Below are 111,621 nucleotides of genomic sequence, written 5' to 3' on the forward strand. Positions count from 1 at the left end.
TACGGTCTCGTCGGCGGCGCACTGCTGGTCCTCGCGGTGATCTTTCCGCCCCCGTACACCGTCGCGCTGGGGCACGTGCTTCTCGTTGCACTCGATCCGAATGGGCTTTCCCCGGCCGCACTGGTCGCCGTCGAGGCCGGACTGCTCGCGTCGCTCGTCGACGCGAGCGCGTCCACTGCGCGCGGTCGCGATGCGGTCGCGGTGCTGACTGCTGTCGGCCTTGTCGTCGGTGTCGTCTGGGGGAGTCTCCGCTTGGGGGCGACACACTGGACAAGCGTCGGCTTGCTGGCACTCGTTGTCGCACTCGGGAGTTACGGGCTGCACCGCTACGAACTGGTTCGGTTCGACCTCGTGGGGACAGATAGATGAGCGGGAACGAACAGCTATCGACGACCCAGGAGAAAGAGGAACCGACCGCTGGCGACGACGAACGGTCGACCGGCGACGGAGACGACGAACTCCAATTACAGGTCGAACTGCTCCGCGAGGAGAACGAACGTCTGCGACGCTCGTACGCGCTGGCGAGGCGGAGTAGCTACCGGCGGAGCGCTCTCGGACTCGCCGCGGTCGGCGTGCTCGCGACGGTCGGTGCCGTACTCTTTCCCACCTCGCGGGACGTGTTACTGGCTCTGGGCGGGACGGGGCTGTTCGGTGCCGTCCTGACGTACTACCTCACGCCGGAGCGGTTCGTCGCCGCCGACGTCGGCACCGCAGTGTACGGCGCGATGGCGGACACGGAGGGCGCTATCGTCGACGATCTCGGCCTCACCGACCGGACGGTGTACGTTCCAACCGGTGCGTCGAACCCGGAGGCGTGGCTGTTCGTCCCGCAGCACGCCGAGTACGAGATCCCCGACGGTGACGCGCTCGCCGCCCCGTTCGTCGTCGGCGACGAGCCGAGCGAGCGCGGCGTCTCGATACGGCCGACCGGGAGCCCGCTCGTCCGTGAGTTCGACGCTGTCCGGACAGGCGACCCCGGCGACGACCCGGCTGCCGTCGTCGACCAGTTCGCCGACGCCGTCACCGAGCAGTTCGAACTCGCGGAGAGCCTGAACGCCGATGTCTCACCCGACGAGCGGCGTGCGACGGTCGGCGTGACCGACAGCGCGTTCGGCGGCGTCGACCGGTTCGACCATCCGATCCCGTCCGTTCTCGCTGTGGGATTGGCTGGGGCACTGGACGCGCCAGTCGTTGCCGAGACGACGAGCGGGGACGCTGAGCGCGCGGACTATCTGGTGACGCTCCGCTGGCCCGAGACCGCGACGGCGTGACGGTTCAGCCGTCAGTCATCCGGCCGCCGTCCGCCGTCACTGAATCCGAGCCGGAGTCTGCCGATGTCGACTCGCCGCTCGGCGATTCGACTCCGGCGACTATCTCGTCGACGATCGCCGACGGCGAGACGTCTCCGAGTTCCGCGTCGGCGTTGAGAACGAGGCGGTGTGCGAGGATCGGTTCCGCGAGCGCCTTCACGTCGTCCGGGATGACGTACCCTCGGCCGTGGATCGCCGCACGCGCTTTCGTCGCGTCGAGGAAGGCGAGCGACGCTCGCGGCGACCCGCCGTGTTCGACGTCCGGGTGCGAACGCGACTCGGCGACGATGTCGATGATGTACTCCCGGACCCGTTCGTCGATGTAGACGTCTGCGACGGTGTCGCGGGCGTCCACGATGTCGTCCCTGTCGACGACCTGCTCGACGCTCGAGGCGTCGAGCGTGGGGTCCTCGTCGAACCGCGAGAGCAGCCGCGATTCCTCCTCGCGGTCCGGGATACCGACGGTGAGTTTGAACTGGAAGCGGTCGCGCTGTGCCTCGGGCAGTTCGAAGGTCCCTTCCATCTCGATGGGGTTTTGCGTCGCGATTACCATGAACGGGATCGGCAGTCCGAGCGTCGTCCCCTCGATCGTGACGTGGTCTTCCTGCATCGCTTCGAGCAGTGCGCTCTGAGTCTTCGGCGTCGCGCGGTTGATCTCGTCGGCGACGACGACGTTCGCGAAGACGGGGCCGCGCTGAAGTTCGAACTCTCCGGTGTTCTCTCGATACACCTGCGTCCCGGTGATGTCCGCGGGGAGGATGTCCGGCGTCATCTGGATCCGCGAGTACTCCAGGCCGGAGACCTCGGCGAAGAGGTTCGCCATCGTCGTCTTGGCGGTCCCCGGAACGCCTTCCAGCAGGACGTGGCCGCGCGTCAGCAACGCGATCGTGATACGCTCGATGAGGTCGTCGTTGCCGATAAGCACCGATGACATCTCGTCCCTAGCCTTCTCGTACAACGTCGCCGGATTAGCCATTGTTTTCACGTTCGATGCGGCGCTCCATAATGGCTTGTGTCACCCGTCGGACGCGCTCGTCGTTCCAGTCGGGATGCCGGTCGCGGACGGCGGTCGCCACGTCGTCGGCCGAGAGTTCCGGAGGCTCTGACTGCGACTCGCCGGAACTGACGGACGGAACCCGCCTCCCGGCGGTCGGCCACTGCGCCCAGGCGGCGATGGCGATAACGCCGGTCGTCCCGAGCAGTATCTGGAGGACAGACGACCGCTGGACGCTGATGAGGGCGGCCATGAGCGGCGGCACGTGCTCGGAGTGCGAGTAATCGAGCAGGACCCGGTCCGCGGACCCGAACAGTCCCCTGACGAACGCGCGGTTTCCCGGCCGGTCCAGCATGGCGTTGATGAACAGGCTCGGGTCGCCGACGACGACGACTCGTCCGTCGCCGACGGACTCCGCCGTCGCGACCGGATACTCGGACAGTGTTTCGGAATCGTCGAGTTCGTCGTTACGGTTCCCGTCGAAATACGCGTAGGCGGAGGTCGTCGCGAGGACGGTAGTGCCGTTCGGTCGGACGGCAGTTCCGTGGTTCAACGTCAGGCGTTGGACGTCAGTCGGGAGCGAGCGGTTCGAGACGTTGGTCGCGAGCGGGAGCGCCGGCGAGCGGTAGTGTCGGCGTTCGTCGCGCAGCGGCCGCCCGTCGACGCGAGCCCTTGCACCGAGGTCGGCCAGCAGCGCGTTGCCGCTGTCGCCGAAGTCGTCCGCGACGACGAGCGTCCCGCCGTTTTCCACGTACTCGCGGAGACGCGCGGCGTCGCGGTCGTCGTACCGCTCGTCCGGAGAGAGGACGAGCGCGATGGAGTCGTTCGTCGCGACGGAGTCGTACTCGTCGACATCGCGGACGACGAACGGTTCCGCCCCGTCCGCCTCCGCGGCGCTCCGCAGGTCTGATGCGCCGTCCCAGCCCGGGTTGAACGCGCCGAACCCGGCCGCCGACGTACTCGCCGCGACGCCGACGGCGAGGACGGTGCCGAGCGCAATCGCCGCGAGAAGCAGTTGTGGGTACCCGAGGTCGAACGGGGAGCGCATCAGCCGAACACCCCCGGCGGCAGGATTTCGAGGAGTCGCCTGACGACGATAGACGCGAATACTGCGAGTCCGAGCAGGATGATCCATTTCAACCGCGCCCGCCACCGCGGCGTGACGCCAAGCGACCCGGTGAGTTCGACCACGACGAGAAAGCCGATGAGCGAAACGACGAAAAACAGCTCAAGCGAAAACGCCCCCAACAGCGAGAGAGAGAGGATCGTCGCGAGCAGCCAGGCTACCTGCGCGTGGATGAACCGCCAGCGTCGACGCGTGGCCATTATTTGTGAGTGATCTCGTCGAGATACAAAGTAGTGATCCATCCCGCTGTCGAAGTCGGTTTACGGCCGCCCGGTGAACGTGCGGATAGAATGTGGCCCTGGGGACATCTCGCGGTCGGGTATCTGCTTTACTCGGCGTACGTGCGTCGATACGACGGCCGACCGCCGGGCGGTATCGCGGCGTTGGCGCTCGCGTTCGGGACGCAGTTTCCGGACCTGATCGACAAACCGCTCGCCTGGAGCGTCAGCGTCCTGCCGAACGGCCGGTCGCTCACACATTCGGTACTCATCGCCGCGGCGGTCGTCTGTCTCGTCGGTCTGGTCTGTCGACGCCTCCGCAACGGGCCTGTCGCCGTCGCATTCGGTCTCGGATACCTCAGCCATCTCGCCGGCGACGCCCTCCCGGTCGTCCCCGGCGGAACGGCGGACGAACTCGCATTCCTCCTCTGGCCGCTCCTGCCGCCCGTGGAGTACGACACCCAGCAGGACTTCGCCGCGCACTTTCTGGGGATCGAACCGACGCCGTTTTTTATCTTCCAGATCGCCCTCTTCGCGGCGGCGCTCGTCGTCTGGATGCGGGACGGCAAGCCCGGAGCGACCGAACTGAGAGGCCTGCTCGGGAGACGGGAAGAGAGCCCACGAACCCGGTGATCGGTCGTCTTACCGGTCCGCGCCGGCGACCGGGTCGTGCCGGGAAACGAGGACGGCGACCAGAAACCCGCTGACGAGACTGACGGCGATTCCGAGCCCCGCGCCGCCGACGAGTATCCGCGGCGAGAGACGGACAACGCCGTCGAAGCCGACGATAGAGCCGACGAGGCGGTTCATCCCGAACGCGACGGGAAACGTCGCGAGAACGCCCAGCACGCTTCCCAGTAGTCCCAGAAACAGCGCCCACAGCGTCGTCGTCCCGACGGTCGTCCACCGTGACCATCCAAGCGCACGGAGAACGCTCAGTTCCCGGCGTCGCTGGTAGATCACCGACGACAGGACGTTGGCGGTCAGCGCCAGTCCGCCCGCGACGGCCAACGTAACCAGACTCGCCGCGGCCGCGAGAACGACGGCCTGTTCCCCGAGTATCGCCCGTATCTGCTCCTCGTTCGTTCGGACCTCGTAGTCGGGGTGGGCCCGTTCTATCTCCGCTTTCACCGCGGCCGTCTCCGCGCCGTCACGCACGTCCACGGTGATGAACGTCGCCCGGTCCGAGGCGGTCGTCCCTGTGACCTCCTGGAGTTCGCTCAGATGCATCGTCACGGTGGGCGTCCCCAGAAACCGCGAGTACGTCGGCGAGATGCCGACCACCGTGAACTCGTGGTTCCGCGCGGTTTCGATCGTTCCGCCGACGTGGAGGGTATCGCCGACGGTGACGTCGAAGCGGTTCGCCGTCTGGCGGTCGATCACCAGTTCGTGCGTCATCGGCCCGTCGTAGCTGCCGTTCGCGTAGTGGACATCGTCGTTTCGGAAGGGGTTACCCTCCGCGATAGAGACGGACGGTCCCCGCGCCGGCGCACCCGCCCCGACGTGGGTCTGGAAATCCGACCCGTTCGGGCTGACGTAGACGGACTGGAACGCCATCGGCACTGCCGTCTCGACACCGTCGCGCGACTCGATACCGTCCGCGACCTCGTGTGCGTCGACCACGGTGTTCTCGATACCGCCGACAGTTCCCGGGTCGAACCTGACTGGGCCGCCGGTCACCCAGAGGTCGCGGTCCGCGGCGTCGAACTTCGTCTCAGCCGTCGCGAGGACGCCGACGCCGACTCCGGCGAGCACCGTCGCCGCGAGGACCGCCAGTGCGATGCCGACGACGGCGAGCGTGGTCCGGGCCGGGTCGTGACGGATCCACGCCCCGGCGACGCCGGCCATCGCGCGGAGCCGCTGGACGGCTCGTAACGGTCGGATCACCGCGTTATCACCTCCATTGGCCGGGTGCGATAGCTCAGGTAGACCGGGTACAGCGAGGCGACGACACCGATCACGACGGCCAGACCGATGCCGTAGGGAACCAACACGGGAGAGAAACGGGCGGGCGGGGCGTCACCGACGACCGACGCCGCGATCCGGTTCGTCCCCTCGACACCGGCGGCTCCGAGGCAGACGCCGAGAAGGCCGCCCAGGAGAGCGACCGTGAGTACTTCGACGAGAACGACCAGCGCTCGCGACCGCCGCGTGTAGCCTACCGCCGCCAGCAGTGCGAGCCGTCGGCGGTCGTTCGTGACCTCGAGTCCCATCATCGTCGCGACCGTCAGCGCGCCGACGCCGACGGCCGTGACGAACGCGGCGACGACGACGGCGAGCGGGAGTTCGTCCCCCCCGCTGCGGTCGAGCCCGACGCCGTCCCGCGCGATCACGTTCGTTTCCGGATAGACGCCCTCCAGGTCGCCGCGGACGCTCGGGTCGTTCGTGATGACAAGTATCTGATTCGCGTGGTCGCCCTCGGTCGTCCCCGTGACCGACTGGAGTTCCGCGAGGTGAACGACCGCTATCGGGACCGAGCCGACGCCCGCGGAACTCGCACCGTCGACATCCTCGACAGCCACGCGCTGCGTTCGGACGTCTCGCGTTCGAAGCCGAAGGTCTGTGCCTTCGGAAGCGTTCAGCAGGCCGGCCGCGCTCTCGCTCAGGACGACCTCGTTCATCGGGTCGCCGCCGTAGCTCCCGTTCGCGTACCGGGGGTCGCCCGCGGTCAGTTCGCCGGTCGAGACGCCGGCCACTTCGAAGGGCTCGTCCGACGGCACGACGCCGACGACGAGGACGTACTCCCCGACCCCCGCGGAGGGGTTTTCGAGTCCGACGAACTCCAGCAACACGGGCGAGGCGTGGTCGACCCGGGAGTCGTCGGCGATGGACAGAGCCGTCGCGTGTGAATCCCCCAGTCGGAGGCCGTCCGACGCTACCGTCATCGTCGAGGAGCCGTCGTCCGGAACGATCCAGTAATCCACGTCCTCGCCGCCGACGGTCGCGCCGCTCGCGAGACCGAGCGCCACGCCGGTGACTGCGAGGGTGAATCCGACGGCGACGGCGACGCCGACGACGGTGACGAGCACCCGTCGAGAGCGCCCGCCGACCAGTCTGGCGACGGCGCTCCGGGCACCGACCCCGACCAGTCCGACGAACCGTCTCAGCCTCGATCCCTCAGCCATCGTCGACGATCTGTCCGTCCCGTAGGTGGAGAACCCGGTCGGCGCGACGCAGCGCTTGGTCGTCGTGTGACGCGAGCACCACCGCTCTGTCGTCCGCGACCTCGGTCAACAGTTCGAGAACGCGCTCGCCGGTCGCGGAGTCGAGTTCGCCGGTCGGTTCGTCGGCGAGCACGACATCGGGGTCCGTCACGAGCGCGCGGGCGATGGCGACGCGTTGCTGTTCGCCGCCGCTCAGTTCGTCCGGACTGTGTGCGGCCCGGTCACCCAGTCCCACGGTTTCGAGGAGCGATTCGGCGCGGTCGCGCCGGGCGCGCTTCGAACGGCCACGCTGGATCAGCGGGACCGCGACGTTCCCTCGGGCGGAGAGCGAGGGAAGCAGGTAAAAGCGCTGGAAGACGACCCCGACGTGGTCCAACCGGAGTCGGGTTCGGCCGCGGCCCGAAAGCGCCGTTACGTCCGTCCCGGCGAGTTCGATCGTTCCGTCGGACGGTTCGTCGAGGCCGGCGAGGAGATGGAGCAGCGTGGACTTGCCGCTCCCGCTCGGTCCCGCGATTCCGACGACCTCGCCGCGGTCGACGGCCAGCGAGACGCCATCGAGCGCGGTCACGCTCGGACGGTCCGTCGACCGAACTCGCGAGAGCCACCCGTCCGCCCCGCGGGTGTACTCCCGAGTGAGCGACCGGCACGAGAGGAGCGTCTCGTCGTTCGAGCGCGTCTCCGTCTCCATGATCGTCCCATCTCCTCCAGTATTACTGTCCGAGTTCAGCCGGGTCACTCCGGGTCCTCGTCGACGATGTCCGTCGGATCCAGTTCGTCTTGCGCGCCGTCGGCACCGTCGTCAGTAGCCACACCGCCGCTGTCCGCCGCAGCGCTCGTCTCGCCCGGCGACCCGGCCGACCCGACCCCGCCGCGGTCACCGAGGGCGGCCGACGCGTCGGAATCGTCAGCGTCGGATCCGTCCCCGCCGGGTCCGCCAGACAGGAAGTGGCGGCCGCCGTTTCGCAGTGTGTAGTAGAGGATGCCGGCGACGACGAGCGACGCGAGCAAGAGCGGGAGGAGTACCCCGCCGGTGCTCTCGTCTTCGTCGCCGGTCCCCGAACCGGTCGTCGCCGTCGTCGTCCGCGGCGGTTCGTAGACCGCGAGTTCGCCTGCGTCGACGCCGGCGATGCCGATCTGATACCGGCCGTTCTCGTCGAACTGTCGCGTGTACGTCACCGTCTCCGAGTCGCCGGGGCCGAGGGTGACCGACTGTCGGTCGACGACCGTCCCGTCGACGGTCAGGTTCACCGTGAACGTCCCCGCAACGTCGGCCGTGTTGTGGACCGTGGCGCTCGCAGTCGTGGCGTTACCTGCCGCGATCCTGTCCGGGTCGAGCGTCACGTCGGAGGTCCGGAGCGCGGACCGGGGCGCGGCCTGCGGTTCCGCGGTCGAGACGGAGAACACCGAGAGCCCGGGCGACGTAGCGGTGTAGCGGTAGCCCGCGTCCGTCGACCCGCGTACCGCGGTGTCGAGTTGCTCCCACTCGTTCCCTGTGTATCGATACAGTGTGACGTCGCCGGGATCGAGTCCGCGCGTTTCGAGAACTGTATCGTCGACAGTGAACGTAAGGGAGACGTCGTCAGTCGGCGGGTCCTCGTCGTGAGAGACGTTGATGTACCCGATGTCCGAGTCCGTCCCGTGGACTGAGGGGACAGGCTCGGGCCCCTGCGTCACGGTCATGTCGAAGTCCGTGTCCCGTGTGAACTCGACAGCTACCCGTTCCAGTCTGACGCCCTCGCGGTCGGCGAGCACTGACGACAGGTCGAGGTCGACGGGGTCGTACGCGGTGGCATCGCGGATCTCGACGGCGGCCCCTTCGCCAGCGTCCGTGACAGCAACGTCCGTCTCCGGAGTCGGGTCGCGGCCGTTCGACGGCGGTGCGCCGCCGCCCGGCACGGTTCCGCCACCGTCGTCGGGAGCAGTTCCGTGGCCGCCGCCGGACGACAGGCGGAACGTGTCCGTCTCGGTGTACATCGCGCCGTCGGCGTCGACGGCCACGTGAACCCACCGGTAGCGCGTATCCGTCGTCCAGTTGTCGAGCGTCTCGACCGTGAGCGACTCGCTCGCCGAACCGTTGACCGCAGTCATCGAAGCGTCGAGACGTTCGCCGCCCTCCGCGGGGACGTACTCCGTGTCCGGGTTCAACTGGGCCGGCGCGACGCTATCGACGAACGTCGGGAGGGAGACCGACCCGACCCGCCGGGCGTCTGTCACCGTCGTCCCGTCGACCGTGACCGTGCCCTCGAAGCGTGCGACGCCGTTCGTCTCGGCGACCGAGTGTTCCACGACGACGTCCTCGGATGCGTTGAAACCTTCCGAGAGGTCCTCTCGGACGTCGACGACGAAGCTCTGGTTCACGTATCCCGTCGTCTCGTCGTAGACGACGACCGTGTGGCCGACGGGACCGTCCGCGTTTTCGACTGACGCGTCGAACGTGAGATTCGTCCCCGGCGTTACCGTCGACTGCCCGTCGATAGTCGTCGGCGCGACCGACGACGCCCCCGTCCGAACGGCCGCCTGATCGACGCCGAGCAGCGTCGCATCCCCGTCGACAGAGAGGTTCCCGTCCGCGACGACGAGTCCGTCACCGTCCGAGGCGTTCGCCAGCAGTAACACGTACTGTCCGGACTCGGGTGGGTCGAACTGGACGGTCGCCCGGCCGTCAGCGTCGAGTTCTGTATCGCCGACGTGCGTGAACGTCAGGTCCTCGTTGATCTCCCCGAGGTTCATGTCCAGCAACGAGAGCGAGCCGACCTCGGTCCCCAGAATCGTACTCCCGTCACCGGACGGTTCGAGACGCCCGGCGACGAGACGCACGTCCGTCCCGCCGAACTCCGCGGAGCTGCCGCCGGCCCGGACCGCGTCGAACTCGACGGAGACAGTGTCGCCCTCCTCGAACACAGCTATCGGATCCGCGTTCAGGCTCGCCTCGCCGGCGTCCGGGCTCCGGACCCGCCAGTCCGCGTTCGGTACCTGCATGGCCGCGTCGGACTCGTCCGCGCGTAGTGGGAAGATCGCGCGCTCCCAGATATCGACCTCGTCCCGGAGGCGGTCGCCGGCGGCGGTTCCGTGCGTCTCCTCGCCCGACGAGTTGTCCGTTCCCGGTACGACAGCCGCTGACGGTCCGTCGGACGGCATCTCTGATGCGGACGGAACTGCCACCGCGGATCCGGTCGCCGATGCGGTTGACGGTGCAGTGGTGACCGCGACTGCGACGCCGCTCATCACCGAAAGCGGCAGGGCGAGTGCAACGGCAACGACCGTCACTCCCCGTGTGCTCGCCATCGGTTTACACCTCCGTGACGGACTCGGCCGAGACCGCCCTCTCACGAAGGCGTCGCGCTTGATACCGCGATAGTCCCCCAGACCTCCGCGAGTTTTTATTATCTCTTATTTTAGTCGAATCATTTACCATATCAGATGAATCAATACACTATCTCATAATATTTTTTCACGATATCTAATATGTAATGTCCCGCACCGGCCAAAGTTCCGTGCCCGAGAAACCGTCGCACCCCCTTTTTATCCACAAATGTTATTACTGAAATTGAATATCCATATAGTGTGAATAGAACTGTCCCGGTGGCTATCGTACTTATCGCCGCCACGATACTCGCGGTTCCCGCCCACACGACAGCAGACACCGGACCGTCCGACCACGAACTGGCCCCTGACAGGTACGAGATGACGGTCTCGGACGCCATTGAAACGCCCGTGCGAACGGTCACGTTACAGGAGACAGACCACGAGATATCGAGTCTCACCGTCGTGGATCCCGGTGAGTCGGTCTCGGTCAGCGTCAGCGGTCCGAACGAAACGTACCGCGTTTATCTCTACAACGGGGACGAGCAGATCGTTTCGGAGAGACGTGGCGACGGAGACGGGTCGTTCACGTTCGATCTCTCGGGGAATGACCCGGGTTCGTACATGCTGGCAGTGCAGCAGGACGGCTATTACCGGACGGTTCATCCGGTCGTAGTTCGCGGCTACGAGGTGACCGTCGACGCCGCGGAGGTGGTGACTGTCGGCGACGACCTGACCGTCACCGCGAACGTGTCGCGGATCGCGGACGCGCCATCGCCTGACAGTGTCGAGGTGACAGTGGTGGACGACGAGACCACCGTCAGAGCGACCGCGACGCAGACATCGGAGAGAACGTACACCGCATCGGTGTCGACGGGGGACATCGGAACGGGCGAGTATTCGCTCTACGCGGGCGTGCGCTCCGACGATCCGGCGTTCGGCGAACGAGCGGTCGTCGGTATCAGCCGTTCGGTAGATCTGTCGGTCGAGCAGGACCGAACAACCACCGAAAGCGGCCCGTCGAACGGCGGACCGTCGGGAGGCGAGAGTCCGGCGACGACCCCAGCATCAGAGACGACGCCGGAAACAGTGACGCAGACGACACAGCCCTCGGCGACTGTCACGACGACGGCGACGGGTGAGAGGACCCCGACGAGAACCGAAGGAACGACTGAGTCGACGTCGACCGCCACCGGAGACGCTTCGGTTCTGACGCCTGACTCGTCGACGACAGCGCCTGATAGCGACGACGGCGGTAGCGATAGTTCGGGACAGTCAGGACTGGGGATCCTCGGCGCGATCTCCGCGATGGTGTCGATGAGTCTCCTCGCTATCAGGCGGTCTCGTTCACGGTGAGACCCCGACATTTTTTGCGGTTTCCAGTGTGGGAATAATGTATGTCCACAGAGACGGACTGGAGTCACCTGTTCCCCGCGCCAGTCCGTTCGCTCCCGGCCGATCTCGTCGCCATCATTGCCGTCGTTAGCCTCACGAACCTGGCAGTGCTCGCTCCAGTTCTCCGGGACACGCCAGTCCGAGTCGCGCTCGGCCTCCCGTTCGTCCTCTTCGTACCGGGATACGCGTTCATCGCGGCACTGTTTCCGGAGGGCGGGACCCCGCCGTCCGAGGTGGAACGAGACGGTCGCTTGACGACCGCGCTCCACCGCGACCGCGGCATCGACGGCATCGAGCGCGTCACGCTCTCGTTCGGGCTGAGCATCGCCATCGTTCCCCTGCTCGGATTGGCGCTGAACTTCACGCCGCTGGGCGTCCGCCTCGTCCCCGTACTGGGAAGCGTCAGCGCCTTTACGCTCCTTGCGACCGTCGTGGCCGCGCATCGCCGGCGGGACCTCCCCGAGGACGAGCGGTTTCGGGTCCCCTACCGCGCCTGGATCGCAACCGGACGGTCGGAACTGTTCGAACCAGATACCCGTGGAGACGCCGTGTTGAACGTGGTTCTCGTCCTCAGTGTCCTGCTCGCCGTCGGGAGCGTGGGGTACGCCGTCGCCGCCCCGAACGAGGGTGAATCGTTCACCGAATTCTACCTCGTTACCGAGAACGAAACCGGCGACCTCGTCGCCGAGGAGCATCCGACGGAGTTCACGCGGGGCGAGAGCGAAGAGATCGTCGCGGGCGTAGTCAATCGGGAACACGAACCCGAGGAGTATCAGGTCGCGGTCGAACTTCACCGAGTCGAACTGGCGAACAACTCGACGCGAATACTGGAACGAGAAGCAGTGTCACAGCACGCGACAGGGCAACTCGGACACAACGAGACGTGGCTCCGAACGACCAACGTCTCGCCGACGATGACCGGTGAACGTCTCCGGCTAACGTACATGCTGTACCGTGACGGCGTCCCTGACCGGCCGACCCCCGAAAACGCATACCGGGAGTTGCATCTGTGGGTGAACGTGACGGAGTCGGAGAACGAAACGACAGCGAACAGCGACGACGCAGTTCGGGAACCCGGTCGTTCGACGGTACGGGGTGGTTCGGCCGGCCAGGACGCGACACAGAGTCGTCTCCCTCGAGTACGAGTCCAGGTCGCCCGCGTCGGACGGGGGACCGCGACTCGGCCGCTCTGACTTCACTCTATTTCGGCTTCCACAACGGGGTCCGCCTGCTGGCGGTGCGATTCAAAAAGCTTCGACGCCCAGGTGACCGCCGCTCGCGTGTCGTTAACCATGAGACCAGCGATACTGCTCTGGTCGGTGTAGACGACCACACAACAGTACGTCGTCTCGTCGTGGTCGGCGATCATGAGACCGAAGGGGAGATCGCCGGTCACGTACGGCTGATAGTCGCCGGCCGCGATCCGGTCCGCTATCCAGTCGTACGTCGCCTGAACGTGTTCGTACACCGCTTTGCAGAACACGATTTCGGCGGTTGCACCCCCGTCGATCGCCATCCGGAGCGCGTCTTCGGCCTTCGGCGCAGCGTGGGCCTGCGAGAGCCCGCGGATCCGGTCGGCATCGCGAATGATCTCGGTCAGGACGGAGACCGGAACGGCGGGAGCAGGCTCTTCGGCGACGAAGACCTCAGCGTCCCAAATGAAGTCCAGACTGATCGGTGTCTCTTTCGGGAGGTGTTGGAGCAGTTCGTCTGCAGCGACGATGGCTTCGGCGCTCTCTTCGTACCGTGAGTACTGTTCGTAAAGGAGTCGTCCACAGACCGTCAGTTCGTAGGCACTGTTTTCGTACGCGACGAGTCCGAACTGTTCGAGGTCCTGTACACCTCGGTTTACAGTCGAGCGTGAGACATCGAGTTGGCTGACCAGTTCCCGTTTCTCCGACGGGTTCTCGGCGAGCACGTCGAGAAACTCTATCCGCTTAAACACCGTCTCCATCATCTCGCGCAGGCCTTCGTTCATTCGTTTCGCTCTGTGCTATAATTACAGGCAGAGGATTTTTATATCTATTTCGTAGGTTGATTGAAATTTCAGTAGGTGAATTTACTAAATCCTCCATTGTAGCTGAAAATCATCGATGGAGGTAATCGCATCGTCACGGTCACGTACAGTAATTACCTTGAATAAAATTAGATAAATAAACTATATTTATAGAAGAATGAAATCAAGAACACAGAGGTGGGTGTCCCGAGGAGGGGTCCATCGCGTTAGGGAACGTAGCCGACGCACTCTACCGGCCGCAGTTATCCGTGAGGGCTGGTCCAAGTGTGCCGAGTACGACGAGTGGAAAGTGGAGCCAAATGAGGGGTACACTGCAGGAAATTCCGCGTCATGATGCAAGTACCGATCATTACCCTCGATTCGATCCTGTTACTACTTGCAATAGGCGTCCTCCTTTGGGGGTTCGAACGATATCGGTCACGGTTCGTCAAAAGCGATCTTTTCGCCGCAGTGATCTTCGCCGGTGGACTGTTGGCCATGGCCTTCGCTCCGGGGCTTTTCGGAATACTCGGTGGGGCCCTCGATATACAACAGCGACCACTCGTGATGTCGATGGCGGCCAACCTCGGCCTGCTCACGTTCCTACTGTACGTGTCGAGCGTCGTCCAGAACGTTCGTGGCGACCTCTCGGAACTAACGCGCAATCTCGTAGTCGACGACGCGCCGATGACAGACGGCGGCCGAGAGAGCATCTACGTAGTCATTCCGGCGTACAACGAGGCAGAGACTATCAAGTCGGTGGTTCAGTCACTCCCGGACCGAGTTCGAGGACACTACGTTCAACCCGTGGTCGTTTCGGACGGGTCCGCTGACAACACCGCAGAACGGGCGCGGTACAACGGTACCATCGTCGTCGAACACCCGCTCAACCAGGGCCAGGGCGGCGCGCTGAAGACCGGGTTCGAAATCGCGCAACGCGACGGGGCGGCGGTCGTCGTGACGATGGACGGTGACGGACAACACCCGGTCGAGGAACTCGACAGACTCGTATCGCCGATCGTCGACGGAGAAGCGGACTACGTGATGGGATCGAGACATATCGGCCAGGACGAATCCGGGAACAGTATCGTGAGACAGAGTGGAATTCGGTTCTTCACGGTGCTGATAAACGTGCTGACGAAGGCGGACATCACCGATTGTACGAACGGTTATCGGGCGATTCGGGGGTCCGAACTGGATGAGTTAACGCTGACTGAAGAGCGGTTCAGCGCACCGGAACTGATCATCGAAGCTCGGAAGAACGGGCTGCGTATCAAAGAACTCCCGATCATGATCAAAGAGAGACAGGCCGGCGAGACAAAGAAACCACAGATCGGCTACGCGGTCGGACTAACTCGGGCGATCCTCATCAGTTGGCTACGATAATGACCGATCCGTCTCCCCGTTCTGGAACGAGACCCATTCGGACGGTACTCTCCCGTGTGTAGCAGTGTGAATGTCGCAGTGAGTTCAATACAGCAATGACAGATCAGTGTGAGGCCGAGAATCTGAAGATACTACGTGTAGCTCAACAAGTGTATCCGAAAGCCCTCGGTGGCGGCGCGTATCACGTTCACGCATTAAGCAGAGACCAGGGCTTGAGAGGTCACAACGTAGAGGTAGTAACCGTGTCCGACGACAGCCGTGGATACAGAGACGACCACTACGACGTGACCGCATATCCCTGTACTGTGGAACTGTTTAAAAACCAGTTTTCCGCAGACGTTCTCAAGTCGCTGATCGACCTGGGCAAATACGACGTAGTGCATGCACATTCTCATCTGAGAGCAACGACGAATTTCTGTGCTCTGTCCAGGTGTATCAACGACACACCGTTACTCATCACGAATCACGGCAGTCACTCTCAAAGCGTCCCGTACTGGTTCTCTGAGGTGTACAACCGCACCGTTGGACGGTTCACGATGAATCGTTCGGACGTCGTTTTTTGCTACACAGCCGAAGAAAAGCGGCAGCTCCGTGAGTTCGGGATCAGTACGGACATTGAAATCGTCCACAACGGCATCGACCACGAGATGTTCCGACCGCAGACCGACTCCGACCCTCGAATAGAGTCGTCCGGTCCAGCGATCCTGTTTGTCGGAAGACTTTGTGAGGGGAAACGACCGCAGGACGCTCTGATCGCGTTCGAAACGGTCAAACGGACGTATCCTGACGCGGAGTTGTTCCTGTGCGGGGACGGCCCGTTGCGGACTGATCTCACTGACTTGGCCGAAAGGCTTGGGTGCAGGAAATCAGTGCATTTTCTCGGCCACATCGAGTACAACGCGATGCCGTCGATCTATTCGGCCGCCGACGTTCTGGTCCTTCCGAGTCGGACGGAGGGATTTCCACGGGTCGTTTTGGAGGCGCTCTCGGCTGAAACGCCAGTCGTAGTTTCCCATCTCGAACAGATCGCCTCGCTCGTACAACAGGTCGGCAAAACAGCACCGGTCGGGGACGCGGAGGCCTTCGCCACGAGGGTTCTCTCGTTACTTCGTGACCAAGAGGAACTAAAACGATTGGGGGAGAGTGGCAGGGAAATCGTCAAAGAGCGGTTTTCATGGTCGGAAACAGTCGAGGACGTAACTACGGCAACTCGAAAGAAGGTCCGCAACAAGCGTGAGAATGATGCGGTATAGTCGGAGTGGCGTCTGAAAGTAGCCATTATTCTGCTGTCATTCGTGCTGATCAATTCTTCTATCTCGTAGAGCATGTGTGACCGTTCCACTGGCTCCGTTTTACGTTATATCCTTCTCCGAGATCACCGGATCGAGAGTTCTACGATCCCTGTCTATTCCGGTCGTCCCAGTGCTGTCTTTTTCATCTACGTCTGTAACGTTCTGTTCAACGATTCTGTAAGATCGACTCGACGGAGCTGAGGATCTGCTCGCCGGTTACTCCGTTGCTGTGGTTCTCTTTGACGTACTTTCGGCCTTTTCGACCGATATCACGCCGTCGAGTCGGCGAAGAGAGCAGTGAGCTCATCGTTCGCCGAAATTCGGCCGTATCTGAGTACGTTACAAGTCCGGTCGGACCGTCCGTATAATCGTCAATACCGAACGCACTGTTGGTGAGGACGGGAAGCTCCCATGCTTGAGCTTCGAGGAAGACATTCGGCATCCCGTCCGTATAGCTCTTATATATTAGTATATCAGACATACGATACAGTTCGGAGATGGTATCAACGTGTCCAACAGCGTTGATCCGACAGCGCACATCGGGAGACGGATAGATGCGGTTTATATCTTCGAGTAACTCCGAGTAATAGGAGCCGTTACCGGCGATAACGAACCGTACCGACCGGTTCTCGGATAGGATCGGCTTCAGCGCCTTCAGCATTTCTCGCGTCCCTACGTATTTTCCCTTGAACCGTAAGTTCGTGACAGTCAGAACAGTAAAAGGGCCCTCCTCTTGCAGATCAGACGCGGTATCACGACTATCGCTGACCTCCTTCGGTACGGGCGCGAGTTCTATCCGCTCCGGAGGACAACCCGTGTACTGTTCGACGCTACGCTGGATCTCGTTGGAAACGACTAGGAATCCGTGGGTGAAACGGAACGTAAACCGACGAAGCAGACTCCGAGCCTTGTATATTGAATATTTTTTATAGTTGCGCTGCTGGATATGTTCTTTCCTCTTTGCTCGGTTGACTCGCCACGCATCGCCACCCAGTCGGACGATCAACGTAGTTCGAGTCAGTATCGAGACTATCGTCGCAACGAAACTAGCGAACCCGTCTCCTTTCGCGAGGATAACATCCGGCCGCTTAACTACCGCGTGATACAGTGCCGAGAGCAACAACAAAGGGTATCTCCAGACGGGACTGCTATCCGGGTTCGTCGTCAGGATGGACGCTGAGACGTCAGTCGTCGAAAGCGGCTTTGCAAGTTCTTCTGTTCTGGTTTCAGAGACGACTACGATTTCAGTCAGAGTCATCGATTACCTCCTCAACTGTGTTCACCAGCTTTTTTCGAACGTTTTTCCGGTAGAACCGTTCCGGGCTTTCGACAGGTAAGCGCTCCCAATTCGTCAGTTTTGACACGAATTCGCTCTTCGAACTGAACAGATTAGACGTTGCCTCCGCGACGTCACCGACGTTGCGAGCCAGGACCGGAGTGCCCGTAGACAGCGCTTCTAAGATCACTCGTGGAACGCCCTCAGTCAAGGACGGATGAATAAGGAGGTCAGCGGCGTGTAGATACTCCGGTATTCGGCCCGGATCGACCGGGCCAACGAAATCGACGTGATCCCGTATCACCGAGAGTTCAGGTTCCGTTCCGTCTCTCTGTCCGACGAATACAAAATGCAGATCTTCCCGTCGTTCGACTACCCGTGGAAGCGTTTGTCTCAGTAAACGCGACCCCTTCTGCGGAGTGAACCGCCCAATGAACAGAATTACGTCCCTGTCCGTGCCGAAGTCGATTTCGCCCAGATCGTTTCGTTGAAACCGTTTAGAGTTAATCGACGGGGGGATCTTGACGATTCTTTCTCCCGGGACGTTCCGTCGGACGAGCCGTTTCCGACCGGTTTCTCCCAGAACGATGGAACGATCCGCAAGTACCGGGGGAACACGACCAAAGACGTTGTTGACAAGATACGACACGGGTTTCTTGTACCCGTCCTGATACCGGTACGAGCGAAACCGGTCACCGCTGTATCTATAGAGAAACGGAATATCGTGAACCTCAGAGACTATGCCCACCACTAACCCGTGTGTCGGCGGGCGAGTGATCTGCAGTATGAGGTCAGGATCATTGTGTGCGGCGTACTGCCAAGCGAGAGCCGCCTCGGCTCTCCGTCCGGACGAGAAATTCCCTCGATACACGGTATCGTAATACTCGTCTATACGAGTGCGATAGCTCGGTTCAGTAGTCGTAACCAGATCGAGAGAATACCGCTCAAGCATCCACCCGATGTTCGTCACGGTGTTTTTTATGTTGAATTTGTTCGTGAAACAGCCCGTGAATATCGCTATTTTTGGTTCCATCTATGCAGTGTACCCGAGATCTCGGAGTCTCTCCTCGACTGAGCCTACGTCTTCGAGCTGATATCTCTCCTTTCTCGAGCCTTTTTCGATGGAACGTCTGTTCTCGAATGGACACTCGAACCATGGGATTTTCACTAACTCATCGACGTAGATCCCCAAGGGATGGCCCCACCCGCGTACGGGTATCGGCGACATAGACTCGTTGAACAGGTTCCCGTGATCCGAGGTGACAACCGTTTTCCCATCTAACTCATCGATGATCTCCTCTACGTGTGGAATACACCTCTTCAGATTCGATTCGTAATGCGCGTAGAGTTCGTTTCTCGGCACACTCAGTTCGTTTTTCATCAATTTGGTCCACAGGTTCACCTCGTCTGTTCGTTTTCCCGATAGGTGCCCTTTATCGAAGTCGGTGTTCGAGTCGATGAATGGGTAGTGTGGCTGAATGTAATGTATGACGTATCTCTTGTTCGGATACTGAGCCTGTAGTTCATCGACGCGCCCGTTCATGGTTTCCGGGAGAACTGTGCCGGTTTCGGAGTCCCAACCGTCCTCCCTCCACACGTTAACGATATCAAACAGTTCCGGCGACAGGGAGTTGAAATTGTGATATAGCTGGGGGTTTGCAGTGATATACACCGTATCGAGGAGTGACCGGCCCGCAAAGTTCCCACGGAGGAATTCGATCGTACTCGATCCACGAGATGTTTTCCGGGATAAATCGCCAGTCAGCGACCAGTTCTCGGAAAACGTATCGTATCTGCAAGCGTCGAGAACGATCAGATTATCCCAGTCCTGTTCAAATACGTCGACACCGTTTTCGTTATACCGCCTCCTGTTCAGCCGCCGATGGTATAAGTTATTTAACTTTTGTACTGCCAGTCGAGGGTGTTGAACTGCAGAGACCAGAGTTGAACCCATCAGAAGGTAGTATTCTCTTAGAGAGTAATTAAACTAATTCTCACTAATAGAAAATATAATACATTTTACTTTAATACAGACGTATTTCTAATTGAATGTCGTTTCAATAGTCTTAAGATAAATTGATATGTAGAGGTATAATACCTACCCAGCGGAGAACAACCGTTGATGCCTGGCCCTTATGAGTCTGTTTAGCCACTACGAGAGGTGTCGTGAGTAATGGGGGAGGGTTCTTCGTCGAAATTGATCGTCTCGTCCCTCGATTCAGTCGTTAAAGGGTCGTACTGGTATTTCCTCGGGATAGTGGCGAGTAACGTATTACTGGTTGTATTTAACCTACTACTCACGCGATCACTGGGGGCGGACCTGTACGGGATTTTCGCGTTTGCGAACTCACTCGTCATGTCACTGCTTCTCGTCTCCAGTTTCGGTGCGAACAAGTCCGTTTTGAAGTTCATACCGGAGTACGAGGACGACAAGTCCACTCAAAACGACATATTCGGTCTAACAGTTATCAGTTCGCTATTGGGGTGTAGTTTGATCGGTGGGACGCTCTACCTGTTTTCCGGGGTAATAACGTCTCTCACATTAGAAGATCCGCTACTAGTTCCCGCGCTTGAGATATTTTCACTTATTCTGATAGTTCTCACCTTCGTCGAAGTCATTAAAAGTTCCTTTCGCGCCATGGAGATAGCATCGTATCCGATACTGATCGACAAAATCCTACGGCCGACGGTATACACGTTCGCTGCAGCGGCAACATACGTACTGAGTCTGTCGCTGTATGGGTTTTTGCTTTCGTTTCTGTTCTCCGTGGTTCTTTTATTCGCAGTTTCACTGCTGTTTTTCATACGGAAGTCCCGAATTCGTCCGACGTTTTCGTACTCACCGAGCAGGATCTATGAGTATTACAATTATTCCCTTCCAGTCAGCCTGAAAGACGCGGCATCGATCCTGTATACTAGAGTTGACGTTCTAATGGTCGGGGTCCTGCTCAGTTCCAGTTCAGTCGGAGTATACAACGTCGTCGTACTCGTATCGAGCATTATCGCGTTTCCGTTATCAGCGATAAACCAACTGTTTCCACCGATCGCGTCGAAGCTCTACTCGTCAGATCAGAAGCCAACGCTGAACGCCGTATATAAAATAGTGACACGATGGTCGTTCACAGCGTCGTTGTTTCTGGCGGCTTACCTGATAACGTTCCGAGATAGTGTGTTACAACTTTTCGGTAGCAACTTCACGACCGGAGCTACTATTCTGATACTGTTAGCGATAGCAAAGCTGATTAGTGGTTTAGTCGGTCCCAGTGGGTACGTTCTCATGATGTCTAACCATCAGTATCTGGTTCTTTGCAATCAGGTTACGGTCGGCGTATTGAACACTATACTCAACTACGTACTGATAGTAAAGTACGGTATCGTCGGCGCTGCGATAGCAACAGCACTCTCGCTCAGCGTGATTAACCTCATTCGGATCGCCGAGGTGTATCATATGGAGGGGTTGTTCCCGTATTCAAAGGCGATGCTGAAACCCGCTGTAAGCGGGGTCTTCGGACTGGTAGCGATGTACGGTGTGAAGACACTGATGGGGAATACGCTCTCATTGCTTTTCGGCGGTGTGTTTGGGTTCGGTGTCTACTTAGCGGGCCTTGTCGTTTTAGGCTTAGAAGACGCCGAAGTGAGGATATTAGATAATGTTCTCCCGGAGAAAGGAACGAACGCGTTACTCGGGTATCTGGAATAGATCGATCACACCCCACCGACTGAGATGTGGTAATCTAAAGGTATCCCAGTTCCTCCAGTATCTCTTCAGTTTGGCGGTCAACGTCGGCGTTTTGGTCCCGAACCTCCGGTGCCATGGCTCTGGACCGTTCCCACTGATTTAGCTCTCGGTTGAGTTCGATTACGGTTTCCCGGTCTTTCGCGAAACGGTTCTCTGATTCCCAGGGGTCGTTACGGATGTCGTAAAACTCGTTGTTCGAATCAGAGGCCCGAATGAGTTTGTGTGTCTTCGTACGTATCGCCCGTAAACTTCGGTCGAACGTCCGCATACGATCATTTACCTCGGAGAGCCGTTCCGTTAGGGCTTCCATCGAAGGCTGTGGAGCCATGTATTCAGAGACCACGAAGTCGTGTCCGCTCTCTTCAGCATTCGGATGGAAAGAGTTCCCGCGGAGGTTCTCTTTCACGGACGCGTCCTCTTCGCCGATCAGGTCGAGTATCGTGGGAAAGATATCCGTATGCTGAACCAGTTCGTCCGGGTTCGTCCCGGTCGAAAACCCACCTCCCTCGACTATCAACGGAGTGTGTACCAGCGTATCGTACAAGCAGTACTGATGGTCCATCAGTCCGTGGTCGCCGATATTCTCCCCGTGGTCCGAGGTGATGATGAAGATGGTGTCTCTCTCGGTGAGGGTTTCGGTGATTGTCCTTCGCAACTCGCCGATCCTGTGATCGAGGTATCGTATCTCGCCGGCGTAGAGCGCCTTCAGGCAGTCCAGTTCGTCTTCCGAAAGGGAGAGCGACCCGTTGATGTACTCCCAGGGGTTCTGCGGAACGTTCACCGCTTTCTCGTAGCTTACACCGCTTGGGAGAAACTCCGTTACAAATCGCTCGGGCGGGTCGTACTCCAGATGCGGTTCGAGGTAGTTCACGAAGAGAAACACCGGATCGTCCCGGGAATACGACTGTAACTGCTTACGGATCCATTTGTTCGCCCTCGCCGCTCCGTTATCGGAGCGAAATCGGGACCGGTTTTGATGGTACAGTCCGTTGAGAAAATTGATAACAGGGTTGCCCGACAGCGTCGTTTTCACTGCTTTCCGTAATCTGTCACGGCCTTCGTTTGTCAGACCGGCTTTTCCGAAATCTTCCCCCCTTTGAATCAGCTTCCACCCTTTGAAGAACTTATCAAACTCCCTAATAATTCCGAACTGATCGTTGATCCAGGCGTTGTTAGAGGCCCCCATCGTCGTATACCCGCACTGATGTAAAATCGCCGGGAAAGTCGGAACTGACGGATCTAAATACTTATTGCCGGCGTGGGCACCGTGTTCGGACGGATGAACACCCGTGAATATCGACGCGTGAGATGGTAAGGTCCACGGTGCTGCTGCAAACGCGTTCTGAAAGGACGTTCCCCGAGAGGCGATATCGGCGAGGTTCGGAGTGACATTCCGTTCGGTTTTCCCGACAAAATCGTATCTAGCGGTGTCCATAACGATCAGTACAATATTCGGATCCGGCTCATTTTCACCCATAACTACAGTTGTGTGAATTACTACTCACGAGTTAATCAAACTATTCCTTCCGAGGAATATAATTTGAGCTAGCGGGTCCGCTTCGTGGCCTTCAGTATTTCGTCTGTCAGTTCCACGATATCGAATCCGTATTCCGCCAGCAGGGTTCGGACTTCGTCTTCGCTGCTGCCCTTTCGGTTCAGGGCAGCGGGATGAACTTCAATATATGCGAGTCGGCACTCGTCCGAAGACAGCACTTTCGGAGCCCCACGGACCAAGTTGCCCTCTTCACCGAGAATGTCGGATTTAACGATAGTTGGCGGGGTTACGTTTTCGTCTTCCACGACGGCATCGAGCGTCTTGACTGGAACTGTCGGGCCTGATCCGGATTGCCGAACGGCACCCATTCCCCCCGCCGTGTCTCGGCGAATATCGAATCGTATCTCCCCATCTTCGTTTGAAACTGCGTAGTTTTTCGCGTTCGCATCTACGTCATTTAATTCTAAATTCCGAACGAGGCTATCGAAGGTTTTCGGATGGGGTTCGAAACAGACGATATCCACGTCCGTCTCCTGGAGGCCGACGATACAGCTGATGAGGCCGATATGAGCACCGATATCGTAGAAGACGTCCCCGTCAGTTAGCTCGTGAAGTAGATCGTCGAACAGCTGGTTCTCGTAGCTTGATGTAACGTCGGGGAGAAAGTTGTGTTCTCGTGCGGACTGTTTCCGAAAGGTCGCCTCCGTCCCGTCAATGGTTATCGTTTGTGTCGTCTCATCGAGGTTTCGTTCCTCTAACCGGTCCATGTAATTGAACAGTTGATAGTACGTCCTGTCGAGAGCGACATCAATTCCTGTTCGCTGCATGACGTTTTTTACCGGTCCGCGGTATCCGTACTGGAGGAACTTTGACCGGAAGGTGTGTAGGAACCGTTGAACGGATCTCATAGTACAACACGATGTTGTTTTCTGTATTAAATACAATGTACTAATACTATTGTAATTAAGTCAATGAATACGCGATACCTGTGAGGGACGGCGCTAATGTTTCCTAGGTCAGGTCCCCTGTTTCAGCGGTGTCACAGGAACGCCCCATGTGTAGTAGCCGCTGACAGTGATTGTACATCTGATCGCAGGACAGCGATGCGATCAGCGTGTCAACCGCTTCAGTGACTACAGTAGTTCGTCACCGGCGTCCGTCAGTATCCACAACAATATTCACCGGAGACGCGGATATCCCTATATGGTGAAGTCAGTGCCGGTGACTCGATGGGGATAGCGAGTCGATTGGAGATCGATCCGCAGGTGTTGACCCTCGCGCTCGCCCGCATGACCGAGTCGGTCGGAAACTCCTTTCTCATCGTGGTGCTCCCGCTTTTCATCGGGAGTGGAGTGATCCAGGGGAACACGTACGGCCTGACAGAGGTCGCAGTAACGGGCATCGTCCTCTCCCTGTTCGGGTTCGTCAACAGTCCGTTGCAACCGGTTACTGGTCGACTGTCCGACCGAACCGGCCGTCGAAAGGTGTTCGTTCTGATAGGCCTGGTACTCATCGGTGTGGCCAGTTTCTCGTACTCGCTTGCGTCGGCGTACTGGCATCTCGTCGGGTTGCGCGTACTGCAGGGCATCGCTGGCGCGCTGATCATCCCGACGACCGTGGCCCTGGTAAACGACCTGGCGACGGCGACGAACCGGGGCGGAAACATGGGCACCTACAACACCTTCAGGCTTGTCGGCTTCGGGGTCGGTCCCATCGCCGCCGGTGCCGTGGTGTCGGCCGGTCCGTACGCACTGGAGTTGAGTACCGTGCAAGTCGAGTTTAACGGGTTCGACGCCGCGTTCTACTTCGCGACGCTGACGGCTACCCTCAGTTTCGTTCTGGTGGCGTTCCTGATCCGCGATCCCGACATGGAATCGGCCGAGGCGGGCGATTCGATGGCCGGAATCACCATGATCGACCGCACTGGCCAAGGGGTACTCGACCCCGTCTTCACTCTCGGCGTGGTTTCGTTTTTCATGGCCGTCGGGATCGCGATGTTCGCCACGCTCGGTGATATCATCAACGCGCGACTGAACCAGGGGCCGACGTTGTTCGGACTCCAGTTCGCGGCGTTCGTCCTGGCGCAGATCCTGCTCCAGATGCCGATCGGACGGGCGACCGACTTCTACGGTCGAAAGGGGTTCATCGTACTCGGCATGGTTCTTCTCGTACCGACGACGTTCGTACAGGGGGTCCTGTACGACCCGTGGCTCATGTTCGCCGCCAGATTCGCTCAGGGCGTCGCCGGGGCGATGGTGTTCGCCCCCGCGCTCGCGCTCGCTGGTGACATCGCCCCGGACGGGCAGTCCGGATCGACGCTGTCCGTGTTGACGATGGCGTTCGGATTCGGCGTCGCTTTCGGGCCGCTAGTGTCGGGGTTTCTCGTCGAGTTCGGGTTCGTGGTCCCCTTCGCGTTCGGCGCGTTCCTCGCCGCTATCGGGGTGGTACTGGTCTGGTCGCAGGTCGAAGAAACGGTGACGTCGAAGAAGTCGGTCTTCCCGACCGACTGACTCGCGGAACCGGTTTCGGAGTCGGGAACGCGAGAGGCTCGTCCGACGCATTCGGAAAACCTTCGGCCGACGCATCCGGATACGAGCGGCCGGCGCGGGACGACGGGGAGAAACGCAGACTACTACAGTCTCAGAGAACTGCTGTCGCTCAGCCCGACAGCGTCTCCTTTTCGTCGCGGATCCGCCGCTGCATCTCCTCGTTTCCGTCGACCTGCGCGAGCTGTTCGGCCGCTTCGAGCGTCCGGACGCCGTTGTCGAGAAACGACAGAACGTCGCCCTCGTAGGCGTACAGCATGTAGTCGTCGCCCATCACGTCGACGATAGCCGCGGGACCGAGACCCTGCGCGCGCAGTTCCAGCAGGTAGCGAACGAACTTCTCCTCGGGATGTCCGCAGTACGGGTTGTTGTTACAGCCGCAGTCCAGAAAGTCCTCCGCGAAGTCGAGTACCTTGTCCCGCGTCGCCTCGTTCAGTTTCTCCAGACCGTCGCCCTGAAAGAGCACGTCTAGCGTCGCCCCCTTGAACGCCCCCTTCGGGATGTTCGTCTCCAGCTGGGAGGCGAGCTGGCGGTGGTTCTTGACGTATATCTTGTCCGTGATGGCCACTGTTGACCGTTCGTAAGGGCGGCGTGAGCAAAAGCGTCCCGGATTCTATACTGTCGGACGTAACTGGTTCAGATATTTCGCGGGAACGTCCCCGCGAAATTCTTCACTGACTTCCGTCCGTCAGTATACAGTCCGCCGCAGGTCAGGCCGCGCCGAACAGGAACATGAAAACGGCCACCGCGCCGGCCACGATCGATGCCCCAGTACCCGAGAGGTTTCGACCGTCTTCGAGACCGAACCGCCAGATGACCGCGCCCCAGAGCGTCCCCAGCAGTCCGAACACTGCTCCGACCGTATGGAGTACGCCCAACTCGCCGATCACGTCGTCGCGAAACACCGTCGGGTCAGTTCCGGCAGTGACCGTCACCGGATCGAACGTGAGAGACAGGACGACGAGGACGGCGGCGAAGCTCACGACGCTCGGGACCAGCCCCCAGGCCGCGACGACCCAGGCGTTCGATCTCGGCCCGTCGCCATCGAACAGCCACGACCCGGCGTACAACAGCAGGCCGACGAACAACCAGAGGACCGGGACCCCGACGATCATCTGCCCCGCGACGCTGCCGACGGCCTTCCAGAGGAAGACGTCGATGTCCTTGTCGACCGTCGCCGGTTCATCGCAGTCAGCGTTGCCGTTCGCACTTTCGAACGTGCCGTCGCAGAAGCTCTCCGGGGGGCGGTCGGGGTTGTCGACCGTGACAGTGCCGTCGATGTTTTCGGTCAGGATAAACCCGAGAGAGTACACCCCGGCCGTCAGCCCAACGGTAACGAGAAGTACGACCGCGATGCCGCGAGCGAGGCTGATCTGGCGTCCGTCGAAATACCTGTCAGGTCTGAGGAGGGGTGTGCGAGGGGACACAGTTCTGGTATTTAATTTCGCGTGTAAATCTCTTTTGAACCATCGTACCGATAGCCACCCACAGAAGCGACGGACACGCAAGTACTCGGGTATAAAACCGCATCTAAACGCACGATACCGTCGTCAATCCGTCGAAAAACCGTTTTTACGCTGCCTGTGTGTTGTCTGGTACCATGCCAGATCGCCATCTCTCCCGTCGGTCAGTACTGCGGACCACGTCCGGCGCGTTCGGTGTCGCGCCCGTCGGCGTTCGCCACGCCAGCGGAGAGGCTATCGGTACCGCCGGACGCTGTCCCGAGGCGACGATCCGGCCGGGGATGGAACACTGTACGGACGCACACGGAGACGGCTGCAGCGACGACCATCCGGAGACGGAGGCGATTCAGGACGCGGTCAGCCGAACGCTCGAAGACCGCTACCCGAACGTCGGAACGCTGATCGACGAAGGGTTCATCCCCTACTTCGACCTCGCGTCGTCCGGCGAGGAAGGCGGGTACTCCCACTGGATCAATCCGGGCTATCTCGGCGACGAGACGGTACTTGATCCTGAGCGCCCGGAGTCCGTTCTCGTCGACAACAAGTGGTGGCGACCGATCGGCGTGATGTTCATCGCGACCGAGGACGGCGAGGCCGTCGACGACCCCCCGGCAGTCTACGGCGAGGGCGACGAGGCATGTGCCCCGTGGCATTACCACACCGGCGTTCCCGGGCGGTTCGCCTGGTGGTACTACCAAAAGGTGTACGGATCGGACGGGAAGACGAGCCTGAAACTCCCCTGCCGAACCCCCTGTATGCTCCACGTCTGGACGTATCCGAACCCGAACGGCGTCTACGCTCACGGACCGCCGCCGCGCGGGAACCGCGGCGGTCCGCCCGCTGAGGATCCGGGGTTCGACACGTGGGCGACTCCCGGCGATGACGAACTGGAGTGGAATACGTTACCCGACGGCTTCGTCAGTCAGTTCAAACCGGACACGTCGCTCCGTGACCTGCTGTTCGGGTAGATGCATCCGTAACGCGTCGAAAGACAGCAGGAGATTTCACGGGCCGTTCGAACAGATCGGTGTGAGTCTCGACGACGAATACGAGGCGGGCTGTCGGCACCGCCCGCTGGTGGATGTCACAAGCCGTCAGTCCTCCGCACACCCCGTCGGGAAACGGTCGTTCCCGAAGACGGTATAAATGGCCTCACAAATCCGAGAACGCGCTATCTGCGGCAATCCCCGAGAACAAACCGAGACATGCGGACAGTACCAGCCCCTGACGGCATCGAGATAGCCTACGAACGCAGCGGCGACGGACCGCCGCTTATCCTCCTCCACGGCGGGTCGGGGTGCCACCGGCACTGGGACGCGCTCCGACCTCACCTCGACGAGGATTTCACTCTCGTCACTCCCGACCGACGCGGACGGGGTGAGAGTGGCGACGCCGAACAGTACGACCTCGACCGCGAAGTCGAGGACCTGCGGACGCTCGTCGCCGCCGTCGACGGCGACCCCGTCGTGTTCGGCCATTCGTTCGGTGGACTGGTCGCACTCGCGGCCGCCGACGAGGTGGACCTCGACGCACTCGTCCTCTACGAACCGGCGCTTCTGGTCGGCGAACACCGCGGCGGCGACCTGGCCGACCGGATGCAGGAACGGCTAGACGCCGGCGAGCGCCGCGCGGCGATGCGGTTGTTCATCGAGGAAGCCGGCGGCGTTCCGGACGTCGAAGCGTTGCCGTGGTGGCCCGACGAGGCGAATCTCGACCGCACCGAGACGGTCATCCGGGAGAACCGCGCCGTCGAGGCGTTTCGACTGCCGGAGGAGCCTGATATCGACGTCCCCACGCTTCTCCTGACCGGCGAACGCGGGCCCGAACACCTGCGAGACGCCGTGTTCGCGCTCCGCGAGCGCCTTCCGGACACTCGTCTCGTAGAACTCGATGGCGTCGGGCACGTCGCGACCGAGTCGGCCCCGGAACGAGTCGCCGACGCGGTGCGCCCGTTTCTTCGTGACAGTCCCAGCCCGGAGTCGTAACGTATTTTAATTCTTCACCTGTTACGAATAGGTGTGTCCGGGTTGGGGTAGTGGACTATCCTTCAGCCTTGTGGAGGCTGAGACGCGGGTTCGATTCTCGCACCTGGACCTTCTCGCGACGAACGGACGTGAGGAGCGTGCCGTCCCCCGAAAGAGAACCGAATCACGCGAGACGAGAGACCGGGTCTCGCACCGGGTTCGATTCTCGCACCTGGACCTCGCTTTTCGAGGCGACGAACCCACTCGTCAGGAACTTCGAGATCAATCGTTAGCCCCCTCCTGTACGTCCGGAACGGTAAACGAGACCGTAGTCCCCTCGCCCGGAGTGGACTCGACCCAGATCTCCCCGTCGTGCCGTTCGATGATCCGCTCACAGAGCGCGAGGCCGATCCCCGTGCCGGAGTGTTCGGTGTGGCTGTGTGCCCGCTGGAAGACCTCGAAGATCCGGTCCTGGTCCTCCGGAGCGATACCGACCCCCTCGTCGGAAACTGACACCGTCCACTCCGCGCCGCTCCGTTCGGCGAAGACATGAATTCGCGGCGGTTCGTCGCCGCTGTACGTTATCGCGTTAGAAAGTAGGTTCTGGAGGACTTGACGGAGTTGCTCCGGGTCGCCGCGGACTCGCGGGAGCGACTCTGCCGTGACCTCGGCGTCGTAGCCCTCGATTTTTATCCGGAGGTCCTCGCGAACGGCCGCAAGGACGTCCGTCAGATCAACAGGCTGGAACTCGTCGCCTCGGGTTTCGACCCGCGAGTACTGGAGCAACCCGTTGATCATCCCGCGCATACGGTCCGCGCCATCGACCGCGAATTCGAGGAACTCCCGACCCTCCTCGTCGAGGGCGTCGCCGTACCGGGTCTCGATCAGTTGCAGGTAACTCGAAACCATGCGCAGAGGCTCTTGCAGGTCGTGAGAAGCGGCGTACGCGAACTGTTCGAGCCGTTTGTTCGACTCCTCTAACTGCCGCTGATACTCCCTGCGTTCGGTAACGTCCTGTACCACGAGCATCCCCGCGAACACCTCGTCGTCGGCGTTTCTGATCGGCAGCGTGTGGGCGAACAGGTGACGGTCATGATAGTCGGTCTCGAAAGAATGTGACTCTCCGTCGAGCGCCGCGTTGAAGTACGGTTCGACCTCCTCGACTATCTCGTCGGGATAGATGTCGTAGACGCTGTTTCCGATCCGCTCCTCCGAATCGACGCTGGATACGTCCAGAAGCCCTCCGCCGACAGCGGTGTAGCGCAGGTTCTCGTCGAACAGGCCGACCGCGCCGTTCGGGAAGTTCTCGACCAGCGTTCGGTACCGGCGTTCGGACTTCTCGAGTTTCCGCCGCTGTTTCTCGCGCTCGGTCACGTCTCGGACGACGCCGACTCGCTCCTGACCCCCGTCAGTCGGGAGCGACGTGAACGTCACTTCGACCGGAACGCGATTCCCGTCCGCCGTCCGGATCGTCGTGGCAAGCGTCGGGCTTGCCGCGTTGCCGTCCGCCATCTCCGCCCGTAGCTCCGACGCCCGTTCGATGGTCGCCTCGTCGACGATACGAGTAGCGTGCTCACCGAGCAACTCCTCGCGGGTGTAGCCGGTTAACTCGGTGTACGCGTCGTTGACCATCGTGTAATGGCCGTTCTCGTCGACCACGTAGATTCCGTCGTCGATCGTTTCGACGATCCGCTCGTACTTGGCCAGTTCCCGGTCGCGTTCTCTCCGGTCCGTTATGTCGCGCCCGATACCGGCCAGCACGGGGGTTCCGTCGGGGGCTTCGAGCCCGGAGGCGACGAACTCGTACGGGATCCGCTCACCGTCCTTGGTCAGGATGTCCGCTTCGACCCGCGAGCTCCCGGTTTCGAATAGCTCCGCCATCCCGTTCGCGAGCGTGTCCCGGTCCGGTTCGGCGACGAACTCCAGCGGTTGCATCGACTCGATCTCCACGTCCGAATACCCGGTGACTCTGTTCAGGCTCTCGTTCCACCGCTGGAAGTTGCCCGCACGGTCGACGACGTAAAACAGGTCGTCGACGGCGGCGAAGATGTCGTCGGAGTACTCCTTGTATCGCTTGAGCCGTCGTTCGCGTTCGTGCAGGCGACGCTCTTTCTCCGTGCGATCGATCGCAGCGGCCAGAACGTTCGCGACGTTTTTGACGAACGTCGCGTCGTCCTGCGTGAATTCGCGGCAGTCCGTCGTGTGGGTGCCCAGGATCCCCCACGGCTCTTCGAGCGGTCCGATGATGACGCTGATCCCGCTGACGACGTCGTGACTGGTGAGTAGTTCGGGGCCGGAGAACCGGTCCTCGGTGCGCAGGTCGTCGACGATGACTGGTTCCTCGGAGAGCAGCGTAAAGCCCGCCTGCGAGTCAGTGTCCGTCGGGACGGTTTCAGTTCCGACGAGCCCGTCGCGCCAGCCGACGCCCTGGCGGAGCAGGACCTCGTCACCGTCGGGCAACAGTTCCAGAACCTTGCAGTACTCGGTGTCCAACGTCTCAGCGACGGCGACCGAGGCGTCGTGCATGAGCCGGTCGAGGTCGTCAGTTTCCAGGGCGCGCTCGCCCAGATCGGCGACGACCTCCTGCTGGCGGACCCGTTTGCGGAGCGCGGCGTTCGCCTCGGAAGACGGTCCCATTTGGCACTGATAGTCGAGGGACGACTGTAAACCCTTCTTTGGAAACGGCCCGCGGCGTAGTGCGCCCCTGACAGCCGAGTGGGATGCGACGCGGCCGGCGGATCGCGGGCCGACGATTCCCCGCCACCGCACGCCCGTCGACGCGTCCTCAGGGCGTCAGCACTACCTTGATGCAGCCGTCCTCCTTGTCGCGGAACGTCTCGTACATCTCCGGCCCCTTCTCCAGCGGTTCCTGATGAGTAATGACGAACGACGGGTCGATGTCGCCGTCCTCGATCCGTTGCAAAAGCGGGTCGAGATAGCGTTGCACGTGCGTTTGCCCCGTCTTCACCGTCAGGGCTTTGTTCATCAGCGGACCCACTGGGACGTTGTCGGCGTGTCCGAGGTAGACGCCGGGAACCGACAGCGTCCCGCCCTTCCGACAGCATCTGATCGCTTGCCGAAGGACGTGCGGGCGGTCAGCTTCGAGTTTCGCCTGTTGTTTCACCTTGTCGGCGACCCCCATGACGCCCGTTCCGTGGGCCTCCGTCCCGACCGCGTCGATACACCGGTCCGGGCCGCGGCCGCCGGTCATCCCCATGAGCCGGTCGTAAACGTCGTCTTCCTCGAAGTGGACGGTCTCCGCCTCCCCGTGTTCTCGCGCCATCTGTAACCGCTCCGGAACGCGGTCGATGGCGATCACCCGACCCGCGCCGAGCATCCAGGCGCTCTGAATGGCGAACTGTCCGACCGGCCCGCACCCCCAGACTGCGACCGTGTCATCCTCCTCGATCTCTGCGTTCTCGGCGGCCATGTAGCCCGTGGGGAAGATGTCCGAGAGGAAAAGCACCTGCTCGTCCGGCAGGTCCGATTCGATCTTGACCGGCCCCACGTCGGCGTACGGCACCCGAAGGTACTCCGCCTGCCCCCCGGCGTATCCCCCAAGCATGTGCGAATACCCGAACAGCCCAGCCGGCGACTGACCCATCATCTCGCGGGCGATTTCCGCGTTCGGATTCGAGTTGTCACAGAGCGAGTAGAGCCCCTCCTCACAGAACCAGCACGAGCCACAGCTGATCGTGAAGGGGACGACCACGCGGTCGCCCTCCTGGAGAGTCTCGACGCCGCTTCCCACGCCGACGACCTCCCCCATCGGTTCGTGGCCCAGCACGTCGCCCTCTCGCATCGTCGGAACGTAGCCGTCGTACAGATGGAGGTCGGATCCGCAGATCGCGGTGGCGGTGATCTCGATGATCGCGTCGTGCGGATTGACGAGTTCGGGCTCCGGCACCTCCTCGACGCGAACGTCTTCCGTCCCGTGCCAGGTGAGCGCTCTCATCGGCCCCTCCCGGTTCGGCCGTGGACGCTAACTCCTCTCCACGGCCGTCGTTCGGTAGGTCGGCACGTCCTGCCGGTTTCATCGTCCGTACCGGTGGCGTTCTCGGTGCCCTCGATAGGACCCGTCGGTCCGTCGAACTCGATACTCCCGTCGCGTCGGCGCGACGAACACTGCACCGTCCGTGATCCGAGTCTGTCTCTCACTGTATCCCCCGATATCTACGACCACGGAACATTCATTAAAAATTGTGTAGTGTATCCAAATCGAGAGACGCAACGCACTTGCAAGTCGGGTTCTCGACCCCGAGCGAGTTCGGGAGATCGTGCAGCAGGTATATTCCGTCAGCGTGTCAGGTATACGTATGGGTGGCACACCAGCTGAAGGGGGCGTTTCTCCGGAAGAACCCACAAACCGGGACGGAGAGACGCCGGTCCTCGAACAACCGACCACTGCCGACGAAGCGACGGTCACGGAGGAAGGGACCGAACTAGAGCGAACCATCGGCCTGACGGGAGGCATCGCCATCGGCGTCGGCACGATGATCGGAGCGGGCATCTTCGTATTCCCGGGAATCGCGGCTGGACAGGCCGGTCCCGCGGCTTCGGGGTCGTTCGCAATCGGCGCTGTGGTCGCGCTCCTCGTCGCGTTACCGGCCTCAGAGCTGGCGACGGCCATGCCCCGTAGCGGCGGCGGCTACTACTTCATCTCGCGGGGAATGGGGTCGCTTTTCGGGGCGGTCGTCGGGCTCTCGCTGTGGTTCGGTCTGGTGTTTGCCTCGGCGTTTTACCTCGTCGGGTTCGGCTTCTACGCGGAGGCGGTGCTCGCCAGACTGGGCGTCTCGCTCGGCGGGTTCGACATCGTCGTCCCCCTGGCGCTGCTGTTCGGCGTGTTCCTGACGGTGTTGAACGTGACTGGGACGGAAAACGCCGCGAAGCTTCAGAACGGAGTCGTCGCGGTCCTGTTGGCGATCATCGTCGGGTTTCTCAGCTTCGGTGGCCTCTCCGCGCTCGGACTCATCGGCGATCCCGAACCCGTCAGCGAGCCCTTTCTGTCGAAAGGTGCGTTTCCCGTGCTGACGACCGCCGCACTCGTGTTTACCTCCTATCTCGGCTTCGCGCAAGTCGCCACCGTCGCGGGCGAGATCAAACAGCCCGGACGAAACCTGCCGCTGGCCATGGTGGGGTCGGTTCTCATCGTCGGCGTGCTTTACGTCGCGACCATCTTCGTGGCTGTCAGCGCGTTCGGCAGCGATCGACTCGCCTCGTTCGGGGAGACGGCGATGGTGTCGGTCGCCGAGAGCTTCCTCGGTCCAGTCGGCGCGTTCGCCATCCTCGTGGGCGGCCTGCTGGCGACGGTGTCGAGCGCGAACGCCTCGATCCTGAGTACGTCGCGGGCGATCTACGCGGTGAGCAAAGACGCGTTGCTCCCGCGGGTCGCGAGTCGGATCAACCTGCGATACGGGACTCCACACGTCGCGCTCGGGTTGGCCGGCGGTCCGATCATCGTCCTTATCCTCCTCGGTGAGGTCGAGGTTCTCGCCGAGGTCGCCTCGTTTCTGCATCTCGTCATGTACGGACTGCTGTGCGTTGCGCTGATCGCGCTCAGACGGGACGAACCCGAGTGGTACGACCCTGAGTTCCGGACCCCCGGATATCCGGTCGTACCCGTCCTCGGAGCGCTGGCGAGTTTCGCACTCATCGGATTCATGCAACTGGCGTCCCAACTGATCGGCCTCGTCGTCATGGCGCTGTCCGCAGGGTGGTACCTCTATTACGCTCGCGACGTGAAACTCAAGGGGGTTCTGTAATGCCCGGATCCGACTGGAACGTCCTCGTGCCGATAGAAGTCCTCGAAGGGGAGTCGGTCCCCGAGACCGTCATCGAACTCCTGTCGACGCTGCCGGTGGTTTTGCTCGGGTATCACGTCCTCCCGGAGCAGACCCCGCCAGGACAGGCGCGAATGCAGTTCGAGGACCAGGCACAGGCGAAACTCGACGACCTCGTTGCCGCCTTCGATGCGGCCGACGGGACCGCCGAGACTCGCCTGGTGTTCACCCACGACGAAGACCAGACGATTGAGCGAGTCGCGGACGAAACCGGGTGCGAGGCGATCCTCCACCCGAACCCATCGTCCCGGATCGAACGGCTACTGCTCCCAGTGGGTACCGATGCCGACCTCGATCAAATCGCGGGGTTCGTGGCATCAGTCGTCGGTGACCGAGACATCGAACTCACCCTGTACTACGTCGCGGAAACGGATGCGGACGTTCCGTCGGGAGAAGCGGTAGTCGAGGAGGCGACGGGTCTCCTCCGCGAGCGTGGCGTCGCCGCTGATGCGATCACCGGAGACGTGACTGTTTCCGGAGCGCCGGTCCGGGCCATCGCGACGGCGGCCGCGGATCACGACGCCGTCGTGATGGGGGAGAGCGAACCCTCGCTCGGGAGCGTTCTCTTCGGGGACCCGTCGGAACAGGTCGCCGACCGCTCGCTCGGACCAGTCATCGTCGTCCGCAACGAACGCGACGCGGACGCGAGCGCCCCCGCCGAGTGACTACCACATCGACGCGAGCGAGCCCAATCACTGCATCTCAGCGCACTCATCCGGGGATAGTACCAGTAGTGGCGTCGACGGGGGTACTATGCGGTGACGGTACCTCGTGTCGTGTCGCTGTGGAGGCGAGTAGTAGCGGGAACGTAGCCGGTGCGAGCAGTTCACAACCTGTGAGAACTCGCTAGTCGGGGGTTGCTGGCCGCCGCCGCGTGAGGTACTGGTCTTCCCACTCCTTGCGCGCCTCTATCTCGCGCTGTCCGCGGTCCGTGAGCCGATACTCGTTCGTTCGGCGGTCCTTCTCTCCCTTCTCGACTAACCCCTTCTCGACGATAGTGTCGAGATTGGGGTAGAGACGGCCGTGATGGATGTCTTTCTCGTAATACTCCTCTAACTCCTCTTTGATCGCGAGACCGTGGAGGTTCTGCTGTCCAGCGATAATGTAGAGCAGGTCACGCTGGAAACCGGTTAGATCGTACATTGTCTCTCTACTCGGCACGGATATTAGTGCGTCTACACTTATAATTAATTATTAGTTTCTGAGGATGAATCGAATCGATCATCCCGGTGTTTGTTGCGTTCGGGAGTCCGACCCCATCGGTTTTGGACGTGGCGACCGACCAGTACGAACGCATGAACGGGAGAGACATCGCTACGGAACCGGGCAACACCGCCGGCAGAGAGCGGGGCGAGGCGAGTACCGGCTACATGAACGGCTCGAAGGCGAAACGGACCGTACGGCGGGCCATCAACTCCGGCGCGGTAGCGGGATTCAGCGGTGGTATCGGGCTCCTCTGGGGGATAGTGACGCTCGGACGCGGTGACAGCGAACGGGGGATAACGCGGCTTCTCCTCGGCGGATCACTGATCGCGATCGCCAGCGGACAGCGCCAGTCAGCCGGCGATAGCGCGGGCGAACAGCCCGATATCGACCAGACGGACGTCATCGGTTCGACTGACATCGAAGCGGCCGCTTCGGGGGGCAAGACCGGCGACAGTCAACGGGCGAGCGGCGACGAAGCGCAGGAGGTCGTCGGGAGTTCGGTCGACATCGAGGACGCGGGTCCCGGCACCGAACTCGACAGTGACCCGGCTGAGTCGACAGTCGATCAGACGGACGTAGCCGGGAGTAGCATCGACGATCCCAACCTGAACGATTCAGACTCTGACGACGCAGACACCGGCGGTTAACCGGACGAGCCGAACGGGTAACTAACTGATCGGGACTGTTGCAAGTCAGTTCAGTAGTTCGCCGACACGGGGTCAGTGAATACCCGGACACAGTTACGACAGTCTCTACGAGTCGTTCGGATGGCCGGGAGGGGCCGGTCCGACCGTTCTCCGCAGGCCGGCGTGCTCCGCCGAGGGGAACTGAACCCTCAAGAGGGTCGCCCGCGTAGTGTCCCGGAGTGACCGAGACACTCGAACTCCCGAACGGCGAGGAGGTCACGCCGGAGGACGTCTTCCTCTACAACAACTACCCGTACCGCTTCGTCCCGGAAACCGACGAAGGAGACGCGTTCAAACTCTCGCCGCTGTACTGGGGCGACAGCGAGATGGACGTGCCGTTCCCCGACGAGGACGCCCTCACCGAACAGTGGGGTGACGGTTCCCGCGGAACCCTATCGACCGAGGAGTGGGAGCAGTGGCTCCGAGACGCCCGCCGCGACGAACGGTTCGGAGAGGCGGAACTCGACGCCATCGAGGACGAACTCTCGACGACGGAACGCGGGATCGTCACGGCGCTTCGGGACGCGCTCGGCCTGTAACCGAGGAATGACCCGTCGACGGCACCGAGGCCGACCGGCGGTCCCCCACCGGAATTCGCATTGGGCAAATAACATATATATGAACGCTGTGAACCGCCGAACGGGTGATATCCCATCGTCACCCACCCCCACCCCCCCATTTGCGGTTTTCGTAGATCACCCGGAGACACGCGGCTGATTCGGTACTGACTGCCAGAGTCGCCTTCCGGACCGCTTTTTTGACGCCGCCGCGAACCGTCCCGGTGGCGTGTTCCCTTCGTCCGCGACATCGACGGTCCGTCGGCTTCGACGGTTCGACGCGCTGATCGTGACTGCGCTCATCTGGTTTCTCGCGAAGTTCCTTCGGTACGCGTTCCCGCCGCTGTTCGAGACGTTTCAGGGGTCGTACGACGCATCGTACGCCGTTCTCGGCGCGGCGTACACCGGGCTAATGCTCGTGTACGCCGCGATGCAGTTCCCCTCGGGACTGCTCGCTGACCGGGTCGGGTCGGTAACAGTGATCACGGCGGGCGCGTTACTGGCGGCGGCGGGCGCACTCGCACTGGTCGTCGACTCGCCGTTTGTCGTGCTCGTCGGGGCGATGCTGCTCGTCGGTGTGGGAACGGGCGTTCACAAGACGGTCGCGGTTCGCCTCCTGTCGCGTACGTACCCCGACCGTACGGGACGGGCGCTCGGCGTAATGGACACCGTCGGCGCGTTCGGGGGCGTCGCCGCACCCGCCGCAGTCGCCGTCTTTCTCGGGTCGGCCGGACTGGTCGGCGCGGGGTGGCGGACGCTGTTTCTCCTGGCCGGGGTCGCGGGCGTCGTGCTGGCGGCGGCGTTCGCCGTTCGCGTTCCCGGTCGGATCGCCGCGAGTACGTCCGAGCGCGCCGGTGCGGGCGACGCCGAGACGGGGGTCCGACAGTACGTCGCGCTGTTTCGGGAGTGGCGCTTCGCGGCGTTCGTCCTCGCGACGGTGCTCTTTTCGTTCACGTACAACGGGTTCGTCGCGTTCCTACCGGTGTATCTCACCAGCGAGGCGGGACTCGGGACGGCGACGGCGAGCCTGCTGTACAGCGCGCTCTTCGTTGCGAGTCTCGTCCAGATACTCTCCGGCGAGGCGAGCGACCGCGTCGGCGAACTGCCGGTCATCGGAGCCACGCTCGGGCTAGCGACCGTCGCGCTCGTCGCGCTCGTTCTCCTGACGCCGACCGGCGACCCGCTACTGTTAGGGGTCGCCGTCGTCGCGACGGGTCTGGGGAGCCACGGTTACCGACCGGTGCGGGGCGCGTACCTGATGGCGGCCGTGCCGGAATCGATCGCCGGAGGGAGCCTCGGCGTCGTCCGGACGCTTCTGATGGGAGCGGGCGCCGTCTCGCCCGCGGTCGTCGGCGTCCTTTCGGAAACGGTCGGCTTCCGACCGGCGTTCTGGCTGCTTACAGCGTCGATAGCGTGCGCGACGGCGCTCGCCGGGGTGCTGTGGGCCGACGACCGCTGACCGACCGCCGCCCCGGAATAGTCCGTTTCCAGTCGTCACCGCCGATTGCAGACGATGCAGACGTGAGGGGAGAGACAGGGGAAGCTTTCGGCGCTCGGCGGACGCCATCGCCTGCTGACCGCGGCTACGCGCCGGTCGGTGACAGGGCCGAGCGCGTCTCACCGATCTGACGCCAGCGAGCGCATAACTGTGTGGGTGTCGTACTCATCCCCATGCCAGTACCCGGATACGACCCGGAAGACATCGACGACACTCTCGAATCGCACCTCGGCGAGGATGGGCTCAGAGAGCGACTTTCCGACGAAGAGTGGGAGGCCTACCAGCACGAGGACGCGAGCCTGGTCGACATCCTCGACGAGAGCGAGATAGAACGGTTGCTCGACGCGGACGGGGACGGAAACGACAGCGGCGGAACCGCCGCTGGCGACGGGACGGCCGAGGCGAACGATACGAGCCCCGACGGCGAGGACGACTGACGCCGAAGCCACTTTCTATCAGCGCACGAACTACCCCGTATGCGCGCTGTCGTTCTGGAGGAGTACGGCGAACCGCCGGCGGTGCGGGACCGGCCCGAACCGACCGCAGACCCCGACGGCGTCGTCGTGGAGACGGAGGCCTGCGGCGTCTGCCGGAGCGACTGGCACGCCTGGCAGGGCCACGGCGACTGGGCCGACGACCGAGTTCCGGTCGGTCAGGTTCTCGGCCACGAACCCGTCGGCGTCGTCCGCGAGGCGGGTGCGGCCGTCGAGACGGTCGATGTCGGCGACCGCGTCGTCGTTCCGTTCAACCTCGCCGACGGGTCCTGTCCCGCGTGTCGCCGCGGCCGGACGAACTACTGCGAGGACGCGACGGCGCTCGGGTTCGGCCCGGACGCGCCGGGCGCGTTCGCGGAGTCGTTCCACGTCCCGCGGGCCGACATCAACGCGGTGGAACTTCCGGACGGCGTCTCCTCGGTCGCCGCGGCGAGCATGGGCTGTCGGTTCGTCACCGCGTTCGAGGCGTTAGACGCCGTCGCCGGCGTGAGCGGCGGCGACAGGGTTGTCGTCGTCGGGTGCGGCGGCGTCGGCCTCTCGGCGGTCCAGGTCGCGGCGGCGCTCGGCGGAACTGTCGTCGCGGTCGACGTCCGCGACGAACCGCTCGACCTCGCCGCGGAGATGGGCGCGTCCGAGACGGTGAACGCCGACGAAGTCGCGGACGTGCCGGCGCTGGTCCGCGAATCGCTCGGCGGTGCGGACGTCTCAGTCGACGCCCTCGGGAGCGCAGAGACGTGTCGCACCGCCGTCGACTCGCTGGCGAGCGGCGGCACCCACGTTCAGGTCGGCCTGACCGGCGAGGACGACCGCGGAGAGATACCGCTTCCGATGGACGAGATCGTACAGGGCGGCCTCACGGTCCGGGGCTCTCGCGGGATGCCGCCGGCGCGCTACGGGGACCTGTTCCGCATGGTCGCGACCGACCGGGTCGACCCCGAAGCGCTGGTGACCGACACCGTCTCCCTCGACGAGGTGCCGGACCGCCTCGCCGCGATGAGCGAGTTCGACACTGTCGGCGTGGAAGTCGTGACGGAGTTCTAGCGGCGCGGCTTCACAGCGGGGAACGGCCAAGTCGTCAGGGCGCGCCGGCGAGGACGAACGTGCTCTCCGCGTCGCCGTTCTCTATCTGTCGCTCGGCGTCCGGTGGGAGCCGGACCGCATCGCCCGGAGACATGTCGACGGACTCCCCGTCGACCGACACCGTTGCCTCGCCCTCGACGAGTACGTACACCTCTTCGTGCCCGTCGTCCGCGTGGTCGTGTGGTTTCCCCTCCCACCCGGGGTCGCATTCGAGCACCGATACGCCGAGGTTCTCGCAGTCGAGCGAGTCCCGCAGCATGTGCAGGCCGCCGCCGACCGATTCTACGTCCTCGTAGTTCGCTTTCGTGTACGCCATACTCGGACTATCGACGCGCTGGACCAAAACCGATCCGGAGAACGCGCGCCCGAGTCCAGACGGTGACGGCCGCGGTTCCGGGTTCCCAGTTTGGATCAGCTGTCCGGAGCGTCGATAGCCGGCAGTTGCCCCTCGATCATCGCGCGGTCCTGCTCGAACCACGACGGCAACTGGAGCGACGACCCGAGGTCGGCGGGAGTCTCGTCGACGGTGAGACCCGGTTCGTCCGTCGCGACCTCGAAGAGAATGCCGCCCGGTTCGCGGACGTACACGGACTCGAAGTACTTTCGGTCAGTGACCCGCGTCGGTTCCAGTCCGGCTTCGTCGAGGCGCTCGCGCCACGCCGAGAGAGGGAACTCGCCCGCGCGAACGGCGACGTGGTGGATCGTCCCGGCCCCCTCGCGGCCGTACTCGGCGTCCCGGTCGAGCAGGTCGACGGTCGCGCCGTCACCGGCGGCATCCGGAACGCGGTACCGGACGCGGTCGCCCTCCTGGTCGAGCAGGTCGAAGCCGAGCACTTCGAGCGTGCTGGCGGTGTGGTAGACGCTCGTCGACAGCAACGTCACGCTGTGGACGCCGCGGATCGCGTACTCGGACGGGACATCTCCGCTCGCTCCGTCCGCCGCGGGCGGCGACGCACTCGCAACGAGTTCCAGCGGTTGCCCGTCCCCGTCGCGGAACGGGACGACCGTCTCCCCGAAGCGCTCGACCGGGTCGTCGACCGCGACGCCGCGCGCCGCGAGGCGGTCCCGCCAGTAGCCAACCGACCCTGTCGGAACGACGAACGCCAGCGCGGACGGCTGGGGCTTCCCGACGCGGCCCACCTGCCCCCGCTGATAGGGAAAGAACGTCGCGAGCGTTCCCGGCGAACCGGTGTCGTCGCCGAAGTAGAGATGATACATGAACTTGTCGTCAAAGTTCACCGTCTTCTTGACGAAGCGGAGGTCGAGCGCGTCGGCGTAGAAGTCCACGGTCGCCTGCGGGTCGCCCGAAATAGCAGAGACGTGGTGGATCCCCGGCGTCGGTGGCCGCGCCATCGGACTACTGATCTCCGTCCCCGTCGACGAGGTCGGCTAACATCCCCGAAACGAACCCGATCTCGTCCTCGTTGACCCCGTGGCCCATCCCCTCGTAGATCCGCTCGGTCACGTCTCCGTCGAGGCGCTCGAACGTCTCGGTCGTCTCGTGAACGCGTTCGAGCGGGATGTGGGGGTCCTCGTCGCTACAGCCGAGAAACACGGGGGTCCCCGCTATCGACCCCTGATACGACTCGGGGTCGACCTCCGGCCCGATGAGACCGCCCGAGAGAGCGACGAGGCCACCGTAGCGTCGGGGGTTTCGGGCGGCGTACTCGCTGGCGAGACAGCCGCCCTGCGAGAAGCCGAGCAGGAGGACGCGCTCGGTTGGGATGCCGACGTCCTCGGCCGCTTCGACGGCGTCCTCGATCGCCTGCAGGCCCGAGGAACGGCCCGGCTCGTTCGACTCGACGGGGGCGAGAAAGGAGTTCGGATACCAGGCGTTGCGCGCGGCCTGCGGCGCGAAGTAGGCCACGCCGCGCTGTCGGAACTCGTCGGCCATCGCCACGATGCTCTCTGCGGTTGCGCCCCGGCCGTGAACCAGCACGGCGGCGGCCTCCGCCGCCTCCGGTGGCGCGCCGGCGGTGACGAGCGGCTGGTCCTGGTGCGGTCCGTTCACGGCGCTTCACCCGCGGTTGCGACGGCGTCGGTGTCGGCTCGAACGCCGGTCGTGGTCGTCCGGGCCGAGCGGTTTCCCCCCTCGTTCGTTCGCTGTTCGTCGAGGATCATCTTGTCTCCTCGTACGGTTCAGAATCATATACGCATTTGCTAACGGGAACACGACCTGGTAACGGTACCGTCACCGGCGGCCGGGAAACGCTCCGAGGCCGCCGATGACCCCGACAGGTATAGGCAGGGATACGGTACGTGGTGGCGATGAAGTTTGGGGGGATTCACGACGGCACTATCTACTGCACCAGGGGACTAGAGGTCGGGACGTGGGACGCCGACGCGGGGTTCGATCCTCGCGGCAGGCTTCCGAACCCGAGCGACGGGGTCGACGGGGTCTGTTTCGACGTACTGGGGCGTCAGATCACGAAGCAGACGCTCCAGTACGTGACGGGGACGCCGACCACGGCGAACGTGTGGCCGCTCGGGGACGGGAGACTGCTCGCGACCAGCGGCAGGTGGGTGTTCGCGTCGGACGACGACGGCCGGTCGTGGGACGCCGTTCACGAACTGCCGCGGTCGTCGGGGCCAATGGGCGTGCTGCCCACCTCCGTCTGCCAATACGACGGCGATATCTACCTCGCGGAGTACTCGCTCGGCGACGAGGCCGCGAGAATCCTCGTCAGCGAGGACCGCGGCCAAACGTGGACAACGTGGGTCGTTCGGTCCGAATTCCGGCATTTCCACGGTCTCTTTCCGGACCCGTACACGGGGCAACTCTGGGGGACCACGGGCGATACAGACGCCGAGAGCGCGGTGGGGATCTTCGAACACGACGAGTTCGTCCCGGTCGGCCGCGACAGCCAGCTATGGCGTGCGGTCGGCCTTACGTTCACTCCGGAGTACGTCCTCTGGGGAATGGACTGCTCGTTCGAGGAGACGGTTGCGATCCTCCGTCTGGCCCGTGACGATATGGGGAACGACCCTCGGCCCGAAATCGTCGGGACCACGGACTGCTCGCCGTTCTATCCGACGACGCTTTCCGACGGCGACGAAACCTGGGTCGTCGTATCGACGGCCGCCGAAACGGGTATCGACACCACCGCTCCGCCGGGCCGAAAACGGAACCGCTCCGGACGGGCCGCCAGAGTGCTCGCCGCGTCGTCGGCGTCGTCGTACGAGCGGTGGCACGAACTGTTCCGGTTCGAACGGCGCGAGACGCTGGGCGACCACGTCGGACCGATCCCGACCTGCGGCGCGTACGTGTTTCTGGGGTTCGATCCGACCACCGGACTCGTCGTCAACCCGTACAACGTAAGCGAGCGACACGGCGACATCATCACGCTGTCGACCGCGGCGCGGTCCGCCGCGGTCGACCGGTCGACGGAGGTGAGTCGACGCGCATGAACGTCGCCGTACTCGCGAACCCGATGGTCTCTCGCTGGCAGGAAGCCGCGCTGGAAAACGTCGCGTCGCTGTCCGGAGTGAGCATCGAACGCGTCGTCGTCGACGCCTCCGTCAGGGCCGAGTCCTCGCAGTTGAACGCCGGCGCGGCGGTAATAAACCAGGGGCGGTCGGTGTCGGCGGCGGACCTCTCGCTGTTCGTCGACGTCCTCCGCGACAGCGGTCTGAAATCGCTCATCTACGCCGACAGGAAACTGGGGTGGACGGCGTTCGGCGAGGATGCGACCCTGCATCACCTCCAGTCGTCGGACGTGACGGCCGTCGACTGCCTGTCCGACGCCGTCCACCACGAGGTCGAACCCGTCCCGGCGGACGGTGCGTGGAACACGCTACCGAACGGCGTCACCGACACTATCGCCGACGACTGCTCGGTAGTGATCCGGTTCGGGTTCGGCCTTCTCAAGGGCCGGATACTGACCGACCCCGAACACGGCGTCCTCAGCACGCACGGGAGCGACATCCGCCAGTACCGCGGGATGGGCCCCAAGATATCGTTCGTGCGCGGCGATGACGAGGTCAGCGTGACGCTCCAGCGACTCACCGAAGACATCGACGGCGGGGAGATAGTCGACGTCTCGTCGCGCGAACTCCCCCCGCACCCGACGCTCGACGAGGTGCTCGCGACCGTCCGCGACCTGCAGAGCGAGAGCTACGCGGCCGGGATCGAGAAGCTCCGACGCGACGACTTCGAACCGTGGGAACCGGACGAACTCGGGCCCTACTACAGCCACGACAACCAGGAACGCCGGGTCGGGTTCGTCGCGCGCGTTCTGCTGAAGAACAACTGGCACCGCGTCCGAAAACGACTCGTTGGCCGCGAGGATATCGACGTGGACGCGACGCCGTCGCAAGGGTGACGGGACCGCTGGCGGTCGGCCGCCGCGGCGTCCGGCTTACTGGTCCAGACTCGGCGGCGCGACTGATTCGATCCCTCGCTCCTGCAGGAGTTCCTCCAGAAACGCCGCGCGGTCGCCGATTTCGTCGGGGGCGTGCGAGTCGGTTCCGACGGTGACGTCGACGCCGTGCTCTCGCAGGACCGCCAGAAACGTCTCAGTGGGGTGGACGACCGCCTCGTCGCGGAGCGCCCGCCCAGCGTTGATCTCCGGCACCGTCCGCGAGTCGGCGAAGGCCGACGCGGCGCGGCGGTAGTGGTCCTCGGTGGCTCGCCCCCGTAGCGGTTCGACGCGCTCGATCAGGTCGGGGTGTGCGGCCACGTCGAACAGTTCCGACTCCGCGAGTGCGACCAGGTTCTCGAAGTACGAGTCGACGACTGCGTCGCGCTCCGCCCCGGTCATCTCCGCGAAGTTCGACGGGTTCTGTACGTCCATCCCGTCGACACCGTGGACGCTCCCGATACCGTAATCGAAGTCGGCGTCTCCGAGGAACTCCCGGATCGCGTCCTCGTCGCGAGGGTCGTAGTCCATTTCGACCGCGTCGTACACCTCGATATCGGCCTCGTCGCGCACCTGCTCGATACCGCGGCGGCGACGCTCGTACGTGCGGTCGAGGTTGAATCCCAACTTGGCCCGCACGTCCCGCATCGACGCCCGCTCGGAGACGTTGCAGTGGTCGGCGACTCCCACGCCGTCGAGACCGGCCTCGCTCGCGGCCCGAACCATCCACGGCAGGAACCGGCCGTCCGAGTAGTTCGAGTGAAGGTGAAAGTCGTGCACTCCTCGGCCAACGGAGGCGGAAGGCTTGTAGGTTGTGCAAGGGAGACAGAGGCGGTCGCCGAGGCCGCGGCGCTCGGTTGCCGTTCGGCGACGGCAGCCGATATCTGTCCGGCGAGCGTTCCGAACGCAGCCGACCCAACGCGCAGCGAGACGCCCGACGAGAGAGAGAGAGTCCCGCTCAGTCGGCCGTCTCCGACCGCCGGGCGGGTTCGAGCGAGCCGGTCTCCTGAATGATGTTGAACGCGGTCATGAGGTCGGTCCGAGAGATGAGGCCGACCAGGTCGCCGAACTGGTCGACCACGAGCAGGCGTCCGATCCCGTTCCCCTGCATCTCGTTGATCGCGGTCATGGCGTCCGTATCGGGCGTGACGGTCCGGAGGTCCTCGCTCATCACTTCGCCGACGGTGTAGGCGTCGCGCTCGACCTCTCTGACGTCGCGGGCGTCGTCCAGCGTGACGAGTCCGACGAGGTTGCCGTTTTCGACGACGGGGTAGCCGGTGTGGCGCTCGGTGAACATCCGCCGCATCAGTTCCGCGACCGAGGTGTCGGGGGAGACGGTGTGAAGGTCATCCCGCGGCGTCATCAGGTCGCGGACGCTGACGTCCTGAAAGGCGGCTTTCATCGTCACCTGCTGGGACTCGCTGGAGGCGCCGATGTAGATGAAGAAGGCGATGCCGACCAGCAGGATCTGGAGGTTGAACAGGCCCCAGAGGCCGAGCAAGATCGCGAACGCTTTGCCGACCTCCGCGGCGATCTGGGTGGCGCGGGCGTACGGCCGGGTCCGGGCGAGCAGCGCGCGAAGCACGCGGCCGCCGTCCATCGGGAACCCAGGAAGCATGTTGAACACCGCGAGGACGAAGTTGAGCAGGGCGAGATAGCCGAGGACGAACCGGACCGTATCGAGCGACGACGGCAGGGAGACGAATCCGACATAGCAGACGGCCCCGACCAGAACGCTGACGACGGGACCCGCGATGGCGATCTGGAGCTCCTGCTTCCAGTCTTCCGGCATTTCCGTGAACGAGGCGATGCCGCCGAAGATCCACAGCGTGATAGAGTCGATCGAGAAGCCGTAGTGCATGGCGGTCAGCGAGTGGCCTAACTCGTGGAGCACGACGCCGACGAACAGGCCGAGCGCGGCGGCGACGCCCAGTATCCACGGCGTCAGCCCGCCGGTGAGACCGTCGGTTACCAGGCCCGCGTTCCACACCGTGTTGAGCATTTCCGCCGTTCTCCCGACCTCGTTTCCGATCAGATACGCGAAGATCGGTAAGATGATCAGAAACGTGAGATCAAGCTTGATCGGGATCCCGAACAGGGACCCGATTCGAAAACTACGCATACGGGACTGTTGGTGTGGCTAAAACATAAAACACGTCCCGATAGGATTACGTCGCGGAACGCGTAACGCAGAGTATGACGCAACCGCTTCTCAGGCGGGCGGATGACGTATCGTACGAGTCAGTCGACGCCGCCGACGGGCTTTCGAAGGGCGTCCTCGTCGACGAGGACGACGGCGCGCCGAACTTCGCGCTCCGGCGGTTCACGCTGGACCCGGGTGCCGAGGTCCCCGAGCACACGAACGAGGTCGAACACGAGCAGTACGTGCTGTCCGGAGAGTACGTCGTCGGTATCGAGGGGGAGGAACACGTCGTGAGCGAGGGCGACGCACTCCTGATCCCGGCGGGGGCCGTCCACTGGTATCGCAACGAGGGCGACGAACCCGGCGCGTTCCTCTGTGCTGTGCCGAACGGTGACGACGAGATACGCCTCGCAGAGTGACGGGAGTCACCGTCGAGCACACCTCCGTCACGTGACCTGACAGAGGGAGAATGACAGGATCGATCCGACGTAGTCACGGGGTTTTTGCACGCTGAACGCCTAGCAATGAGTAATGAATCGCCCGGAATCATCCACCCCCCGTAGTGGCGCACAACGGTCCCGGAAGGCGATACTCGTCTGTCCGGAGTGCGGCCACGAGAGTCCCCCTGACGGCGACTGGGACGTCCGCGAAGAGAACCACGAAAACCGAGTTCGAGAAACGTACAGTTGCCCGGTCTGCGGCGCGACGGTGACGACTCGCCCGCGGTTCACCGAGCGACACGTCGTGACCCCGCGGTGAGAACACCCGCACGTCGCGAACTATCACGTAGATGTATCGGTCGAAACGGCGTTTAGGTCGTTCGGCAGTCTCTCCCGTCTCGAACGCGAAAACGGTAGTCGCGCGCTGTAGCCGTTTTCCGAACGCCTGAAATACCCGCATCTCGTACCCGTTCACGTGTCACGGCAGGTCCAGCAGGTGGACACCCTGTTCCTCCACGAGTCCGGCGACGACTACTTCGTCGTCGTCGAACGCGACGGTACCAGGGTGTTCCGCGCGAAGCTCGAACTGAAGGAGACGAGCGCGGGCCCACGTCCCGGGAAGTTCCGTATCAAGCAAGACTCCAGCGAGGAGCCACGGAACCCCGACGAGTTCGTGGAGATCGCCCGCGGAGCGTCGCGTATACGCATCTCACAGCAGACCTCGCCGGAAGCGCGCGAGGAGTTACAGGCGATGCTCGACGGCTATCAGCTGGAGGCGAAAGCCGTCCGGACCTGTCGCTACTGCGCCTCGAACGGGCGATATTCGCCCATCACCGCCGAAACCGCGATCGAAGCCGACGGCGAGCATATCTGTCCGGACTGCGCCAAGCGAGAACTCGAACGCGAACTGTCCTACCAGGGGGAGATGACGGGTGCCGCGCGGGACCGCCTCGAAGAGCTCCTACTGGACGTGCAGGACTTAGAGCGGATCACGAGTCTGCTGAAGGGGCATCTCGACCCGGACCTGACGAAGTTCGACGAGATAAGCGCGACGACCGACGAGGTGGACAACGTCCGCGTGGACGAACTGAACCTCCACCCCGGCGTCCAGGGACTGCTGGAGGACCGCTTCGAGGAACTCCTGCCGGTCCAGAGCCTGGCCGTCGAGAACGGGCTGTTCGACGGCCGCGACCAGCTCGTCGTCAGCGCAACGGCGACCGGGAAGACGCTGGTCGGGGAGATGACCGGGCTGAATCGGGCGTTGAACGGGAACGGGAAGATGCTGTTTCTCGTCCCGCTCGTCGCTCTCGCCAACCAGAAACACGAGGATTTCCGCGACGAGTACGGCGACGTGGTCGACGTTTCCATCCGGGTCGGCGCGAGTCGCGTCCGCGACAACGGCAACCAGTTCGACCCGAACGCCGACGTCATCGTCGGCACCTACGAGGGGATAGACCACGCCCTGCGGACGGGCCGCGACCTGGGCGACATCGGGACAGTCGTCATCGACGAGGTCCACACCCTCCAGGAGGAGGACCGCGGCCACCGCCTCGACGGACTCATCTCCCGTCTCAAACACTACTGCGAGACTCGCGCCGAGAACCGGAGCGAGTACGACGGCGGCCAGTGGGTCTACCTCTCCGCGACAGTGGGTAACCCCGGGGAACTCGCCGAGCAGTTGCGCGCCAACCTCGTCGAGTTCGAGGAACGGCCCGTCCCTATCGAGCGCCACGTTACCTTCGCCGACGGCAAGGAAAAGCCCCGCATCGAGAACAAACTCGTCAGGCGGGAGTTCGACTCGGAGTCGTCGAAGGGGTATCGCGGGCAGACGATCATCTTCACGAACTCCCGACGGCGCTGTCACGAGATAAGCCGGAAACTGGAGTACGACTCAGCGCCCTACCACGCCGGCCTCGACTACGGCCGCCGAAAGAAGGTCGAGCGGATGTTCGGCGACCAGGACCTCGCCGCCGTCGTCACGACCGCGGCGCTTGCGGCGGGGGTCGACTTCCCGGCGTCGCAAGTCATTTTCGACACGCTGGCGATGGGGATCGAGTGGCTCACCGTCCAGGAGTTCCACCAGATGCTCGGCCGCGCCGGTCGCCCCGACTACCACGACAAGGGGAAGGTGTACGTCCTCGTCGAACCGGACGGCGGCTATCACGGCAGCATGGAGATGACCGAGGACGAGGTGGCGTTCAAGCTCCTCAAAGGCGACATGGAAGACGTCCGGACCCGCTACGACGAGAGCTCCGCCGTCGAGGAGACGCTTGCGAACATCACCGTCGCCGGCAAACAGGCGAAGAAGCTCAACGACCGGATGATCGGCGACGTTCCGACGAAACACGCGCTGGGCAAACTGCTCCAGTACGAGTTCATCGACGGGTTCGAGCCGACCGACCTGGGTCGAGCCGTGACGAGTCACTTCCTCGACCCCGAGGACGCGTTCATCCTGCTGGACGGCGTCCGCAAGGAGAAACACCCCTACAGTATCGTCGCCGACATCGAGTTGAACGAGGACGAACTCTAACGGCCCACGTTCCTCATCGAAGCCGCTCGGGTTCCGCGCCGCTCCGAACGAACTCGACTCCGAGGCTTCCGAGATATCCGACGGCGAACGCGACCGTCCCGATGACGACGCCTTCTACCGCGAGAAACGCCAGTCCGTCGGCTCTGATGAAGTAGCCGAGCCGATACTGGACGGTACGGTTGGAGAGGCCCAGGAACGCATGGTCTGCGTGGTAGCCGAGCAACGGCGCGTACGCGACGAGCCAGGCGAACACGAGTCCACCCCGAGAGTAGCCCACCGTGGCCGCGGCGATACTGCCGACGACCGCGGCGTCTCCCGGGATGAACACGACGCAGCCGGAGACCGCGAAGACGCCGAACGCGTACGCTGCGAACGTTGCGACGAACAGCGTTCCGGCGGCCAGGAGACCGAGATAGCGGCCGAACGAGTTCTCGGCGGGACCGATGAGCAGGCGACGGAGGGCGGGATGCATACACCTCCGTTCTCCGACAGGGGATGTAAAAACTAGGCCCGCACCGATAGAACGAACGTCCGAGCGGTGCAACGCGCCGACGAATTCACGTCACAGGCTTTTTTCGGTCCCCCAACGTCTCACCACTGTGGCATCCGTAACGCCGGCTATCGTCGTCGTGTTCGCTATCATCCTCGTCGCCCTCGTCCTGTTCGCGACGGAGGCGATCCCCGTCGACATGACGGCGCTCGGGATCATGGTGGCGCTCCTGCTGGTCGACCCGGTGACCGGCGCGTTCGCGGACCTCGGACTGCTCGCTGACTCCATCACCGTTCTGGACTCTCCCGAACAGGGCGTCTCCGGATTCGCCAGCACGGCGACGATCACCGTCCTGGCGATGTTCATCCTCAGCGACGGCGTCCAGCGGACCGGCATCGTCCAGATCCTCGGTCGCACGATAGCGACCTACACCCGCGACGACGAAGGCAAGCAACTCGGCGCGACGATCGGTATCGTCGGCCCTATCTCCGGCTTTATCAACAACACGGCCGCAGTCGCCATCCTCCTGCCGATGGTCACGAACCTCGCTCACGAGGGGAAGACATCGCCGTCGAAACTCCTCATCCCGCTGTCGTACGCCTCGATGTTCGGCGGGACGCTGACGCTGATCGGCACGTCGACGAACATCCTCGCCAGCGACATCATGTCCCGCCCCGAGTTCCTCGGTCGCGGGTTCGGGATGTTCGAGTTCACGGCGCTCGGCCTCCTCGTCAGCGTCGTCGGCACCGTCTACCTGCTCACGGTGGGACGGTGGCTCCTCCCCGAACGGATCAAACCGGTCGGAGACCTGACCCAGGAGTTCGGGATGGGCGAGTACCTCACCGAGGTGGTCGTCCGCGAGAACTCGCCGCTCGTCGGCCAGACAGTCAAGGAGATACTCGACGAGACCGAGTACGATGTCGACATCGTCCAACTGGTTCGCGGAGACAGAGTGTTCATCGAACCGCTCAACCCCAAAACGGTCCGGAGCGGAGACATCTTCGCGGTGCGTACCGACCGCGACACGCTGCTTTCGCTCTCCGACGAGGAAGGACTCGACCTGCTTCCCGAGGTGACCGTCGACGAGGCGGAACTGGAGGCCGCGAGCGAGGAACAGAACCTCGTCGAGATAGTTATCCCGCCCGGGTCGGCGCTGCTCGGCGAAACGTTCGTCTCCTCGAACTTCCGGCAGCGCTACGACGCGACGGTGCTCGCACTCCGGCGCGGTGGCGACGTGATCCGAAGACGCCTCGACCACGTCCCGCTCCGGATCGGCGACACGCTGCTCGTCCAGGCGACGCCTGACAGCATCGACCGCCTCGACCGCAACCGCGATTTCACCGTCGCTCGCGAGATCGAGCGCAAGTCCTTTCGGGAATCGAAAATACCCGTCGCGCTGGGCATCGTCGCCGGCGTCGTCGCCGTCGCCGCGGTGGATTTCCTCCCGATCATGGTCGCCGCGCTGGCCGGCGCGCTCTTGATGGTGCTGACTGGCTGTCTCAAACCGGGCGAAGTGTACGAGTCCGTTCAGTGGGACGTTATCGTTCTGCTCGCGGGCGTCATCCCGCTCGGTCTCGCAATGGAGAACTCCGGCGCGGCCGAACTGATCGCCGACGTGATCGTCAGGAGTTCCTTGGCGCTCCCTCCCGTCGCGGTACTCGGTCTGCTGTACGTCGTCACCGCACTTCTGACGAACGTCATCAGCAACAACGCCAGCGTCGTGCTCATGGTCCCGGTCGCCTTCGAGGCGGCACAGCGTCTCGACGCGAATGCGTTCTCATTCATCCTCGCCGTGACGTTCGCCGCAAGCACCGCGTTCATGACGCCCGTCGGCTACCAGACCAACCTGTTCGTCTACGGTCCCGGCGGCTACCGATTCACGGATTACCTCCGGGTCGGCGGCCCCCTCCAGTTGGTGTTCGCTATCGTCACGACGGCCGGTATCGCGGTGTTGTGGGGGGTGTAGCGAGGGGTGGCGGCGCTGCGTCGTTGAACGAAACCCTTTACACCGCAACGGCCGAAGGAGGTCATGCGGGACCGTGGGTTAGTGGTATACTCCGAGCCTTGGGTGCTCGTGACCGCGGTTCAAATCCGCGCGGTCCCATTTCTGCCGCAAGACTTCAGAGCACCGCCGAGCGACAGCGAGGCGTGTGCGAACCCCCTTCGCGGCGAATGGACGACTGGATTTGTAACCCTGGAAGACGAGCGAAGCGAGTCTTCCGCTGGTTCAAATCCGCGCGGTCCCATTTCCTGCATCTCAGTCGACCACGTTCACCGTCACGTCCCCGGTGTCCGTCTCGACCGAGAACGTGTGTGCGCCCTCGCCGAGCGTCGTCTCGTAGGAGTTCTCAGCCTCTGTCGTCCCCCCGTCACTTCCCCAGAACTTGATGTCGCCGGTGTCGACGGTGACCTCGATCCTGGCGTCAAGCGACGACGGTAGCGTGAGGTCGACATCGCCGGTGTCAGTCTTGATGCGTGCGTCGCCGTCAAGCGCCCGAACGTCAGCCGTAACATCACCGGTGTCTACCGTCACCTCGTCTACGGCCGCCTCGCGGACCGTCACGTCACCAGTGTCCGCCGACGCGGTCACGACGCCGTCGACGCTGTCGATCCGTTGATCGCCGGTGTCGGTCCGGGCGGTGACGTCGCCAGTGACGTCGGAAACGTCGACATCGGCCGTGTCGCCGGTCACGTTCGTCGGCCCCGAAACGTTCTCCACGTTGATATCGCCGGTGTCCGCTTCGGCGCGGGTAACGCGGAAACTCTCTGGAACTGTCACCGTCAGGTCGATAAGCGGCGGGACAGAGAGCAGGCCGCCGCTGTCCTGGTTGCCCTCGACCGATATGTCGATAGTGTCGCCGGAACGGTCGACGGAGAGCGACACCTCGTCTAGCGCGTCTTCGTCGGTGGCCCGCTTGATTCCCTCGACGCCGATGTCGTCACGGTCTTCGCCCCGAACGACGACGTTACCCAGGTTACCGACGATGGAGGCCCCGTTCGCGTCGCGAATATCGACCGATCTACTCACGGTTTCTTCGGCGGTCCGTTCGCCGAACAGACAGCCGGCAATCCCTGCGATCATCGCACTCGCGCCGCCAGCGAGAACCTGACGGCGAGTCGTCGTGTGAACCATATCACACCTTGATCAACCGGTTACAAAAGGGCCGACCGACGGTTACACGGGCTGCCACTCTGAGCAAAGCATAAATAGGGGAAGGTGACGGTTCGGGCGACGGCCGACTCTCCGCGCCTACCAGTTCCACGGCCCGTGGTCGGGGTCGATGAGTCGGCGTTCCGTTTCGATCCCGTCGATTCTGGCGATGTCCTCGTCGTCGAGCGCGAGGTCCTGCGCAGCGAGGTTGTCGCGCATGTGGTCTCTGTTGCTGGATTTCGGGATGGTGGCGACGTTGTCCTTCGAGAGGAGCCATGCGAGGCTCACCTGTGCGGGAGAGGCGTCGTGTTTGTCGGCTATCTCCCGGATCACAGGAACGTCGAACACGCCGCCCTGCGCGAGCGGTGAGTACGCGACCAGCCAGTGGTCGTGACGCTGGGCGTACTCGACGAGGTCGTCCTGCTGGAGGAGCGGGTGCATCTCGACCTGATGGGCGAAAAGCGGCGCATCGAGCACGTCGCGCGCCTCGTCCAGCAGTTCCGGCGTGAAGTTCGAGAGGCCGACGTGGCGGACTTTCCCGGCGTCGCGAGCGGCGTCGAACGCCGGTAGAACGGCTTCGGCGTCGTACATTCCGGAGGGCCAGTGGACGTAGAGCAGGTCGACAGCGTCGACGCCGAGGCGGTCGAGGCAGCCGTCGATGGCTTCCCCGACCTCGTCGGGCGACGGCGGAACGTCGTGGTGGACGGTCTTGGTCGCGAGGAACACGTCGTCGCGGTCCACGTTCGCGGCGGCGAGGCCTTCGCCGACGTACTGCTCGTTCTCGTACACCTGCGCGGTGTCGACGTGGCGGTAGCCGACATCGAGCGCGGTTTGGACGTTTTTGGCCCACTGGCTACGGTCGTCTTCGGAGTACGTCCCGAACCCGAGCCGTGGGAGGTCGTCGACGGTCATAGGAACCAGATCCCGCCGGGTCTCCTTGGGAGTACGTGTTCCGGCAGGGCTGACGAATTGGAAAGCGTCAGTCGGCCGCGGATTCGAACGTCAGTCCCGCCATCCGCGATTCGAGCAGGTGGCGCTGCCAGGCGACGAGACCGCGGGGCGAGTACGGTCACAGCGGCCGCATCGACGCGCTCGACGGCTTCACTTTCACTCTGCGGTTTGCCAACCTTCATAGGGGATCCGGAACTACGGAGTTGTGAATGGCCCAGGCGGAAAACACCGAACTCGTCGATGCGTTCGAGCAGTTCTACAGGAGTTACTACCGCGACGAGATCGGGTCGCTTGCGCAGAACTATCCGAACGAGCAGCGTTCGCTGTACGTCGACTGGCAGGACCTCTACCGCTACGACCCGGACCTGGCCGACGATTACCTCTCGAAGCCCGAGCAGTTACAGGAGTACGCAGAAGAGGCGCTCAGACTGTACGACCTCCCCGTCGACGTGAGCCTGGGACAGGCACACGTCCGAATCCGAAACCTCCCCGAGACGACCGAGATCCGCCAGATCCGCTCCCGGCACGTCAACAAACTGGTCGCCGTCCGCGGTATCGTCAGGAAGGCGACGAACGTCCGCCCGAAGATCGAGGAGGCGGCGTTCGAGTGCCAGCGCTGCGGGACGCTCACGCGTGTCCCCCAGTCCAGCGGCGACTTTCAGGAACCCCACGAGTGCCAGGGCTGTGAGCGACAGGGCCCGTTCCAGATCAACTTCGACCAGTCCGAGTTCGTCGACGCTCAGAAGGTCCGGATCCAAGAGAGCCCCGAAGGCCTGCGCGGCGGCGAGACGCCCCAGGCGATCGACGTCCACATCGAGGACGACATCACCGGCGAGGTGACCCCCGGCGACCACGTCGCCGCGACCGGCGTCCTCCAGCTCGAACAGCAGGGCAACCAGCAGGAGAAATCCCCCATCTTCGACGTGTACATGGACGGCGTCTCCGTCGAGATAGAGGAAGAGCAGTTCGAGGACATGGAGATCACCGAGGAGGACAAACAGGCGATCGTCGAACTCTCAAACGACCCGGACATCTACGAGAAGATGGTCGGGTCTATCGCCCCGTCGATATACGGTTACGAGCAGGAGAAACTGGCCATGATCCTCCAGTTGTTCTCCGGCGTTACGAAACACCTCCCCGACGAGTCCCGGATTCGTGGTGACTTGCACATGCTGCTGATAGGGGATCCGGGGACGGGGAAGTCCCAGCTGTTGTCGTATATCCAAAACATCGCCCCGCGCTCGGTGTACACGTCTGGCAAAGGGTCATCGAGTGCGGGACTTACCGCCGCTGCTGTGAGAGACGACTTCGGCGACGGCCAGCAGTGGACGCTTGAGGCGGGCGCGCTCGTCCTCGCCGACCAGGGGATCGCCGCGATCGACGAACTCGACAAGATGGCCGCCGACGACCGGTCTGCGATGCACGAGGCGCTGGAGCAACAGAAGATCTCCGTGTCGAAAGCCGGGATCAACGCGACGCTGAAATCCCGCTGTTCGCTGCTCGGGGCCGCGAACCCCAAATACGGGCGGTTCGACCAGTACGAGTCGATCAGCGAGCAGATCGACCTCGAACCCGCACTGATCTCCCGGTTCGACCTCATCTTCACCGTCACGGACCAACCCGACGAAGAGGAGGACAAGAACCTCGCCGAGCACATACTGACGACGAACTACGCCGGCGAGTTGAACACGCAACGTACTGAGATGGCCTCACCCGACATCACCAAACAGGAGGTCGACGACGTCACTGAAGAGGTCGACCCCATCATCGAGGCCGACCTCCTCCGGAAGTACGTCGCCTACGCCAAGCAGAACTGCCACCCGCGGATGACCGACGACGCCCGGGAGGCGATCCAGAACTTCTACGTCGACCTTCGTTCGAAGGGTCAGGACGAGGACGCACCTGTCCCCGTCACCGCCCGGAAACTCGAAGCTCTGGTCCGTCTGGCCGAGGCCAGCGCGCGGGTTCGGCTCTCGGATACCGTCAACTCGGACGACGCCGAGCGCGTCATCGAGATCGTCCGGTCGACACTGCAAGACATCGGCGTCGACCCCGAAACGGGGCAGTTCGACGCTGACGTGGTCGAGACGGGGACCTCGAAATCCCAGCGGGACCGGATCAAGAACCTGAAACAGCTCATCGGCGACATAGAGGACGAGTACGACGACGGCGCGCCGGTCGACGTGGTGATGGAACGCGCCGACGAGATAGGGATGGAGCAGTCGAAGGCCGAACACGAGATAGAGAAGTTGAAGCAGAAAGGCGAAGTGTACGAACCGAAAACCGACCACCTCCGGACGACGTAGATGGACCGGATCGCCGCGCTCAGAAACATCGAGGACGCCCTCGCGGAGTACGAACGCGGGGAGACGGACCTGGAGAGCATGGAGCGGGCGGTGACCGGCGTTTTGCGGACGTACGCGACGGATTTCGACGACGAGCTGGCGGCGTACCGGGCGAACGGGGACGGTCGGGCGGACGGTCTGATAGTGGTCGCCACGTCTCAGCGCCAGGCACGCGAGCGAGTACGGGAACTCGTCGACGACGACGTAGCCGTGACGGTCGATCGCGTGGCCGACCGGTGAATGGCCGGAAGCACTTTACGCGATCCGATAATCGTACCCAACAGCACGCACCGGTACATGACGGACCTCAACGAATCCCTCGACGGCGCGTCGTCAGTACTGTTTCTCACTCCGTCGATAGCCGACGGTACTGACGATACCTGCGTCGACCTTCTCTCGCCGTCGAACCCGGGTTCGACGAACGTTCTCTGGGTGACGTTTACGGAGCTCCCGCAAGATCGGCTCGGTATCTGGATCGACCGGGCCGGCGGGCGACCGTCGACCGCACACGTGATCGCGGCCGGCGAACCGGCAGGGTCGCCCGACAGCGACGGGCCGCGGCCGGACTCGATGGAACGCGTGGGAACGCCGAGCGACCTCACGGGGATCAGCATCCGAGTCAGCGAGGTGCTGAGCGAGTGGAACGAGGCCGGTTCGCGGAGCGTCGTCTGTTTCGACTCGATCACCGCGTTGCTCCAGTACGTGGACGTCGAGACGGCCTACGAGTTCCTGCACGTGTTGACCGGCCGCTTGCACGCGTTCGGAGCAACGGGCCATTTCCATCTCGACCCAGGCGCTCACTCCGATATGACCGTCGCTCGGATTCAGACGCTGTTCGACGCGATGGTCGAGAGCGACGAGGGAGATATCACGGTCCGCCGGCAGTAGAATTCAGTAGTAAGATACTAAAATTATAGCGACCAACCCCCACTGTGTTGCTGATCGTCACCTACTCCAGGGGGGCCAGACAGACGCTGCGTAACGTCTGTTCTACCCACACGTCCCCCGTGGTTCGGCGGTTCGGCCGCGCCGCGCTGTTCGACGAAACGGAGTTGGCTGCCTTCCTGGCGCTCCGTCTGCGCGAGAAACACGGCGATGACGTCCAGATAGAGCGTACACGCCCGTTCAACGAATTCACCGCCGTCCCCGACGACGTTCGATCCGCCGCGACCGCGTACGAGAACCGTGACTCGCCCAGTACGTCCTACGCGAAGTTCGCGGCCGGAACCGAACACCCCTCCCCGAACGCCCTGCAGGACCGAGAACTGTGAACGTAGACCTCGGCGAGACGGTTCGAACGGGACGGGCCATCGACCTCCGCGACAGAGGTCTGGACGCACCGACCGTCGAACGAGCAGTCAGGGAGAGCGACTGGATCACCTGTCAGACACCGGGAGAAGTTCACGAGCGCGTTTCGCCGATCCGGGATGGACTGTCGCTCGCGGTGCGGTCGGCCGTCGCCGAGGCTGCGCGAACGCGGGGGCTGTCCGCGCCACAGGACGAAACTATCGCGGCCGTTCGGCGAGAACTGCGCACTCTGGATCCTCCGGACGCCGACTGCGAAGCGGCGCGGCGGCGAGTCGCGGAGACCGGCGAACGGGAGTCCGAACTCTCCGAGCGGGTCAGCGAACTCCGGGGAACTATCGACGCGCTAGAGGGCGACGACGTAGACGAGGCGATCGAGCAACGAGAAGCCGCGGCTCGACGGCTGTCGGAAGTTCGAACGGAACGTATCGCCGCGGAGCAGGCGCTAGCACACGCTCGCGGTCAGGCGCGGGAAGCGCGCGACGCTCGCGACCGCCGCCTCCGCCTCGAAGACCGGGAGAAGAACCTCCGGCGCGCGGCCCGCGACCGTCTGGCGGCCGAGGTTCGGGACGCGTTCGCCGACGCCGTCGAAACCGTACCCGGCGAGGGAACCGTCGAATCGACGACCGGCGATTTCGACGGCGACACGGTGACGGCCGCGCTCGCGGTGGTCCGGATCGCCGACGTCGACGCCCCCGTCGTCCTCGCGTGCGATCGTTTCGACTCGCCGTCGGACGCCGCAGCGGTTCTCGATGCACCCGTTCTGAGGGTTTAAGTACGAAAGCGGAACCAACGTCGCCATGGTCGAGGTCGAATGCCGGACCCGACGGGAAGACGGCGTGACGCTCGTGGCAGCAGTCGTGCGAAACGACACGGGCGTGCGACGGCGAGTACGGATAGAACACACCCTCGACGGTCCGACGTGGCCGCCGCGGCGACACGGCGTTCCGGTCGAGGGATGGGACGGGAACGGGTACGTCACCACTGTCGCGGCCGACGGCCGGACCGCCGTGGGGTTCGCGAGTCCCGCACCCCCGGAGTCACCGTCTGTCAGGGTCGCAAGCGACCGTCGAGCCATCCCGAAAGACGGTGAGAGAAGGCAGACAGCGGACGCGACGGCTGGGGGCGTGATCCGGCGTTTGGGCGACCCATCACCGCCGGTCGACGCCGTTCCGGCGGGGGATCCCGGTCCGTCCGCTGCCGACGACGGATCTGGCTCGGCGGCCGCTTGGCGTGACACGGGCGACGACACTCTTCCCCCGCCCGTCGCGGAGTGGTTCCAGTCGGTCGTGTCACGCCTCGAAACGGCGGAGAACTGCGCCGATGCGACGACGCTCGGCGAGGCGACCGACGCGGTCGACCGCGCGGGAAGTCTCGGCGACGTCGAGTCGGCAGTCGACCGTCTAGAGGACGACGCCGCCGCCCTCCGGGCCGTCGAACGCCGGGCGGAAGCCCTCGGTGGCCGGATAGAGCGTGCCGCCGAGTCGGTTCCGGTCACGACCCTTCGGGCGCTTTCGTGATCTTCGCGGTCGCAGGCGGGAAAGGCGGCGTCGGTAAGTCGACGGTGTCGCTGAACCTCGCCGCGGACCTGGACGCCGCGGTCATCGACGCCGACTTGGGCATGGCCGACCTGCCCGAGTCGCACGGTCCGGATCTGCACGACGTTCTCGCCGGACGGGCGGATCCGATAGAGGCGGTGTGCGAGGGTGACGCCGTCGACATAGTGCCGTGTGGCCGGACGCTCGCCGGCGCACGGGCCAGCGACCCGGCAGAACTGGTCGACGCCGTCGAGGCCGTTGCGAGTGCGTACGAAACAGTCGTGATCGACTGCCCGGCGGGGATGGCCGCCGATGCGGGATTGCCGCTGTTCGCCGCGGACCGCTGCGTCCTCGTTGCCCTCCCCGACGCGTTCGCCGTGGCGGACGTGGTCAGGACGCGGGAACTCGCGCGCGAACTCGACGCCGGCGTTGCCCGCGTGGCGCTGAACCGTACTGGACCGTCGCCGCCGACCGACCGGGTCGAGCGCGTACTCGGCGCACCAGTGACGGCCATTCCGGACGCGGCGGTGGTCGAACGGGCGCAGCGTTCGGGGGTCCCGGTGTCGAACGTCGCACCGGACAGCAGTGCCGCAAGGCGGTTCGAGGAATTGGCGGCGACGGTTACAGCGGGGATAGAAGCACCGTGAGCGCCAGCGCGATGAAGACCACTTTCAGCCCCGTGTTTACCGCTATCACCTTCGATCCGAACTCCGACCCCCAGATGCCGTACTGGAACGGGATAGAGCGCTTGAACGTCGAGACCGTAAAGGAGACGATACCGCCGACGAGCATCGTCGCAACCGCCTCCCGCGGCGTGAACGTATTCTCCAGCAGCGGTACGATCGCAACTGCGCCGCTCGTCGTGTCGAACGCGAAGGTGGCGATGACGGGGATGGCGGCACCAGGGAGCCCCAGAACCGTCGTAAGCGGTTCCGCCACGGCTGTCAGTTCCCTCAGGTCGGTGCGTGCGGTCAGAACGCTGACCAGCGCGTACACGACGAGGAGACGTGGGAGAACGTCGACGACCTTCGACCGGGTGCTGTCGGCGGCGCTCCGGAGTTTCTCCGGGAGGGTGCTCTCCTCCGGGTCGGGGGGCTCAACGTCGTCGGGGACGGCAACGGCGTCGACGTTCTCTTCCGAGAGGAGGAACGCGCCGCCGATCACACCGACGACGGTGATCGCGAGTGCGATCGCGGCGCGGGTTCCGACGTACAGCAGACCGACTTCGAGACCGAGAATGGGGATCAGGACCGGAGCGTAGAACGTGAAGATGTGCTGGACGAAACCGAAGAACGTGTTGATGGTGATGGCGACGAGCGTCGCGCGGTCGTCTAGCGTCCCGGACTCGCGGAACTCCGCGAGCATCCCGTACCCCGCTGTGGTCGAGGCGGTGGTCGTGAGGATGGCGGTTCCGACTTCCCGCGGGAGGTTAGCGGGGCCCGTCAGCGGCGCGGCCAGCCCTGCGATGTACCGGACCGCCCCGAACTCGATCGCCAGATTGGCGAGGCCGACCCCTAACGCGATGAACAGGGTGATCTTCGCCACCCTGGGAACGACCGTTCCGAGCAGCAGGTCGACGAGCCACTGCACGGGAACTGGTGACGGCGGAGCGGGTAAATCTCCGTCGGTTGCGGGCCGTCGACGGCGTTCCATGCGCCCGCTGCGGCCGCCTGTTCCTCTCGGAGCCTATCCCGTCCGCGGCGGCCTCCGCGCTCTTCGGAGAGTACTCAGCCGTACGGTGAGTCGCTGCCTAGCACGTCGGTGACGTGGACTACAACACCAGCCGAACGACGGCGAACAGGACCAACACTCCGAGAACGTCACAGGTGTTCGTCACCACGGGGATCACCACGTCGTCCGGGTCAAGACGGAGTCGATAGGCGGCGTAGGTCGCGACGAACGTGACGACGACGGCGAGCACGGCGAGAACGGCCCCGGAAAGCGTCGCGACGAGGACGACCGTTACGAACCCGAGGTCCGCACTGACGGTGATCGAGGTCACCAGCCACGCGGCCGCGCCGACGACAGGGAAAATGGTGACCGCAAGTCCGAACGTGGCAACGGCGTTGCCGAGCAGTCGGTCGTCGTCGGGCGCGAACGAGAGCGTTCCGAGGTGAAACGCCGTCGAGAGTCGCGCGGCGAGAATACTCCCCAGATTGCCGGCGGTGCCGATGGTGACGGGAACGAGGACCAAAAGCGACGGATAGCGGAGCAGTTGCTCCTCGAACGTGTCCAGAACGAGTCCGCTCCCCACCTCGACGACCGTCAGGACGGCGAGCAAGGGCAACATGGCCCGGGCGATCCCCCGGACGGTCCACGTGCTGCTTCGCGCTCCCGACATTTAGCCCCCACCCAGTGCCAGAACCAGCCGTACGGCGACGAGCAGCGTCGCCATCCCGAACACGTCGCCGGTCGTCGTCACGACAGGGCCGACGAGGGTGTCGGGGTTCAGTCCGCGGCGGTAGCCGACGAACACCGCGAAGACGACGACGACGGTCAGTGCGATACCCGAGAGCAGTCCGGCAATGAAGGCGATGGTCGCGAGGGTGAGCAAGGACGCGGACGGGCGGGAGAGAACGAGGAGGACGGGGTACGCGACCACCGCCGCGAACACGCTAACGAGGACGCCGTTCGCCATCGCGGCGGCGATCGCCGCTCGCAACCGCTCGTCTTCCAGGTCGAACACGGGTGCGACCAACCCCTGGTGAAGCGCGGAGGAGAGCTTTGCGCCGAGAGCGCCGTAGACGTTCCCGCGAGTGGCGAGCAGTGCCGGCACCAGTACGAGTAGTCCGGCGACTGCCTCCAGTTCCGCGCGCATCCCACCGAGGACGACGCCGGCGAAGAGCCCGCCGACCGCACTCGCCGCGAGGACCGGCAACGCCTCCCGATAGGCATCGACCGCCACCTCGCGAACGCTCATGCCAATTCCCACACGCCCGGATCTGATAAAAGCCGGCGGCTCCCCCGGAGCCGGTCGGACCGGCGAACTACCGGAACGCTTACTCGAACGCGGTCTAAGCCACGAACACTGTGGTCGACATCCTCCTCACGAACGACGACGGTATCGACGGCGACGGTCTCCGTGCGCTCCGCGACGAACTACGGGCGCTCGGCGACGTGACCGTCGTCGCCCCCGCCGACAATCAGTCCGGCGTCGGCCGCAAGCGCTCGACGCACGCCACGCTGACCGAACACGAGATGGGAGACGAACTGGCGGGCACGCCCGCCGACTGCGTCGCCTACGGCCTGCGCGGCATGGACCGGGAGTTCGACCTCGTGGTCTCGGGGTGTAACCACGGCCCGAACATGGGTGCGTACGTCATCGGCCGCTCCGGGACCGTCGGCGCGGCGCTGGAGGCGGCGTTTCTCGGCACCCCGGCCGTCGCGGTGTCTGCGTACCACAACGTCGAGTTCTTCCCGCATCCGCCCGCCGACTACGACTTCTCCGCCCCGGCGAGGGTCGCTCGCGAACTGGTCGAGCGGTCGCTCGACGCCGGCGTGTTCGACGACGTCGACCTGCTGAACGTGAACGCGCCGATAGACGCCGAGGACCCCCGGATTCGAGTGACCCGTCCGGACGACGACTTCGACGTGTTCGTCGACCACGACGCCGACGTTCCCGACGAACTGACCGTCGGCGACGGCGAGCGCCACGTCGCGCTCCGGGACAAGTTCTGGCCGCACACGGTCGGGTACGAGAACCCGTTCTCGGATATCGGTACCGTCCGCGAGCGCTACGAACGGGGGTCGGACCGCCGCGCCGTCATCGACGGCGAAGTGAGCGTCTCGCCGCTGACGGCCCCGCGGCAGGCGACCCACCACGAGGACCTAGACGTCATCGTGGAGACGCTGAACGCACGGTAGACTGCCCTACGTAGTGCTGGACTCGTCCTGCAGGTCGATCGACTTCCCCTCGGCCGCGTTCGACAGGATCGTCTTGGCCTCTTCGTCCCCGATATCGTTGATGAGACACCCGATGAAATCGGAGAGGAGTTCCGGTCTGATCCGGAGGTCGACGTACTCGACATGCCCTCCGACGACGACCGCGTCGACGTCCCACTCCCCTTCCTCGGGGTCCTCCATTCGGACGTCGACCCACTCTTCGCGCGTGGTGTCCGGGTCTGTAAACTGGTTTTCAACCATATCTACAGAGTACACGCCCTCAAACAGCATAAGTAGCTAGCGTGAGCTGAGAAGAACTGAGACCATCCGCACTCCACTGTTTGCCGTCAGCACGGAGAGGTTGCGAAGGGAGATCTGACTCGATATCCGAAGTGGCTCTTCGAGACGGCCACGCGAGACTCCGAGCGTCGAAAAGGTCGTTTAGAACGGTCCCATACCGCCCATGCCGCCGCCACCGCCGCCGCCCTGGTTCTCCATCTTCTTCATCATGCGTTGCATATCCATGTCTCCCTGACCCATGCCCTGGAACTGCTTGATGGTGCGTTCCATCATCTTGTGCTGCTGGAGCAGTTCGCGCACCTTCTCTTCAGGCTGGCCGCTCCCGCGGGCGATGCGTTCCGTCCGGCTCTGGCCGATCTTGCGGGGGTTCTCCAGTTCGTCCTCGGACATCGAGTCCATGATGACCTCGAAACTACGCATGCGCTCCTGGGTGACGTCCATCGCATCGTCCGGTAGCTGGTCTTTGATCCCGCCGCCCATGCCGGGGATCATGTCCATGACCTGATCGAGCGGGCCCATGCGGTTCATCGCGTCCATCTGTTTTTTCATGTCGCGGAGGGTGAACTGCCCCTGGAGCATGTCCTCGGGGTCCCACTCCTCGTCTTCCTCCTGGGTCTCCTGCATCGCCCGCTCGACGCGTTCGGTCAGCTGTTTCAGGTCGCCCATCCCCAGCAGGCGGGAGATGAAGCCGCTCGGTTCGAACCGCTCGACGTCTTTGACCTCCTCGCCGGTGCCGAGGAAGGCTATGGAGGAGCCGGTTTCGTTGACCGCAGTCAACGCACCGCCACCTTTCGCCGTCCCGTCGAGTTTGGTGATGACGACGCCGTCGATGCCGATCGATTCCTCGAACTGCTGGGCCTGGTCTTTCGCTCCCTGACCGATGGCGGCGTCTAACACGAGCAGGGAGCGGTCGGGCGCGGCGACGTCTTCGATCTGCTCGATCTCGTCGATGAGGTCGTCTTCGAGCGCGTGGCGACCGGCGGTGTCGACGATACGAACGTCGGCCTCTTCGGTCGCTTCGATACCGTTGCGGGCGATGTCGACCGGGTCGTCGTTGTCGGGGTTGCCGTAGAAGTCGACCTCGGCGCGTTCGGTCATCTGTTTCGCCTGGTCGTACGCTCCGGGCCGGAACGTGTCGGTCTGGATGACGGCGGGTTTCAGCCCCTTCTTCGAGAACCACCACGCCATCTTGGCGGCGGTGGTCGTCTTCCCCGACCCCTGGAGACCGGCGAGCATGATGGTCTGTTCTTCCAGCGGGAGCTCCGTGCTCTCGCCGACGAGATCCACCATCTCCTCGTAGACGATGCTGAGGACGTGCTCTCGGGCAGTCGTGCCTGCTGGCGGTTCCTCGTCCAGCGAGCGCTCCTTGATGCTGTCCGAGAGGTCCATCACGAGGGAAACGTCGACGTCGGCCTGCAGAAGCGAGCGCTGGATCTCCTTGACGACCGCTTCGACGTCTTCCTCGCTGATGCGGGATTTCCCGCGGAGTTTGTCTAACGTACCCCGCAGCGAACTCCCGAGATCGTCGAGTACCATTTGCACGCTGGTAGGCGGCGGCGGGGTTAAAGCCTTGCCCGTCCGGTCCGCGGCTCCGCCGTTGCGACGCGTCGTCTACCGAGAACGGGAAAGCGAACAACAGGGGGAGAAACGAACGACGGCAAACAGGGGGAAACGCAACTCGTACTGTCGGCTGTAACTTCGTAAAGATAATCGGTCCCCGAGGGTCCGATATTCTTCAAGGGATTACAGCCGACAGTATCAGGTCGTGCGACCTATCGCCTGAAACTCCTCGTCGACCTCGTCGAAGTCGGGGACGGAGTCTTCGAGCACTGACTCCAATCGCTGAGCCGTCGACTGAAGCTCCCCGTAGGTGGAACTGTTCGACAGTTCGTGTCTGGATTTCTCGGCTTCTAGCACGGCCAGTTTCGCACGGGCGACGGAATACTTCCGGAGCCTGTCATCGCGCCCCTGGACGGCGATCTGGTAGTCGATTGCGGCCGTCAGGTCGTCGTGCTGGACTGGCTTGCAGAGATAGTCGTCGAACGCCATATCGATGATGTCGAAGTCGGGTTCGACGGCCGTTATCATGATGACGCTAAACGGGGGATCATCCGCGAACTCGTCGAGCAGGCGGTCGCCGGAGACCCCTGGCATCCGTCGGTCGAGTAGGACCACGTCGACCGAATCATCGAGTTCGTCCACCGCCGCTTGCGCGTCGTAGGCGGTCCGAACCTCGTACTCTTGCCGAAGCCACAGCACGTACATATCCGCGAGTTTGTCCTCGTCGTCGACGACGAGGACGGTCGGCTCGTCCGTCATTCGGTCGCGCACCCCATGTAGTTCTCATTGAGATTGAACCGTACTTATCAAAAGTCTAACGGAAACCCGCTGGAACCCGGTCCGAAACGGGATATCAGTGCCTCAGTGGCCGGCCTCGTGGGGGTTCAGCTCTGTCCCGTAGTTCTCGGCGTGGTCGGTATAGTCGATGAACCGCGGTGCGTCGGGATCGAAGGGACGGTCCAGCGATTCGAACGCCTTCTTCTTGTCCCAGGACTGGAGTCCGCCGACGGCGCTGCGGTCCTCCAGGTCGTGGTAGTCGAGGTCGGGCTCCGCGAGTTCCCACGCGTCCATCCCCTGTTCCGTCCGAACGATGACGCTGGAGTACTCGTCTCCGGACCCGACGGAGCCGACCGTCAGGTCGGCGGCGTAGCCCGTGAAGTCGGCGCACTCGTCACAGCCTTTCAGCGCGGCGTCGTGGAACTCCTCGATATCCTCGACGAGGAGGGGTTCACCGTCGTTGCCGTAGACGCGCATCTCGCCGTCGAGGACGTCGAGTTTGCCGATCTCGTCGGGCGAGATGTCGCGTTTCTCCTCTAACTGCTCACCGATGAGGCGGTGGTAGTTGAAGTTCTTCGTACACATCAGCGCGACGGTGTAGTCGACGGCGCGGACGCCCGCGTCCTGCGACTGATAGTCCCAGTCGAAGTCTTGCAGGGCGCGGATGCCTTCGATCTCGCAGGGGGTGCCGACCATCGCGAGGCTGAGGTCCTCGGGATCTTTGTCCGGAAGCTTGTGCTCCCACTGGTCGAGGCTGAGGTTGCCGAGCGCCAGCGTCTGGTTGTAGAAGCTCCCGGCGTTCTCGACCAGGTCCTCGTGGCTCGTCGCGAGGAACGACTCCGCCTTCCACGGTTCGTCGTCGCTCTCGGTGGCGATCAGCGCGCCGTCTATCTCGCCCGCCTCAAGGAGGTGCGAGAGGACGCTGGTGACGACGCCGCCGTCCTGCGCACCCTCTCGCCAGTCGTCTTCCACCTTCGCGGAGAACTCCGTGATGGGGTCGCCCGCACCCGACACGTTGTCGTCGCCGCCGGTGATCTTCCACTGGCGCTCGTAGCGCAGGCCGCCGCGGGGACAGAAGTCCCAGCAGAGCGAACAGCCGGTACACATCTTCACGAGTTCCGGCAGGTCGTCGTCGCCGATGCCGATGGAGTCCGAGGGGCAGGCCGCGACGCACGTGCCGCACTGGATGCAACGGCCGTCGTCGATGACCGCCTCGTCCAGTTCCATGAACCACGTCTTGTCGTCGGGCGTCTCGATGTCGTTCATCTCGTCGCGGATCTCGTAGCCGGGCGTGTCCAGTTCGACGCCCTCGGGGACCTGAACGCGCTCGTCGGGTCGGCCGTTCTCCACGTTCTGGCTCCGGTCTTCTGCGGGCGGGGTGAACTCGATGTCCGTGAGGTTGCCCTCGCTGTCGACGTTTGCCGGGGTTGCGCCGCCGTCGGAGTAAATCTCCGACGAGCCCGTGTTCGCTTCGCTCATACGGACCCCGTCTGCCGCTACCTCGTCGCCGCCGCTTTCGCATCCGCACGCATCGTCGGAACACTCGCCGCTTTCCGCGCCAGCCTCGCCGACTGGCCTGCTCTCGGCCTCGTCGCCCAGACCGACCTGATCGCCGGGGATCGTGCGGTGCTCGGCGTCGGGCCGGTGGATGCGTACGCCGTCGGCCGGCGGGACCGACTCGCTCTCGTCGTCTCCCGTGTCCGGGACGCCCGGAAGGCGTTCGTCCGGCGGCCGGTTCTCGTCCGAGCCGCCCCGGTCAGTCATCCGCGGCCACCCCCTTCGCGACGGGCGCGTCCGCCCGCTGCATGACCTGTCGCAGGTGGTCGTTGTCGACGCGACGACACCACTGGTAGAAGCGTTCGTCGCCCGTCTGCTCCTCAGCGTACGCATCGAACAGGCTTTCCAGCGCCGGGATCACCGCGTCCGCGGGCACGGCGTTTTCGACCCAGTCGAGGAACTCGTTGTCAGAACCGAGGCTCCCGCCGAGGCCGAAGTCCATCCCTTCGACCATCTCGTCCGCGTCGCCGTCCGTATCCAACTGCACCGTCTCGCCGCGGAAGCCGATGTCCGCGATCTGGGGCTGCGCGCACGACGCCGAGCAGCCGCTCATATGCATCCGGACCACGTCGAGGTCGTCCGGCGTATCGATGCGGTCGTCGAGTTCGCGCGCCCACCGCTTGACGCGGTTTTTCGTCTCGATGATGCCGTAGTTGCAGAACTCGCTGCCCGTACAGCCGACCGCGCCGCGGGCGAACGGGCCGGGGTTGGGCTGGTACGCCTCCGCGAACGGTTCCGCCAGTAGGTCGTCGACGTTCTCCTCGGGGACGTGGGTGATGAGGAAGTTCTGGTCGGTCGCGAGACGGACCGAGGCGTCGTCCGTGCCGTACTCCCTGGCGGCGCGGGCCGCCTCGGCGAACTCGTCGCCGCCCATACGTCCCGCGACGACGTTGAAGCCGACGTACTTCAGCCCGTCTTGCTTCTGGTCGTGGACGCCGACGTGGTCGCCGAGGTAGCCCTCGGTGAGGTCGACGCCCTGCGACGGAAGTTCGACCGTACAGCGGTCACGCACCGCCTCCTCGAACGTCTCCGTTCCCATCTGCTCGACGAGGTAGCGCATCCGGCAGACGCCGCGGTTGTTCCGGTCGCCGAGTTCCTTGAACGTCTGGGCCACCGCCCGCGTGAACTCGACGGCGTGTTCCGGCGGGACGAACACGTCCATCGTCGTCGCCATCCGCGGGCCGTCCGAGAGGCCGCCGCCGACCTTGACGTGGAATCCGTACTGGTCCGTGCCGTTGATCGCCTTGCGGGCCGGCGTCAGCCCAACGTCGTTGATCTGTGACTGGCTACAGTCCTGCGAACAGCCAGTGATGGTCATCTTGAACTTCCGCGGGAGGTTGGCGTACTCGCGGTTCTCTGTGAAGAAGTCCGAGACGGCGTCGATGACGGGCTGGGCGTCGAAACACTCGTGTCCGTCTAGCCCGGCCGCGGGACAGCCGAGTACGTTCCGCGCGGAGTCGCCGCAGCCCTGGATGGTGGTCAGTCCCACCTCGTCGTACTTCGCCCAGACCTCCGGCACGTCCGCGACCTCTATCCAGTGTTTCTGTATGTCCTGTCGCGTCGTGATGTCGAGGTAGGCGTCGCCCCAGAGTTCGTTCTGGGTCTCGCCGCCGTGTTCCTCGGGCGCAGTAGCGTACTCCTCAGCCACCGCGCCGATGACTTCAGCCTGGTCCGGCGTCAGATAGCCGCCGGGCACCTTCGTCCGCATCATGAAGTAGCCGCGCTGGCGACCGTGGCTGTACATACCGGCCCACTTCAGGCGTTCCCACTCGCCGTCGCCGGCGCGCTCCTCTATCTCGTCGAACGACAGGTCCTCCTCTGCGTACTCCTTGACATCCTCGATAACGTCCAGCGGATGCTTGTTTTGCTTGTACTGTTCGACGGTGTTCACGGCGACCACCTCGCGTGGGAGCCGTGTGCTCGAAAGAGCTCCGCTCTTTCGGTGTTCATGCGAATCTCCGGGATGAGCAGGAGTTCGTCAGAGCTTGCGCTGACGGCGTTCACGGCGACCACCATCGGTGTTGAACATCTGTGCTGTCTGTGGTCATCTATCGTGCCACTAGTGCTCACCCGACACGAAGTGTTCGCGCAAAGTGGTCAATGGTGACGGGTCTGCCCCGTAGCGGAGAGTACTGCCTCTTTCTGGCGGGCATCTCCGGCAAAACTGGAAAGCGGGACGAGCGTCCGGAGACAACGACGGTAAGCGGCCGACGCGTTGTCGCAAACCTTGCCGCTACCTCGTGCCGCCTCTGCCCGGTCCTGTTCGAAACAGTCCGTCAGAACCGAGCGTCGAACCGTCGAGTGGGGGGTATCGAGCGTCTCCCCAGGGAAAACGAGTGCGGTCCCTACTCCTCGTCGCCGAGCAGACGGTCGACCATCTCCTCGGGGTCGAACCGTTCGAGGTCGTCGTACCCCTGCCCAACGCCGAGAAAGAGGATCGGCTTCCCGGTCACGTGAGAGATGGAGATAGCCGCGCCGCCCTGCGAGTCGGCGTCCGCCTTCGTCAGGATGGAGCCGTCTACCTCGGCGGCGTCGTCGAACTGCTTGGCGCGCTGGACCGCGTCCTGGCCCGCAACGGCCTCGTCGACGAACAGCGTCATGTCGGGACCGACGACGCGACCGATCTTCTCCAGTTGGTCCATCAGACCCTCGTTCGTGTGTAGGCGACCGGCGGTGTCGCCAAGTACCACGTCTACGTCGTTCGCCTCGGCGTACTCCACCGCGTCGTAGATGACCGCGGCGGGGTCGCCGCCCTGCTCGTGGGCGATGATCTTCTTGTTCAGGTTCTCCGCGTGTTCCTGGATCTGCTCGTTCGCGCCGGCGCGGTAGGTGTCGCCGTTCGCCAGCACCGAGGAGTACCCCCGCCGTTCGAGATACTGCGAGAGTTTCGCGATGCTGGTCGTCTTCCCGACGCCGTTGACGCCGGTGAAGATGATGACGAGCGGTTTCTCGGCCTCGGCCACGCGCTCGTCGAAGTCGAACTGCCCGACGTTGATGACATCGAGCAGGGCTTCGCCGAGCGCGTCCTCGACGACAGCGCCCGTACTCTCGGTGAACCGACGGGTCTCGCCGACGAGTTCGTCTCTGATGTTGTCGAGTATCTCCTCGGCGACGCTCATCTCGACGTCGCTTTCCAGGAGCGCCATCTTCAGCTCCCACAGCGGGTCTTCGAGGTCCTCCTCCTCGATGACGAACTTCCCCGTTGCCAGGGATTTGGCCTTGCGGGCGAACCCGGTTCCGCCGCTATCGTCGGTCTCGTCGGACGCCGCGTCGTCCTCGTCGGACGCATCGTCGTCAGCGTCCGGATCGGCGTCTTCGGAGACCGGAGCGTCCGGGCTCTCGCGAGGCACGGCCTCTGCGGCCGTCGCCGTTTCGGGGGATTCGGCCTCCGCGGCCGCGGCTTCACCCTCTTCGGCGGCCGCCGCTGATTCGGGGTCGGCGGTAGCGGCGTCGTCGGCTTCCGTCTCGGCGTCCGCCGCTTCCGTCTCGTCTCCCGCCTCCTCCTCATCCTCGGCCGCCTCGGCCTTCTCCTCGGCGACTTCCTCCGCGTCCTTGCGGAAGTTGCCGAGCTTGTCTTTCAGGCTATCGAACATCGTCGCCCGTTACTCGTCGGTTTCTTCTTCGCCCTGCATCTGCTGCATCTGCTGTTGCATCTGCTGTTGCTGCATCTGCTGTGCCTTCTGTTCGAGCTCCTCGCTTTCGGTTTCGAGCTCGGCGATTTCGGCGTTGACCTCGTCGATACGGTCGTCGACGTACTCCTTTTTGTTCTCCAGCGTCTCGACGGCGTCGCCCTCGGCCTGCTCCGCGGCGTAGCCGCCGCCGAGGCTGACGACGACCTCGTCGATGTCCTGGACTTCCGCGCGGAGGTAGGCGTCGCCGCCGAGGGGAACCTGCACGGTCGAACCGGTCTCGAGCGTCTGGATGGCCTCGATGGCCTCGTCGATCTCGGTTTTCTCCGTCTGGAGGTCCGCGACCTCCTCTTCGAGCGCTTCGACCTGCTCCTGGATCTCCTGAATCTCCTGCGAGAGCTGTTGAAGCTCCTGCTGGCCACCACCCATCATTATTCGCCGACCTCCTCGATTTCGATCTGCGTGCGCTTCAGACCGTGGTGGCTCCCGAGACGGGAGTAGAGGTATTCGACCGCGACGTCCTCGTTCTCTGCGTCGAGCGTCTTCTCGAACGAAGCCCAGCCGTCCCGGGACTCGAACTCACCGCGTACAGTAAACTCACTCATGTCTCACTGTCCGACCTTGCGCCGGAAGAATCTTCCTACATGAACTTCCACGGTCGCGCTCGTTTCGAGCGAGCGATGCGACCGCCCGAGGGCAGATATCCCTCGCCGGGCGGGACTCATAGGGACCGTTGTAACTGTGTACCGGTATCCGCCGACAGAGGGTCGAGGAAATACTGAAACGACTGATAACAGTCCCTATCAGAGAAACGTGAGACGGGTGCCGGAGCGACTGTCCTCGTCCCGTGTTCCGGGACGGCGCGAACTCAGTCGATGAACTGGAGTGCGTCCTCGATTCGGCCCAGTTCCGGGCCGGTGGTGTCCTGCCCGGCGACGTATCCGTAGCTGTTTGCGATCAGTCCGGACCCGACCAGCGGCGCACCGTAGTTGATAGTGCCGATGTCAGCTCTGACATCGAGCACCTCTTCGAGGAAGTCCAGTTCCTCGTCGGTCGTTTTGGGATGGCAAAGCACGCCGTCGTTCGTCGCGACGGCGGCGGTGCCGACCGTGCGGACGCCGGCGAGTTCGCCGCGTTCGACCGGAACGTCGAGCGCATCTGCCACGACTTGCACGGCTTCGCGCGGCAGGTCCGGGTGGACGTACGCGCCGGCGTCGTTCGCGAGAACGACGTTACCGGCGGCGTTGATCCGTCCCGGGAGTTCGTGAAGGGGGACATCGACGGCGTCCGCGATTCGGTCGCGTTCGACATCGCGGAGGCGGCCGCTGACTAGCAATCCGTTCGAGTTACCGGTCGCGAGCGCACCGACCGTGCCCGACCCACCGACCGTCGTCGCCACTGCGGGGACATCGAGTTCATCCTCGATGTCCGATAGCAGCGACTCCTCGACGTCGGGGCGGGCAAGCAGACAGTGGTCGGTCGCGCGTGCGAATACACCGACGTACGACGACCCGGAGAACGCGGCGCGGAGCAACGTTACTCTGCGTACTCTGCTTCGACGACCCCTCGGCCCTCTTCGTCGAAGCGGGCCGCGCGGACTCGAAGTTTGCTCGGGGGCTTCTTGCGGCCTCGGGACCAGACGGCCTCGTTGATCGAGGGGTCCAGGCGCACGTCCTCCTCCTCGACGGAGAAGTGCTGTGCCAGGTGCTCGCGCACGATAGTCATCGCCTTGTCGGCCCGCTTGTGTTTGGCCTCTGCCTTCGCGTCACGTAGCGGAACGGTGACGACCCGTTCCTCGAAATCGCTCGCGCTCATTATTCGTCAGTGTCGCTACGCCGCCAGTTGCGCCGCTTGGGGTTGCGCTGGACTTCCATGTCCGTTTTCATCATGACCCAGGCGGGCACCCGGCTGTTCTGGTTCTCGAGCTTTGCGAGACGCTTTTTCTTCGCCTTCGATTTCTTACCCATAGTGGTCCTAACTACCTTTCCGTGGCTTAAAATCTTGTTCCTTTGAAGCCGCCGCCCGCTACGACACGATGGGGACGGCGTCGGAGAGGAGTTCCCCGACGACGAACAACGCCGGGAACAGGGCCGCGAGGTACGCGAGAAACGCGGATCCCGTGCGGAGCGTCAGGCCGCTGTCCCGGCGACGACGAGAAGCAGGTAGCCGAGTATCGCCAGTACGTCCCCGACGTGACCTCGCCGAGGCCGCCGACGGAGACCGGTGCAAGCGTCGCTACTCCGTACATACCGGACAAGAGATATCCGGGTGTTAATCGGTGTCCCGGACAGGGAGAACATCCTACTGCGAGATCCATCTCGACGCGGAACAGACCGGACACGTAACGCTACAGCGGGAACGACTCCACCGTCGAGTACTCCGGCCCGTCCTGCGTCAGGTCGCTTTCCGTCAGGCAGACCTCTTCGACGGCCATCTCGCCCACGGTGGGGTGGCGGTTCTCGACGACCTCCTGAACCCGCTCTTTCCCGCCGGCGTGTTCCATCCGGGCGAGCGTGGCGTGGGGCGTGAACTCGTTTTCCTCGGGGTCGAAGCCTATGTCGGTCGTCTCGTCCTCGATGCACTCGTGTAGCGTCGTCATCTCCGCTTTCCCGACCTCGACCCCGAGCCACACCACGCTGATGTAGTCGAGGCTCGGAAACACGCCGAGACCGGCGAAACGCGCGGGGAAAGAGTTCTTGATGTCGGCGTGGTCGACGCCGCGCCCGATCCCGCGTTCGACGGCCGCAGTCACCTCGTCGAGGCGGTCCTCGTCTACGTCCCCGAGGAACTTCACCGTCACGTGGGCCTGCTCGGGGTCTGTGAAGTTCAACCCCGCAGCCTCCTCGAACAACTCCTGGACCTCCCGCACCGAATCCGCCAACTCGTCGGGCAGGTCGATGCTGACGAACAGTCGCATAACGAAACTCCGACGGCTGAATCCTTGAAGATACTCCCGAGACGAGCGTCGAAACCACCGGCCGGCCGCGCTCAGATGCGCGAACGAAGTGAGCGCTCCGAGCGGACGGGGAACGGCAGGCGTTCGGAGCGTGTCGCCACTACCGCGGCCTCTTTACGAGCGGAGCATGACGACTCGAAGCGGCGACGCCGCTCCGACGGACAGTGAAAGGGCGCAACAGTAGACGGCAGTCTGCTGCGAGGCATTTCTCGTTCGCAGGCCTTAACCCCCTTCCAGCAGTAGCAGAGAGTATGACTGACGAACACGACGAGCCCAGCGACCACCGCTTCTCGGAGGGCGAAGGGTTCTCCGATACCCACGACGGGTTCGACCTCGACCCGCCGGAACTCGACGTCGACCCGGACAAGGTCGACCCCGTCGACTCGCGGGTCGTGTCCGACCTGCTGGACGACGAGGCAATCCCGGACGACCAGATAAACGCCGACAAACTCGTCGATGTCGGACTGGAGTACATGCGTATCAACCGCTACGAGCAGGCGACCGACGCCCTCGAACGGGCGGCCCAGTACGCCGACGACGACCTCGTCGAACAGGAAGCCCGGACGAACAAGGGCGCGGCCCACGCCGAACTGGAGGAGTACGACGCGGCGATCGGCGCGTACCGCGAGGCCCTGCGAATCGACGACTCCAGCGAGCACGCCGCGACCGCCCAGACCAACCTCGCGTACGCGCTCTGGGAGTCCGGCCAGAGCGAGCAGGCGCTGGAACACGCCGAAAAGGCCGTCGAGATCGACGAGCGCTTCGCGCGAGCCTGGTACAACCGCGGGTTCTTCCTCCTGGAGCGCGGTCTCCCGGAGGACGCGCTGAACAGCATCGACAACGCGATCCGTCTGGGGATGCGCAACTCGTCGATCTTAGAGGAGAAGGCGCGAGCGCTCGAAGAACTCGGCGAGTACGACCGCGCCGAGGAGATAGTCGAGGAGGCCGAAGAGATGCGCAAGGAGGCAGAACAGGAGCTAGTGGAATGATAGTCAACGAGCGCCAGACCGACGAGGGGCTTCTGGTCGCCGTCTGCGACGACGGTGTCCTCGGCGAGACGTTCGAGGAGGGCGATATCTCGATCACCGTCTCCGAGGAGTTCTACGGCGGGGACGAGGTCGACGAGGCGGCCGTCGTCGACAGTCTCGCTCGCGCGACAGTCGCGAACATCGTCGGGCGTGAAGCCGTCGAACTCGCCGTCGACGAGGGGTTCGTCGACGAGGCGAACGTCCTCGAAGTCGAGACGACGCTGCACGCGCAGTTGCTCCAGATGGCCTGACAGGAAGTCTTCGAGAGTCGGTGCGCACCTGATCGCACGACTGCTGTCCGATCAGTGTTAACCCGTTTCAGTTGTCACTGTAGTCGTCCCCGGACTCGTCGTCTCGCGGCGGCCCCGTGACGGAGACGTTTACGAGAACGATACCGAGCAGTGCCGCCGCGGCCACTCCGAGGCCGACGTACCGGAGGCCGCTATCGAACGCGAGCGCAGCGACCGCGTGGAACACGCCGGCGAAGGCGACGCCGAGCAGGAGCAGGCTCACTCCGAGCGAACGTTTCGTCACCATACCCGTACCAGGGGCTATGGCGATTTAATGTCGGCGGTGAGAACGGCCGGCCGGGCGGTCCGGGGGACGCAAACTCGCACTATCGGACTGCGGTAGTATCATGTGAGGTCGACAGCGGCGAGAAACCGACGCCGTACTCCGTCGGGAGTGACTTGGTTTCTATCGCTACCAGTCCGTCTTTGAATGTTCGAACGTCCGTTGTAACCGATTGAGAGCAGTTTCATCGACTGAAACCGTGGGGGGTTTTATATTATCGTTGCAAAACAAGCGAGCAAATGCAACACGATGAGGAAACCGAGGTGCTCTCGTTGCTCCACGACGAGTGTGCCCGGACTATCCTCATCGCAACGAGCGAGGAACCGATGTCCGCCGACGCGTTGACCGAGGCGTGCAACGCCTCGGCACCGACGATCTATCGGCGGATCGACCGCCTCGACGAGCACGACCTGCTCGAAGAACAACAGGAGATGGACCCGGACGGGCACCACTACAAGACCTACGCCGCACGTCTCGAACGGGTCGCAGTCGACATCGAGGACGGAACGATGGATATCGACGTGCACCGGCGCGGAGAGGACGCCGCCGACCGGTTCACCCGACTGTACGAGCGACTGTGACCATGACTGGCCAACCCCTCTCGACGTTCACCGGCGGCACGCCGTCCGTCGTAGCCTTGGTCGTCGTCGGACAGGTGGTGACGGCCGCGTTGGCGACCTGGATCGCCGTCAGGACGTACAGGGGGTATCAGCAGGCGGACGACGCCGCGTTGCTCTGGCTGGCAGTCGGCGTCGCCCTCCTCAGCGTCGGGGCGACGACGGTCGAGTTCCTGCTACCGAGCTTCGGCGGTGCACCGGTCATGACGACGCTTGTCGCCAGATCGAGCGAGCTATCGGGATTATTCGCGATACTGTACGCGATTTACGGAATTCCGCGACGACGGAGGCAACCATGAAAACGACAGACACCGACGACGACCGAACCGGCCGACGAACCGAACGGACGCGTTCCGCGAGGTGGTCCCCGTGAGCGTCGTCGCCGCAGTCGCACAGAGCGGCAGCGTCCCGGACGTGGGGGACCTCTCGCTCGGGAGCGCCGAGGTCATCTTCCTCGCCGGGTTCGCGAGCGCCACGGTGGGAGTGTTCGTGGCGGCGCTCGCCTACCGCGGCTACGCCCGGCACGGAAGCCATAGGATGCTGTTTCTGTCGGCCGGCATCCTCTGTCTGACGACGCTTCCGTTCGCGCTGTCGTACGTAGTCGACCTTCTGACGGCGGCGACGGACGCACAGGTTATCCTCTCGATAACGGCGTCGAACGTCGCGGGACTCGCGGCCGTCGCGCTCTCCCTGCGAGGTGGTCCCGGATGAGCGGACACGGACGCACCGTCGACAGCCGTCAGAGCGGCGGTCTCCGGTGGTTCTTCGGCGTCGTCGCCCGCCGGCAGACGTACTACAATCTCGCGTACCTGCTGTTGGCGTTCCCGCTCGGGCTGACGTACTTCGTCTTTCTCGTCGCCGGCTTCTCGCTCTCACTCACGCTCACGGTCATCCTGATCGGCATCCCGATGGTGGTGCTCGTCCTCTCGGTCACGACTCATCTCGCCGCGGTCGAACGGTCGCTCGCCGACAGTCTGCTCGACGTGGACGTGCCCGCAGCGGAACCGGAAGAGACCGATGGGATCGTCGACTGGCTCAAGACGATGCTCCTCGATGTCGGGACCTGGAAGGGACTGGTCTACCTGTTCAGCAAGTTCGTCACGGGCCTCGTCAGCTTCATCGTCAGCGTCGTCTTCGGCGCGGTCGTGTTCGCGTTCGTCAGCGCGCCGTTCCATTACCGCGACCCGACCACTGGAGTCCACCTGTCGGGTACGTCCTCGGTCGGGATCGACTACCAACACGACGTCTGGAACGTCGGGATCGAAGTACCGCTACAGCTCTCCGGGGAACTGATCTCGACGTACGCCGACACGCTTGTCGGGGCGCTTGCGTTTTCCGTCATCGGCCTCCTGCTCGCCGTGGTCCTGCTACACGTACTCAACGGGATCGCGTGGCTGTACGGCAAGTACACCGAACTACTTTTGCGGGATACGCGGGCGCACTCGCCGAACTAACCGAAGGAGTGTTTTGTCTCCAGAACCATTGAGTAACTAATGAAAGCACGAGAGTCCGCGCCGCTCGACGTCGAAACCATTCGAGAGGACTTTCCGATCCTCCAGCGGGAGTTCGACGGGGAACAGGTCGTCTATCTGGACAACGCCGCGACGACGCATACGCCCGACCCGGTCGTCGACGCCATCGCTCACTACTATCGCCACACGAACGCAAACGTCCACCGCGGCCTGCATCACCTGAGCCAGGAAGCGTCTATCGCGTACGAGGACGCTCACGACAAACTCGCCGAGTTCGTGGGCGCGAGCGGCGGCCGCGAGGAGATGGTGTTTACGAAAAACACCACCGAATCCGAGAACCTCGTCGCCTACGCCTGGGGTCTGAACGAACTCGGCCCGGGAGACGAGATCGTCCTCACCGAGATGGAACACCACGCGTCGCTCGTCACCTGGCAGCAGATCGGCAAGAAGACCGGTGCCGACGTGAAGTACATCCGGGTCGACGAGGACGGCCGCCTCGACATGGACCACGCGAAGGAGATCATCACCGACGACACCGAGATGGTGAGCGTGCTCCACGTCTCGAACACCCTCGGGACCGTGAACCCGGTCGGTGACCTTGCCGATATCGCTCACGACCACGGCTCGCTCATCTTCGTCGACGGCGCGCAGGCGGTGCCGAACCAGCCGGTCGACGTCGAGGCCATCGACGCCGACTTCTACGCCTTCTCCGGGCACAAGATGCTTGGGCCGACGGGGATCGGCGGTCTCTACGGCAAGAAGCATCTCCTCGAAGAGATGGAGCCGTTCAACTACGGCGGGATGATGATCGAGAAAGTCACCTACGAGGAGTCGTCGTGGCACGACCTCCCGTGGAAGTTCGAGGCGGGCACGCCCGTCATCGCGCAGGGCATCGCCCTCGCGGAGGCAGTGGACTACCTCGAAGACCTCGGGATGGATAACATCCAGCGCCACGAGGAGCAACTGGCCGCCTACGCCCAGGACCGCCTCACGGAGTTCGACGACATCGAGATCTACGGCCCGCCCGTCGGCGAGGAGCGGGCCGGTCTCGTCGCGTTCAACTTAGACAGCGTCCACGCCCACGACCTGGCGAGCATCCTCAACGACTTCGCCGTGGCGACCCGGGCCGGCGACCACTGCACCCAGCCACTGCACGACAAACTCGGCGTCGCCGCCTCGGCCCGGGCTTCGTTCTACGTCTACAACACCCGAGAGGAGATCGACCGACTCATCGACGGGATCGACGCCGCGCGCGAACTGTTCGCCTGATCTGAGCGCTCTCGCCTCATTCGTCCGTTCGTCTGACGTGCCGCCACAGACCGAGACCGCCGCCGACCAGCGCCGCGAGCGGACCGAACCCGGGCTGACCCCCGCCGTCGCTTCCATCGTCGCCATCTCCGTCGCTTCCGTCGGTGCCGTCGTTTCCGCCGCCCTCCGTCGTCGCCGTCGTTTCGTCGGGGGAGGTAGTCGACGGCGTGGTCGTCGTGGAGCCGTCAGGCTGCGTGGTAGTCGTCGTCTCATCCGACGGCGGGTCGGGGAACTCGCGCCGCTCCATCGTCGGGGCGGCCGTCGCGTCCGACCCGTCCGGGTCAGGGAACACGAACAGTTTCGCCCCGTCGCCGTTCCTCTCCGCTTCGTCGGCGTTTCGCGGGTCGATATAGCTCCCGGCGACGAACCCGTCGGACAGCGGCTTGGCGCTCCAGAACACCGACCGCGCGGGTGCCCGCCACTCGCCCAGTAGCTCCGGGGCCGCGAGATCGCTCACGTCGTACACGCGGACGCCGCCGCCGTACCACGAGGTGTAGAGGCGGTCGCCCCGAACGCCGAAGTTGTGAGATGTCCACCCGCCTTCCTGTTCGGGACCGGGCTCGGGCGGCGCGAGCACGCTCTGGAGGTCCGGATCCTCGTCTCCGTCCCACAGTTCGATACCGCCGGGACCGCCGTCTATGTCGGTCTCGTCGCGGTTCCACGCCTCCTTACCCACGAACAACGCACTGGCGTCGTCGTTCGGTTGTACGTAGTGGCTGTTACCCGGTAGTTCGAAGAACTCCGCTGACGGGGCCCGGCCCAGCGAGGCCAGATACTCTGAATCGTGGCCGCCGATCTGCGAGCGCGGCTCCGGGTTCGCCGGGTCAGAGACGTCGAGGACCCACGTTCCGGTGTCCCAGTAGGCGACGTACAGCGTATCGCCGTCCCCGTAGAGGTCGTGGCAGTTGGCGTAGTTGCGGGACACGTCCGACCACCCGCCCTCGTCCGCAACGGCCCATCGTCCGACTTCCTCCGGGTCGTCGTCCGCCACGTCGTAGATCACGACGGGGGAGTCCGGTAGCCCGGAGCCGGTGAGATACAGCCGGTCGCCGTCGAACGAACAGTTGTGGATGCCGTGTTCGGTCGGCTGAAACGTGACGCGTTCCGGGTTTGCCGGGTCCGAGACGTCGTAGAGGAAGAATCCGGAGAACGTGTCGCCGCGCGTGGGGGTGTTCGGCCCGACGACAGCGAGGCGGTCGCCGGCGACTTTCACGTCTCTGATGTGGTCCATCGGGCCGTCGCCGTCGTGTTCGAGGCCGCGTTCCTCGTACAACACCGTCGGATCCGACGGGTCGCTCGCGTCCACGACGCCGAACCCGTCGTTCAGCGAACAGTAGACGGTCGTGCCGTCGTCGTCGACGACAACCTCCGCGAGACCGTTCAGCGGGAGTTCGCCGGCCGGTTCGACCGTCGGAGCGGCGGACTGGGTGGTGGTGGCCGTAGATAGAGACGTCGCGCCGACGACCGATACGGCGGCCAGACCGGACAGGACGGATCGCCGGGCGATTCTATTGGGGGCGGAGGGCTGTTGAACCATGCGTTACTATCATAAATAGTGAGTATAAAAAATCTTTGACCGGTCTCGCTTGCACGGAAGTCACACTGCAGGCGCAACCAGTGTCGCACCGACACCCGTGCTGTCGGCGATGCGCGACAGCGCCGCATCCGAGTGACCGATCCGCCGCACACCGGCGAAGAACGCTCTCGACCCCGACACGGCCGAAACCGCTGCGTCCTGCCCGCACACGTGGGAGCTAGTCCCGCGGAACCCTTTTGACGCGCTGTCACATAGTCGGGAACAACAATGGGAATGGGCTCGGACATGTACCGACAGCAGATCCTCGATCACTACAAGAACCCCCGTAATTACGGGGAGATCGAGGACGCGACGTACACGCACGTCGGCGAGAACCCGATGTGCGGCGACGAGATCCGCATGGACGTGAAACTCGACGAGGACGACGAGACTATCGAGGCAGTAGCGTTCCAGGGCGACGGCTGCGCCATCAGCCAGGCCTCTGCGAGCATGCTCTCCGGCGAACTCCGCGGCAAGACGCTGTCCGAACTACAGGAGATGGACACGGACACCGTCACCGAAATGCTCGGCGTCGACATCAGTCCCATGCGCGTGAAATGCGCCGTTCTCGCCGAGAAAGTCGCGCAGGACGGCGCGGAGATCTACCTCGGCGAGAAGAACATCGACAAAACGACGACCGAAGACGACGACTGAGTTTCCCCACACCTTTTTATCCCATAGCGCGGCCACACCCGGCCGTGATCCCGTTCAGCGACCTCCGGACGGCGGCCTACTGCCCGCGGAAGCTATACTACGAGCGCCGTAGCGACCGCAATCCGCCGCCGGCCGTCGCCGAGCGCCGCGACCTGGCGTATCGCTACGAGGAGTTAGTCGACGCACCGGACGCCGCGTTCGCCGGCCTGCCGACCGAGGTGCCGCCGGAGCGGTACCGCCGAAACCTCCGCCGGGCGCGGGACCGATTCGACGACTGGGCCGCCGTCGCGGACCCGCCCCGCCGCGACGTGTTCCTCTCGGGAAAGGACTGCCGCGGGATCGCGCACAAGGTGGTCGAGGACCCGCCGCGGCCGTCGCTCGTCTCGCCGGGCAGTCCACCGGAAAACGGGGTCTGGGAGCCCCACGCCGTCCACGCCGTCGCCGCGGCGAAGGCGCTGGCCTGGGAGCGAGAGCGGCCGGTCGAACGGGCGTACGTGGAGTATCCGACCCACGGCGTGATCCGAGAGGTCGGGCTGACGACCCGCAAGAAGGCGGACTACCGCACCGCGGTCCGGACCGTCGAGACGCTGGACGGACCGCCGCCGCGACTACAGAACCGGGAGAAGTGCGACCCCTGCGAGTACTCCGACGAGTGCGGCGTCAAAACCCGGACGCTGCGTTCGCTGCTCTCGTAGCCGCGCCCGTCGCGCGACTCCGTCCGTTCACGGCGTCCGAAGCCACGCTTCGATCTCGTCGGCCGCCGCCCCGCGGCGGATGACCTCGCCGGCAGCCACATCGACGACGGTGCTTTCGGTTCCGCCCGTCAGTCCGCCGTCGAGGACTGCGTCTGCGGCCTCGCGGATCTCCGGGTCCAGGTCGCCGACGCGCGTGACGCTCTCCCGGCCGCTGACGTTCGCGCTCGTTGCCGTGAGCGGCCCCGCTTCGGCCAGTAGCTCCCGCGCCAGGTCGTGGTCCGGGACGCGCACGCCGACGCGGTCCCGACCGGCAGTGAGAGCGTCGGGCACGTCGTCGGTCCGCTCGCAGACGACCGTCACTGGTCCCGGCAGGAACTCGCGCATGAACCGCTCCTCGCGGTCGGTCTGTCGGACGTACGGGAGCGCGGTGTCGACGTCCGGGACGCCAAGCGAGAGGGGTTTCGAGCGGTCGCGCCGCTTGGCCTCGAACGCTCGCTCGACAGCGGCGGGGTCGAGCGCGTCGGCACCGAGACCGTACACCGTCTCGGTCGGGTAGACGACGAGACCGCCGTCCCGTGCGGCGTCCGCGGCGTTCGCTACGTCGTTCATCGTTCGTGATTCGCATCGGTCGCGGGAAAAACGTGTCGCCCGCGGTCCGGCGTGTCCTGTCTCGCGCGGTAACGCGGCGTTACAGGTCGGCGAGCGCAGCCTCGACCTCGTCGTAGTCGGGGAAGTCGGGCCACTCGCTCGCGACCCAGGCGTACTCGACGGTGCGGTCCTCGTCGAGCAGGTAGACGGCGGGCCGGGGTTCGCTGACTCCCGCCATCCCGTCGAGGTCGTTGACGATGCCGTACGCCTCGGCAACGCCGTTCGCGGGGTCGCTGAACAGCCGGTAGTCGATCCCGCGTTCCTCGATCAGCGTCTTGTGCTCGTACGGCGACGAGATGGAGAGACCGACGACGGTGACGTCGTGGTCGCTGTCCCACGAACGGTCGCGGATCTCGTTCCAGATGTACGTCGCCGGGAACGCGCCGTCCATCGTGTAGAACACGAGCAGGACCGGTCCTTCCTCGGCGAGGTCGGAGAGCGCGGCGTCCTCCCAGTACTCCTCGTTCACAAGCGGGCGGGTGAAGTCGGGCGCGGTGTCGCCCTCGTCGACGTAGTCGGTCTCCGGAAGCTCGACGACCTCGAAATCGACCATCAGTCGGCCCCTCCGTCAGCCGATTCCGACGCAGTTCGAGACGGGTCACTTCCCTCGGTCCCGTACGTCCGGTCCAGATACTCCACGATGTTCCCGCTCTCGCTCATCGTGACTCCCGTGTTCCGGTCGACGATGGCCGGAACCGTTCGTTTCCCGCTGATCCGCTTGACGACGTTGCGGTCCGAGTGCATCGGTTCGATGAACCGCGACTGGTAGTCGAGGTCGTACTGAGCGAGCTTTCGCGTGACCCGCTCGCAGAACGGACACGCCTGTAGTCGATAGAACGTGATGTCTGGATCGCTCATGAGAGACAGTTGGGTCGGTCGAGGTGTAAGCGCTTCGCTCACGGGGGGATCAGCGGCGGACGGCCGCGGGTTCGCAAAAAACGTGACAAGAGTTAATTCGGAGGGATGGTAACTACGGTGGTGATGGGTATACCTGGGCTCGTGAACTCCCCGAGACCGGCAGCAGTGGTGTATGAGGTGTTCGGTGTCGCCATCGACCAGACGACGACGGCCGTGGCGGGCGCCATCGTCATCGTGTTTCTGATGGGGCTGTCGGCGTTTTTCTCCTCCTCGGAGATCGCCATGTTCTCGCTTGCGAAACACCGCATCGAGGCGCTCGTAGAGGAGGGGCATACGGGCGCGAAGACGCTTCGAAGCCTGAAAGAGGACCCACATCGGCTGCTGGTAACGATCCTCGTCGGCAACAACATCGTCAACATCGCGATGTCCTCCATCGCGACTGGGCTTTTGGCGCTGTATCTCAGCCAGGGCGAGGCCGTCGCGGTCGCGACATTCGGCATTACGGCGCTGGTCCTCCTGTTCGGCGAGAGCGCGCCGAAGTCCTACGCGGTCGAGAACACGGAGTCGTGGGCGCTTCGGATCGCGAAGCCGCTGAAGGCGTCCGAATACGTCCTCCTGCCGCTGATCGTCACGTTCGACTATCTCACGCGCATCGTGAACAAGGTAACCGGCGGGCGCTCTGCCATCGAGACGTCCTACGTGACCCGGGACGAGATCCAGGACATGATCGAGACGGGCGAGCGCGAGGGCGTCATCGAAGAGGACGAACGCGAGATGCTCCAGCGGATCTTCCGCTTCAACAACACCATCGCGAAGGAGGTGATGACGCCCCGACTCGACGTGACCGGGATCCCCACGGAGGCCAGCATCGAGGAGGCGATTCAGACCTGCGTCCAGTGCGGTCACGCCCGCCTCCCCGTGTACGAGGGGAGCCTCGACAACGTCATCGGGGTGGTCCACATCCGCGACCTGGTTCGCGACCTCAACTACGGCGAGATGGACGCCGACGACCTCGAACTGGAGGAGTTCATCCAGCCGACCCTGCACGTTCCCGAATCGAAAAACGTCGACGAACTCCTGACGGAGATGCGGGAGAACCGCATGCACATGGTCATCGTCATCGACGAGTTCGGGACCACCGAGGGGCTGGTGACGATGGAGGACATGATAGAGGAGATCGTCGGCGAGATACTGGAAGGCGGCGAGGAAGAACCGATCGAGTATCTCGACGACGAGTCGGTCATCGTCCGCGGCGAGGTCAACATCGACGAGGTCAACGAGGCCATGGAGATCGACCTCCCGGAAGGCGAGGAGTTCGAAACGATCGCCGGGTTCATCTTCAACCGGGCCGGTCGGCTGGTCGAAGAGGGCGAATCCATCGAGTACGACGGCATCCGTATCACCGTCGAACAGGTCGAGAACACCCGCATCATGAGCGCCCGTCTCACCGAACTGGAGACGGAAGACGGCGTGGAGATGGACACGGAACCCGACGAGCTGTCGCCCGAGGAGTAGCGGCGACCGCCGGCGGTTTCCGCCGGTCCCAAAGGAAGCTATTTTCGTTTCATACCCCGAACGACAGGTATGTCGAATCGCTACGACGTGATCGTCGTCGGCGTCGGTGGAATGGGGAGCGCCGCGACCGCTCGCCTCGCGGCCCGGGGCCTGAATGTCCTCGGCCTCGAACGGTACGACGTTCCGCACGACATGGGGTCGTCCCACGGCGTCACGCGCATCATCAGGAAGGCGCAGTACGAGGACCCGGCGTACGTTCCGCTCGTCCGGCGAGCGTACGACCGCTGGCGCGACCTGGAGGAGCGGACCGGTCGCGACCTGCTGCACGTCACCGGCGGTATCGACGCGGGGCCGCCCGACAGCCGGGTGTTCGAGGGGTCCCGGCGGTCCTGCGAGGCCCACGGCATCGAACACGAGGTACTCGACGCGAGCGAGGTGAATGAACGGTTCCCGGGCTACGACCTCCCGGAGCACCACCGGGCGGTGTATCAGCCCGACGGCGGCTTCCTCGTCCCCGAGCAGTGCATCATCGCCCACGTCGAGACGGCGCAGGCCGACGGCGCGGAGATCCGCGCCCGCGAACCGGTCGCTGACGTCTCGCCGCTGGGCGAGGACGGGGTGCGCGTGACGACGCGCAAGGGGACGTACGAGGCGGACAGTCTCGTCGTCACTGCGGGAGCGTGGACGCGGAAGATCCTACCCGAACTCGCGGACCTCGCCGTCCCCGAACGGCAGGTGCTCGCGTGGCTCCAGCCCGACCGGCCCGGTGACTTCGACCCCGATAGCTTCCCGGTGTTCGTCCACGCGGACGACGACGGCCACTACTACGGGTTCCCACGGTACGACGTTCCGGGGTTCAAGTTCGGGAAGTTCAACCACTTCGGTGAAACCGTCGACCCGGACGCGATGGACCGGGAGCCCCGTGCCGAGGACGAGGCGATGCTCCGGGCGTACGCGGAGCGGCGGTTCCCCGACGGCGCGGGGCCGACGATGCGACTCGCCACCTGCCTGTTCACGAACACGCCGGACGAACACTTCATCCTCGATACGCATCCCGACCACCCTCAGATCGTCGTCGGTGCCGGGTTCTCGGGACACGGGTTCAAGTTCGCCAGCGCCGTCGGCGAGGTGCTTGCGGACCTGGCCGTCGACGGCGAGACAGACCTCGATATCGACCTGTTCCGCATCGACCGGTTCTGAGATCCGGGGGTCCGACCGGTCACACCACCGCGTCGACTGCGAGGAAGCCGACGTAGCCGACGACGAGCGCCGCGGCGAGCGACGCGATCCAGGCGAGGACGGTAAAGAGCATCTTCCGGCCGCTGACGCCGCTTCCGCCGGCCGCGTAACCGCTGCCGATGATCGCCGAGACGATGATCTCGTTGAACGAGACGGGGATGCCGAAGAAGACGGCGGCCTGCGCGATGGCGAACGAGGGGATGAGCGCCGCGATGGACCGCCGCGGCCCGAGCGACGAGTAGTCCTGCGACAGCGCCTTTATCATCCGGGGAGCGCCGGTCCACGAGCCAAGCAGGAGACCGATCCCGCCGCCGAGCAGCGCCGCGGTCAGCGGCACGGCGAACGGCTCCAGAAGGGGGAGCATCGGCCCGATTGCGAGACCGACCTGGCTGCCGCCCGCGGAGAAGGCAACGAGTCCGCCGAGCACCAATAGGAACCGACGCTGGGCGGCCTCGGGATCCGACCGCATTCCGTAGGCGAGGACGCCGGCGACCGCGAGCGCGATGCCGAGAGTCACGAGCGACTGCCCGACGGCGGGAGCCAGCGGCAGTCGACCGGCGGCCGTCATCGCGATAGACGCGCTCTCACCCGTCGGCCCCAGAACAGCGAACTCGATCTGGGCGACGAGCAGGCCTACGATGCCGGCGAGCGCCGGGATAGTGACGATCTCCGGGAGCCGTTCGTTCCGAAGCAGTTTCGCCGTAGCGAACGCCACGCCGCCGCCGACGAACGGCGTCAGCGTCCACAGCGCAGCGATCTCGCGGTATTTCGCCCACGCGGGGTCGCCGCCCATCGCCAGACCGACGCCGATCACCGCCCCGGTGACGGTGAAGGCGGTGGCGATGGGGTAGCCTTTGAACACGCCCATCGCGACGAGGACGGCGGCGATAGTCAGGCCGACAGTCGCCGCAACCGGCGACAGCGTCACGCCGCCGATCAGTTCGCGTCCGACCGCCTCGGAGACGTTCGCGCCCTGCAACACTGCGCCGGCGAACCCGAGAATGCCGACGAAAAAACCCGCTCGCATCACGGAGATAGCGTTCGCCCCGACCGCCGGAGCGAACGGTGTCGAACCGCTCGATCCGGCGCCGATAGCCCACGCCATGAACAGACTCGCGAGTCCGGCAACGACAACCGTCGCCAACGTCGCGGCATCCACCATTCGCTCACACGCTACTCGGGGGTCCTACAAGTGACTACCGTCTCGCGGAAACAGCCGGGAAAACAGCGGTCAACTCGGGTATCCCTCTTTCCACGCCGTTCTCGCGGACGCGGAGATGAAACGCCGCTCAGTTCGAAGACGGTTTGGACCGCTCTTCCGGCTCCGGTGCCTCCACGCCCTCGATGGCCTCGACGTTCTCCGTCTCTTTCTCGGTGTCGACGTGCCAGCGGTCGACGGTGTCTTCGTACTCGGTCAGGATCTCGGAGACGGCTTCCTTCAGTTCGTCGTCGTTGACGTTGATCTCGAAGGTGAACGTCTCCTCCTCGCCGTTGGTGTTGTGCTGGAGGTTGGCGCTGACGAGTTCGTTGTCGAAGTAGTACGGCGCTATCTGGGTCATCACGCGCTGATAGACAGTGTCCTCGACGGCCCGGAGCGCCTTGCGACCGGCGGAGTCGGCCGCGCGGGCGACGTACTCTATCGACTCCCCCCACTTGTCGACAGCGCCCTCCGCGTCGTCGTCTCCGAGTTTCTCGTATGACTCAGTCAGTTTCTCGCCGGCGGTCTGGATGTCCTCGTCGGGATCTTTTCCGGCTTTCTCTCCTTTCCCCTCGTTCACGCTCGCCTTCTCGGCGGTTTTCTCACTGACGTCGGCCTCGATCCGTTCGTGGGCTTTCGGCCGCCACTCGTTCCACTCGTCGAAGGCGTCGATGTAGTCGTCGACGGTGTCGGCCACACCGTCGTTGACGTGCTTGCCGTCGTCGTCATCATCGGCGTCACCGGGTTCGTTGACGTCGAGGTCACGTAGCGCACGGGTGATCCGCTCACCGTGCTCGACGATGTCCCCCCACGTCCCTCGGACTTTGAACCCCGAGATGCTCTCTTCCATGCGGTAGAATCGGCTAAGCGCGGCAGGCTTTATACCCTTTGCGGGCGTCAGCGGCCGTACGTCAGACGCGTTGCGAACTCGTCGAGGCGACGCTTGACTCGACTGAGCAGGATAGCCGGGCGGGCAACGGTGCGCATCTCGTCGTCGTCGACTTCGATGCGGTCCCCGTCGAACGGGTCACGTCCGCCCTCGCCATCCGTGGCACCGACGACGGCGGTCATGCTGCAGCGGCCGCAGGCCTCGCTCTTGTCGCTGTCCATGAGTGGTTCGTGCAGAATATTCGTGAGGAATCCGGATAAAGGTTTCTCGCGAGGGCGCGACCGCCGGCCGGTCGTCGACCGGGCCGACAGTGTATTTTACCCGCACCCTGTGACAATCAAACATGGGATATCATCACATCGGCGTAGACGGGATAGAGCCGACGCCGGATCGACCGTGTACGCGACGGTCGATAAGTGAAGCCGCGGGTCTGGAAAACGTCGCCCTGAACGTGTACGAACCATCGCCCGGTGAGTCCATCCCGCTCGCGTACCACTACCACGACAAGCAGGAGGAGGTGTTCTACGTGCTCTCCGGCGAACTGAGCGTCGAGACGCCCGAGGAGACGTACACCGTCGGCGCTGACGAGGCGTTCGTCGTCGAAGCCGAGAGTCCGCAGCGGGCGTACGTCGACGAGGATGTCGAGGAGGGAGCGAGGGTGCTCGTCCTCGGTGCCCCCGCGATAGACGACGTGCATCCCTACGAGCCATGAGTGGGGACTCGGCCGAGACGAGGGCGGACCCCGATGCGGAAGCGGGTACGGACCTCGACGTTCCGGAGTGGGACGACGACTACGTCGACCGCCTGAGCGACCGCTTGATGTACAACTACGACCTGGAGAAAGACGTCAGCGAACGCGGCGAGCGGTTCTCGCTGTACGGTCGCCTCTCGATGGAGAGCGAGAAACACTTCTTCTCGCCGTTGCTCTCCTACGCCCACCACGAGACCCACGAACACCTCTACCTCCGCCGCCGTGACTCGGTGACGACCGGAGACCTCGACGCGCTCGTCGAACTCGGTCACGACCTCGCCGACGACCGGATCGAGGCCGACGAGGAGCATTACGGGACGGAGTTCACGTTCGTCACCGTCGTCCCCGAGATCGCCGACGAGATTCGCGGGTACGTCGACGGGTTCCGCGACCGTACGCTGCTGAAGTACGGCTACTTCGGGCACTACGAGATCAATCTCGCCGTGGTCGCGCCGACTGAGAACGATGTCGTGACGAGCGAGGTAGCGGACATCGAGGAGGCGCTGACGACGTGGGACCAGATCGAACGGGAGGAACCTGGTCTGCTCGGCCTCATCGCGCGGCGGTTACAGATCTAACTTCCGCCCGCAAGAACTGCGTGCGGCCCTCGTACCGGGCGAGCAGGCACCGCCTCGCGAACCCGTGAAAAACGGCGGCAACGGCGTTGGCGTCAGTCGTCGGACGGTTCAGTCTCGGTGACCGCCGTTCCACCTCTTGCTTTCCTGACGTTCTCGTAGCCCATCTTGACGAGGGCTAACGCCAGGCCGACCAGGACCAGCGCGATGAGGATCTGGATCCCCGAGGAAACCATGTCCAGGGTCGACGCGCCTTCCATCCAGGTGCTGTCGAGGAACTTATCCCGGAAGTTCTGGATGAACGCCAGATACAGCAGGGCGAGCACCGTGATGGTCGTCATGATCGCCATCGGAACGCCGGTACTGATTAGCTGTTTCGTGTCCGACCAGTTGGCGAGCCACACCGTCGCCGTCAGCAGCGCAAGCGCGGCGAGCAACTGGTTCGCGCCGCCGAACAGCGGCCAGAGGTCGGCCCATCGGCCGCTGGCTACGAGCGCGTACGCGAGGACGCCCTGGACGCCGGCGTTCACGTAGCGGTTGGTTGCGGCTTCCTGTACGTTTGACTCCGGCGTCTCGACGATCTCCTCTAACATGTACCGACCGAGTCGCATCGCGGTGTCGGTGCTCGTCAGGAGGAAACTCACCAGCACGAGCGCCATGAACGGAGCACCGATTTCAGTCGGGATACCGAAGCTAGTAAGGAAGATGCCGCCGCCGGTTGCGAAGTTCGGTAGCGCCTGACCGATACCGCCGCCCTCGACGGTGATACCGACGAGCGCCACCGTCGAGAGCGCCACCGTCGCCAGTAGCCCTTCGCCGAGCATGCCGCCGTACCCGATCAGGCGGGCGTCAGTCTCCTTATTGAGCTGTTTCGCCGTCGTTCCGGAGGAGACCAGCGAGTGGAACCCGCTGATCGTCCCGCACGCGATGGTGACGAAAAGCAGCGGGAACAGCGGCAGTCCGGTCGTCCCCATGAACCCGTAGTACGCGTCGATGTTGACCACGAGCGGCTCGCTCGCCGACCCTAACACGGTCCCGACGATGATCGCCAGCAGCGTTCCGCCGACCCCGGTGTACAGCAGGAACGACGAAAGGTAGTCGCGCGGTTGGAGTAGCGTCCACACCGGCAGAACGCTGGCGATAAACGCGTAGATGATGACGACTGGTATCCACGCGGCCGTGTTCGCGCCGAACAGTTCCGACCCGGGAACGGCGGACCCGCCCGACAACAACACGATAGTCCCCGCGGGGTAGTCGCCGGGGAACAGCGCGAGCGGGAACTCGATGCCTACGAACACGCCGGCGAACACGCCGGAGACGAAGATGACGGTCCCGGCGATAAAGGGGAGGTCCAACTGGTAGAGCCAGACCCCGAACACCAGTGCCAGCGCGATGTAGATCAGGCTCGCGGTCGCCGCTTGCGGATACGCGTTGAACACGATTGCGACCACCAGCGCGAACACCGCGACGACGAGGATGATCGTCAGGAACGCGAACCACAGCAGCATGTCCTTCCCGCGGTTTCCAACGTACTCGCCGATGATGTACCCGATCGACTTCCCCTCGTGGCGCAAACTGCCGGATAGCGACACGAAGTCGTGGACGCTTCCCATCAGCGGATTACCGATGGCGATCCACAGTAGTGCGGGAACCCATCCCCACACCACGCCGGCGGTGATCGGCCCGACGATGGGCGCACCGCCGGCGATACTCGAATAGTGATGCCCCAGTAGTACCGGTTTCTTCGACGGTACGTACTCCTGTCCGTCTTCGTACTTGTGGGCTGGAGTCTCGTTCGTCTCGTCGAGTTCGACGAAGTTGGCGAGATAGCGGGAGTACCCGAGATACCCCGCGCTGAACATCGCCAGCACCCCAAGCACCAGCCAGATTACCTGGACCATGCTAACTTACCTCACGAATAAACCATGTGGAACAATGATTTAAACTTTTGTTCCTGTTATTTGCGGATCAGTACGGGAAGACTGCGGCTACGCGGCCTCTACACTCAATTGAGACTGGAAACCGGCAAGAATCGAGGGACGTACGTCCGATAAGTGTTTTGTGGTCAGGACGGTGACGCAGCGATCTCGATTTCGAGTTCGTCGGCGACATCAGCGAGAAGGTCCCCTTTGACCTCCTCTATCCGGGTCTCTATCTCGGCGACGACGGGTTCGGTGAAGGTTTCTCTGACCGTCGCGATACGCTCGCGGTCCGTCTCGTATCGCCGGCGGAGATATCTGGCACCGCGGCCGCTCTCGTCGTCGTCGGGCGGCGGCGTGACCTTGTTGATCACGAGGCCTCTGACCGACAGTCCGTACTCGGTCAGGTCATCGATGGCCCGGTCAGTCTCGCGGATAGAGAGTTCGTCCGGGTTAAGGATAAGAAAGAAGGCGGCCTGGTTGCGCAGGACGTTCCCCGCGAACTCGAACATCTCCTTTCGCTCGCTAAGACGCTTGATGATCGGGTCGTCCTCCGCCTTTCGGCGGGCGTTCCTGTCGCCGATTGCGGCCTTCTCGTAGAGGTCGATGCTTTTCGCTCGCTTGTCGACGAGGCGGTCGATCCACGATTCGAGGAACTCCGGAAGCGCGAGCAGACGAAGCGTCCCTCCAGTCGGAGAGGTGTCGAAGACGACGCGGTCGTACGACTCCGAGTCGCGCATGACATCGATAAACCGGTCGAAAAGCGCCGCCTCGTACGCGCCGGGCGTCCGGTGAGCGAGTTCGATCTGACGGTCGATCTCGTTGACGATGCTCGGGCTAACCTGGTCGCTCATCGTTCGCTTTATCTCCTGCATGTGCGCCTCGACCTCCTCCTCGGGGTCGAGTTCCATCGCCCACAGGCCGTCGTACCCGTCGACGCGTTGCGGGTCGTCGTCGAACGCCTGGTCGAACACGTCGGACGTGCTGTGTGCGGGGTCGGTCGAAACGATCAGCGTCCGCAGGCCGGCGTCGGCACACTGAGTCGCGTAAGCGGACGAGACGGTGGTTTTCCCGACCCCACCCTTGCCGCCGAAGAAGACGAATTTCTCCACGTTAGAAGTGGTACTGCTGACCCTTGCGTTCGACGAGCGATTCGCGGTCCCACATCCGGCGTTCCCACTGCTCGAACTCCTCCCCGAGATACGGGAGGAGTTCGGCGGTGTAGTACGAGATCGGACTCGGGATGCCGAAGGCGTCCGCGAAACAGGCGAAGAGGAACACGTCGTCGGTGTCCTCGGCCTCCTTCTCTATCAGTTCGTAGGCGGGATGCTCTATCATCCCGTGGTAGAGGCCGTGTAACACCTCCATCAGGGACTCCCGGTACGACTCGATCCGTTCCGGTAGCGTCATGGTAGCACGTCACGGGGGTCGAGTTGAAAAGCATGGCGGCGCTGTCGACGCGCGTCGGTCCCGTCTACCTGAAAACGAAGGGGAGCGACAGCAGGAGCGAGAGCGCGACGAGTATCAGGAGACCGTACCACAACCGGCCGAAACGTTGCCCCGCGGTGACTATCCCCCGGCGTTCCGGCCGGTGCGTCCAGACGAACTGGTAGTACGCGGCGACCGCCGTCGGTATGAAGACGGCAGTACAGACAACGAGGCCGTGGTCGACGGACACCCCGAACGCCTGCAGGTAGAGCGGACCGAACGCGTAGATGAGAAGGAACGCGAGCAGGGTGACGACGAGAAACGGGACCGGGTCGACAGGTTTCCCCTCACTGTTCCGGAGGTCCATACTTGACCAAGGCGGTTTTGCACATTATACTTGTAAGGTGATCGCGTTGTCACGAAACGCTATGGCTCCCTCGACGGACGGGAATCCGCTCGTGTTACTGGTCATGAACGCGATACTGTCGGGTGCGTTTAGCTACGTGGTTCTCCGCGGATACGCGTTCGTCGGCGGGGCCCCCTTCTCGTGGCGGAACGTCGCGCTGTTGACGCTCGTACTGATGGCGCTTACCTTCGTCGTCGTCCGCTAATGCATGGTTACGCTAGCACGCACAGCCAGTCGATCCGACGGAGCGCTCGAACTTCATCGCCTCGCCACACTCGGGGCAGTCAGGTGTCCCGTCGCCCGCGACGTCGACATCGCGGATCCGCTCGTCGCAGTCGTGACACCAGTACGCCCCGTCTGACGAGTCCCCGTCGGCACCGCCGCGATGCGGGGACTCCGACGAGGCTTCGAGAACGTCCGCGATACTGTCAATCACACCCATGAGAAACTGTTGGGTACTGCTCGGCTTAAACCCCAACGCGGGTGTGCGAGCCGATCGCACGCTCGCGGTCGACGGCACGTGACCCGTCCCGTCAGTCGAGGTCCGCTGCCAGCGCGTCGAGCGCGCGCTTCAGTTCCCCCTTGCGCTTCCAGGCCGCGAGTCGGTCGGTGAGCGGCGACAGCGGCATGCCCGCCTCGACCGTCGAACGGGCGGTGACGCGGGTCCCCTCGTTTTCCGACGCCAGCGACAGCGTCGTCTCCATTCGGTCCAGCGGGCCGGAGTCACCGGCCTGTTCGTAGTACAGGCCGTCCTCGGTTCGCTCGAACCGCAGCGACAACTCGACGCCGGCCCGTCCGACGGTGACGACCCACTCGTCGTCGGTTTCGGTCACGTCGCGCACCCGGAAACTCCCCTCGTATTCGACGACGGAAGTCGGGGTGAGCGCCCGTTCCACCTCGGCCGGGAGCGCCGGGACGAACCGCGAAACCTCGACAGTGCTCATCACGGAGGGGTTCGAACCGGTACCTTATAATCCTCGGCGGACGCTGTTCCGACCAATGACTATCGAAGACCGCGACGACGCGTACGTCGTCGACCACGCGCTCGCGAAAGACACGCTCTCGCAGCTTCGAGACGTCGAAACCGAACAGGTCGCGTTCCGCAAGGGGCTGGTGAAACTCGGCCGCCTCTGCGGGTACGAGATCATCGACGGCCGGATGGAAACCGAGTACGTCTCGATCCAGACGCCGCTCGAAGAGACGATGGGCGAGCGCGTGAAAGGACTCGACAACGTGGTTATCATCAACGTCCTCCGCGCCGCGACCCCGTTCGTGGAAGGGTTGCTCAAGGCGTTCCCGCGCGCCCGGCAGGGCGTCATCAGCGCCTCCCGCGACGAGAGCGCCGGCATGGAGGGCGGCGAGTTCCCCATCTCCATCGACTACGTGAAACTGCCCGAGATCCACGAGGAAGACACCGTCATCATCGCCGATCCGATGCTCGCCACCGGGAGCACGATGTGTGCCGTCCTCGACCACGTCATCGAGAACTCGGCCGACCCCGAACACCTCATCGTCCTCTCGGCGGTCAGCGCTCCGGACGGTCTGCTCCGCGTAGGCGATGCGTACCCCGAAGCCGACCTCCTGACGGTCAGCATCGACGACCACCTCGACGACGACGGCTTCATCGTCCCCGGCCTCGGCGACGCCGGCGACCGCGCGTTCCGGACGACGTGACTCACCGGGTTTCGGGCGCGAACGGGCACAAGGATATATTGTCACGGGCCGCCAGAGTCATCGCATGACAGATGGCTGTGACGCCTGCGGGGAGGACGTGACCGACGCGCTCGCTCGGACAGTCCGACTGACCGTCGACCGGTCGCAGATCGATTCCCAGCGGCTCTGCCCGGAGTGTTTCGCCGACTGGATCGACCGGTACGAGACGGAGATGCGAACCGGGACGAAGACGATAGACGACGGCGACGACGAGATAATCGTCGACTGAGTTCGACGCCCGTCGAACCCCTGTATTTCGGGTCGAAACCGCAAAAGTGCGTAGCGGTAGCTGGTGCGAACCTCCTGTCGAAACGCACCTCTACATCCCATCAGGTTGTTCTTTTTACATCTATTACCTTCCTCCCCCTATTGGTTAGATATTATTCACATCAATCACGCATTCGTGTGCAATCATATCATTCTAGGCGAGGAATAGGTGGATATTTAATTGTGTATGGGTACGTACCACTATGAAGTCCGACTTACAACGGCGGCGGTTTCTGAAAGCGACCGGTATCGCGGGTATCACCGGCATCGCAGGCTGTCTTGGCGGCGAGGAAGGCGACGAGGAAACCGACCTCTCGTGGCACGCAGGCGGGACGGGTGGGACGTACTACCCCCTGTCCAACGAGTTTAAGACGATCGTCGATGGAAACACCGACTACTCCCTGACGGTGCAGTCGACGGGGGCGAGCGTGGAAAACGTCGGGAGTCTCGCCAGCGGGGACGCCGACTTCGCGCTGATCCAGAACGACATCGCGTACTTCGCGAAGAACGGTACCGGTCTCGACACGTTCGAGGGCGAGGCCATCGAGAGCCTCATGGGCCTCGCGACGCTGTATCCGGAGACTATCACTATCGTCACGCAGGCCGACAGCGGCATCGAGACGCTCGAAGACCTCGAAGGCGCACGGATCAACACAGGCGACCTCGGTAGCGGGACGCAGGTCAACGCTCTGCAGATCCTGCAGGCGGTCGGCATCGAGGAGGGGGACTTCGAGGAGGAAAACAGCGACTTCGAGAGCGCGAGCGACCAGATCCGTAACGGCGACGTCGACGCGGCGTTCGTCGTCGGCGGCTGGCCGGTCGGCGCTATCGAGGAACTGGCGACGACGACTGACATCAACATCGTCGAAGTCAGCGGCGACACGCGCGAGGCCGTCAAGGAGCAGGCGCAGTGGTTCGCCGACGACACCATCCCGGCCGGGACGTACGAAGGCGTCGGCGACGACGTCGAAACCGTCTCCGTTCAGGCGATGATCGCCACCCACGACGGCGTCGAGGACGACATCGTCGAGAACGTGACCGCCGCCATCTTCGACAACGTCGACGACCTCACCATCAAGACGGACTTCATCAGCGCCGACAGCGCACAGGACGGGATGTCGATCGAGCTTCACCCCGGCGCAGAGGCCTACTTCGGATAGCACGACACGATGCGTACGCCCCAGCGACGACAGATATTCGCGATACTCGTCGTCGTAACCCTGGTTACCGGCGGTGCCGTCGCCGTGGCGGTTCCGGTCGACCGAACGCTCGTCGTCAGTGACGCCGGGACCGGCGACAGACTGCTCGTCGTGCCTGTCGAGGACGGGACGACAGTCGACATCGAATACACCCACAGCGTCGAGAAGACCCCGGTGGTCGACGCCTACGAAGTGCGAGAGGAGAAACTCGACAACGTCCGTATGGAGTTCTCTTCATACGGGGCCGGGCTTCCGGCGAACCAGGAGATAGAGCGCGAGAACGGCTCGTTCGTCTTCGATCCTGACCGGGCGTACGAACGACTCGTCGTCAATCCGGGCGCCGTCGCGGGGCACACGCTCACCGTCGGAGACGAACAGTACGACCTCGTCACCCTCGCCGGCGGCGAGGCGGTCGTCTTCACGGTCGAACGCCGGACTACTGCGGAGATAATCGTACATCGAATCTAGAATGACGCCGAACTCTGACGCATGACCAGTGACACCACAGGCGGCATCGACACGGACGAAGCACCGGTTCCAGAGGAGGAGCAACAGGAACTCATCGAGGAGTTGGAGCGAAAGCGGTCGCTTACAGGCGTAGCGACGCTCGCCGTCTCGGCCGTCGCGATCCTCTTTTCGACCTTTCAGCTGTACCTCGCGGCGCGGAGTTCTCGCATCTCCGTCCCCATCCCGTTCACTGGCGAGGAGATCCACATCGTCTCGCTCCAGTCGCTGCAGACCCACTCGATCCACGTCGCGTTCGCGCTCGTTCTCGCGTTCCTTCTGTTTCCGACATCCACGGGCGATGGCTTCCTCTCGCGACGGCTGGGACGGATCCCGCCGTTCGTCCGTTCCCGGTTCGGCGAGGCGAACCCGGCGACGCGGACTGTCGAACGAATCGCGGACGGCGTCCGCTGGCTGGCGCTCGACCCCGACCGGGACCGAATCACGCCGCTCGATATCGGACTGATCGTACTCGCTGTCCTGGGGCCGGTGTACATGCTCAGGCACTTCGAGGAGATACGGGATATGCGGGTGTTCGGCCTCCAGCGCGGCGAGACGATCCCCGAACTGGTCCCGCTTCTGGAAGTGCCCGTAAGCGTGCTCTCGGCGCTCGGCCTCCCGCTCGAATCGCGGTCGTACGCCTTCCTGCTGGGTGCCGTTGGCATCCTGCTCGTGCTGGAAGCGACGCGGCGGGCGCTCGGGTTCTATCTGATGACTATCGTTGGGAGTTTCGTCGTCTACGCGCGCTGGGGGTATCTCATCCCCGGCAACGGCCAGTTCTCGTTCGGGGTCGGACCGATCGTCAGGGTCCCCTTCGTCGGCATCCTCTCGATCAAGGAACTGACGTGGGAGCAGATCGTCCGCAACCTCTGGTACACGACGGAGGGCATCTTCGGCGTCCCCGTCCGGGTGAGCGTCGCGTTCATCTTCGTGTTCATCCTCTTCGGCGCGTTCTTGGAGATGAGCGGCGCGGGCGAGTGGTTCATCGAACTCGCGTACGGGCTGACCGGCCGGCGGAAGGGTGGCCCGGCGAAGGCGAGTATCGTCGCCAGCGGGTTCATGGGGATGATAAGCGGGTCGTCGATCGCCAACACGGTGACGACCGGCGCGTTCACCATCCCGCTGATGAAGCGGTCGGGATACGACCCCGAGTTCTCCGGCGCGGTCGAGGCGTCGGCCTCCTCGGGCGGGCAGATCCTCCCGCCGGTGATGGGCGCGGCCGCATTCCTCATCGTCGAATTCACCGGGATAGCGTACGCGGAAGTGATCATCGCCGCCGCCATCCCCGCCATCGTGTTCTTCTTCGGCGTCTGGGTGATGGTCCACCTGAAGGCGTCACAGCAAGGGATCACGGGACTGGGCGACGAAGACATCGTCAACGTCCGCGACCACCTGAAACACGGTTGGTTCTACCTCCTGCCGATCGGCGTCCTGCTGTATTTCATCCTCATCGACCGCCTCACCATCGACCGCGCCGCGTGGTACTCGCTGATCGCGATCACCGCACTCATCGCCTTCGCGGCGGCGTACTCCGAACGCGACCGCGGACCGCTCGTCGGCGGCATCGCCGGCCTCTTCGGCCTGACGGTCGTCTCGTACCTGTTCGCCGGACGGGGACCGGTCGCCGCACTGGTCGCCTTCGTGACCGGCGGCAGTCCGGGCGGCCTTCCCTTTGACGCGGCTGTCGGCACCGCTCTCTTGCAGTTATCGTGGATAACGCTGTTCATCAGCCTCGCTGTGCTTCTCGCGCGGCCGTTCGGCGACTCGCCGCTGCTCGAACTCGACGGTGCGGTCGACACGGCGACGGAGCGCGCCGCGAACGCGCTCTCGCGGGAGCGCCTCGCGGAGAACCGGGCGTTCCGCGTCGGGTCGTTCGTCGTCAAGTCGATGGACAACGGCGCGCGAACGGCCACCGAAGTCGTCATCGCCGTCGCCGCGGCGGGGATCATTCCCGGCGTTATCGGCGTCAGTGGTCTGGGACCGAACCTCACGCAGGTCATCTTGCAGGCGAGCGGCGAATCGACTATCCTCCTGTTGGTGTTGACCGCAGTCTCCTCGATCATCCTGGGGATGGGGATGCCGACGACCGTGACGTACATCATCCTCGTCTCGATGCTTGGCGGGGCGATCGAAGGGGCCGGTCTCCCCCTGCTCGCCGGCCACCTCTTCATCCTCTACTTCGGCGTCATCGCGGACATCACGCCGCCGGTCGCCGTTGCGGCGTATGCGGCCTCCGGCGTGGCGAAGTCCGACCAGTTCGTCACCGGTATCAAGGCGTTTACGCTGTCGCTGAACAAGGCGATGGTCCCCTTCGCCTTCGTGTTCGCGCCCGGTATCCTGCTTATGCGTGTCACGAACGGCGGGGAGGGGACGCTCATCGGTTGGGCCGACGTGACTGACATCGGCTACTTCGTTCCCGAAGTGGTGATCCCCGTCATCGGCCTCTTCCTCGGCGTGCTCGCGCTCGGGCCGACGGTTATCGGCTACTACTACACGGACGTATCGGGTGTCGTCCGAGCGCTGCTCGCCGTCGCCTCGGTCCTGTTGATGGTGCCGCTCGCACTGTTCGACGTGGCGCAGGGGCTACTGACTCTGGCCGGTACCGGGATCGCGGTCGACCCGCTCGTCGTGGACCTGACGCTCCGCGCGGTCGGCCTCGCACTCTTCCTGGCACTGACTGTGAAAAACCGGCGGGCGATGACGGCGGAATCGACCGAAGACGCCGCGACGCCGACGGCGTAATTACTCTATCCGCGCCCGCCCGCTCGTCGCGCTCCGGATCCGGTCGCGCAGGTCCGCCGCCTCGGCGACTGGCACCCGCATTTCGAGCGTCACCTCCTCCTCGTACTCAGCCTCGAACTCGACGTCCGCGCTCTCGACGATGCCGCGGACCGTTCCGGAGTCGTCGTAGTCGACGGTGACCGAAACGGACTCGTGCGGCCGTCGCTCGACGATCCCGGCCTCGTCGACCGCGTCTTTCACGGCTTTGCTGTAGGCCCTCGCGAGGCCGCCGACGCCGAGGTTCGTGCCGCCGTAGTACCGCGTCACCACGACGGCGACGTTTTCCACGTCGCGCTGCTGGAGGACGTTCAGCGCGGGTTTGCCGGCTGAACCCGTCGGTTCGCCGTCGTCACTGGAGTACTCCCGAAACGGGTCCGCCCGGACGCGGTAGGCGGGCACGTTGTGGGTCGCGTCTTCGTACTCGTCGCTTACCGCGTCGACGAACGCCTCGGCCTCGGCGACGTCCGGAACCGGGGCCGCGTGGCCGATGAACTCCGAGCCCTGTACCTCGAAGGCCGCAGATGCTCGCTCGGCGACGGTGCTGTAGATGTCGTCGGTCATGGGTGATTGTCGTCGGCCGCCGCGTTCAACGGGCCGCGTCGGCGGTGGCGTGAGAGTTCGTGTCGGTCGACGCGACGCGGTCTCCGTCGGCCGGTTCCGCGCGGCCCTCACCGGCCTCGGTCGGTCTTTCGTCGTTCGGTCGGTCGTCGTCCGCACCGGTGTCGTTCGGTCGGTCGTCGTCCGCACCGCCGTCCGACCTGGTGTCGTAAAGGAGGAGGATCAGGATGCCGAGGAGAGTTAGCTCGATCACTTTCGTCGCGAACAGCGTTATCTCTTCAGTGACGTGCTCGTACAGACCGACGAGAGGGCTGCCGCCGTGGTGGCCGGCCTCCCAGGCGTACTGACCCTCGTGACCGCCGAGGAACAGCCATCCGACGAGGTAGCCGAGCATGAGCAAGATACCGGCGGCGTACACCACGTCGCGGCGAAGGCCGCGATACCAGAGCGTGACCCCGAGAAAGATGGCCGCTCCGGAGAGGACGAACAGGGCCTGTCGCGGGTCGGCCAACGGTCTCGACGCCATCAGGTAGTACGTCAGTCGCTCCACGCCGAGCATCAGGTGGATGCCTGCGGTGGTCGCGGCCAGCAACACCCCCGCAGACTCCAGCGTCTCACGTGTCCGCTGCTCCATACGCTCCCGTTTCGGCGGCGCGTTCAATAGCGCGTCGGTTCGACGGCGCGTTCAATAGCGCACCGAGTCGGGGCGTCGGACGGCGAACCGGACGCGGTCACTGCAGTTCGATCTTCCGGACGAACTCCAGGTCCCGGATCTCGTTGATGAGGTCGCCGGGCAGCGCCTCGTCGGTGATGATGTACAGTTTCGGGTCGACGGCGAACTCGGGGTCCTCGCTGACGGTCTGGCGCATGGAGATCCCGCGGTCGGAGATACGACCCGTCACCTCGGCGACGATGCCCGGTTCCTCCGTGTCGTTGACGTCGACCGTGAGGACGGTGAGATCCAGCACCGGCGCGAGGTCCATCAGGCTCGGGATCTGGGAGATGTTCTGGAAGATCCGCCGGAGTTCGGCGTCTTCGAGGATCGCGTCCGTCGTCGAGTCGACGACCCGTCGGTCCACGTCTATCTCGCGGGCGATGCCCGTGTTCGGGATCTCGATCCCGCCGGAGACCACCCGTCCCTCGTCGTTGACGGAGAACCCCCGCTCGAGTAACAGTCTGATGACAGCCTGCTGGCTCGGACTGCCCTCGAATTTCTCCATGATGACGTCGAACATAGGCGAAAGTACTGGTGTCCGGTCCTTAGTCGTGTGGATCGCGGCCGGTGGATTGATGGCATCCCGACCGCGTACGTACGGTCGTCGTGGGTCACGGTACTGACGTATTGTACGTCCGACATCCGGAACGAGCGTCGGCCCCGGAGTTCGAGGACAGCCTCGCCCCAGTACGCGAGGCCGCGTCGCTAGACGCGGTCTTCGCGACGCTCGACGAGGCGTCGGTCGACTGCATCGTCTGCGAGTCTCGGCTCGACGGTACCGACGGTCTCGACGTTCTCTCGGCGGTTCGTGAGCGCTCTCGGTCAGTCCCGTTTCTCCTCGTCGCCGACAGGGCGGACGGCCTAGAGGCCGCCGAGGCCACCCGTCTCGACGTGACCGAGTACGTCCCCCGGGACTCGCTTGGGGACGAAACGCTGGCGGACCGCGTCACGGAAGCGCTCGAAACGGGAGCAACTGATCCCCCGCTCGATTCGCTCCACGCTGTCGCTGACAGCATTTCGAACGCCGTGATCGCGATGACTGAAGACAGCGAGGTCGTGTTCGCCAACGAGGCGGTGAGCGACCTGACCGGGTACGACCACGAGGAACTGGTCGGCAAATCGCTGACCACGATCATCCCCGAGCGTTTGGAGGAACCCCACCACACGGGCATCGCGCAGTACCTCGAGACGGGCGAGCGCGGCCTGGACTGGAACTACGTCGAACTACCGATGGAACGCGCCGACGGGAGCGAACGAACCGTTGTCGTTTCGTTCGGGGAGTTCACCCGCAACGGAGAGCGGTACTTCACGGGGTCGCTCCGGGACATCACCGACCGCAAGGAGCGCGAGGAGATGCTGAGTAGCCTGCTCGAATCCAGCAACGCGCTCATCGATGCGGAGAGCCGAGAATCGATCGCCGACCTCGTCGCGGAGACCACCGCGGAGGTGTTCGGATACGGCCTCAACGCCGTGTTCCTCCACGACGAAGCGACCGACACCCTCGTCCCGACCGCCACGACCAACGAGACGCGCGAAATGCTCGGCGGCGTGGATAGCTTCGGAACCGACAACAATCACATCGGCGAGGCGTTCACCGCGGGCGAGTCCCTGATCGTAAACGACCTGGACTACGGTTCGCTCAGGTCGCTACTGGTGTTGCCGCTGGGATCGCACGGCGCCCTGGCGGTCGGCGCGGAGTCGGCGGGCGCGTTCGACGAGGCCGACCGTCAGTTGGTGGAACTGCTGTCGACCGCCGCTACGTCCGCGCTCAACCGGATGGAACGCGTCGACAGCATCGAGCGACTCCACCAGCAGACGCGCTCGATGCTGCGGGCCGACGGAAAAGAGGCAGTCTGCCGCGTGGTTCTGGACGCCGCTCGGGACGTGCTCGGCCATCGTATCACCGGCGTCCACCTGTACGACCCCGACAGAGAAAGCCTCGTTCCGACGGTCTGGACGGACGAAGTGGAAGCACGTATCGGTGAGCCACCGCCGTTCGACCGCGACGACGGGCTCGTCTGGGACGCCTATCGAAGCGGCGAACCCAGGGTGTACGACGACGTCACCGAGCACGATGCGTACAACCCCGAGAGCCCGTTCACGAGCGAGTTACATCTGCCCCTCGGCGACCACGGCGTCCTCCTCGCCAGCGAACCGGACCCGGCGGCGTTCGACAGCACCGACCTGCAACTGGCCCGCCTCCTCGCGGCGAACGCCGCCGTCGCCCTGGACCGCGTCGACCGGGAAACGGAACTCCAGCGCTTCGAAGCCGTCTTCGAAAACGTGCAAGACATGTTGTTCGTCGTCAACGACGAGGGGCAGTTCACCCACGTCACGCAACCGCTCGCCGAACGATTCGGTCGAGAGCGCGACGACCTCGTTGGCAAACACATCTCTGCGGTGTTAGACGAAGAGAACATCGAGCGGGGACGGGAACTGACCGAGGCGCTGCTGTCGGACGACGGGCGGACGAGCAGGACGTTCCAGACGGCCTTGCAGACGGACACCGGCGGCCGCTTCTCCGTCGAAGTGGAACTCACCCCGCTTCCGACGGCGGACCAGTTCAAGGGTACCGTCGGAACCGTCCGCGACCTCTCCGACCTGGAGCGGGCGCGCACCAAACTGCGCGAGGAGCGCAACCGGTTCGAATACCTCTTCGACAACATCCCCGACGCCGTCGTTGAGGTGGAGTTCGTCGACGGCGACCCGATCGTCCAGTCGGTCAATCCCGCCTTCGAGGACGTTTTCGGGTACGATCCGCGAGCCGTCATCGGCGACTCGCTCAACGATTACATCCTCCTCCCGGAACAGCGCAAGAGCGCCGAAGCGCTTGACCGTCGGGCGGGGGACGAAATGATCCGCGAGGAGTTGCGTCGCCTCACCGCGGATGGCCCCCGGCAGTTCCTGTTCCGGGGACTGACTTTCACCGACCAGAACGGGGACGAGTACGGGTTCGGCATCTACACGGATATCACCGAACAGCAGATGCGGCACCGTCAGTTGGAGGTGCTGAACCGCGTCCTCAGACACAACCTCCGGAACGACGTGAACGTCATCGTCGGATACGCCGACCAGATAGCCGCCGAAACGTCGTCGGAAACGGTCGTCGAGTACGCCGGGGCGCTCGCCACGACCGCAGAGGATCTGGTCGACCTGAGCAACAAGGCGCGGGAGGCGGAACAACTGCTGGACCGGGCGAACGACTCGTCGTGGGTCGATGCCTGCGAGGTGGTCGAAGCCGTCGCCGCGACGGCCCGCGAACAGTACGACGCCGCAACCATCGAGACCGACGCGCCGGGCAAGGTTCGCGTCACCGGCGACGAACGCCTCCGCGTCGCCGTCGAGAACCTGCTGGAGAACGCGGTCGAACACAACGACGGCGACAGTCCACACGCCAGGATGACCGTCGACACGTCCGTGGACGGGGAGCGCGCTGCCATCCGAGTCGCCGACGACGGGGACGGAATTCCGGACCACGAGCGAGCGGTCGTCGCCGGGGAAGCGGAGATAACCCCGCTCCAGCACGCGAGCGGTCTCGGACTGTGGCTCGTCTCCTGGATAGTCGACGCCTACGGCGGCAGCGTCGTATTCGGTAACAGCGACCTGGGCGGCGCGGAAGTCTCGTTGTCACTTCCGCGGGTGACAGAGAGCGGAGACCGAGATGCGGATCAGGAGTAGTTGGTCGGTTGGGTGTCGCCGACCTGCTTGTCGATCCACCGACGGACGTCCGCGACGAACAGACGGACTCCGTCACGACGGGTCATTGTGACAGCGTCGCTCGGCGACCGCACGACTGCGATGAGAGACCACATCGAACCGGCGGCGAACGCGCCGAGGGCGGAAAACGTCATGCCGAGCGTGGTGAACGTCAGGCCGTACGCCAGTCCGATGATCATCGACGGGAGACTCGTCCCGAGGGGGACGCGCGCCTCGGCGTCGCGAAGCGTGGGCGCGAGAAAGAAAATAGAGAGCGAACTTCCGAGCATAAACACGAAGTCCTGCCACATCATTCTTCGCGCACCGCCGTTGGACCGGTCGTCGGGAAGTCGTATGCGATACCTTCGGGAGTAGGGGTGGAACTCATCTTACCCTTACTAGGCGTGCCGAGTGGATAGTCAGAACGGCTAGACGCGTAGATACGGGGCGAGGGGGGAGGGCTATACTGATACGTGTGAGACGCGCCACCGAACGTTCCGAAGAGGCGGTTGCGTGCCGGTGTTGTCGGAATCCGCGGGACCGGCGACGAACGGAAGCCGGAGTAACGCGCCGGTAACGGTCTCGTACGACCGACAGGTCCGCCGGCGAGGGCGGTAACTCGGACCTACAGTTCGCCTTTCGTGCTCGGCGTCCCGGCGCGTCGGTCGTCGATCCGCGTCGCATCGTCTAGCGCGCGGGCCGTGGCCTTAAACAGCGCCTCTATCTCGTGATGGGCGTTCTCACCCGTCACGTCCGCGTGAAGCGTCAGGCCGGCGTTCGTCGACAGCGTTCGCAGGAAGTGTTTCGCCATGTGACTGGTCATCCCGCCCACGGACGCCTGCGAGAACGCGCCGTCGAACCGGAAAACCGGACGGCCGCTTACGTCGACGACGATGGACGCGACCGCCTCGTCGAGCGGCACTCTCCTGTCGGCGAACCGTTCGATCCGGGCCCGGTCGCCGAGCGCCTCGTCGAACGCGTCGCCGAGGACGATGGCGACATCCTCGACGGTGTGGTGGTCGTCGATCTCCAGGTCGCCGTCACAACGCACCGTCAGGTCGAACAGGCCGTGCTTGGCGAACGATTCGAGCATGTGGTCGAAAAAGCCGATCCCCGTGTCGACGGTGGCGTCGCCGTCGCCGTCGATGTCGACGGTTACCTCGATCTCCGTCTCCGCCGTCTCGCGGGTGGCGGCGGCCGTGCGGTCGGTCATACGGAAATCATGACGCGGACACTACAAGGGAATTCCGCCTCTGCACGACGCGGGAACCGATCTATCGTCGCCTGCAGACCCGGCGGCCGCCGGCCCGAACCGGGCAGGGAACCAAGCGGACGGCCCCGACCCGACGCTCTCCCGGTATCGGCTGATTACCGGCATAAACCGCCGAAAGGTATTCAGTCGTAGACGGCGTAGAGATCGGGATGGGAGTGATAGCCCTCTGTCATTTTCCAGCCGGCGGTTCGCTCACCGGCGGAGGAACGCCGTGACGACACCGCCGGGTGACGACCGATTGCCGGATGCCGAACGAGTGCGAAACGGCACTCGCCTCCGAGCAGAATACGCGGTAAATAGGATAGCGGACGCGCTACGGGTGCCGTCCGAAGTCACCGAGGACGCGACTGACCTCCTACACGGCGCGCTGGAGGCCGACGCGTCCCCCGACTGTTGTCCGGAGACGGTCGGAGCGGCGGCCGCGTACGCCGCCGTTCGCCGCGCCGAATACCCGCGAACGATAGCGGAAGTCGCCGACGCAGTCGACGGCGACCGCTCGGAAGTCTGCGGCGCGTACCACGACATGGTCCGAACCTTTGGGCTCTGTCTCGATCCGCCCGATCCCGCGCTGTTCGTCGCCCGTATCGTCAGCAAGTACGACCTACCGGACGCCGTCGAACGCCGCGCCCACGAGCGCCTGGAAACGACCGAGTTCCACGACTCGGACTCGGCGCTGGGAGTCGCCGCGGCGGCGGTCGTCCTGGAGAGCGACGCGTCCCCGGCCGACATCGCCGAATCGCTTCCCCTGTCGACGCTGACGGTCCGGTCGCGGTACGTGCCGCGGTTTGGCGAGCGATAGCGAGCCAAACCTCGTCGTGGAGCCCCGCGGAACGACGGCGGTTTGACGAACGGATGTGAGTCAACTCTCTCACGAAATGACGGTGAGTCGGCGAGCGATAGCGAGCTAAACCTCGTCGAGGAGCTCTGCGGAATTCACGATAACAGCCCGCACTCGACCATTTACTCCTCGACTGCGTCCATCGCTTCGCCCAGCGTGAACCGCCCCTCGTACAACGCGCTCCCGACGACGACAGCGGCAGCGCCCGCTTCTCGGAGCGCGCGCACGTCGTCGATAGTCGCCACGCCACCGCTCGCGACGACCGGGATGTCGACGGCTTCTACGACCCGACGGACGGGGTCGGTCTGGACGCCGTCCAGTTGGCCCTCGACGTCGACATCGGTGAACAGGATAGCGCCGGCACCCAGTTCTTCGTAGCGTTCGGCGGCCTCAGCGGGGTCGAGACCGGTGCCCTCGGTCCAGCCGGAAACCACGACTTCGCCGTCTTTCGCGTCCAGACTGACCATCACCGAGTCGGGATACGTCTCGCTGATCTCCGCGACTATGTCGGGGTTCTCGACGGCCGCGGTGCCGAGAATGACGCGGTCGACGCCCCGCTTTAGCAGGTCGGTCGCGTCGTCGACGGTGCGGATGCCGCCGCCGAGTTGGACGTCCACGCCGACAGCACCGAGGACGCGACCCACGGCGTCCGCGTTCGCGCGTTCGCCCTCGAAGGCACCGTCGAGGTCGACCATGTGGAGCGTCGACGCGCCCTGGTCGACCCAGCGCTTTGCCGACTCGACGGGGTCGCCGTAGCGCTTTTCCGTGCCGCGCTCGCCCTGGACGAGTTGGACAACCTCGCCGTCCTGTACGTCGACGGCGGGGATCACTGAAAAGGTAGGAAACGGATCCATACGGTCGCTCGGAGTGGAGAGAGCGTAAAGCCACCGAGTCGGCCACGTCGCCGATCTCTCCGGAGACCTACAAGAGTTAAACCGTTCAGCGCCGTTTGTTCCTCTGTGTCTCTTGTACTTCTTGCCGTCGGGTTGGCTGTCGCCGCGTTCGTCGGGTTCAATATCGGGGGGTCCTCCACGGGCGTCGCCTTCGGACCGGCGGTCGGTAGCGGTGTCATGTCGAAGCTCGCGGCCGGCATCCTGATGGCCGGGTTCGCGCTTCTGGGCGGGTGGACGGTCGGCCGAAACGTCATCGAGACGATGGGGGGTCAGATCGTCCCGTCGGGGCTGTTCACGCTGGAGGTGAGCATCACGGTTCTTTTCTTCATCGGCTTCGCTCTCTTCCTCTCGAACGTCGTCGGCGTGCCTGCTTCCACGTCGATGACTGCGGTCGGCGCGATAGCCGGCCTCGGCGTCGCGACGGGAACGCTCAACGCGGCCGTGATGCTGGAGATCGTCTCCTGGTGGATCGTCGCGCCGGTCATCGCGTTCTGGGTCTCGGGCGTCATCGGCCGGTACTTCTACCCCGCGTTGGTCCACCGGTTCGAGGTGACACAGACGGAAGGGAGACTGGTCGCTCTCGACAGGTCGGGAACCTTCCCCCGACCGGAGTTCGGCCCGAACACGACGATCAGGGAGTTCGTCGGGACGGCGCTCGTGATCGTCATCGGCTGTTACATGGCCTTCGCCGCGGGCGCGTCGAACGTCGCCAACGCCGTCGCGCCGCTGGTCGGCAACGGCTCGCTCTCGATGAACGCCGGCATCCTGCTCGGCGGTGGTGCGATAGGCGTCGGCGCGATAACCATCGCGCGCCGGACGCTCGACACTATCGGAAACGACCTGACCGAACTCCCGCTTCTCGCCGCGCTCGTCGTCGAGGTGGTGAGCGCGTCGCTCATCACCGTGTTGTCGGAACTCGGCATTCCGGCGAGTTTCGTCGTCGTGGCGACGATGAGCATTCTCGGCCTCGGTTGGGGTCGGGCGACACGAACGGCGACCATCTCCGACACCGTCCACGGCGAAGCACCGGAGCGTATCTCCGTCGGCGCGCTCGCGGCCGATTCCGCGGACGAAGGGGCCGCGACCGTCGGTAATCCGACGCCGGAGCCCGCACAGAACGGTGGCCAACGCGAGGTGCCGCCTATCGGCGACGAGGACGCCGAGGACATCCCCAGCGCTTCGGACCTGTTCGAACCGGCGACGACGGCACGAGTCATCGCGCTCCAGAACGTCGTCCCCGCAATCGCGACCATCGCCGCCTTTCTCGTCTTTCAGTTCGTCCCCGGACTGGCCGGGTAGACGGGTCCCATCCGGCCGGATAAGCGGACTTTTACGCTGACACGTCATCGGAATCGGTATGGTTGAAGTGCTGCTCGTCGTGGGAATAGCGGTGGCCGTGTTCGTCGGCTTCAACATCGGCGGGTCCTCTACTGGCGTCGCGTTCGGTCCGTCCGTCGGCAGCCGCGTCGTCTCAAAGATCGGGGCAGCGGCGTTAATGGCCGGGTTCGCGCTTCTGGGCGGGTGGACGGTCGGTCGGAACGTCATCGAGACGATGGGGGGCCAGATAGTCCCGAGCGACCAGTTCACGCTCGCGGCGAGCGTCGGCGTCCTCTTTTTCGTCGGCCTCGCGCTGCTCGTTTCGAACCTGTTCGGCGTACCCGCCTCTACGTCGATGACTGCGGTCGGCGCGATAGCCGGCCTCGGCGTCGCGACTGACTCGATCAACTGGGAGGTCATGGGGCAGATCGTCTCCTGGTGGCTCATAGCCCCGATCGCCGCCTTCTGGGTGTGTGCGATCATCGGGCGGTACTTCTACCCGTACCTCTCCGTGGCGTTCGCCATCGACCGCTCGGACGGCCCGCTACTGGCGGTCGACAGGAGCGGGGTCGTTCCCCTGCCGACCCCTGCGCCGTCAGTCACCGCGCGGGAACTCGTCGGGAGCGGGCTGGTCGTCGGGATCGGCTGTTACATGGCCTTCGCCGCGGGCGCGTCGAACGTCGCCAACGCCGTTGCCCCGCTGGTCGGCAACGGCTCGCTCTCGATGAACGCCGGCATCCTGCTCGCCGGCGGGGCGATCGGTCTCGGCGCGTTCACCATCGCGCGCCGGACGCTCGACACCGTCGGCAACGACCTGACTGACCTGCCGCTACTGGCGGCGCTCATCGTCGAGGTGGTGAGCGCATCGCTCATTACCGTGCTGTCGGAACTCGGCATTCCCGCCAGTCTCGCCGTGAGCGCGACGATGAGCATCGTCGGCCTCGGCTGGGGTCGGGCGACCCGGACGACGACGATTTCGAACGCCGCGACGGAGGCGATCCGCAGCAAAGCGGACGCCTCTCCCCGACAGGGAGAGGCCGGAACGCTCGTCGGCGCACTCGGCGCGGACGAGCGCGGCGACGAGGTAACGCCCATCGGGGAGGAGGAACCGGAGGAGTTGGCTGCGAGCGACCTCTTCGATCCGGCGACGACCGGGCGAGTCATCATGCTGTGGATACTCACCCCCACGATTTCCGGGGTACTGTCGTACCTGCTGTTCGAATTCGTAGCAGTTTGATCCGCGGAAAAACAGCAAGGTCTAACAGTTAGGGGGTCGAACCTTCGGGGTGATGCCCACGGTAGAATACCTCAACTACGAAGTACTGGACGACCACGGTTGGGAGATGGACGACGACGACCTCTTCGATCAGGCTGCCGACGCGGACCTCGGTGACGAGGACTACGGTACGCTCGACGTGAACGAGGGCGAGTACATCCTCGAAGCCGCCGAGGCACAGGGCTACGACTGGCCCTTCTCGTGTCGCGCCGGCGCGTGTGCGAACTGCGCCGCGATCGTCAAAGAGGGCGAGATCGACATGGACATGCAGCAGATCCTCAGCGACGAGGAGGTCGAGGAGAAGAACGTTCGACTGACCTGCATCGGCAGCCCCGCCGCCGACGAGGTGAAGATCGTCTACAACGCGAAGCACCTCGACTACCTGCAGAACCGCGTCATATAAGCAACAGCGCAGAAACTGCGCGGAACAGATGCCCCTCTCACGGGGCTGATTTTACGCGGTCGAGTCAATCTGTCTACAAGGTGTAGTCCTGTCTCCGGCTTTCGATCCGTCAGGCGGTTAGATCTCTGTGGCACCGAACACCATCTTTTCGACGGGTCTACGCTCAGATCCCGCTCCTTGAGGGTCGAGCGCGCAGGGCGGTGATCGTCGCTCGTTCCCCTGATACGTCCGGCAGGACTCATCGCCCGGGGAAAACACCATACGCGCCGCACCCGTTGGAAACGGTATGACAGAGACAGACAGGCCTACGGTCGAAGACGTGATGTCTACACCACTGGAGACGATTTCGAAGGATGCGACCGTGATGGAGGCGGCACAGCGGATGGAGGAAAAAGAGATCAGCGCGCTGGTCGTCCCGACCTCGCCGCGGTCGATCATCAGCAGCACGGACGTGCTCAGTGCCGTCGCCGCGGGACGAGATACCTCAGAACTACAGGTCTCGGACGTAATGACGACAGACGTCGAAACCGCCACGCCGAACCTCTACATGGAGGAGGTAGCCGCGATGATGACTAACTACGGTATCAAACACCTCCCGGTCGTCGACGACGATTACGTCGGGATGGTCTCTTCGACCGACGTCGCGGCCCACCTATCGTAAACTGCCGCCGAACCGGTCACTGCTCCCTCTCACCTAGCAGAAGGACAGCATAGCGCTTCTCCGCCGCGGTCCCCGGCCCTCGCCGTTCGCAGCGGAATATATATCACGTAGACGGCATCGATTATCGAACGTGCTCCAAGCCGTCATCACCGTCTTCCTCGACTCGCCGACCGCCGACCTCCTGCGGTTGCTCGCGGTACCCGTATTCGCCTGGGCCGCTTACCGAGACGTGGCGACC

Annotated in this window: 118 protein-coding genes, 2 tRNA genes and 1 pseudogene (2 of these 121 only partly in view); 60 read left to right on the top strand and 61 right to left on the bottom strand. The window is 64.0% G+C overall.

Translation table 11 applies throughout. The annotated features are described in order from the left end of the window. Positions 1-369, top strand: partial view of a hypothetical protein gene (locus SM753_RS07200; protein WP_323191077.1) — the 3' portion only. The gene continues 102 nt to the left of window position 1, outside the view; only the last 369 of its 471 coding nucleotides appear in the window; its start codon lies beyond the left edge, outside the window; the stop codon is at positions 367-369. Beyond that, positions 366-1,271 (top strand): hypothetical protein, encoded by a 906-nt coding sequence (locus SM753_RS07205; protein ID WP_323191078.1) that lies wholly within the window; start codon positions 366-368, stop codon positions 1,269-1,271. The genes SM753_RS07200 and SM753_RS07205 overlap by 4 nt, the downstream gene beginning before the upstream one ends. Before the next feature lie 4 nt (positions 1,272-1,275). Here SM753_RS07205 and SM753_RS07210 read toward each other — a convergent pair whose 3' ends face one another. The 3 genes from SM753_RS07210 to SM753_RS07220 are packed head-to-tail and all read right to left on the bottom strand — an operon-like array spanning position 1,276 to position 3,630. Beyond that, positions 1,276-2,286, bottom strand: coding sequence for a MoxR family ATPase (locus tag SM753_RS07210; RefSeq protein ID WP_323191079.1), 1,011 nt, complete (start codon positions 2,284-2,286; stop codon positions 1,276-1,278). Continuing rightward, positions 2,279-3,352 (bottom strand): DUF4350 domain-containing protein, encoded by a 1,074-nt coding sequence (locus SM753_RS07215; protein WP_323191080.1) that lies wholly within the window; start codon positions 3,350-3,352, stop codon positions 2,279-2,281. Before SM753_RS07215 ends, SM753_RS07210 begins: the two co-directional genes overlap by 8 nt. Beyond that, positions 3,352-3,630: a hypothetical protein gene (locus tag SM753_RS07220; protein WP_138798321.1), complete on the bottom strand. Its 279-nt coding sequence runs from the start codon at positions 3,628-3,630 to the stop codon at positions 3,352-3,354. Before SM753_RS07220 ends, SM753_RS07215 begins: the two co-directional genes overlap by 1 nt. A 90-nt stretch (positions 3,631-3,720) precedes the next feature. Between SM753_RS07220 and SM753_RS07225 the strand changes: the two genes are divergently transcribed. Beyond that, complete coding sequence (locus SM753_RS07225) at positions 3,721-4,281, top strand: metal-dependent hydrolase (protein ID WP_323191081.1); 561 nt, start codon at positions 3,721-3,723, stop codon at positions 4,279-4,281. 9 nt (positions 4,282-4,290) lie between these two features. Here the strand turns inward: SM753_RS07225 and SM753_RS07230 are convergent, their stop codons facing one another. Genes SM753_RS07230 through SM753_RS07245 form a run of 4 tightly spaced genes read right to left on the bottom strand, consistent with a single transcriptional unit; the run spans position 4,291 to position 10,097 of the window. Then, complete coding sequence (locus SM753_RS07230) at positions 4,291-5,535, bottom strand: ABC transporter permease (protein WP_323191082.1); 1,245 nt, start codon at positions 5,533-5,535, stop codon at positions 4,291-4,293. Beyond that, complete coding sequence (locus SM753_RS07235) at positions 5,532-6,773, bottom strand: FtsX-like permease family protein (protein WP_323191083.1); 1,242 nt, start codon at positions 6,771-6,773, stop codon at positions 5,532-5,534. The genes SM753_RS07230 and SM753_RS07235 overlap by 4 nt, the downstream gene beginning before the upstream one ends. Then, positions 6,766-7,500, bottom strand: coding sequence for an ABC transporter ATP-binding protein (locus SM753_RS07240; RefSeq protein ID WP_323191084.1), 735 nt, complete (start codon positions 7,498-7,500; stop codon positions 6,766-6,768). Before SM753_RS07240 ends, SM753_RS07235 begins: the two co-directional genes overlap by 8 nt. Positions 7,501-7,544: 44 nt before the next feature. Continuing rightward, a complete protein-coding gene (locus SM753_RS07245) occupies positions 7,545-10,097 on the bottom strand; it encodes a PGF-pre-PGF domain-containing protein (RefSeq protein WP_323191085.1) in 2,553 nt (850 codons plus the stop codon). A gap of 279 nt (positions 10,098-10,376) precedes the next feature. On the opposite strand from SM753_RS07245, the gene SM753_RS07250 reads away from it, so the two are divergent. Both SM753_RS07250 and SM753_RS07255 read left to right on the top strand, forming a co-directional pair. Beyond that, entirely contained in the window at positions 10,377-11,471 is a 1,095-nt protein-coding gene (locus SM753_RS07250) for a hypothetical protein (protein WP_323191086.1), read from the top strand. A 41-nt stretch (positions 11,472-11,512) separates the two neighbouring features. Then, entirely contained in the window at positions 11,513-12,703 is a 1,191-nt protein-coding gene (locus SM753_RS07255; RefSeq protein ID WP_323191087.1) for a DUF1616 domain-containing protein, read from the top strand. A gap of 2 nt (positions 12,704-12,705) precedes the next feature. Here the strand turns inward: SM753_RS07255 and SM753_RS07260 are convergent, their stop codons facing one another. Next, a complete protein-coding gene (locus SM753_RS07260) occupies positions 12,706-13,488 on the bottom strand; it encodes a hypothetical protein (protein ID WP_323191088.1) in 783 nt (260 codons plus the stop codon). A 369-nt stretch (positions 13,489-13,857) separates the two neighbouring features. Between SM753_RS07260 and SM753_RS07265 the strand changes: the two genes are divergently transcribed. Together SM753_RS07265 and SM753_RS07270 are read left to right on the top strand one after the other, a co-directional pair. Beyond that, positions 13,858-14,892, top strand: a complete 1,035-nt coding sequence (locus tag SM753_RS07265; RefSeq protein ID WP_369335329.1) for a glycosyltransferase family 2 protein — start codon at positions 13,858-13,860, stop codon at positions 14,890-14,892. A 95-nt stretch (positions 14,893-14,987) separates the two neighbouring features. Then, a complete protein-coding gene (locus tag SM753_RS07270) occupies positions 14,988-16,145 on the top strand; it encodes a glycosyltransferase family 4 protein (protein ID WP_323191090.1) in 1,158 nt (385 codons plus the stop codon). Positions 16,146-16,350: 205 nt separating this feature from the next. Here the strand turns inward: SM753_RS07270 and SM753_RS07275 are convergent, their stop codons facing one another. Genes SM753_RS07275 through SM753_RS07285 form a run of 3 tightly spaced genes read right to left on the bottom strand, consistent with a single transcriptional unit; the run spans position 16,351 to position 19,414 of the window. Continuing rightward, positions 16,351-17,442, bottom strand: coding sequence for a glycosyltransferase family 4 protein (locus SM753_RS07275; RefSeq protein ID WP_323191091.1), 1,092 nt, complete (start codon positions 17,440-17,442; stop codon positions 16,351-16,353). Beyond that, positions 17,429-18,493 carry a glycosyltransferase family 4 protein gene (locus SM753_RS07280; protein ID WP_323191092.1) on the bottom strand — a complete coding sequence of 355 codons (1,065 nt, stop codon included), beginning with the start codon at positions 18,491-18,493 and terminating at the stop codon, positions 17,429-17,431. Before SM753_RS07280 ends, SM753_RS07275 begins: the two co-directional genes overlap by 14 nt. After that, a complete protein-coding gene (locus tag SM753_RS07285) occupies positions 18,494-19,414 on the bottom strand; it encodes a hypothetical protein (RefSeq protein WP_323191093.1) in 921 nt (306 codons plus the stop codon). Between the two features lie 219 nt (positions 19,415-19,633). On the opposite strand from SM753_RS07285, the gene SM753_RS07290 reads away from it, so the two are divergent. Next, positions 19,634-21,160 (top strand): flippase, encoded by a 1,527-nt coding sequence (locus SM753_RS07290; protein ID WP_323191094.1) that lies wholly within the window; start codon positions 19,634-19,636, stop codon positions 21,158-21,160. Positions 21,161-21,194: 34 nt separating this feature from the next. Here SM753_RS07290 and SM753_RS07295 read toward each other — a convergent pair whose 3' ends face one another. Continuing rightward, entirely contained in the window at positions 21,195-22,676 is a 1,482-nt protein-coding gene (locus tag SM753_RS07295; RefSeq protein WP_323191095.1) for a sulfatase, read from the bottom strand. A 68-nt stretch (positions 22,677-22,744) separates the two neighbouring features. After that, positions 22,745-23,602, bottom strand: a complete 858-nt coding sequence (locus SM753_RS07300; protein WP_323191096.1) for an FkbM family methyltransferase — start codon at positions 23,600-23,602, stop codon at positions 22,745-22,747. Positions 23,603-23,923: 321 nt separating this feature from the next. Here SM753_RS07300 and SM753_RS07305 point away from each other — a divergent pair, with 321 nt between their 5' ends. Then, a complete protein-coding gene (locus SM753_RS07305) occupies positions 23,924-25,204 on the top strand; it encodes an MFS transporter (protein ID WP_323191097.1) in 1,281 nt (426 codons plus the stop codon). Between the two features lie 148 nt (positions 25,205-25,352). On the opposite strand, the gene SM753_RS07310 is transcribed toward SM753_RS07305, so the two are convergent. After that, positions 25,353-25,808, bottom strand: a complete 456-nt coding sequence (locus tag SM753_RS07310; RefSeq protein WP_135534935.1) for a DUF5814 domain-containing protein — start codon at positions 25,806-25,808, stop codon at positions 25,353-25,355. 142 nt (positions 25,809-25,950) lie between these two features. Further along, positions 25,951-26,667 carry a Yip1 family protein gene (locus SM753_RS07315; RefSeq protein WP_323191098.1) on the bottom strand — a complete coding sequence of 239 codons (717 nt, stop codon included), beginning with the start codon at positions 26,665-26,667 and terminating at the stop codon, positions 25,951-25,953. Positions 26,668-26,840: 173 nt separating this feature from the next. On the opposite strand from SM753_RS07315, the gene SM753_RS07320 reads away from it, so the two are divergent. The 3 genes from SM753_RS07320 to SM753_RS07330 all read left to right on the top strand — a co-directional run bounded on the left by SM753_RS07320 (position 26,841) and on the right by SM753_RS07330 (position 28,797). Continuing rightward, on the top strand, positions 26,841-27,671 hold the full coding sequence (locus tag SM753_RS07320; protein ID WP_323191099.1) for a hypothetical protein: 831 nt from the start codon (positions 26,841-26,843) through the stop codon (positions 27,669-27,671). 237 nt (positions 27,672-27,908) lie between these two features. Beyond that, complete coding sequence (locus SM753_RS07325) at positions 27,909-28,688, top strand: alpha/beta hydrolase (protein WP_323191100.1); 780 nt, start codon at positions 27,909-27,911, stop codon at positions 28,686-28,688. A 36-nt stretch (positions 28,689-28,724) separates the two neighbouring features. Continuing rightward, positions 28,725-28,797, top strand: a tRNA-His gene (locus tag SM753_RS07330). Positions 28,798-28,949: 152 nt separating this feature from the next. Here SM753_RS07330 and SM753_RS07335 read toward each other — a convergent pair. Both SM753_RS07335 and SM753_RS07340 read right to left on the bottom strand, forming a co-directional pair. Further along, positions 28,950-31,304 (bottom strand): PAS domain S-box protein, encoded by a 2,355-nt coding sequence (locus SM753_RS07335; protein WP_323191101.1) that lies wholly within the window; start codon positions 31,302-31,304, stop codon positions 28,950-28,952. Between the two features lie 148 nt (positions 31,305-31,452). Beyond that, on the bottom strand, positions 31,453-32,622 hold the full coding sequence (locus SM753_RS07340) for a zinc-dependent alcohol dehydrogenase (protein WP_323191102.1): 1,170 nt from the start codon (positions 32,620-32,622) through the stop codon (positions 31,453-31,455). A gap of 361 nt (positions 32,623-32,983) precedes the next feature. On the opposite strand from SM753_RS07340, the gene SM753_RS07345 reads away from it, so the two are divergent. Both SM753_RS07345 and SM753_RS07350 read left to right on the top strand, forming a co-directional pair. After that, a complete protein-coding gene (locus SM753_RS07345) occupies positions 32,984-34,429 on the top strand; it encodes an APC family permease (RefSeq protein ID WP_323191103.1) in 1,446 nt (481 codons plus the stop codon). Next, positions 34,429-35,172, top strand: coding sequence for a universal stress protein (locus SM753_RS07350; RefSeq protein WP_323191104.1), 744 nt, complete (start codon positions 34,429-34,431; stop codon positions 35,170-35,172). The genes SM753_RS07345 and SM753_RS07350 overlap by 1 nt, the downstream gene beginning before the upstream one ends. 181 nt (positions 35,173-35,353) lie before the next feature. On the opposite strand, the gene SM753_RS07355 is transcribed toward SM753_RS07350, so the two are convergent. Beyond that, positions 35,354-35,650, bottom strand: coding sequence for a helix-turn-helix transcriptional regulator (locus tag SM753_RS07355; RefSeq protein ID WP_135534943.1), 297 nt, complete (start codon positions 35,648-35,650; stop codon positions 35,354-35,356). Positions 35,651-35,802: 152 nt separating this feature from the next. Here SM753_RS07355 and SM753_RS07360 point away from each other — a divergent pair, with 152 nt between their 5' ends. The 5 genes from SM753_RS07360 (at position 35,803) to SM753_RS07380 (ending at position 39,989) form a co-directional block, all read left to right on the top strand. Next, positions 35,803-36,360: a hypothetical protein gene (locus tag SM753_RS07360; RefSeq protein ID WP_323191105.1), complete on the top strand. Its 558-nt coding sequence runs from the start codon at positions 35,803-35,805 to the stop codon at positions 36,358-36,360. Positions 36,361-36,578: 218 nt separating this feature from the next. Next, positions 36,579-36,938, top strand: a complete 360-nt coding sequence (locus SM753_RS07365; RefSeq protein ID WP_323191106.1) for a hypothetical protein — start codon at positions 36,579-36,581, stop codon at positions 36,936-36,938. 247 nt (positions 36,939-37,185) lie between these two features. After that, on the top strand, positions 37,186-38,415 hold the full coding sequence (locus SM753_RS07370; protein WP_323191107.1) for an MFS transporter: 1,230 nt from the start codon (positions 37,186-37,188) through the stop codon (positions 38,413-38,415). Between the two features lie 212 nt (positions 38,416-38,627). Further along, entirely contained in the window at positions 38,628-38,891 is a 264-nt protein-coding gene (locus SM753_RS07375) for a hypothetical protein (protein ID WP_323191108.1), read from the top strand. A gap of 39 nt (positions 38,892-38,930) precedes the next feature. Then, positions 38,931-39,989, top strand: a complete 1,059-nt coding sequence (locus SM753_RS07380) for an alcohol dehydrogenase catalytic domain-containing protein (RefSeq protein ID WP_323191109.1) — start codon at positions 38,931-38,933, stop codon at positions 39,987-39,989. A gap of 34 nt (positions 39,990-40,023) precedes the next feature. On the opposite strand, the gene SM753_RS07385 is transcribed toward SM753_RS07380, so the two are convergent. The 3 genes from SM753_RS07385 to SM753_RS07395 all read right to left on the bottom strand — a co-directional run bounded on the left by SM753_RS07385 (position 40,024) and on the right by SM753_RS07395 (position 42,039). Next, positions 40,024-40,344 carry a cupin domain-containing protein gene (locus SM753_RS07385; RefSeq protein WP_135534949.1) on the bottom strand — a complete coding sequence of 107 codons (321 nt, stop codon included), beginning with the start codon at positions 40,342-40,344 and terminating at the stop codon, positions 40,024-40,026. 95 nt (positions 40,345-40,439) lie between these two features. Continuing rightward, positions 40,440-41,381 carry a VOC family protein gene (locus tag SM753_RS07390; protein ID WP_323191110.1) on the bottom strand — a complete coding sequence of 314 codons (942 nt, stop codon included), beginning with the start codon at positions 41,379-41,381 and terminating at the stop codon, positions 40,440-40,442. 4 nt (positions 41,382-41,385) lie between these two features. Then, positions 41,386-42,039, bottom strand: a complete 654-nt coding sequence (locus tag SM753_RS07395) for a dienelactone hydrolase family protein (RefSeq protein WP_323191111.1) — start codon at positions 42,037-42,039, stop codon at positions 41,386-41,388. 257 nt (positions 42,040-42,296) lie between these two features. On the opposite strand from SM753_RS07395, the gene SM753_RS07400 reads away from it, so the two are divergent. Together SM753_RS07400 and SM753_RS07405 are read left to right on the top strand one after the other, a co-directional pair. After that, on the top strand, positions 42,297-43,436 hold the full coding sequence (locus SM753_RS07400) for a glycosyl hydrolase (RefSeq protein ID WP_323191112.1): 1,140 nt from the start codon (positions 42,297-42,299) through the stop codon (positions 43,434-43,436). After that, positions 43,433-44,350 (top strand): formyltransferase family protein, encoded by a 918-nt coding sequence (locus SM753_RS07405; RefSeq protein WP_323191113.1) that lies wholly within the window; start codon positions 43,433-43,435, stop codon positions 44,348-44,350. Before SM753_RS07400 ends, SM753_RS07405 begins: the two co-directional genes overlap by 4 nt. A gap of 36 nt (positions 44,351-44,386) precedes the next feature. On the opposite strand, the gene SM753_RS07410 is transcribed toward SM753_RS07405, so the two are convergent. Then, positions 44,387-45,166 (bottom strand): PHP domain-containing protein, encoded by a 780-nt coding sequence (locus SM753_RS07410; protein WP_323191114.1) that lies wholly within the window; start codon positions 45,164-45,166, stop codon positions 44,387-44,389. 178 nt (positions 45,167-45,344) lie between these two features. After that, positions 45,345-46,508, bottom strand: coding sequence for a CBS domain-containing protein (locus tag SM753_RS07415; protein WP_323191115.1), 1,164 nt, complete (start codon positions 46,506-46,508; stop codon positions 45,345-45,347). Positions 46,509-46,582: 74 nt separating this feature from the next. Between SM753_RS07415 and SM753_RS07420 the strand changes: the two genes are divergently transcribed. The 3 genes from SM753_RS07420 to SM753_RS07430 all read left to right on the top strand — a co-directional run bounded on the left by SM753_RS07420 (position 46,583) and on the right by SM753_RS07430 (position 49,499). Continuing rightward, a complete protein-coding gene (locus SM753_RS07420) occupies positions 46,583-46,948 on the top strand; it encodes a cupin domain-containing protein (protein WP_323191116.1) in 366 nt (121 codons plus the stop codon). Between the two features lie 112 nt (positions 46,949-47,060). Continuing rightward, a complete protein-coding gene (locus SM753_RS07425) occupies positions 47,061-47,288 on the top strand; it encodes a hypothetical protein (RefSeq protein WP_135534955.1) in 228 nt (75 codons plus the stop codon). Positions 47,289-47,444: 156 nt separating this feature from the next. After that, positions 47,445-49,499: a DEAD/DEAH box helicase gene (locus tag SM753_RS07430; RefSeq protein WP_138798354.1), complete on the top strand. Its 2,055-nt coding sequence runs from the start codon at positions 47,445-47,447 to the stop codon at positions 49,497-49,499. A gap of 13 nt (positions 49,500-49,512) precedes the next feature. On the opposite strand, the gene SM753_RS07435 is transcribed toward SM753_RS07430, so the two are convergent. Continuing rightward, the gene (locus SM753_RS07435) at positions 49,513-49,971 is read right to left on the bottom strand and encodes a hypothetical protein (protein WP_323191117.1); all 459 of its coding nucleotides are present in this window, start codon (positions 49,969-49,971) and stop codon (positions 49,513-49,515) included. A 127-nt stretch (positions 49,972-50,098) separates the two neighbouring features. On the opposite strand from SM753_RS07435, the gene SM753_RS07440 reads away from it, so the two are divergent. Together SM753_RS07440 and SM753_RS07445 are read left to right on the top strand one after the other, a co-directional pair. Continuing rightward, positions 50,099-51,955, top strand: coding sequence for an SLC13 family permease (locus tag SM753_RS07440; protein ID WP_369335330.1), 1,857 nt, complete (start codon positions 50,099-50,101; stop codon positions 51,953-51,955). Positions 51,956-52,022: 67 nt separating this feature from the next. Then, positions 52,023-52,093: transfer RNA gene (locus SM753_RS07445), tRNA-Pro, on the top strand. A 153-nt stretch (positions 52,094-52,246) separates the two neighbouring features. Here SM753_RS07445 and SM753_RS07450 read toward each other — a convergent pair. Both SM753_RS07450 and SM753_RS07455 read right to left on the bottom strand, forming a co-directional pair. Then, entirely contained in the window at positions 52,247-53,122 is an 876-nt protein-coding gene (locus SM753_RS07450; protein WP_323191118.1) for a DUF4097 family beta strand repeat-containing protein, read from the bottom strand. A gap of 117 nt (positions 53,123-53,239) precedes the next feature. Beyond that, a complete protein-coding gene (locus SM753_RS07455; RefSeq protein WP_323191119.1) occupies positions 53,240-54,052 on the bottom strand; it encodes an aldo/keto reductase in 813 nt (270 codons plus the stop codon). Positions 54,053-54,300: 248 nt separating this feature from the next. Between SM753_RS07455 and SM753_RS07460 the strand changes: the two genes are divergently transcribed. From SM753_RS07460 to SM753_RS07490, 7 genes are read left to right on the top strand one after another with little or no spacing between them, the layout of a single operon-like run. Then, the gene (locus SM753_RS07460) at positions 54,301-56,397 is read left to right on the top strand and encodes a minichromosome maintenance protein MCM (protein ID WP_135534960.1); all 2,097 of its coding nucleotides are present in this window, start codon (positions 54,301-54,303) and stop codon (positions 56,395-56,397) included. Next, positions 56,398-56,676 carry a hypothetical protein gene (locus SM753_RS07465; RefSeq protein WP_135534961.1) on the top strand — a complete coding sequence of 93 codons (279 nt, stop codon included), beginning with the start codon at positions 56,398-56,400 and terminating at the stop codon, positions 56,674-56,676. Between the two features lie 57 nt (positions 56,677-56,733). Further along, complete coding sequence (locus SM753_RS07470; RefSeq protein ID WP_323191120.1) at positions 56,734-57,324, top strand: hypothetical protein; 591 nt, start codon at positions 56,734-56,736, stop codon at positions 57,322-57,324. 44 nt (positions 57,325-57,368) lie between these two features. Then, entirely contained in the window at positions 57,369-57,707 is a 339-nt protein-coding gene (locus SM753_RS07475) for a hypothetical protein (protein WP_323191121.1), read from the top strand. Beyond that, positions 57,704-58,516 carry a hypothetical protein gene (locus tag SM753_RS07480; protein WP_323191122.1) on the top strand — a complete coding sequence of 271 codons (813 nt, stop codon included), beginning with the start codon at positions 57,704-57,706 and terminating at the stop codon, positions 58,514-58,516. Before SM753_RS07475 ends, SM753_RS07480 begins: the two co-directional genes overlap by 4 nt. 25 nt (positions 58,517-58,541) lie before the next feature. Continuing rightward, positions 58,542-59,261: a hypothetical protein gene (locus SM753_RS07485; RefSeq protein ID WP_323191123.1), complete on the top strand. Its 720-nt coding sequence runs from the start codon at positions 58,542-58,544 to the stop codon at positions 59,259-59,261. Next, positions 59,258-59,926: a P-loop NTPase gene (locus tag SM753_RS07490; protein WP_323191124.1), complete on the top strand. Its 669-nt coding sequence runs from the start codon at positions 59,258-59,260 to the stop codon at positions 59,924-59,926. The genes SM753_RS07485 and SM753_RS07490 overlap by 4 nt, the downstream gene beginning before the upstream one ends. Here the strand turns inward: SM753_RS07490 and SM753_RS07495 are convergent. The 3 genes from SM753_RS07495 to SM753_RS07505 all read right to left on the bottom strand — a co-directional run bounded on the left by SM753_RS07495 (position 59,901) and on the right by SM753_RS07505 (position 62,199). Next, on the bottom strand, positions 59,901-60,869 hold the full coding sequence (locus tag SM753_RS07495; protein WP_323191125.1) for a nucleoside recognition protein: 969 nt from the start codon (positions 60,867-60,869) through the stop codon (positions 59,901-59,903). The genes SM753_RS07490 and SM753_RS07495 overlap by 26 nt on opposite strands. Before the next feature lie 181 nt (positions 60,870-61,050). Further along, positions 61,051-61,620, bottom strand: a complete 570-nt coding sequence (locus tag SM753_RS07500) for a magnesium transporter (RefSeq protein WP_323191126.1) — start codon at positions 61,618-61,620, stop codon at positions 61,051-61,053. Further along, complete coding sequence (locus SM753_RS07505) at positions 61,621-62,199, bottom strand: magnesium transporter (protein WP_135534969.1); 579 nt, start codon at positions 62,197-62,199, stop codon at positions 61,621-61,623. Between the two features lie 110 nt (positions 62,200-62,309). Here SM753_RS07505 and surE point away from each other — a divergent pair. After that, positions 62,310-63,074, top strand: a pseudogene (gene surE / locus SM753_RS07510) (5'/3'-nucleotidase SurE); the annotation flags it as partial. Between the two features lie 75 nt (positions 63,075-63,149). Here surE and SM753_RS07515 read toward each other — a convergent pair. The 12 genes from SM753_RS07515 to thpR all read right to left on the bottom strand — a co-directional run bounded on the left by SM753_RS07515 (position 63,150) and on the right by thpR (position 73,901). Continuing rightward, positions 63,150-63,422, bottom strand: coding sequence for a hypothetical protein (locus SM753_RS07515; RefSeq protein ID WP_323191127.1), 273 nt, complete (start codon positions 63,420-63,422; stop codon positions 63,150-63,152). Between the two features lie 180 nt (positions 63,423-63,602). Continuing rightward, positions 63,603-64,997: a signal recognition particle protein Srp54 gene (locus SM753_RS07520; RefSeq protein ID WP_135534972.1), complete on the bottom strand. Its 1,395-nt coding sequence runs from the start codon at positions 64,995-64,997 to the stop codon at positions 63,603-63,605. 222 nt (positions 64,998-65,219) lie between these two features. Next, positions 65,220-65,780 carry a response regulator gene (locus tag SM753_RS07525; RefSeq protein WP_323191128.1) on the bottom strand — a complete coding sequence of 187 codons (561 nt, stop codon included), beginning with the start codon at positions 65,778-65,780 and terminating at the stop codon, positions 65,220-65,222. A 102-nt stretch (positions 65,781-65,882) separates the two neighbouring features. Next, complete coding sequence (locus SM753_RS07530) at positions 65,883-67,562, bottom strand: Coenzyme F420 hydrogenase/dehydrogenase, beta subunit C-terminal domain (protein ID WP_323191129.1); 1,680 nt, start codon at positions 67,560-67,562, stop codon at positions 65,883-65,885. Next, the gene (locus SM753_RS07535; RefSeq protein ID WP_323191130.1) at positions 67,555-69,246 is read right to left on the bottom strand and encodes a ferredoxin--nitrite reductase; all 1,692 of its coding nucleotides are present in this window, start codon (positions 69,244-69,246) and stop codon (positions 67,555-67,557) included. Before SM753_RS07535 ends, SM753_RS07530 begins: the two co-directional genes overlap by 8 nt. A gap of 454 nt (positions 69,247-69,700) precedes the next feature. Next, positions 69,701-70,948 (bottom strand): signal recognition particle-docking protein FtsY, encoded by a 1,248-nt coding sequence (ftsY, locus tag SM753_RS07540; RefSeq protein ID WP_323191131.1) that lies wholly within the window; start codon positions 70,946-70,948, stop codon positions 69,701-69,703. Positions 70,949-70,957: 9 nt separating this feature from the next. After that, positions 70,958-71,413 carry a prefoldin subunit alpha gene (gene pfdA, locus SM753_RS07545; protein WP_135535256.1) on the bottom strand — a complete coding sequence of 152 codons (456 nt, stop codon included), beginning with the start codon at positions 71,411-71,413 and terminating at the stop codon, positions 70,958-70,960. Positions 71,414-71,415: 2 nt separating this feature from the next. Further along, on the bottom strand, positions 71,416-71,589 hold the full coding sequence (rpl18a, locus tag SM753_RS07550) for a 50S ribosomal protein L18Ae (protein WP_323191132.1): 174 nt from the start codon (positions 71,587-71,589) through the stop codon (positions 71,416-71,418). A 263-nt stretch (positions 71,590-71,852) separates the two neighbouring features. Beyond that, entirely contained in the window at positions 71,853-72,518 is a 666-nt protein-coding gene (locus SM753_RS07555; protein ID WP_138798366.1) for a translation initiation factor IF-6, read from the bottom strand. 2 nt (positions 72,519-72,520) lie between these two features. Further along, positions 72,521-72,799, bottom strand: a complete 279-nt coding sequence (locus SM753_RS07560; RefSeq protein ID WP_135534978.1) for a 50S ribosomal protein L31e — start codon at positions 72,797-72,799, stop codon at positions 72,521-72,523. Continuing rightward, a complete protein-coding gene (locus SM753_RS07565) occupies positions 72,799-72,951 on the bottom strand; it encodes a 50S ribosomal protein L39e (protein ID WP_135534979.1) in 153 nt (50 codons plus the stop codon). The genes SM753_RS07560 and SM753_RS07565 overlap by 1 nt, the downstream gene beginning before the upstream one ends. Positions 72,952-73,331: 380 nt before the next feature. Beyond that, positions 73,332-73,901, bottom strand: coding sequence for an RNA 2',3'-cyclic phosphodiesterase (gene thpR, locus SM753_RS07570; protein WP_323191133.1), 570 nt, complete (start codon positions 73,899-73,901; stop codon positions 73,332-73,334). Between the two features lie 290 nt (positions 73,902-74,191). Between thpR and SM753_RS07575 the strand changes: the two genes are divergently transcribed. Both SM753_RS07575 and SM753_RS07580 read left to right on the top strand, forming a co-directional pair. Next, a complete protein-coding gene (locus tag SM753_RS07575) occupies positions 74,192-74,929 on the top strand; it encodes a tetratricopeptide repeat protein (protein WP_135534981.1) in 738 nt (245 codons plus the stop codon). Beyond that, a complete protein-coding gene (locus SM753_RS07580) occupies positions 74,926-75,219 on the top strand; it encodes a DUF424 domain-containing protein (RefSeq protein ID WP_135534982.1) in 294 nt (97 codons plus the stop codon). Before SM753_RS07575 ends, SM753_RS07580 begins: the two co-directional genes overlap by 4 nt. 67 nt (positions 75,220-75,286) lie before the next feature. Here SM753_RS07580 and SM753_RS07585 read toward each other — a convergent pair whose 3' ends face one another. Continuing rightward, a complete protein-coding gene (locus tag SM753_RS07585) occupies positions 75,287-75,505 on the bottom strand; it encodes a hypothetical protein (RefSeq protein WP_138798368.1) in 219 nt (72 codons plus the stop codon). 275 nt (positions 75,506-75,780) lie between these two features. On the opposite strand from SM753_RS07585, the gene SM753_RS07590 reads away from it, so the two are divergent. From SM753_RS07590 to SM753_RS07610, 5 genes are all read left to right on the top strand, one after another. Continuing rightward, positions 75,781-76,122: a helix-turn-helix domain-containing protein gene (locus SM753_RS07590; RefSeq protein ID WP_323191134.1), complete on the top strand. Its 342-nt coding sequence runs from the start codon at positions 75,781-75,783 to the stop codon at positions 76,120-76,122. A gap of 2 nt (positions 76,123-76,124) precedes the next feature. Continuing rightward, complete coding sequence (locus tag SM753_RS07595; RefSeq protein WP_323191135.1) at positions 76,125-76,457, top strand: hypothetical protein; 333 nt, start codon at positions 76,125-76,127, stop codon at positions 76,455-76,457. 70 nt (positions 76,458-76,527) lie between these two features. Further along, positions 76,528-76,869, top strand: coding sequence for a hypothetical protein (locus tag SM753_RS07600; protein WP_135534986.1), 342 nt, complete (start codon positions 76,528-76,530; stop codon positions 76,867-76,869). Then, entirely contained in the window at positions 76,866-77,612 is a 747-nt protein-coding gene (locus SM753_RS07605; RefSeq protein ID WP_323191136.1) for a sensor domain-containing protein, read from the top strand. Before SM753_RS07600 ends, SM753_RS07605 begins: the two co-directional genes overlap by 4 nt. 39 nt (positions 77,613-77,651) lie before the next feature. Continuing rightward, positions 77,652-78,899, top strand: coding sequence for a cysteine desulfurase (locus SM753_RS07610; RefSeq protein WP_323191137.1), 1,248 nt, complete (start codon positions 77,652-77,654; stop codon positions 78,897-78,899). 16 nt (positions 78,900-78,915) lie between these two features. Here the strand turns inward: SM753_RS07610 and SM753_RS07615 are convergent, their stop codons facing one another. Beyond that, positions 78,916-80,475, bottom strand: a complete 1,560-nt coding sequence (locus tag SM753_RS07615) for a hypothetical protein (protein WP_323191138.1) — start codon at positions 80,473-80,475, stop codon at positions 78,916-78,918. A gap of 267 nt (positions 80,476-80,742) precedes the next feature. On the opposite strand from SM753_RS07615, the gene sufU reads away from it, so the two are divergent. Both sufU and SM753_RS07625 read left to right on the top strand, forming a co-directional pair. After that, positions 80,743-81,168, top strand: coding sequence for a Fe-S cluster assembly sulfur transfer protein SufU (gene sufU / locus SM753_RS07620; RefSeq protein WP_323191139.1), 426 nt, complete (start codon positions 80,743-80,745; stop codon positions 81,166-81,168). Positions 81,169-81,212: 44 nt separating this feature from the next. Further along, positions 81,213-81,863 (top strand): Dna2/Cas4 domain-containing protein, encoded by a 651-nt coding sequence (locus SM753_RS07625; protein ID WP_202613856.1) that lies wholly within the window; start codon positions 81,213-81,215, stop codon positions 81,861-81,863. A 27-nt stretch (positions 81,864-81,890) separates the two neighbouring features. Here SM753_RS07625 and SM753_RS07630 read toward each other — a convergent pair whose 3' ends face one another. The 3 genes from SM753_RS07630 to SM753_RS07640 all read right to left on the bottom strand — a co-directional run bounded on the left by SM753_RS07630 (position 81,891) and on the right by SM753_RS07640 (position 83,369). Continuing rightward, positions 81,891-82,472 (bottom strand): L-threonylcarbamoyladenylate synthase, encoded by a 582-nt coding sequence (locus SM753_RS07630; protein ID WP_323191140.1) that lies wholly within the window; start codon positions 82,470-82,472, stop codon positions 81,891-81,893. A 79-nt stretch (positions 82,473-82,551) separates the two neighbouring features. Continuing rightward, positions 82,552-83,064, bottom strand: coding sequence for a redoxin domain-containing protein (locus SM753_RS07635; RefSeq protein WP_369335331.1), 513 nt, complete (start codon positions 83,062-83,064; stop codon positions 82,552-82,554). Beyond that, positions 83,064-83,369 (bottom strand): glutathione S-transferase N-terminal domain-containing protein, encoded by a 306-nt coding sequence (locus SM753_RS07640; protein WP_138798375.1) that lies wholly within the window; start codon positions 83,367-83,369, stop codon positions 83,064-83,066. Before SM753_RS07640 ends, SM753_RS07635 begins: the two co-directional genes overlap by 1 nt. Positions 83,370-83,492: 123 nt before the next feature. Between SM753_RS07640 and SM753_RS07645 the strand changes: the two genes are divergently transcribed. Next, the gene (locus SM753_RS07645) at positions 83,493-84,884 is read left to right on the top strand and encodes a hemolysin family protein (RefSeq protein WP_138798376.1); all 1,392 of its coding nucleotides are present in this window, start codon (positions 83,493-83,495) and stop codon (positions 84,882-84,884) included. A gap of 69 nt (positions 84,885-84,953) precedes the next feature. After that, positions 84,954-86,084: an N-methyl-L-tryptophan oxidase gene (gene solA / locus SM753_RS07650; RefSeq protein WP_323191141.1), complete on the top strand. Its 1,131-nt coding sequence runs from the start codon at positions 84,954-84,956 to the stop codon at positions 86,082-86,084. A 19-nt stretch (positions 86,085-86,103) separates the two neighbouring features. Here solA and SM753_RS07655 read toward each other — a convergent pair whose 3' ends face one another. From SM753_RS07655 to SM753_RS07665, 3 genes are all read right to left on the bottom strand, one after another. Then, the gene (locus tag SM753_RS07655; protein WP_323191142.1) at positions 86,104-87,285 is read right to left on the bottom strand and encodes an inorganic phosphate transporter; all 1,182 of its coding nucleotides are present in this window, start codon (positions 87,283-87,285) and stop codon (positions 86,104-86,106) included. Between the two features lie 127 nt (positions 87,286-87,412). Then, positions 87,413-88,171: a DUF5828 family protein gene (locus tag SM753_RS07660; protein ID WP_135534997.1), complete on the bottom strand. Its 759-nt coding sequence runs from the start codon at positions 88,169-88,171 to the stop codon at positions 87,413-87,415. Positions 88,172-88,218: 47 nt separating this feature from the next. Next, positions 88,219-88,431: a hypothetical protein gene (locus tag SM753_RS07665; RefSeq protein ID WP_323191143.1), complete on the bottom strand. Its 213-nt coding sequence runs from the start codon at positions 88,429-88,431 to the stop codon at positions 88,219-88,221. Positions 88,432-88,553: 122 nt separating this feature from the next. Here SM753_RS07665 and SM753_RS07670 point away from each other — a divergent pair, with 122 nt between their 5' ends. Continuing rightward, the gene (locus tag SM753_RS07670) at positions 88,554-88,922 is read left to right on the top strand and encodes a cupin domain-containing protein (RefSeq protein ID WP_323191144.1); all 369 of its coding nucleotides are present in this window, start codon (positions 88,554-88,556) and stop codon (positions 88,920-88,922) included. Then, complete coding sequence (locus SM753_RS07675) at positions 88,919-89,539, top strand: hypothetical protein (protein ID WP_323191145.1); 621 nt, start codon at positions 88,919-88,921, stop codon at positions 89,537-89,539. The genes SM753_RS07670 and SM753_RS07675 overlap by 4 nt, the downstream gene beginning before the upstream one ends. A gap of 92 nt (positions 89,540-89,631) precedes the next feature. Here SM753_RS07675 and SM753_RS07680 read toward each other — a convergent pair whose 3' ends face one another. From SM753_RS07680 to SM753_RS07695, 4 genes are all read right to left on the bottom strand, one after another. After that, positions 89,632-91,437: a carbon starvation protein A gene (locus SM753_RS07680; protein ID WP_135535001.1), complete on the bottom strand. Its 1,806-nt coding sequence runs from the start codon at positions 91,435-91,437 to the stop codon at positions 89,632-89,634. 164 nt (positions 91,438-91,601) lie between these two features. Further along, the gene (locus SM753_RS07685) at positions 91,602-92,567 is read right to left on the bottom strand and encodes a TRC40/GET3/ArsA family transport-energizing ATPase (RefSeq protein WP_323191146.1); all 966 of its coding nucleotides are present in this window, start codon (positions 92,565-92,567) and stop codon (positions 91,602-91,604) included. Position 92,568: 1 nt separating this feature from the next. Beyond that, the gene (locus SM753_RS07690; protein WP_135535003.1) at positions 92,569-92,865 is read right to left on the bottom strand and encodes a hypothetical protein; all 297 of its coding nucleotides are present in this window, start codon (positions 92,863-92,865) and stop codon (positions 92,569-92,571) included. 64 nt (positions 92,866-92,929) lie between these two features. Beyond that, positions 92,930-93,250, bottom strand: coding sequence for a hypothetical protein (locus tag SM753_RS07695; protein WP_323191147.1), 321 nt, complete (start codon positions 93,248-93,250; stop codon positions 92,930-92,932). 61 nt (positions 93,251-93,311) lie between these two features. On the opposite strand from SM753_RS07695, the gene SM753_RS07700 reads away from it, so the two are divergent. Then, on the top strand, positions 93,312-93,494 hold the full coding sequence (locus SM753_RS07700; protein WP_138798384.1) for a hypothetical protein: 183 nt from the start codon (positions 93,312-93,314) through the stop codon (positions 93,492-93,494). A 12-nt stretch (positions 93,495-93,506) separates the two neighbouring features. Here SM753_RS07700 and SM753_RS07705 read toward each other — a convergent pair whose 3' ends face one another. Together SM753_RS07705 and SM753_RS07710 are read right to left on the bottom strand one after the other, a co-directional pair. After that, positions 93,507-93,731 (bottom strand): hypothetical protein, encoded by a 225-nt coding sequence (locus SM753_RS07705; protein ID WP_323191148.1) that lies wholly within the window; start codon positions 93,729-93,731, stop codon positions 93,507-93,509. Positions 93,732-93,822: 91 nt separating this feature from the next. Then, positions 93,823-94,233: an SRPBCC family protein gene (locus SM753_RS07710; RefSeq protein WP_323191149.1), complete on the bottom strand. Its 411-nt coding sequence runs from the start codon at positions 94,231-94,233 to the stop codon at positions 93,823-93,825. 55 nt (positions 94,234-94,288) lie between these two features. Here SM753_RS07710 and upp point away from each other — a divergent pair, with 55 nt between their 5' ends. The 5 genes from upp (at position 94,289) to SM753_RS07735 (ending at position 99,714) form a co-directional block, all read left to right on the top strand. After that, positions 94,289-94,963: a uracil phosphoribosyltransferase gene (upp, locus tag SM753_RS07715; RefSeq protein ID WP_135535008.1), complete on the top strand. Its 675-nt coding sequence runs from the start codon at positions 94,289-94,291 to the stop codon at positions 94,961-94,963. Between the two features lie 64 nt (positions 94,964-95,027). Further along, positions 95,028-95,231 (top strand): hypothetical protein, encoded by a 204-nt coding sequence (locus tag SM753_RS07720; RefSeq protein ID WP_135535009.1) that lies wholly within the window; start codon positions 95,028-95,030, stop codon positions 95,229-95,231. Positions 95,232-95,472: 241 nt separating this feature from the next. Further along, the gene (locus tag SM753_RS07725) at positions 95,473-96,429 is read left to right on the top strand and encodes a TAXI family TRAP transporter solute-binding subunit (protein WP_323191150.1); all 957 of its coding nucleotides are present in this window, start codon (positions 95,473-95,475) and stop codon (positions 96,427-96,429) included. A gap of 9 nt (positions 96,430-96,438) precedes the next feature. Beyond that, positions 96,439-96,936, top strand: a complete 498-nt coding sequence (locus tag SM753_RS07730) for a DUF1850 domain-containing protein (protein WP_323191151.1) — start codon at positions 96,439-96,441, stop codon at positions 96,934-96,936. A gap of 21 nt (positions 96,937-96,957) precedes the next feature. Further along, complete coding sequence (locus SM753_RS07735) at positions 96,958-99,714, top strand: TRAP transporter fused permease subunit (protein WP_323191152.1); 2,757 nt, start codon at positions 96,958-96,960, stop codon at positions 99,712-99,714. Here SM753_RS07735 and SM753_RS07740 read toward each other — a convergent pair whose 3' ends face one another. From SM753_RS07740 to SM753_RS07750, 3 genes are all read right to left on the bottom strand, one after another. Beyond that, positions 99,715-100,314, bottom strand: a complete 600-nt coding sequence (locus SM753_RS07740; RefSeq protein WP_138798388.1) for a YigZ family protein — start codon at positions 100,312-100,314, stop codon at positions 99,715-99,717. 25 nt (positions 100,315-100,339) lie between these two features. Next, entirely contained in the window at positions 100,340-100,945 is a 606-nt protein-coding gene (locus SM753_RS07745) for a hypothetical protein (protein ID WP_323191153.1), read from the bottom strand. 97 nt (positions 100,946-101,042) lie between these two features. Then, positions 101,043-101,546 carry an amino acid-binding protein gene (locus tag SM753_RS07750; protein ID WP_135535015.1) on the bottom strand — a complete coding sequence of 168 codons (504 nt, stop codon included), beginning with the start codon at positions 101,544-101,546 and terminating at the stop codon, positions 101,043-101,045. An 86-nt stretch (positions 101,547-101,632) separates the two neighbouring features. Here SM753_RS07750 and SM753_RS07755 point away from each other — a divergent pair, with 86 nt between their 5' ends. Then, a complete protein-coding gene (locus SM753_RS07755) occupies positions 101,633-104,704 on the top strand; it encodes a PAS domain S-box protein (RefSeq protein ID WP_323191154.1) in 3,072 nt (1,023 codons plus the stop codon). Here SM753_RS07755 and SM753_RS07760 read toward each other — a convergent pair. Both SM753_RS07760 and hisB read right to left on the bottom strand, forming a co-directional pair. Continuing rightward, positions 104,695-105,036 (bottom strand): hypothetical protein, encoded by a 342-nt coding sequence (locus SM753_RS07760; RefSeq protein WP_135535017.1) that lies wholly within the window; start codon positions 105,034-105,036, stop codon positions 104,695-104,697. The genes SM753_RS07755 and SM753_RS07760 overlap by 10 nt on opposite strands. A 311-nt stretch (positions 105,037-105,347) precedes the next feature. Next, positions 105,348-105,935, bottom strand: coding sequence for an imidazoleglycerol-phosphate dehydratase HisB (gene hisB / locus SM753_RS07765; RefSeq protein ID WP_323191155.1), 588 nt, complete (start codon positions 105,933-105,935; stop codon positions 105,348-105,350). 271 nt (positions 105,936-106,206) lie between these two features. Here hisB and SM753_RS07770 point away from each other — a divergent pair, with 271 nt between their 5' ends. After that, positions 106,207-106,794, top strand: a complete 588-nt coding sequence (locus tag SM753_RS07770; protein WP_323191156.1) for a hypothetical protein — start codon at positions 106,207-106,209, stop codon at positions 106,792-106,794. 161 nt (positions 106,795-106,955) lie between these two features. Here SM753_RS07770 and hisA read toward each other — a convergent pair whose 3' ends face one another. Beyond that, positions 106,956-107,687 carry a 1-(5-phosphoribosyl)-5-[(5-phosphoribosylamino)methylideneamino]imidazole-4-carboxamide isomerase gene (gene hisA / locus SM753_RS07775; RefSeq protein WP_138798393.1) on the bottom strand — a complete coding sequence of 244 codons (732 nt, stop codon included), beginning with the start codon at positions 107,685-107,687 and terminating at the stop codon, positions 106,956-106,958. A gap of 105 nt (positions 107,688-107,792) precedes the next feature. Between hisA and SM753_RS07780 the strand changes: the two genes are divergently transcribed. From SM753_RS07780 to SM753_RS07800, 5 genes are all read left to right on the top strand, one after another. Continuing rightward, positions 107,793-109,025: an inorganic phosphate transporter gene (locus SM753_RS07780; RefSeq protein WP_323191157.1), complete on the top strand. Its 1,233-nt coding sequence runs from the start codon at positions 107,793-107,795 to the stop codon at positions 109,023-109,025. Between the two features lie 58 nt (positions 109,026-109,083). Beyond that, a complete protein-coding gene (locus tag SM753_RS07785) occupies positions 109,084-110,280 on the top strand; it encodes an inorganic phosphate transporter (RefSeq protein WP_135535022.1) in 1,197 nt (398 codons plus the stop codon). A gap of 52 nt (positions 110,281-110,332) precedes the next feature. Further along, a complete protein-coding gene (gene fer, locus SM753_RS07790; RefSeq protein WP_135535023.1) occupies positions 110,333-110,722 on the top strand; it encodes a ferredoxin Fer in 390 nt (129 codons plus the stop codon). 286 nt (positions 110,723-111,008) lie between these two features. Beyond that, positions 111,009-111,383 carry a CBS domain-containing protein gene (locus tag SM753_RS07795; RefSeq protein WP_323191158.1) on the top strand — a complete coding sequence of 125 codons (375 nt, stop codon included), beginning with the start codon at positions 111,009-111,011 and terminating at the stop codon, positions 111,381-111,383. A gap of 130 nt (positions 111,384-111,513) precedes the next feature. Beyond that, a protein-coding gene (locus SM753_RS07800; protein WP_323191159.1) for a prepilin peptidase crosses the window boundary here: on the top strand, positions 111,514-111,621 show its 5' end (the start). The gene runs 966 nt beyond the window's last position; the window shows 108 of its 1,074 coding nt (coding positions 1-108); it begins with the start codon at positions 111,514-111,516; its stop codon lies off the right edge, out of view.

Origin of the sequence: Halostella sp. PRR32, assembly GCF_034808085.1 — an archaeon.
Classification (GTDB): domain Archaea; phylum Halobacteriota; class Halobacteria; order Halobacteriales; family Natronoarchaeaceae; genus Halostella; species Halostella pelagica.

Excerpts from the sequence above, each read along its gene's own strand:
- SM753_RS07205 (WP_323191078.1), top strand. The coding sequence starts at position 366 with ATGAGCGGGAACGAACAGCTATCGACGACCCAGGAGAAAGAGGAACCG.
- SM753_RS07210 (WP_323191079.1), bottom strand. The coding sequence starts at position 2,286 with ATGGCTAATCCGGCGACGTTGTACGAGAAGGCTAGGGACGAGATGTCA.
- SM753_RS07215 (WP_323191080.1), bottom strand. The coding sequence starts at position 3,352 with ATGCGCTCCCCGTTCGACCTCGGGTACCCACAACTGCTTCTCGCGGCG.
- SM753_RS07220 (WP_138798321.1), bottom strand. The coding sequence starts at position 3,630 with ATGGCCACGCGTCGACGCTGGCGGTTCATCCACGCGCAGGTAGCCTGG.
- SM753_RS07225 (WP_323191081.1), top strand. The coding sequence starts at position 3,721 with ATGTGGCCCTGGGGACATCTCGCGGTCGGGTATCTGCTTTACTCGGCG.
- SM753_RS07235 (WP_323191083.1), bottom strand. The coding sequence starts at position 6,773 with ATGGCTGAGGGATCGAGGCTGAGACGGTTCGTCGGACTGGTCGGGGTC.
- SM753_RS07240 (WP_323191084.1), bottom strand. The coding sequence starts at position 7,500 with ATGGAGACGGAGACGCGCTCGAACGACGAGACGCTCCTCTCGTGCCGG.
- SM753_RS07245 (WP_323191085.1), bottom strand. The coding sequence starts at position 10,097 with ATGGCGAGCACACGGGGAGTGACGGTCGTTGCCGTTGCACTCGCCCTG.
- SM753_RS07255 (WP_323191087.1), top strand. The coding sequence starts at position 11,513 with ATGTCCACAGAGACGGACTGGAGTCACCTGTTCCCCGCGCCAGTCCGT.
- SM753_RS07260 (WP_323191088.1), bottom strand. The coding sequence starts at position 13,488 with ATGAACGAAGGCCTGCGCGAGATGATGGAGACGGTGTTTAAGCGGATA.
- SM753_RS07265 (WP_369335329.1), top strand. The coding sequence starts at position 13,858 with ATGATGCAAGTACCGATCATTACCCTCGATTCGATCCTGTTACTACTT.
- SM753_RS07270 (WP_323191090.1), top strand. The coding sequence starts at position 14,988 with ATGACAGATCAGTGTGAGGCCGAGAATCTGAAGATACTACGTGTAGCT.
- SM753_RS07275 (WP_323191091.1), bottom strand. The coding sequence starts at position 17,442 with ATGACTCTGACTGAAATCGTAGTCGTCTCTGAAACCAGAACAGAAGAA.
- SM753_RS07280 (WP_323191092.1), bottom strand. The coding sequence starts at position 18,493 with ATGGAACCAAAAATAGCGATATTCACGGGCTGTTTCACGAACAAATTC.
- SM753_RS07285 (WP_323191093.1), bottom strand. The coding sequence starts at position 19,414 with ATGGGTTCAACTCTGGTCTCTGCAGTTCAACACCCTCGACTGGCAGTA.
- SM753_RS07290 (WP_323191094.1), top strand. The coding sequence starts at position 19,634 with ATGGGGGAGGGTTCTTCGTCGAAATTGATCGTCTCGTCCCTCGATTCA.
- SM753_RS07295 (WP_323191095.1), bottom strand. The coding sequence starts at position 22,676 with ATGGGTGAAAATGAGCCGGATCCGAATATTGTACTGATCGTTATGGAC.
- SM753_RS07300 (WP_323191096.1), bottom strand. The coding sequence starts at position 23,602 with ATGAGATCCGTTCAACGGTTCCTACACACCTTCCGGTCAAAGTTCCTC.
- SM753_RS07305 (WP_323191097.1), top strand. The coding sequence starts at position 23,924 with ATGGGGATAGCGAGTCGATTGGAGATCGATCCGCAGGTGTTGACCCTC.
- SM753_RS07320 (WP_323191099.1), top strand. The coding sequence starts at position 26,841 with ATGCCAGATCGCCATCTCTCCCGTCGGTCAGTACTGCGGACCACGTCC.
- SM753_RS07325 (WP_323191100.1), top strand. The coding sequence starts at position 27,909 with ATGCGGACAGTACCAGCCCCTGACGGCATCGAGATAGCCTACGAACGC.
- SM753_RS07335 (WP_323191101.1), bottom strand. The coding sequence starts at position 31,304 with ATGGGACCGTCTTCCGAGGCGAACGCCGCGCTCCGCAAACGGGTCCGC.
- SM753_RS07340 (WP_323191102.1), bottom strand. The coding sequence starts at position 32,622 with ATGAGAGCGCTCACCTGGCACGGGACGGAAGACGTTCGCGTCGAGGAG.
- SM753_RS07345 (WP_323191103.1), top strand. The coding sequence starts at position 32,984 with ATGGGTGGCACACCAGCTGAAGGGGGCGTTTCTCCGGAAGAACCCACA.
- SM753_RS07350 (WP_323191104.1), top strand. The coding sequence starts at position 34,429 with ATGCCCGGATCCGACTGGAACGTCCTCGTGCCGATAGAAGTCCTCGAA.
- SM753_RS07355 (WP_135534943.1), bottom strand. The coding sequence starts at position 35,650 with ATGTACGATCTAACCGGTTTCCAGCGTGACCTGCTCTACATTATCGCT.
- SM753_RS07360 (WP_323191105.1), top strand. The coding sequence starts at position 35,803 with ATGAACGGGAGAGACATCGCTACGGAACCGGGCAACACCGCCGGCAGA.
- SM753_RS07375 (WP_323191108.1), top strand. The coding sequence starts at position 38,628 with ATGCCAGTACCCGGATACGACCCGGAAGACATCGACGACACTCTCGAA.
- SM753_RS07380 (WP_323191109.1), top strand. The coding sequence starts at position 38,931 with ATGCGCGCTGTCGTTCTGGAGGAGTACGGCGAACCGCCGGCGGTGCGG.
- SM753_RS07385 (WP_135534949.1), bottom strand. The coding sequence starts at position 40,344 with ATGGCGTACACGAAAGCGAACTACGAGGACGTAGAATCGGTCGGCGGC.
- SM753_RS07390 (WP_323191110.1), bottom strand. The coding sequence starts at position 41,381 with ATGGCGCGGCCACCGACGCCGGGGATCCACCACGTCTCTGCTATTTCG.
- SM753_RS07400 (WP_323191112.1), top strand. The coding sequence starts at position 42,297 with ATGAAGTTTGGGGGGATTCACGACGGCACTATCTACTGCACCAGGGGA.
- SM753_RS07405 (WP_323191113.1), top strand. The coding sequence starts at position 43,433 with ATGAACGTCGCCGTACTCGCGAACCCGATGGTCTCTCGCTGGCAGGAA.
- SM753_RS07415 (WP_323191115.1), bottom strand. The coding sequence starts at position 46,508 with ATGCGTAGTTTTCGAATCGGGTCCCTGTTCGGGATCCCGATCAAGCTT.
- SM753_RS07420 (WP_323191116.1), top strand. The coding sequence starts at position 46,583 with ATGACGCAACCGCTTCTCAGGCGGGCGGATGACGTATCGTACGAGTCA.
- SM753_RS07425 (WP_135534955.1), top strand. The coding sequence starts at position 47,061 with ATGAATCGCCCGGAATCATCCACCCCCCGTAGTGGCGCACAACGGTCC.
- SM753_RS07435 (WP_323191117.1), bottom strand. The coding sequence starts at position 49,971 with ATGCATCCCGCCCTCCGTCGCCTGCTCATCGGTCCCGCCGAGAACTCG.
- SM753_RS07450 (WP_323191118.1), bottom strand. The coding sequence starts at position 53,122 with ATGGTTCACACGACGACTCGCCGTCAGGTTCTCGCTGGCGGCGCGAGT.
- SM753_RS07455 (WP_323191119.1), bottom strand. The coding sequence starts at position 54,052 with ATGACCGTCGACGACCTCCCACGGCTCGGGTTCGGGACGTACTCCGAA.
- SM753_RS07460 (WP_135534960.1), top strand. The coding sequence starts at position 54,301 with ATGGCCCAGGCGGAAAACACCGAACTCGTCGATGCGTTCGAGCAGTTC.
- SM753_RS07465 (WP_135534961.1), top strand. The coding sequence starts at position 56,398 with ATGGACCGGATCGCCGCGCTCAGAAACATCGAGGACGCCCTCGCGGAG.
- SM753_RS07470 (WP_323191120.1), top strand. The coding sequence starts at position 56,734 with ATGACGGACCTCAACGAATCCCTCGACGGCGCGTCGTCAGTACTGTTT.
- SM753_RS07485 (WP_323191123.1), top strand. The coding sequence starts at position 58,542 with ATGGTCGAGGTCGAATGCCGGACCCGACGGGAAGACGGCGTGACGCTC.
- SM753_RS07500 (WP_323191126.1), bottom strand. The coding sequence starts at position 61,620 with ATGTCGGGAGCGCGAAGCAGCACGTGGACCGTCCGGGGGATCGCCCGG.
- SM753_RS07505 (WP_135534969.1), bottom strand. The coding sequence starts at position 62,199 with ATGAGCGTTCGCGAGGTGGCGGTCGATGCCTATCGGGAGGCGTTGCCG.
- SM753_RS07515 (WP_323191127.1), bottom strand. The coding sequence starts at position 63,422 with ATGGTTGAAAACCAGTTTACAGACCCGGACACCACGCGCGAAGAGTGG.
- SM753_RS07520 (WP_135534972.1), bottom strand. The coding sequence starts at position 64,997 with ATGGTACTCGACGATCTCGGGAGTTCGCTGCGGGGTACGTTAGACAAA.
- SM753_RS07525 (WP_323191128.1), bottom strand. The coding sequence starts at position 65,780 with ATGACGGACGAGCCGACCGTCCTCGTCGTCGACGACGAGGACAAACTC.
- SM753_RS07530 (WP_323191129.1), bottom strand. The coding sequence starts at position 67,562 with ATGACTGACCGGGGCGGCTCGGACGAGAACCGGCCGCCGGACGAACGC.
- ftsY (WP_323191131.1), bottom strand. The coding sequence starts at position 70,948 with ATGTTCGATAGCCTGAAAGACAAGCTCGGCAACTTCCGCAAGGACGCG.
- pfdA (WP_135535256.1), bottom strand. The coding sequence starts at position 71,413 with ATGGGTGGTGGCCAGCAGGAGCTTCAACAGCTCTCGCAGGAGATTCAG.
- rpl18a (WP_323191132.1), bottom strand. The coding sequence starts at position 71,589 with ATGAGTGAGTTTACTGTACGCGGTGAGTTCGAGTCCCGGGACGGCTGG.
- SM753_RS07560 (WP_135534978.1), bottom strand. The coding sequence starts at position 72,799 with ATGAGCGCGAGCGATTTCGAGGAACGGGTCGTCACCGTTCCGCTACGT.
- SM753_RS07565 (WP_135534979.1), bottom strand. The coding sequence starts at position 72,951 with ATGGGTAAGAAATCGAAGGCGAAGAAAAAGCGTCTCGCAAAGCTCGAG.
- thpR (WP_323191133.1), bottom strand. The coding sequence starts at position 73,901 with ATGCGACTGTTCGTCAGCATCGACCTGCCCGACGAGTTGGCGGATTCG.
- SM753_RS07575 (WP_135534981.1), top strand. The coding sequence starts at position 74,192 with ATGACTGACGAACACGACGAGCCCAGCGACCACCGCTTCTCGGAGGGC.
- SM753_RS07580 (WP_135534982.1), top strand. The coding sequence starts at position 74,926 with ATGATAGTCAACGAGCGCCAGACCGACGAGGGGCTTCTGGTCGCCGTC.
- SM753_RS07585 (WP_138798368.1), bottom strand. The coding sequence starts at position 75,505 with ATGGTGACGAAACGTTCGCTCGGAGTGAGCCTGCTCCTGCTCGGCGTC.
- SM753_RS07590 (WP_323191134.1), top strand. The coding sequence starts at position 75,781 with ATGCAACACGATGAGGAAACCGAGGTGCTCTCGTTGCTCCACGACGAG.
- SM753_RS07595 (WP_323191135.1), top strand. The coding sequence starts at position 76,125 with ATGACTGGCCAACCCCTCTCGACGTTCACCGGCGGCACGCCGTCCGTC.
- SM753_RS07605 (WP_323191136.1), top strand. The coding sequence starts at position 76,866 with ATGAGCGGACACGGACGCACCGTCGACAGCCGTCAGAGCGGCGGTCTC.
- SM753_RS07610 (WP_323191137.1), top strand. The coding sequence starts at position 77,652 with ATGAAAGCACGAGAGTCCGCGCCGCTCGACGTCGAAACCATTCGAGAG.
- SM753_RS07615 (WP_323191138.1), bottom strand. The coding sequence starts at position 80,475 with ATGGTTCAACAGCCCTCCGCCCCCAATAGAATCGCCCGGCGATCCGTC.
- sufU (WP_323191139.1), top strand. The coding sequence starts at position 80,743 with ATGGGAATGGGCTCGGACATGTACCGACAGCAGATCCTCGATCACTAC.
- SM753_RS07630 (WP_323191140.1), bottom strand. The coding sequence starts at position 82,472 with ATGAACGACGTAGCGAACGCCGCGGACGCCGCACGGGACGGCGGTCTC.
- SM753_RS07635 (WP_369335331.1), bottom strand. The coding sequence starts at position 83,064 with ATGGTCGATTTCGAGGTCGTCGAGCTTCCGGAGACCGACTACGTCGAC.
- SM753_RS07640 (WP_138798375.1), bottom strand. The coding sequence starts at position 83,369 with ATGAGCGATCCAGACATCACGTTCTATCGACTACAGGCGTGTCCGTTC.
- SM753_RS07645 (WP_138798376.1), top strand. The coding sequence starts at position 83,493 with ATGGGTATACCTGGGCTCGTGAACTCCCCGAGACCGGCAGCAGTGGTG.
- solA (WP_323191141.1), top strand. The coding sequence starts at position 84,954 with ATGTCGAATCGCTACGACGTGATCGTCGTCGGCGTCGGTGGAATGGGG.
- SM753_RS07655 (WP_323191142.1), bottom strand. The coding sequence starts at position 87,285 with ATGGTGGATGCCGCGACGTTGGCGACGGTTGTCGTTGCCGGACTCGCG.
- SM753_RS07660 (WP_135534997.1), bottom strand. The coding sequence starts at position 88,171 with ATGGAAGAGAGCATCTCGGGGTTCAAAGTCCGAGGGACGTGGGGGGAC.
- SM753_RS07665 (WP_323191143.1), bottom strand. The coding sequence starts at position 88,431 with ATGGACAGCGACAAGAGCGAGGCCTGCGGCCGCTGCAGCATGACCGCC.
- SM753_RS07670 (WP_323191144.1), top strand. The coding sequence starts at position 88,554 with ATGGGATATCATCACATCGGCGTAGACGGGATAGAGCCGACGCCGGAT.
- SM753_RS07675 (WP_323191145.1), top strand. The coding sequence starts at position 88,919 with ATGAGTGGGGACTCGGCCGAGACGAGGGCGGACCCCGATGCGGAAGCG.
- SM753_RS07680 (WP_135535001.1), bottom strand. The coding sequence starts at position 91,437 with ATGGTCCAGGTAATCTGGCTGGTGCTTGGGGTGCTGGCGATGTTCAGC.
- SM753_RS07690 (WP_135535003.1), bottom strand. The coding sequence starts at position 92,865 with ATGACGCTACCGGAACGGATCGAGTCGTACCGGGAGTCCCTGATGGAG.
- SM753_RS07695 (WP_323191147.1), bottom strand. The coding sequence starts at position 93,250 with ATGGACCTCCGGAACAGTGAGGGGAAACCTGTCGACCCGGTCCCGTTT.
- SM753_RS07700 (WP_138798384.1), top strand. The coding sequence starts at position 93,312 with ATGGCTCCCTCGACGGACGGGAATCCGCTCGTGTTACTGGTCATGAAC.
- SM753_RS07705 (WP_323191148.1), bottom strand. The coding sequence starts at position 93,731 with ATGGGTGTGATTGACAGTATCGCGGACGTTCTCGAAGCCTCGTCGGAG.
- SM753_RS07710 (WP_323191149.1), bottom strand. The coding sequence starts at position 94,233 with ATGAGCACTGTCGAGGTTTCGCGGTTCGTCCCGGCGCTCCCGGCCGAG.
- upp (WP_135535008.1), top strand. The coding sequence starts at position 94,289 with ATGACTATCGAAGACCGCGACGACGCGTACGTCGTCGACCACGCGCTC.
- SM753_RS07720 (WP_135535009.1), top strand. The coding sequence starts at position 95,028 with ATGACAGATGGCTGTGACGCCTGCGGGGAGGACGTGACCGACGCGCTC.
- SM753_RS07725 (WP_323191150.1), top strand. The coding sequence starts at position 95,473 with ATGAAGTCCGACTTACAACGGCGGCGGTTTCTGAAAGCGACCGGTATC.
- SM753_RS07730 (WP_323191151.1), top strand. The coding sequence starts at position 96,439 with ATGCGTACGCCCCAGCGACGACAGATATTCGCGATACTCGTCGTCGTA.
- SM753_RS07735 (WP_323191152.1), top strand. The coding sequence starts at position 96,958 with ATGACCAGTGACACCACAGGCGGCATCGACACGGACGAAGCACCGGTT.
- SM753_RS07740 (WP_138798388.1), bottom strand. The coding sequence starts at position 100,314 with ATGACCGACGACATCTACAGCACCGTCGCCGAGCGAGCATCTGCGGCC.
- SM753_RS07745 (WP_323191153.1), bottom strand. The coding sequence starts at position 100,945 with ATGGAGCAGCGGACACGTGAGACGCTGGAGTCTGCGGGGGTGTTGCTG.
- SM753_RS07750 (WP_135535015.1), bottom strand. The coding sequence starts at position 101,546 with ATGTTCGACGTCATCATGGAGAAATTCGAGGGCAGTCCGAGCCAGCAG.
- SM753_RS07760 (WP_135535017.1), bottom strand. The coding sequence starts at position 105,036 with ATGATGTGGCAGGACTTCGTGTTTATGCTCGGAAGTTCGCTCTCTATT.
- hisB (WP_323191155.1), bottom strand. The coding sequence starts at position 105,935 with ATGACCGACCGCACGGCCGCCGCCACCCGCGAGACGGCGGAGACGGAG.
- hisA (WP_138798393.1), bottom strand. The coding sequence starts at position 107,687 with ATGGATCCGTTTCCTACCTTTTCAGTGATCCCCGCCGTCGACGTACAG.
- SM753_RS07785 (WP_135535022.1), top strand. The coding sequence starts at position 109,084 with ATGGTTGAAGTGCTGCTCGTCGTGGGAATAGCGGTGGCCGTGTTCGTC.
- fer (WP_135535023.1), top strand. The coding sequence starts at position 110,333 with ATGCCCACGGTAGAATACCTCAACTACGAAGTACTGGACGACCACGGT.
- SM753_RS07795 (WP_323191158.1), top strand. The coding sequence starts at position 111,009 with ATGACAGAGACAGACAGGCCTACGGTCGAAGACGTGATGTCTACACCA.